Raw genomic sequence first — 115,343 nt, 5'->3', positions numbered from 1 at the left:
CGGCGAAGGCGACGAAGACGAATTCCTCGTCGAGCCCGATGCGTTCCCTGGCGGCCTGCCGGGTGGCGGGCTCCGGTGGCTCCTGCTCGGGGAACGGCAGCGCGAGCACGCGAGCCTGCACTCCCACGTGACGCGCCGCGTGCCTGCCTGCCTGGGAGAGCGCCCACAGTTCGGTGGGTTCGCCGGAAGCGGGAGTGGTGTCGGCCGGATCGGCCCCGGCGTCCGGCCGAATGTCGATGAGGTGGTGCCCCGCGGGTACCGGCATCGAGGGATCGCAGCGCAGCACGACGGGATAGCGTGCGTCGTCCGAATTCGGGATTCCGGAGGTGCGTACGGCGAGCCGGACCAGTTCGGCCAGCCACCCGGTACCGACGACCGCGACCCCGAGTTGGTCGGTCATCTCGGACTCCTCGGTGCCCCTGCTCCGGGCCAACCGCGCCGGCACGCGCCCACTGGCCACCCCGACTCCGGCACACCACTCGCGGAACGCGGCCGCGTCGTCGGTCAGCGGGCGCGGATAGTCGCGCCGCAGCACCTGATCGTCCTGCCACAACGCGAAGTCCCACCGGGAACACCCGGCGGCGCGCTGCTGCTCGTCGGCGGGGGTGCCCGCCCACTCCAGGAATTCGGCGAGCGGGTCACGTTCCGGCCCGGCGGGTTCGAAGGGACTGGGTACGACGGGACAGCCCGATGCCTCGGCGGTCAACCACTGGGTCCGGTACGCGGCGCGCAGCGAGGTCGGCAGCACCGTACCGTCGGGCAGTTCGTCGAACGGCGAGGTTCGTTCGCTCGTCATTCCCCGGGAGACAAGCGCGTTGCGATACCCCGCGCACAGCTGCGCCAGGGGTGGTGACTCGGAGAGCAGCACCCGGGGACGGTCGGAGTACTCCGCGGAGAACAACCAGGGGCGCTGCGGTTCGAACCCCTCGAAGTGCACGGTACGCAGCGGATGACCATCCACGGTGTACTCACCGTCGGAGGTTTCGAGCTCGCGCTGCCCGGCGTTGTACACCGACAGTCCCACGCCCGGGTCGCGCAGCACCCGGTGTTCGACCATGGCGGGCAACCCCTCGAAGAACTCGGGCGCCGCGTCCGGTTCGGCGCGCACCCGCTGTGCCCATTCGTCGAGTACCCGTTCCGCGCCGTGGGTCACCGCGAGGAGGTTCGGATCGAACGAGCCCGCCCGGGCCAGGTCCCTCGCTCCGGGGCGCAGCCCGTCGGAGGGCAGCGGGCGAATCACCCGGGGAGCCAGCCCCAACGGCGCTTCGTCGCCCAACGTGGCGAGCGATTCCCCGAACGGGCCGAACACCCGGACCACCGGCGACAGGTACAGCACGAGCGGTTCGGAGCGCAGCAGCCGGGCGAGCAGCCCGGGGAGTACAACCGAGTTGAGCAGTTCCCCGCCGCAGGCCGTGGCCAGCCGGGAGAACTCGACCTCGTCGATACCGATGTCGGCTGGGGTGTTGACCTCTTCCCGCACGTCGGCTTCGAGGTCGGTGTCGAAGTCCAGCAGCAGGATCGTGAACCGCCCGCCGGGGTGGCACCGCAGGAACGAGTCACGCAGCACCCGCGCCCCGGCGAGCTGACCGTGCCGGGCGATCGTGCAGCCGTGCGGGTCGGGGAACTCGTTCCCCTCCCCGGTGGGCGGAGTCGATTCGTCCTCCGGCAGTTCGGCGGGCCAGGCAGGCTCGTCGACGAACTCGTCCGCCGAACCGAGCGCTTCCGGATCGGCGGACGGCCACTGGTTCGATTCGGAGTGGTCCAGGGGATCGTTCACGAGTCCTGAACCTACCGTCGAGGCTTCGAGGTCGGCACTCCCCGACCGGATCACAGCATCGGCATCAGGGTGCGCAGCTCGTAGGGCGTGACGTGACTGCGATAGGCGTTCCACTCGGCCCGCTTGTTGCGGAGGAAGAAATCGAACACGTGCTCGCCGAGCGTCTCCGCCATGAGCTCCGAGTTCTCCATCTCGGACAGCGCCTCGTTGAGGTTCTGCGGCAGGCTGGGATATCCGGCGGCCTTGCGTTCGCTCTCGGTCAGCGACCAGACGTCGTCCTCGGCGGCCGGGGGAAGCTCGTAGCCCTGTTCCACACCGCGCAGCCCCGCGGCGAGGATGGCCGCATAAGCCAGGTAGGGGTTGCAGGCGGAGTCGAGATTGCGCATCTCTACGCGCCGGGAGGAGGACTTGCCCGGCGAGTACATCGGCACTCGCACCAGCGCGGAGCGGTTCGCGTGGCCCCAGCAGACCGCCGTGGGTGCTTCACCGCCGACCACGAGGCGCTTGTAGGAATTCACCCATTGGTTGGTGACCGCGCTGATTTCCCTGGCGTGTCGCAGCAGTCCGGCCACGAAGGCACGACCGGTGTCGGAGAGCTCGTAGGGATTCTCCGGGTGGTAGAAGGCGTTCTGGTCACCCTCGAACAGACTGATGTGGGTGTGCATCCCCGAACCGGGTTGCTCACTGAACGGTTTGGGCATGAACGATGCCCGCACGTTCTGGGTGAGTGCGACCTCCTTGACCGTGTAACGGAAGGTCATCACGTTGTCGGCCATGGTCAGGGCGTCGGCGTAACGCAGGTCGATCTCCTGCTGTCCGGGGGCACCCTCGTGGTGGCTGAACTCGACGGAGATCCCCATCGCCTCCAGCGCCTCGATGGCGTTGCGCCGGAAGTGCGGGGCGGCGTCGTGGCTGGCCTGGTCGAAGTATCCGCCGGAATCGGCGGCCACGGGCTCACTGCCGTCGACGGGCAGATTCTTGAGCAGGAAGAACTCGATCTCCGGGTGCACGTAGCAGGTGAACCCGGCCTCGGTCGCCTTCGAGAGGGTGCGCCGGAGCACGTGCCTGGGATCGGCCCAGCAGGGCGAGCCGTCCGGCATCGTGATGTCGCAGTACATCCGCGCCGAGTAGTGTTCGCCGTCGGCGGTTTCCCAGGGCAGCACTTGGAAGGTCGCCGGATCCGGTTTGGCGACCATGTCCGACTCGTAGATGCGGGAGAATCCTTCGATGGCGGAGCCGTCGAAACCGATCCCCTCGGCGAAGGCCCCTTCGAGCTCGGCGGGCGAGATGGCCACCGATTTGAGAATGCCGAGAACGTCGGTGAACCACAGCCGCACGAAGCGGATGTCGCGTTCTTCCAGAGTGCGGAGCACGAACTCCTGCTGACGGTCCATGCCCGCACCCTAAGCGTCCGGGCGGGTTGGTGCCCCACCCGCTCGGCCCCGAGTGGGTGGGGCGACTTCTCCGATCGGACGAGACCCAGCCACTCGGATCGGAGCGCCCGGTCCGGGGTTGCCGACGCGGGATCGTGGGTGCGGGGCGGGCACGGTCGTGGCGAAACCGGCCGCGCCCGCCCCGGAAGTTCCCGGCTCCGCGCTCAGGCCGAGCAGCGCTTGCCCTGCTCGGGGACCTTGAGGTCGACCAGGTAGCGCGTTCCGGCCTCGTTCACGCATTCGTTGTCGCCGAGGAACACCCCGTGCCCCTCTCCCTCGTAGGTCAGCAGCCGCCCGCCGAGCGCCTCGGCGAGCTTCGGTCCGTTCTCGTAGGGCGTGGCCGGGTCACCGGTGGTCGAGATCACCACCGTCTCGGGCAGTTTCCCCGGGCGTGGTTCCGGTTTGTCCCCCGTCTCCGGGACGGGCCAGAAGGCACAGCGGCCGCGGGCGGAGCTGACCGGATGGCCGTGGTCGGTGAAGGGGGCGGCCTGGCGGTACTTCCGATTGAGTTCGCGCTGTTGCTGCCTGCCGCCGATGCGGTTGGCGTCCACGCAGAGCACCGCCTGGTGGGCGGCCATCATGTTGGAGTAGGAGCCGTCCTCGGCTCTGCCGTGGTAGAGGTCGGCCAGTCGCAGCAGCGTCGATCCATCGCCGTTGGCCAGGCGGGACAACCCCCCGTTGAGCGGCTTCCAGTACTGCTTGTTGTACATCGCCTGGAAGAGACCGGTCTTGGCATCCGTGTAGGACAGTTTTCTTCCGTCGATTCTCGTGGCGGCCGGGCTGCCGATCAGCGGTCGGGTGATCTCGTGGAACCGCCGCACCGCGCGGTCCGGATCGCTGCCCAGTGCGCAGCGCTGCTGCCGGGCGCACCACTGTGCGAAGGAGTCGAAGGCCTGCTGGAACCCGGCGGCCTGTTCCAGCTGCATCTCGCTCTGGTCCCACTCCCCCGGCGCGATGGCGCCGTCGAGCACCATGGCCCGGACGCGGTCCGGGAACCGGGAGGCGTACTCGTTGCCGAGCAGCGTGCCGTAGGAGTAACCGAGATAGGTCAGTTTCTCGTCACCGAGTGCGGCCCGCAGCACGTCCATGTCCCTGGCGACGCTGGCGGTGCCCACGTTGGCCAGTAACTTTTCCCCGCTGCGTTCGGTGCACTTCGCGGCGTAGCGGCGGTTCTCCCGTTCGAGCCGTTCGACGGCTCCGTCGGAGGTGATCACCTCGGAGTTCAGTCGAGCCGCGTCCTTCTCCTCGGCGGTGAGGCACTCGACGCGAGGGGTGCTGGCACCGACGCCGCGCGGGTCGAAGCCGACCAGGTCGAATTTCTCGCCGAGCTCGGTGCCCTTCACACTGGAGACCCGTGCGGCGGCGCTCTGCATGCCCGAAGCACCGGGACCGCCGGGGTTGAGCACCAGTGACCCGATACGTGCCTGCTCGTCGGAGGCGGACCGGCGCAGCACGCCGATCTTCGCGGTCTCGCCGTCGGGCTGGTCGTAGTCCAGCGGCACGGTCAGCCGGGCGCACTCCAGGCCCTCGGCGCCGAAGAGTTCCTCGGAGGGGGGCGTGGTGGCGTAGGACTCGCAGCTCTCCCAGGCGAGCGACTGCTGGTAGTAGCGCTGCAACTCGGCGGCGGAGCTCTGCGCTTCGGGTTGTTCGTTGTGCTGCTGTTGTGACTCCTGCGTGTTCGAGCACGCCGTCGTAACCCCCAGAAGAGCGACAGCGGCGACCACGATTCGTGGGCGAAGCATGCGCGGGATCGTGACACGCGACACCGACCCGGCACGATGGGGCGCCCCGGCGAACGTGCGCGTGGTCACTGAGCGAAGATGGGGGCATGCCGCAGTTGCGCGTAGCTCTGGCCCAGGTAAACCCCTGCGTGGGAGATATCGCGGGTAACAGTTCGCTGGTCCTGGAACGCAGCGAGGAAGCCGTGTCGCGCGGGGCGCACGTCGTGGCCTTCCCGGAGATGGTGCTGTCCGGCTACCCCGTGGAGGACCTGGCGCTGCGCAAGTCGTTCGCGGCGGCCAACCGCGCCGAATTGGAGTCGCTGGCGGTGCGGCTGCGGGACGCGGGCTGCGGCGAGGCGCTGGTGATCGTGGGGCATCTGGACCGCGACGACGAGGGGGTGCGCAACGCGGCTTCGCTACTGCACGGCGGCGAGGTGGTCGACACCTACTTCAAGCACCACCTGCCGAACTACGGCGTCTTCGACGAGGCACGCTATTTCGCCCCCGGCTACGACCTGCCGATCGTGCGGTTCCACGGCCTCGACATCGGCGTGGTCATCTGCGAGGACATCTGGCAGAACGGCGGACCGATCGCGGCACTCGGCAAGGTCGGGGTGGACGCGGTGGTCTGCGTCAACGGCTCCCCTTACCAGCGGGCCAAGGAGCACGAGCGTACCCAGCTGGTGGTGCGCCGCGCCGCCGAGGCCGGGGCGCCGATGGCCTACGTGAACATGGTGGGCGCGCAGGACGAACTGGTCTTCGACGGCGACTCGATGATCGCCACGAACCACGGTGAGCTGCTGAGTCGCGCCCCTCGGTTCGCGGAGCACCTGCTGGTGCGCGACCTGGAGCTCAGCGCGGGCGGCCACACCTCCACCGAGGTGACCCCGGAACCAGCCGAACTGGAGGGACCGCCGCACTTCCGTCCGCGCGCGCTGCCCGCCTTCCACGTCGACCGGATCACGCTGAGCCCTGATCCGCTGCCCACCTACGAGCCCTCCGAGAACGAGGGACTCGCCGAGCCGCTGGCCGAGGAGGCCGAGGTGTGGTGGGCGCTGGTCACCGGACTGCGGGACTACCTGCGCAAGAACGGTTTCAAGTCGGTGGCGTTCGGCTTCTCCGGCGGCATCGACTCGTCGGTGTGCGCGGCGCTGAGCGCGGACGCACTGGGTGCGGACGGGCTGTACGGGGTTTCGCTGCCTTCGCACTACTCCTCGGGGCACTCCCGTTCCGACGCTGCCGAGCTGGCCGAGCGGATCGGCTGCCACTTCGAGGTGCACGCGATCGAGGACATGGTCCGGGTGTTCGTCGACCAGCTGGGACTGTCCGGACTGGCCGAGGAGAACGTGCAGGCGCGCTGCCGGGGCATCACGCTGATGGCGCTGTCGAACCAGCACGGGCACCTGGTGCTGGCTCCGGGCAACAAGACGGAGTTGGCGGTGGGTTACTCCACGATCTACGGCGACGCGGTCGGCGGGTTCGCACCGATCAAGGACGTGCCCAAGACGCTGGTGTGGCGCCTGGCGCGCTGGCGCAACGCGGAGGCGGAAAAGCGCGGCGAGACGCCGCCGATCCCGGAGAGCTCGATCACCAAGGCTCCTTCGGCCGAGCTGCGGCCGGGCCAGGTGGACACGGACTCACTGCCGCCGTACGAACTGCTCGACGAGGTGCTCGACCGCTACGTCGAGGGTGACAAGAGCTACGACGACCTGCTGCGGGAGGGCTTCGACGCCGAGCTGGTGGAACGGGTGCTGCGGATGGTCGACCGGGCGGAGCACAAGCGCAGGCAGTACCCACCGGGCACCAAGATCACGCTGAAGGCGTTCGGGCGGGATCGCAGGTTGCCCGTGACCAACCGGTGGCGCGAGGCGCGGCCTTGACGGTTCTTTCGCCCCGGTTGTCTTAGCGCTCGGTTGGCGGAACCTCTCGCACGGCTCTCGCTGCGGCGAGGCCCGACATCGGGTAGCGACCTACACAACGTCGGGCCTTCCTCGCGAGAGCCGCACGGGAGGACCCGCGCTCGGTACTGCTGCGAGGGTGGTTGGAGTTCGGCACTCGTCGGCGCTGGTGACCCGACGATTTCGCGAGAAATTGACACAGCCGGAGCCACACCGCCGTACTGGGGCGTCAATTTCCCGCGAAATTGGCGCCGACCGTAACCCCGTCGGGGGACTTCCCGGCATCATCCCACCGGGGCGGGCGAGGCGGATGCCGTTCGCCGTTCGGCGCGGGATTCGGACCGTCGTTCGGTGGCGAGCAGCGATTCGAAGGTGTCGGCCTGCGCGGTCAGCAGCCGAACGCCGGCGAAGTTGACCGGGCTGTCCTCGGTGTACGAGGTGAGCACCTCCTCGCCGCTCCAGACCAGGTAGAGCACCCGCAGGTAGTGGCCGGTGCCGTTGGTGGCACGCCAGGCCCCGAACTCGGCGGTGTAGAGGCCGAACTCGAAGTCGCCGCGCGTGAGCTCGGCGACCGCCCAGTCGTGCAGTTCCGCCCGCAGTGACTCGGGGGCGCGGTTCGTGGTGTCCACTTCGAGGCTGGTGATCAGCGGGTCGTGAGCGCCGAGGGGTCGCGACGCGGGTCCGTGTTCGAGGGTGTAGCCGAAACGCACGGAAATCCTCTCCTCACCGGCTGGATAGACTGCCCGTGTTGGACGGACAGTGTGTGGTTGGTTACCAATACAAAGTAACGGTCATCTGACACATACACACGACCCCGTATGGGTGATATCGCCGGAGGCTCTGATGGCTCATTCACGCCCCACCATCCAGAGGCGGCAGTTGGGAGCTGAACTACGCAGGCTTCGGGAAGCCGCAAACAAGAGCCAGAAAGAGGCAGCAGAGGTAATCGAGTGCGATTCAAGCCTTCTCAGCAGGACAGAACGTGGTGAACGCTCACTGAAGATCGTAGAGCTGAACGCTCTTCTCGAACTGTACGAGGCTCCGGCTGCCAAACGAGAAGAAATCATCCAGCTCGGACAGCTGGCGCGGCAACGTCAGTCACGCAGGATGTTCTCTGATGCTCTCCCTGGGGCTTTTCGACGAGTGAGCGATCACGAACGGGAGGCCAGGGAGATCCAGTACTCGGAACCGGATCTGATACCCGGCCTACTCCAAACGGAGGATTACATCCGCGCTCTGATGCATGCGGGGCGCTCAGCAGTATCGGAAGCCGATCCCGACGAGATCGAGACCCACGTACAGTTTCGGTTGGAGCGCCAGGAGTTGTTAACCATGAGCCATCCACCCGTCATGTGGTTCGTGATCGGCGAAGCCGCACTGCGACGTCCGGTACGCAGCAGAAGCATCTTGCGAGAGCAGCTGCTTTACCTGCTTAAGATCATCGACGAACACCAGAACGTGATCACGCAGGTTGCTCCGTTGTCCATCCCGGACCATCCCCTGCTCGGCGGCTCTATCGGAATCTTTCGTTTCGACGGCACGGTGCCGGATATCGCTCACCAATCGACCTTCATCGGTGGGGGTGTTTACATAGACGATGAACAAGACATTGCCGAGTGCACACACGCTTTCGACCGACTACGAGCAGTGGCGCTCGGTCCCGAAGACTCACGAGCTTTCATCGCGAAACGCGCTAAGGAACTTGATCATGAGCACTAAGCACCCCATTACCGACTGGTTCGTCAGCAGCTATAGCGGTCCCCGCAACAACACCTGCGTCGAAGTCCGTTTCACCGGCCACGGCACCGAAGTACGCGACACCAAGAACCGAGCTGCTGGAAGCCTCGACTTCGAGCGCGGGCAGTGGAACTCCTTCGTGCGAAATCTGCCCGACAATATGGCGTGATCCCAAGCGGCCAGGTCATGCTTCAAAACGATCCCCATCAGGACCGTTCGAGGAGTTCGGGCATGTCCACGACACCGACCGCTTCCGACTGGTTCGTCAGCAGCTACAGCGGTGGCAACAACAACAGCTGCGTCGAGGTCCGCTTCACCGGCCACGGCACCGAAGTACGCGACACCAAGAACCGCGCGGCGGGAACACTCGCTTTCGGAATGAACCGGTGGAGCGCCTTCCTGCGGGCGCTGCGCGGCTGATCAAGGGTAGGAGTAATCCGGCCGGGTCCGACTCGGCCGGTCACTCCGGGGAAAATCCGAAAACGCCTGCTCGAACATCATTCGGTGCGCTACGGTGCCGAATCGTGGCATTCCAGCGAGAACAACCGGACGGCCCGAATTCGCCCGCCGCGGGCATCACTCCCGCCGTGTTCGACCTCGGCAAGCGACTGCGCAGGAACGCGCTGGTAGGCGCGCTGGTTCTGGGACCGTTCGGGGTGCTCGTGCTGCTCGGGAGCATCACGAACAATGTGGACGGTCCAATGGCGGCACGCGTGTTCTCCGGGATCTTCGGCGCGGTACTGATCGGTGTTGCCGTGCTCATAGCGTTGCTGTGGCCCGTGATCTCCCGCACGCAGCAACTTGTGCTGGAACACACCGGCCTCCGCTGGCACGATCCGCGCGGCCGCCCGTTCACCATCCGCTGGCAGGAACTGGCCGAAATCGTGGTGCATCGGAAGTGGAAGCCCTCGAGGTTCGGCCGTTCCTTGGCACAGGTATGGGTAGAGCTCCACCCCGCCGGGCACGACTTCCGTCGACGCCACCCGGAGTTGGAACACCTGTTGCGGAACGAGGAGACCCAGCCGCACTATCGACTCACGCTCGGACCGAACAAGAGCGCCGCCACGATCGTCGACGAGGGACTGCGGCGCTTCCAGCCACGGTTGCACCAGGGGATTCAGGAGGAGAATCGGCCCGCATCCGGGTGAGTTCGGTTCGGTACTTTTCGACAAGGTCCGCGTCAATTTCTCGCGAAATCGCCGCGCGCTCGGGGCCACTTCGGATCGCTCGAACTCGACTCACACCCCCAGCTCGGCCCGCAGGGCGGACAGCTCCTGCTCGGTGAGTTCTACGTCGAGTTCCCGCAGTCGCCGCCCCAGTTCGTCGCCGGGCACAGGAGTGGTCTCGATCTCCCCGGAAACGTGTTCCACCCGCAGCTCGTCGCCGAGCAGCTTTCGCGTGCTGTCCCGCTCCGGCCGCATCACCACGGGCTTGCCGACGAACGGTGAGTTCGGGTGGGTCGCCGTGTAGTGGTGGGCCACCTCGTAGTCCACGGGACGGCTCGGCGTCGTGTCGAAGGCGTGCAGCGACTCCCATCCCTCGGACGTCCACTTCTGCAGGTACCAGAACGCACCGTCGCGGCTCAGCCGGTGCCGGATGCCGTACTGGTCGACCTCGGCACCGTCGCGCAGCGGCATGGGGCGCGGAACTCCGGCCCCGAAACCGACATCCGCCAGGTACGCGCCCTCCTCGAACGAGACGAGCAGCATCATGTGGCTGTAGGGCCCCGGATGCAGCGGCTGCACCCGAGCCATGTGCCGGGATACGGTGAATCCCAGGCGTTCGAGCACGGCGGCGAACAGCAGGGCGTGCTCGTAGCAGTAGCCACCACGGTTGCGGCCCACCAGCTTGTGCTGGATCTCCCGCAGACCGAGGCCGGGATGGCTGCCCAGCAGCACGTCGATGTTCTCGAAGGGGATCGTGCGCACGTGGGCCTCGTGCAGTGAGTGCAGCGCAGCTACCGAGGGAACAGCGGGTTCCGGCTGTCCGATCCTGGTCAGGTATGCGTCCACCGAGACAGTGGCGACGCTCCACTCGTCGGTATCCAGGTGTCGTGCTTCGAGGGTTGTCATGTCATCGAAAGTCACACTTCGAGCGTGCTGGAAGTCAACGAGTCTCGCTGCCCGAGAAACCGGACCGCAGCGGAATACCGGAGGTTCGGTGTGACGTGGGCCAGAAGTTGTCGAGCCGGAACGACAACCGTGCCACTGTTGGGGGACAAACATCCGTTACGAGCCCGTGGACCCGCAGTGCGGGCCGCGAGGAAGAGGATGAACATGTCCGAACAGAAGACCCCGAGCCCCGAAGGGGCGCACCCCGCTACCGCCAGTACCGCCGGTGCCGAGACCACGGCGCCCTACGGTGCCACCGCGCCGCGTCGCAGGACCCGGATCCATCACCTGCGCGAGTACAAACGTCGTGGCGAGGCCTGGGCGATGCTGACCTCCTACGACACCTACACCGCGCGGATCTTCGACCAGGCGGGCATTCCGGTGCTGCTGGTCGGTGACTCGGCGGCCAACAACGTGTACGGCTACGAATCCTCGCTGCCGATCACGGTGGACGAGCTGCTGCCGCTGGTTCGGGCCGTGGCCGGCGCCGCCGAGCACTCGTTGGTGGTGGCCGACCTGCCCTTCGGCTCCTACCAGGCGTCGCCGGAGCAGGCGCTGCACACCGCCGTGATGTTCATGAAGGCGGGGGCGCACGCGGTCAAGCTCGAGGGCGGGCGCCGTTACGCCTCGCACGTGGAGGCGCTGGTCTCCGCCGGGATACCGGTGATGGGCCACCTCGGGTTCACCCCACAGAGCGAGCACGGTCTCGGCGGTTACCGCGTGCAGGGGCGCGGCGACCAGGCCGAGAACCTGCTCGCAGACGCACGGGCGTTGCAGGAAGTCGGGGCGTTCGCGGTGGTGCTGGAGATGGTCTCCTCGGACGCCGCGAAGCGGGTCACCGGCGAGCTGGAGATTCCCACGGTGGGGATCGGTGCCGGTCCCGAGTGCGACGCGCAGGTGCTGGTGTGGACCGACATGGCCGGGCTCAACACCGGGCAGACCCCGCGCTTCGTCAAGCGCTACGCCGAGGTCGGGAAGGAGCTGTCGCGGGCCGCGAGCGAGTTCGCCTCCGAGGTGCGCAACGGGGAGTTCCCCACCTCCGAGCACAGCTTCGACTGATTCGACCACCGTTCTCCCGACCGAGGAGGTGGTTGACCAGCCGTTGCGTGAGTCGACTCCTTGCCGCATGTGGGGCCGACTCCTCCGGTAGCGTCCCGGGAATTTCCCGGGGGATCGGTTCAGTCGCCGGGCGGGGTGCCCGTGCCGAACGGGCTCCCGCCCAGTGCCTCCCTGCCGTGCGGGGTGTGCCACTCGTCCAGCGCCGGCCCGGCGGGCACGATCCCGTTGGGGTTGATGGTCGGGTGGGTGCGGTAGTAGTGGTTCTTGATGTGCTCGAAGTTCACCGTCTCGCCGAAACCGGGTGTCTGGAACAGGTCGCGGGCGTAGTCCCACAACACCGGTAGCTCGGTGAGCTTGTGCCGATTGCACTTGAAGTGCCCGTGATAGACGGCGTCGAACCGCACGAGGGTCGTGAACAGCCTGACGTCGGCCTCAGTGATCGTTCCGCCCACGAGGTAGCGCTGCCCTTCGAGCCGTTCGGAGAGCAGGTCGAGTCGCCGGAACAGCGCGTCGAACGCCCGCTCGTAGGCACGCTGCGACGCGGCGAAACCACAGCGGTAGACGCCGTTGTTGACGTCGCGGTAGACCAACTCGTCGATCTCGTCGATCTCCGCGCGCAGCTCCACCGGGTAGAGGTCTGGGGCACCGGGGCGGTGCAGCGCGTGCCATTCGGTCTCGAGGTCGATGGTGAGCTGGTGGTAGTCGTTGCTGACGATCGTGCCGGTCTCGACGTCGATCAGGGCGGGGACCGTGTAGCGTCCGCTGAACTCCGGATCGCTCGCCAGGTACGCCTCGGCCAGCAACCGGATCCCGGTGACCGGATCACGTCCCTCGGGGTCGAGCGTGAATCGCCAACCGCGCTCGTCCCGGAGCGGATCGACGATGCCGAGCGTGATCGCGTGCTCCAGCCCCAGTAACCGCCGCACGAGCAACGAGCGGTGCGCCCAGGGGCAGGCCAGACTCACCACCAGGTGATACCGCCCCGGCAGAGGGGCCCAACCCGACGAGCCGTCGGCGGTCACCCGCTCGGTGAATCGGTTGCGCTGCCGCACCCACTCGCCGGTGGTGGCCGTTTCGGTGGGGAATTCGGCGGCGCTCATACTCTCTCCCGCTCTCGGCCGCTGGCTTTCGACCGCTCGAACCGAGCACACCGCCCAGCGGCTCGACACGACCCCGGCCGAACGTGCCGGACCAGGGCCGAAGGCGAGCCGCCGGACGCGCCCTCGCACGAGGCATTGTCGTCCGGGAGCACGGACGGCGCCAGCCGGACGGGAAGCTGCGATGCGGAGCGGAACCGCGGCGGGCGGGATCACACGTCGGTGATGCGCAGTCCAGCGTGTGCCTTGTAGCGCCGATTGATCGCGATGACGTTGGCGGTCAACGCCTCCACCTGGTGCGCGTTGCGCAGCCTGCCGCCGTAGATGCCGCGTACCCCGGGGATGACATCGGCCAGCGACCTGACGAGATCGGTGGCTTCCCGGTCGTCCCCGAGGACCAGCACGTCCAGATCCACGTGCGAGACCTCGGTGTCGGCCAGCGTCACGGCCGAGACGTGGTGGAACGCGGCGGTGACCCTGGAGTCCGGCAGCAGCGCCTCCGCCTGCTGGGCCGCGCTGCCCTCCTCGACCGGCAGTGCGTAGGGCCCCTTCTTGTCGAAACCGAGCGGGTTGACGCAGTCGATCACGATCTTGTCTGCCAGTTCCGAACGCAGCTCGCGCAGCGTGTCGGCGTGCGCCTCCCACGGCAGCGCCGCCAGCACCACGTCGGCCTCTCTCGCGCAGTCGGCATTGCTCCGCCCCAGTACCGAACCGCCGCTGGTGGCGGCGATCTCCTCGGCTGCCTCGGCGGCGCGCTCGGCCGACCTGGAACCGATCAACACCTTCAACCCGGCCTGGGCCCACCGGATGGCCAGCCCCTTGCCCTGCGCGCCGGTCCCGCCCAGCACACCGACGGTCAGTTCCCGAACGTCAACCACCATGACTCACAGCTCCTATCGACTCCGATCACGTGCCCGCACACTTTATTACCCGACGGTAACCAGAGATGTCACACCGGCCCGGCGTGTTCGCGAGCACGCCGGGAAGTTCGTCCGGCAGCGGAAAGTTCGCCCGATGGACGAACCAATCCGATCGGGACCTTGTCTCGCCGGATACCGCGTGGCCGGTCCGTACCCGGTCCGGTGCCACTCGGTCCAGTACCACTCGGTTAGGGTCGGTCGGCCCGTGGTTGGTGCGACGATGCCACCCGGGATCCGCCGCACGGGCGCTCGGCGAGTTCGAAAAGGACCTCGCGACGAGCCGAGTCGACGTCGACGAGCCGTACGGAAACCCGCTGCCCGCGAACCAGTTCGGCACCGCGGCAACGCGCTATCACCGGTGGCTCGGGCACGAACACCTCGCCTGTGCCCGCCTCCTGGTCGGTGCGCAGCACGGTGGCCGTGAATACCTCACCGAGCCGATCCGCGAGTTCCCACGCCTGCACCTGCGCGATGCACGCCCGTTCCACACGCGAGGCCAACCGGTCGGAATTGCCCATCGCCGAGGGCAGCTCCATGATGCCCTCCCGAACCCATTCCGGAACGGGCCGTCCAGCTACCACGGCGAGGCAGATTTCGGTGCACAACCTGTCCACCAGCCGCCGCAGCGGAGCCGTGACGTGCGCGTAGGCCGCACCGATCCCGGCGTGGCCGATCACGGCCGGTTTGCCGTCCCGAAAGGCGGTGTATCCCGCGCCGCGCAACAACCGGGTCCCAGCCACGTGCAGGGCCAACGACTCCGGACGCGACGGTTCCAGACCGGCCAGGAACTCCGCGGCCGACTGCTCCGGGGGCCAGTACATCCCGAGACGTTCCGCGGAACGACGCAACCCCAGCACGGCCTCCTCGTCGGGGTCGGGCACCGTGCGCAACACCCCCACCCCGGCGGCGAGCATGATCTCGGCAGCGCACATGCCGGTGAGCAGGGATACCTCGGCGTTGAACGCCTCGAGCCACATTCGGGGGCGCAGGCCCAGCCGCCAGCCGGAGCTGTCCGAGAACTCCACCCGCTGTTCCGGCAGTCCGAGCTCGATCGCCCCTCGGTGCGTGGTCTGCTCCCTGCGCAGCAGGCCGACCTCCGGTAACAGTTCCACGGACGGGTGCGGATCGCCCGCTTCGAAGGAGCGCAGCAACCCCCGGTAGTCCAGCGCCGCCACGGAGCGGACCACGGAGCGGCGAACATCGACTCTTACCGGGACACCGTGACTGTCGAGATCGACGGTCCAGAGCACGGCCGGTCTGACCTGCTCGGGCAGCAGGCTGGCCGCCCCTTCGGAAAGCAGCGGCGGGTGCAGCGGAATGTTGCCGTCCGGCAGGTAGAGGGTCTGGCCCCGGCGAAACGTCTCCCGGTCCAACGCACCACCGGGAGCGACGAACGTGGCCGTGTCGGCGATCGCGTAGTGCACTCGGAAACCGTGGCGTCCCCGCCGCCGCAGCAGCACCGCCTGGTCGAGATCCTTGGATCCCTCGGGATCGACGGTCACCAGCGGCAGACCGGTCGCGTCGGTGCGTTCGGCGGAGGAGAGCGGCTCGGCCACGGCCTGCTCCGCCTCCATCAGGGCTTCGGTGGGGAACTCGCCCGGCAGACCGAACTCACGGCGGATACCGGCGAAGGCAGTCCCGGGACGGGAAACGCCCCCGTCGGGGGCCGCTCCCCCGTCGGTCGGGTTCTCCGATTCGGCAGCAACGGCGGAATCGATCCGCTGGGAGGTTCGCGCCGCTGCCATCGGTACTCAGCTCCCCTCGGCCCCTGGTTGCTGCTCCCAACGCAGATCGGCCTCGTCGGCTGCTTCGGTACGCTGCCTGGCCAGTTCCAGGGCGTGTTCGGCCGAAGCGCGATCGGGGTATGGACCGAGACGGTTGAGCGAACGGCACACTTCACCCGGCGCTTCGACTCGTCGGTGCTTCAAGCAGAAGTACCAGCTGTTCGGGTCCATGACACGAGCCTGGCATGCCGGAACAGGAATGTCACGTTCACGAGACCGAACGCGGCCGAGGGGCACCCGCCCGGCGGATCAGGTGGTTCCCCGGGAACCGCCGTGGCGACGCGGTATGGGATCCAGGCAGGGCACGAGGACGCGCTGCTGTTCCGGATTCTCGACCGGCACGCCGTCCCCGGAGCGGTACTCCAGTTCGCCGGTGTCGTCGACCTCCATGGTGTAGCCGATCTCGGCCAGTTGATCCTCGTCCAGGTCGACCAGTCGCTCGTACCTGGTGGGCACGACGCGGTAGACCGGCCATTTCAGATGTCCGAACGCCTGGTGGAACTCGGCCAGCAAATCCCGCATGTGCCGCTGCCAGGGCAGCGGCATGGACTCGGCCAACGAACGCGGCAGCACGGCATAGGCCTGATCGACGCCGTGGTGCTGCTCGGAGAGGTAGTCCCCCAGGGGAGCGCTGGAAGCGGGCGGACCGTTGGGGCGTGGAATCGGGTCGGGGGTGAACATGTTGTTCCTCCTGGAGCGTGCGGCGAACCGTTCGGGCCGCCGTTCGACCGACCTGGACATTCTCGACGCGATCGCGCCCGAATGCCCTTCTCGCCTGCCGGTGCTGTCGTTCGGGGACCGCTCACGAGAGGTCACCGCGACCGGGAAAGCGTGGGGCGCACCGCCGTCGGTAGCAGCTCGCCGCCGTCCCAGAGCTCGGCGATCTGGACCTCCTCGCCGGGCTGCGGGGCGTGCAGCACCTTGCTGTCACCGAGGTAGAGCGCCACGTGATGCACTTCGCTCGGGAGCCGACCGGTTCCCCAGAACACCAGGTCCCCGGCCCGGGCCTGGGACAGCTCCACCTTGGCGCCGCCGCTGTCGTACTGGTCCTGCGAGACCCGCGGGATCTGCACCCCGGCGGCGGCCCAGGCCTGTTGCGTCAGACCGGAGCAGTCGAACTCGTGCGGCCCCTCGGCCGCCCACTTGTAGGGAGAACCGAGCTGCTGCTTGGCGTAGTCGATCGCCTCGCTGACCAGGGAACCGGTGTTGGGCATCTCGTCGCAGCCGCTCAGCGCGGCGACGTCACCCTGGTTGCTGACCAGGTGGGCCGCCATGGCCTCGGCCTCGTGGTAGCGGTCGGGAAACGCCGAACGCTCCACCGCCTGTGCCGCGGCACCGGGACGCATCCGCTTCCAGCCCTCGACGTCGAGCAGTACGTCGTAGAACTTGTTGATCGCGTATCCGAGGTCAGTCACCTGCCGCGGGGTCCCCCAGTTCATCGAGGGCCGCATCTGGAACACGCCCAGCGAGTCGGCGTGCCCGTAGTCGAGATTGCGCAGGTTCGACTCCGTCTTGCCCGCCTGGATCGCGATCTGCCAGGCACGCGGCGGCAGCTCGCGTTGCTTGCCGATTTGGATGATCCGAGCGGCTATCCTGCGCTGTTCGCGTTCGAGCCGGGCGGCCATGCGCTGTCCGCGCTGGGCGGAGTTCCCCGAGGTCGCCAACGCGGTGCTGCAACCCGACCAGGTGGAGTTGCCGCCGCCTCCTCCCATGCCCGCCAGCAGGCCGGTGACGGCACCGACACCGATCAGCCCACCGAAGCCGGTGAGCAGCACCAGGACAACAGCGATCTTGCGCATATCAGTCCACCCTGTCGTAACCGGCAACGCGCCAGCCCTGCTCCGCGCGGACCACGTGCACCCGCAACGTGGGCCCGTCGGTGGGCGCCAGTACCCGCATGGAGTTCTTCGTCGACTGTTGGGTTCGTAATTCGCCCGTCAGTTCGGTGGCGGGCACGTTGGCGGGTTCGACGGTCTCCAGCACACCGATGAACTCGGGGGTGGTGTAGGGCCGCAACCGCTCGAGCCACTGCTGCCGCTGTTCGCCGGTGGAATGGCGTGCCCAGTTCTTCACCCAGGAACGCACCACGTCGATTCCCGCCGGATCGGGGGCGGCGGACTTCGCCGTGACGGTGGGCACGGAGATCGTCGGCGGAGCTCCGCCGAGCTCGTCACGGCCGGTGCTCTCGCCGGACCCCCCGGGGGCGCTGCCCTCCGAGCCGGTCTCGACGGTGTAGTCGACGGAATCGCGGTCGGTGCGTGGCGCGGCGCCGCCCCGCGAGGAGATCTCGGGGAGCAGCAGTCCGATTGCGCTGACCAGTGCGACCAACAGCACCAACGCCATGATCAGGTGTTTGGGGGAGCGCAGCGGCCAGCCCCATAACCTGCGGTAGACGGCCGCACGGCCGCGGTGTGTTCTGATCGGCATCAGGATCGACCCTCTCGAAGAGATGCGTCACTCATCGGAGACCTCCAACCCACGCGAGGGGCGATAGACCACATTGACCGGTCGCCCCCGGACGAACTCGTTGTCGGGCCGTCGATCGGTGTCCGTCGCCGTGTTCCGCACCGGACCGTTGCCACCGACCCGGGAGGGAACCACCACCGGATCCGGGTCGCGTTCGTTCCACGACCCGTCGCTGATCGGAGAGGTGTCCACCACACGGCTGCTCTCGCCACCTGCCCCGGCAGCGGGCAGCGCTCCGGTGGCCCGTTGCGTCGCACCCGGGCGCTGCTGTCCTCCACCGGGGTGGTCCGCCGCGGAGGTGCCACCCGCGCGTGCGGCGGGGATCGCCGTCCCGGGCACCGTCCCTTCCCGACCACCGTCGTGCCGTGCCGTGGGTCGATCCATGCGTTCGGAGGTGACCGCCACCGGCGGCTCCACGGACTCGGGACGGCCACGTCCGGCACGACTGTCGTTCGACGAGGAGGAGTACTCCCCGTCCTCGGACGCACGCACCCGCTCCCAGAAGTCGTCCTGGGCACCACTCTGCTGCCCGTCGGAACGCCCCCCGCGCGAACGGGAGAACAACGAAGGGGGGCTGGGCAACGCCCCGCCCGCGACGCCTGCCGAGAGCTGAACCATCTGCCCCATCCGGCGGATCGGTCTACCGATCATCAGGAAGATGAGGGTCAGCAGTCCGGCCAGCGCTATCTGGGTCAGCAGGGCGAATCCGCTTTGCGGGGCGAAGATCAGGTTCAGCACCACCGTGTGCACACCCGCCATCGCCGAGATGACCACCACGTTGAGCAGTGCGGAACCCGCGATACGACCGACACCGCGCAACACGTCGTGGTGCAGTATCGCGATGAGACCGATGAGCGGTCCCGTCAGGATCAGCACGCGCAGCAGCAACTGGGCCAGCAGGATCGCGGCCTTGGCCAGTAGCTGGAACGTGGTGTAGGCGAGCGCCTGGAGCATGCTCAGCATGCCCGCACCGATCCTGCTGCCGTCCACGCCCTGGAGGTAGCCGTAGGCCCCTCCCATCCGGGAGGCGACGTCTTCGAACTGCTGCTGTTTCTCCTGCCCGGAACCGTCGGCGGCGCCGGAAAGCACCTCCCGTTTCGTCCAGGCCTGCGCGTCCAGCAGCTCCATGCCCAGTTCCTCGGCCTTGGCCGAGTCGGGGTCACCGAACTCGCCGCGTAACCATCCTCGATAAACCACCTGGTTGTGCAGCAGGGTGGGTAGGCCGTCCCGCTCGTCGACACCGACCTCGCGCAGGAAGCCGCCCTGCACCGCGGAGGTGCCGGTGATCACTACGTCGTCCAGGGCCTGGGTGTAGACCAGCGGGGTCAGATAGGTGGCGCTGGCCAGCCACAGACCCGCGAGTGCCCAGGTGGTCCGCTTTCCGATGCTGGCGAGATCACCACGCCAGATGTAGCGGAACAGCAGCACGGCGAGTATCACCGCGACCACCCCGAACCAGGGGGTGAACACGCTGTCGTACAGCGCCACGGTGGCCTCGGCGATCATGTCGTCCAGCGGTTCCATGAGGTCGCCGGACAGCAGCGAGTAGTGCAGCGCGTTGGTCACGCCCACCAGGTTCTTGGCGACGTTGAACAGCTGGTTGCCGATCCAGGTGTCGACCATCGCGTTGGGGTTGCTGACCCCCTGCGGCCCGCAACCGAGATCGTAGGTGTGCCAGACCTGCCCGGCATAGCCGTACTTGTCGTAGGCACTGCCGCTCTGCCCCACACCGATCGGCGCCGGATCCAGCGCACCAACCATGCCGGTGCCGGGACGTCCCGGCGTCGGGGGTTCGGTGCAGTCCAACGGCTGCGCGTAGGCGGGAGCACCGGCCAGGGCCTGCAGTCCCAGTAGCGCGATCACGATCGTCAACGCGCCGCGACGGCCACGGCGGGGTGCCGGAGAACGAGCGGAACCGCGTGCCGCACGTCGAACTCCGGCGACCACCGTCGTGGTCGCCGCGGCCAGGATCAACAGCAACCACACGATCAGGTAACACCTCGTGCTCGGTCCCCGCCCCGGTAACCGTTACTGCTCCCGGGATCCTCGTCGGGATCGGTCTGGTGGTCGTCGCGGCCCACCCCCGCGGCGGTGAGCTCCCACTCGGCGAAATCCTCCAGCAGTTCCTCGTTCTCCTCGGAGACCGGTTCGTCCTCGGAGTCGGGACCGCCGATCTCGGCGATCGAGTCGGAGTTCGGCGTCAGCGCATCGTTCCCGCCCGAGGTGTTCTCCTCGGACTCCTCGGCCACCGGCGTGGTGTCCAGCGAATCGCGCAGGTGCTGCAGGTGCGGACCGCTGAAGTCGATCCTGATGCGTTCCACGCCGCCGTCACCGTCACCGAAGATGAACTGCCGCGGCGAACGGTCCCGTTCGGTGCTGGTGCGCGACGGCCCGGGGCGGCGCCCCAGCGCGGAAACGACCTGCTCGTACCCCGCGTCGACCGGCACCTTCAACAGCCGCAGCGCGTCGGACTGGGCCTGCTCGTCGTCGAGCCTGCCGATGAACACCGAGTCCAGCAGCGACACGAATCCCTGGATGCGCAGGAAGTCGTCGGGAATCTGGCTGGAAAGCAGCACACGCACGTTCCACTTCCGGGAGTCACGGGCGAAGCGGTTCATCAGCACCCGACCGGTGGGAACCTCGGACAGGAAGAACGCCTCGTCGATCCAGACCCCCTTGCGTTCCTCCTTCGGTCGCTCGTAGACGGTGCGCTGGGTCAGCCACGCCGCCAGGTTGAGCAGCTGGACACCAAGGGCCTCGCTGTCGGTCCAGTGCTCGCGGCCGACCCCGTCCTTCGGGAGGGTCAGCCCGGCCATGGTGAGCACGGTCAGCCGGTCCTCCCTGCGCTGCGAGTAGGGATCGGCGTCGGCTTCCGGGATCAACAACGACATGCGCTCGCGGACCTCGTCGAGGAAGTCCGCGACCACCACGGCGTGCTCGTGGTGCTCACTGGCATCTCTGCGCAACGCCTCGAACACCATGCCTGGGTGCGCGTCGGGCCTGCCGCCGACGGCCCGGACCGCGCGCAGCAGCACGATGCGGGTCTGCGGCATCCGGGCTACGTCGTAGGGCAACAGGCCGGTGAGCACGTCGAGCACCAGTCGGCGTCTGGTGGCCGCGGCCAGCGCGCGTTCCCGCCGCCAGCTGCGCTCCGGGTCCTCCTCGTCCACGAAGTGTTCCAGCTCCGGCTCGGCGACGACCCGGTACGGATTGAGGATCCCCGGTTGCGCGTTGAGCAGGTTGATCGGACGCGCGTAGGGCCGCAGTTCGGGCAGCTCGCACAGTTCGGCCAACGGACCGGACGGGTCCAGCAACGTCCAGTAGGCCCCGGAACGCAGCGTCTTGTACACCAGTCCGCCACCGAGGAAGGACTTCCCGCCGCCGAGGCCCGCGACCATGGCGGTCAGCCCGGAGGCGTCGCGCACCTCCTGCGCCATCCACGGGTCCCAGGCCACCGGGCGCCGCGTGGCGGTGCAGGTCTCGCCCAGCAGCACCCCTCTGCGGTCCCCCACCTCGGCGGTGGCCTGCGGCACCGAGGACGCGGCCCACACGACGGAGCCGCGACGCATGTAGGCCCCCGAGGCGAGCGGCTCACCCGGGATGAACTCCCGCGCCATGGCGTACTGGGCCTCGGGATGCTCGATCGCCACCTTGGGTTTGTAGAGATCGAGCAACTGCTGGGCCAGCCGCAGCGCGTCACGTTCGGTCGGCCCGGACACCGACATGCGCCACCAGGAACGCACCCTGGTGGCCAACGCGGTGAAGCCCGAGGTCATCTCGTCGTCGATCTCCAACACCCTGCCCGCCTGTCGGGAGAGCGAGGTGGGCGGCTCCAGGCCGTGTTCCTCGGTGTAGTGGCGTACCTGGGAGCGCACCTTGTTCATCTGGCGCTGCAGCTCCCCACCGACGTCCTCCGGCCGACGGACGTAGATGCGGGCGGACCACTCGACCGGAGCGGGCAGCCGGTCGGAGTGCTGCAGCCAGGGATCGTCCACTTCGGGGATCTGCAGTCCGTGCGTCTGACCGAGGGTCAGCACTGCCACCTGTCTGCTCACTCCGGCGTTGGAGCCGGTACGTCCCCGGACGGTGACCGTGGGGGCGTAGGGCTCCTGGTGCATGTCGGCGGCGTCGGTGAAGGAGGCCAGGTCCTCGGGTTGCCAGTCGCTGCTGGGGGTCGCGGGCAGGTTTCGCGGGGCGGGCAGCCCGAGCGAACAGGAGCGGTGCATCAACCAGGAGACTTCCTCGGCGGTGACCGGCCTGCCGTCCAGACCCGCCGAGCCGATCACCTGGTCCAGGTGCTCGATCTCGCTGTCCAGGGCAACCAGTTCGGCGTCGACGGCCTCCGGGAACACTCGACGCAGCAGCGGCGCGGCCCGCTCGACCGCGCGGTCGACCACGTTGCGGGTCTGGACCTGCACCCCCAGGTAGACCTCCTTCTCGGCCATCGAGCGGCCCATGAGCTGCTGCTGTTCGCCGACCATGTAGTCGTCGAAACTCAACGCACCCGACACATCGGGGATCGGGTTGTGCGCGTTACGTACGTGCGCCTCGGCCCACATCCGGATCGGATAGGGCCGGTTCGTCACGCGCAGGTGCAGCCAACGTCCCTGCAACTCGGCGTACTGCCCGGCGATGGCGGCGATGAGGTCCTGGCGCTGCGAATCGGATCTGAACGACCAGCGCTGGGGGGAGAGTCGGTACCAGGCGAACACGTCCTGGCCGGTCCGCAGCAGATGACCGTCGATGGAGCGGGCCGCTATCGACGGCGTGTAGCTGGGTAGGGACTGTTCCCCGGAAGGCTTGCGCTCCTTGCGCTTGCTCCGCCGCCCGGTATTCGACGCCTTTTGCGGCGCGGCACGGTACTGCTGCCCCGAGGCCCGCTTGGAATCGTTCTCACGACCTCGCCCGCGACCGAACACCGCGAACCTCCTTGCTACGCACACGACTGTTGGGGGGACTGGCTCGTCCGACGGAACCGGAGCGATCACGCGGGGTCCGGACCTCGCGAGCGGGGCGGGGAGCTTCACCCTGCCGAGCGGGTCCGGCGGGTGTGGACCCGGCGGCGGGTCGCTTCCGGCGGGCGGCTCGCCTCCCACGTCGGGACTGTTTGGAGCGGGCGGGGCGGGGACGTCGCGAACTGACCCGCACGGCGGCGGCGCTCGCGGCTCCTCCCCTTCCCCGCATGGACCGGCGCGGCGCCGTCAGTTCACGCAACCACATCACCATCACGGCGCTCAGCGGTCGTTCGTGGCTGATTCGGGAACAGATCAGTCGGGTCAGCGCGATCGTGATGACCACGGCCCACGCTGTGGAGAAGAAACCGAAGCCGATGTTCATCCGACGCTCCGCTGCGAGCACCAGCAGAAAGACCAGGATTCCCACGCCCCAGGCGACGTAGCGGGCGCGCCACGGGAAGGTCGCCTTCGGCGGGCCCAGCCAGACGGCGTCCACCCGATAGATCTCGTCGTCGGTACGTACCTGCATATCCTTGCCACCTGCCCATCGGGCCGAACTCTCGGTCGTTACCCACCGCTGGTGCTGAACAGGCCGGCTATGAAGGTTCCGATGTCCACACCGGTACCGCTGACCGCGAGTCCGATGATCGCCAGTGCGACGAAGACGCCTCCGACACGGCGCATCACACCCGCGTTGTCGCCCTTGCCGCCGCCCAGCCACAGCAGCAGCAGTGCCACGGTCAACAGCAACAGCGGGAGCAGATTGTTCAGAATCCATTCCCGGATGCCGTCGGTGTTCAGATCTGTCTGCGCGAGCACCGTCACCGGCGACCGCGTCATGACGAACGTTGCGATCGGGTCGGGGGCTGGTAGTGGCACGGCGGTCATTGTTACCTCTGTGTACGAGCGGTTGTCGGCTTTTTTCGACAAACCGGGGGATGCCCGGCACGCGGTATCGAGTAGAACATGGCACGTGTCCCGGAAGTAGTGGTAGCGCCCACCGGGTGTGGCGTCGAACGTGTCACTCTTACAGCATGCCCGCCGAGCCTGAAAACCACTCGTACGGCGCAACTTCGTGTCGCACGGTCCGGCGGGGATTCACCCGTTCGTCCACACCGAGCCGTTTGCTGTCCCGAGTGGAAGGTTCGACAGTGGCCAACCGTGGACCATCCTTTCTTAGCCGGCGGACTCCGACAACGGCCCCGGTGGTCAGTCGGCGCCCACACCGATGATGCCGGATCTCACATCACACTTCCGTGAAGCCAGTGTCGATCATCGTCGCACGTACTCCCCGTTCGGGTGGCAGCGGCGGAGAAGGGGCACGAGTTACCGAATCCCCGAATTGGCGACGAGCAGAAAACCGCGCATCGCGAAACGCCGGTCCTCGAGCAGTCGCATGGCATGCCGCCAATCGGCGAGGTCAACCCGACCGTCGGCGAGGACGCGTTCCCGCAACTGGGTGAAATTGGTCCGGATCAGCTCACACCCGGGCGAGCCACCCCGCCACACCTCGGCTGTTGCCGTGGAATAGACCCGGCTCAGTTCCGTCCGACACAGCTCGCCGTAGAGGTGTCGTCCCCAGTGTATGTCGGCCCCCATGGCGGACATGGCGTCCAGATAGGACCACAACACGCGGTCGAAAACCTCCGCGTCCGCCTCGCTGGGAGCACAAACGGTTCCCGCGCCCTCGACGTCGAAGTCCTCGAGCAGCAGAACCCCGCCGGGCTTGAGTGCCCCCACCAGCTGCCGCAGCAGGTCGCATCGCCCTTCGAGCAGAATCAGCAGCAGTCTGCCGTGGACCAGGTCGTAACCGCCCTCGGCGAGTCGATCCACGGTGAGATCGTGCTCGACGACTCGCAGGTTCCTCGCGGCCGCGTACCGCAAGCCACGAAGATCCAGGTCGGTGGCGATGACCTCACCGCCCCGACCGACCCTTCCCGCCAGCCACACCGCCAGCGAACCGCTCCCCGCCCCCACGTCGAGACACCGCCAACCCGCACGTACGCCGCAGTCGAGCAGCCTTCGGGCGCTGATGTGGTCGAAGGCCCTGTCCAGGGCACCGAGATGGGTCGCGGTGAGTCGGTCGTCCGAGGCGAAGACATACCCTGCCAAGCCGATCTCCCAATTTCACGGGCGGGGTCGGATCCCGCTGCCCGGTTCGGTCGCCTTCCAGCACGGGAGACGTCGGCAAGAGGCAGCGGTACGTCGTCGACTCACCTTTCGCGAAGGACCACTCGGCGAAACGTCCCGCCTGCTCTCGCTCCTGGTGGGCCCGACATCGATTGGTTACCACGCCATCTCGGATCTTTTCTCCCGAAAACGCGGCACGATCGAACCAACGGGTGATCGGATCGCTGCTCGGGATGGGCGTCGGGGGTCCTCGCCGGGGCGCCGAGAAGCACGGCCGGACTACCGAGCACGACGGACATGTCCGGATCGGAAGAAGCACTGACAGCGGACGGCGGAAACGCCGCCCGAGAGAGCGGACGAGTCGACCTGTAAGCCGGATCCTGTACGCGGCGAACGCCCGAGGCGTTCGCCGCGTGGCGGCCATCCATCTAGGCCCGCCGTTACCGACGGGCTCCAGCGGTCTACCCGCAAGTCTCGGGCGGGCCGCCCTCGAACACTTGCGCAGACACCGACAACGGTGCCCTCTTGACCTTGCTCCGGGTGGGGTTTACCGAGCCGTCCCCGTCACCGGGGGCGCTGGTGGTCTCTTACACCACCCTTTCACCCTTACCCGACCGAGCAGTACGGTCGAGCGGTTTGCTTTCTGTGGCACTTTCCCGAGGGTCACCCCTGGTTGCCGTTAGCAACCACCCTGCCCTGTGGAGTCCGGACTTTCCTCGACGGGGCCGAACCCCGTCGCGGCCGCCCGGTCGACTCGTCCGCACCACCATTCTAGTAGGAGTTGGGCGCCCCCGTTCGCCCCAGGGGACCGTTCGCCCCAGGGGACCGATTGCGGGAACCTCCCGTCCGCTCTCGCTCGCGAGTGGTGGCGGGACCGAGGGGTGCCCACCACTTCGGGCACTGCTCGCGGGAGCGGAGGCGGGAGGAATCCCGACAACCAGGGCCGCGGACCGACAACTTTGCCGACCGCCGGTCGAATCGGTCGCTCAGGCCCTCGAGGAGACGGTGGTGCGATCCATGTCCTCGAGTGTCCGTCCCTTGGTCTCGGGGACCCACTTGAGCACGAACCACACCGACACGGCCGCGAAGGCGGTGTATCCGAGGTAGGTCATCGACAGGCTGATGTCGGACAACGGCGGGAAAGTGGCGGTGACCAGGAAGTTGGCCAGCCACTGGGCCGCTGCGGCGACAGCCAGCGCGGGAGCGCGGAACCGGTTCGGGAACATCTCGCCCAGCAGCACCCACACGACCGGACCCCACGAGATCGCGAAGAAGAACACGAAGACGTGCGCGGCGACCAGCGCCATCGGCCCGTACGGGTTGGCCAGGTTGGGTTCGCCGTCCACGGTGTTCGCGTGACTGAAGGCGAACGTGGCCAGTCCCAGCATGACCGTCATGCCCACCGAGCCGGTCAGTAGCAGCGGGCGTCGTCCGACCTTGTCGAGCAGTAGCAGGGCGATGACGGTGCCCAGCACGTTGAAGATCTGGGTGGACAGGCTCAGCAGCAGTGAACTGGACTCGTCGATGCCGACCGACTGCCACAGCGCCGACGAGTAGTAGAAGATGACGTTGATCCCGCCGAACTGCTGTAACACGGACAGCACGATGCCGATCCAGACGATCGGAAGCAGCCCGGAGCGCGCGCTGCGCAGATCCCGCACCCGAGGCCGGTGGTCGTTCACCACGGATTCCCGGATCTCGGTGAGCCGTTCGTCGACGTCGCCCTCCTCCGTGGTGTCCAGCACCTGTCGAGCACGGTCGAAGTGACCCCGGGTGACCAGGTAACGCGGTGATTCCGGAATGGTGAACGCCAGCGCCCCGTAGAGAACCGCGGGAACCGCCTCCACCGCCAGCATCCACTGCCAGGCGTCGAGCCCCAGCAGCGGCTCCGCTGCACCTCCGGCCGCACCGGCGATGGCCCAGTTGATCACCTGGGAGATCGCGATGCCCAGCACGATGGCCAGTTGTTGCAGGGTGCCGAGTCGTCCCCTGCGCCGGGCCGGAGCGATCTCGGCGATGTAGGCCGGTGCGATCACCGAGGCCATGCCGACCGCGACGCCACCGATGAGCCGCCAGAACGTGAAGTCCCAGACGGTGAACGGCAGTGCCGACCCGATCGCGCTCAGCAGGAAAAGCACCGCGGCGGTGCGCATCGTGACCAGTCGGCCGTACCGGTCGGCGAGCGTTCCGGCGTTCCACGCGCCGAGGGCGGACCCGATCAGGGCCATGGCGACGGCCAGCCCGGTGACGACCGAACCGACCCCGAAGGTTTCCCGGATCGAGGTGACGGCTCCGTTGATCACGGCGGTGTCGTAGCCGAAGAGGAACCCGCCGAGCGCCGCCACCGAGGCGAAGTGGGCTGTGCGCAGTGGGCGGGCGTGAGATCCGGCACCCGAGGTGCCGGTGGTGGAATGGAAGGACATCTATGCTCCATTGCACTTAAGGGGAAGTGTGACCCAGCAATGGTTGGTAAGGATCGTATCCTTACTAATGCGTGTCAATACGGTGAACGACTGTTACTCAGGGTTTCGATCGGTCACCGAGAGCTATAGCGCTCGCGGTCGGTGGTGATCCGTGAGCCGTACGAGGAGGTTTTCGCGGCATGGCCGACCCACGGACGGTCCGGCAGCTGAACCGACAGCACATGATCGAGCTGTTCAGCGACGGCCAAGCGCGCTCACGCGCGGCTGTGGCCCGCACGACCGGTCTGACCAAGCCCTCGGTGTCCTCGATCATCGACTCGCTGCTCGAGGAGGAGCTGCTCGTCCCGGCCGGAGTCGGCGAGGCTGCCGGAGCGGGCGGTCGCAGGCCGAACCTCGTGATCTTCAACCCGGACGCGCGTGCCTACGTGGGTGTCCACCTGGGGGTACGCAACAGTTCGGTGGCCGTGGCCGACGCGCTGGGCAGGACGCTGGCGCGGGCCTCGGCTCCCAGCTCGGTCGGCGACGCGGCAGCGGGTGTGAACCGGCTGGAACCACTCGTCCACGAAGCGGCGGAACGAGCGGGAGTTCCCGTGGAGCGCATCTCCTCCGTCGGGGTTTCGGTCTCCGGACTGGTCGACCACCGCGGCGGACGTTGTCTGCTGGCCCCGAATCTGGACTGGCACGACGTGCCGCTCCGGGAATGGGTCGAGGAGCTGTTCGGCGTCCCCGCGGTGATCTACAACGAGGCGCACGCCGGTGCGTTGGCGGAACAACGCTTCGGTTGGGGTGACGGTATCGCCAACTTCGTCCGGATCATGGTCGACACGGGCATCGGCGCGGGCGTTGTGCTGGACTCGCGGTTGTTCTCGGGGGCGACGGGAATCGGCGGCGAGATCGGGCACTGCCGCGTGGAGGACAACGGTCGGCAGTGCGCCTGCGGCAACTCGGGATGTCTGGAGAGCGTGGCCTCACGACCCGCGATTCTGCAGTCGGTGCGCGAGGCCGCCGAGGACGGAATCCCGACCGCGCTCGCGCCCGACTGCGACATCGACGCCGTGCTGCACGCCGCCGAGCACGGCGATGCCGGGGCGACGGCAGCGCTGCGGCGGGCTGGTACGGCGCTGGGACGCGGAATCGCCTACCTCCGCAACGTGCTCAATCCGGATCTGGTCGTGCTCGGAGGTGCGGTGACCCGGGCGGGCGAGGTACTGCGGCATCCGATGGACCAGGCGGTGCGGTGCTCCTCGCTACCGCACTCCGCCTGCCGCCTGGTTACGAGCTCGTTGCACCATGCCGAGCTCGACGGCGCCGTGGTGCTGGCACGCGAACACGTCGCTCTCTGAACAGCGGTGAGTGCCGTCAGAGACTTCGAAGGTGTGAAGTGTCGTTGACCAACCGAACCGAGGCGTTGCCGTCAGGATAGAACTCGGCCACCGACAGCGAGGCAAGATCGAGGTGGAGCCGGTAGAACAGCTCGGGCCCGGCTCCCAGGGCCATGCGTAACAGCGCCTTGATCGGGGTGACGTGGGTGACGAGCACGATCGTTCGTCCCGCGTAATCCCGCAACAGCTGGTTTCGCATCTCGTCGACCCGCTCGAAGACCTCGTTCATGCTCTCGCCCTCCGGAGGTGGCACCGCGGGATCACCGAGCCAGCTGCGATGCAGCTCGGGGTACCGCTGTGCCGCCTCGGTGAAGGTCAGCCCCTCCCAGGCACCGAAGTCGGTCTCCACCAACCCCTCGTACGGAACCAGCTGGCCGCCGATGGCCGTGGCCACCGTTTCGGCGGTACCGCGAGCCCGGCTCAACGGTGAGGAAAGCACCGGGGCCGCTCCCTCGCCGGCAACGAGCTCCTCCATCGTCAGCAGTCGCCCGGCGGCGGCCCGGGCCTGGCGCCTCCCCAGCTCGGTGAGCGGGACGTCCCCCCGGCCGGAGTAGCGTTTGTCCACCGACATGGGGGACTGCCCGTGCCGCAGCAACAACAACCGCGTGGGGGCTCCCACGGCGCCGCTCCAACTGGCGACACCACTCGGCGTGGAGTCGGCCCCGGCGGCTTCGGTCGTAGCGGCTCGCTCAGCGGGTTCGGGCGTCCCGGCGGCCCCGGCGGGCACCGTCGATCCCGCTTCGGGCGGCGGGGTGGCTTCGGAGGGCGGCTCCGCACCGTCGTCCTGCCGGTCCATGGCCTCGTTGGCGAGCCGGTCGGCGTGTTTGTTGCGCTCCCGTGGAATCCACTGGAACCGCGCGGAGGTGAACCGCGACACGAGCTTCCGCGCCTCGGCGGCCAACGGTTGCAACGCCTGGTTCTTGACCCGCCACCTGCCCGACATCTGTTCGACGACGAGTTTGGAGTCCAGCCGGATCTCGGCCTCCGCCGCGCCGAGTTCCAGGGCCGCGTCCAGACCGGCGATCATGCCGCGGTATTCGGCGACGTTGTTGGTCGTCTCCCCCAGACCACCGGAGCGCTCGGCCAGCACCCGTCCGTCCGCGGCGTCGCGAACCACCGCTCCGTAGCCCGCCGCGCCCGGATTACCGCGTGACCCGCCATCGGCCTCGACGATCACCCGTGTGCTCACTGCCCCGACTCCTTGGTACGCACCATGATCGCGCCGCACTCCTCACAGCGCACCACATCGTCCGCCTCGGCCTCCCGCACCGAGGCGAGCGCCGCCCGGTCCAGTTCGAGACGGCAGGCCCCGCACCTGTTCCCCTGCAGATATCCGGCACCCGAACCACGCTGCTGCCTGATGCGTTCGTAGAGGTCGAGAAGCTGCTGCGGTATGTCGGCGACCAGCGACTCCCGTTCGGCCAGTCGCTTGGCCTCGTCACTTTCCAGGTCGGCCAACGCTTCGTCACGAGCGTGTCGCGCGTCCTCCAGTTCGGACTCCGCGGTGTTGACCTCCTGCTGGGCGTGCGAAACGTCGGTCTCCTGGGCTTCGCGGCGCTCCATGACCTCCAGCATGTCGTCCTCCAGCGCCGCCTCGCGCCTGCTGAGGGTGCTCATCTCGTGCTGCAGGTCCTCCAGCTGCTTGGAGGAGTCGGTGGAGTCCATCATCCGGCGGTCGCGCTGTTGCCTCGACCGCACCTGATCGACCTCGTTCTCCAGCCGCTCGACCTCGCTGCGCAGATCGTCGAGTGTGGTCCGCGCTGCGACCAACGCGTCCTGCTTGGTCCGCATCTCGCGCTCGGCGGCGCCGATCCGTTCCAGCTCCGGAAGCGACCGCCTGCGGTGGTTGATGCGGTTGAGCTCGGCATCGACGTTGGCGACTTCGAGCAACCTGCGTTGTGCGGCGGGATCGGCTTTCACTCGGACTTCCTCCCAGTATCGGTGTCCGTGGCGTGCGCGTGCACCGTCCACGGATCGGTGCGGCACGCGGAGACGAGAACTTCGACAGTATCGGGCAACGCCGCGCCGAGGACATCGGCTGCCTGCTCGCACCAGGGCCACTCGCTGGCCCAGTGCGCGACGTCGACGAGGTTGGGAACACGCGTGTCGGGGACATCGGCACGCGAGAGGTGCTCGGCCGCCGGATGGTGCCGCAGATCCGCGGTGACGTAGACGTCCACCTCAGCCTCGACAGCGGCCGCCAGGTTCGAGTCACCCGAGCCGCCACACACTGCGACCCGCCGCACGGTGCGGTGCGGATCCCCCGCTCCGCGCGCCCCCCACGAGGTGGCGGGCAACGCGTCGGCGACCCGTTGCACGAAGCGTTCGAACGGTTCGGGCTCGGGCAGGGTTCCCAGCCTGCCCAGACCGGTCTCGGCCCCCTCGTGGTGCGGGCTGAGCGGACCGGTGACGGTCAGTCCGAGCCGCGCGGCCAGCGCGTCGGAAACACCGGGGCTGGCCGTGTCGGCGTTGGTGTGGGCGCAGTACAGCCCGATCCCGGCCCGGATCAACCGGTGCAGCAGGCGGCCCTTGGGGTCGTCGGCAGGCAGGGCGTGCACCCCGCGCAGCAGCAGCGGATGGTGCGAGACGAGCAGCTGGGCACCCTGCTCAACGGCGGCCTCGACGGTCTCCTCGACCGGATCGACGCAGCACAGCACACGTTCCACCGTCGCATCGGGATCGCCGCAGACCAACCCGACCGCATCCCACGACTCGGCGTAACTCGGCGGGTAGGCGGCTTCGAGTACGTCGAGCACATCCCTGATCCGTGTGGTCATCGAGTCGCTTCCCGTGTCGTGGATCGGTTTTCGGTAACGATGGCAACCGGCTCGTCGTCGGCGTGTGCCCAACCCCGGGAGTGCGGAGGCGCGACGAGTTCCCGCAGCGTCGTGACCAGTCGGGAGTTCTCCGTATCGCCGCGCACGGCCACCCGGATGTGGTCCTCGTCCAGCCCGGGGAAGGTGTCGGCCCGGCGTACCGCGATCCCGTGTTGCCGCAGCCCGGCACGCACCGAAGGACCGTCCGGCACCCGCAACAGCAGGAAGGGGGCAGCGGCGGGCAGGGCCACGTCGACTCCCGGGATCTCGGCGAGCTCGGCCGCCAGTTCGTCGCGGCACCGGGTGAGCAGGGCCGCCGCGCGTTGCGACTCGGCCACGGCGTCGGGTTCACAGCACGCCAGCAGGGCTTCCAGGCCGAGCGTGCCCACCGGCCAGTGCGGGCGGCGGTGCGTCAGCCGACGCAGCAGTTCCGGCTCTCCCAGCGCGTATCCGACCCGCAGTCCGGGCAGTCCCCACATCTTGGTCAGCGAACGAAGCACGAGCAGCCCGGGGATCCGTTCGGCGGCCAGCGATTCCGGCTCGTCGACCACCGCGTCGGCGAAGGCCTCGTCCACGACCAGCACCCGTCCGGGGCGGGCCAACGAACGCAGGGTCTCGGCGGGGTGCAGCACCGAGGTCGGGTTCGTGGGGTTGCCCAACACCACCAGGTCCGCCCGCTCGGGCACGGCCTCGGGCCGGAGTCGGTATCCGTCCGCCGGGTCGAGCAGCACGCGGGTGACGTCGACCCCGCCCTCGCGCAGCGCCAGCTCGGGCTCGGTGAACGAGGGATGCACCACCGCGGCCAGCTCCGGGCGCAGCGTGGGCAGCAGCGCGAATCCCTCCGCCGCCCCGGCGAGGGGCAGCACTTCCACGGGAGAACGGTCGTGCCGTCGAGCCACCGCGTACCGGGCCGCGAGGTCGTCCTCGGCGGAGGGGTAACCGCCCAGCCTGTCCAACGCGGCGATCAGCCGATCGCGCAACCACTCGGGGGGTTGTCGCAGCCGGACGTTGACCGCGAAGTCGAGCAGCTCGCCAGCGGCGTCCACATCTCCGTGATGGCGCAGCATCTCCCTGTCGTCCCGGCCAGTCATCCCCGGCAGTCTAGCTACCGCGCGGCTCGGACCGGACAGCGCCGGTGGTGCCGCGGGCACCGCCGGACGCCGGACTCGGCGGGCCCCGGAAAGCGTCACGTGGAAGAACCCGGCGCCCGGGCGATGCCGTTCGACGGGACACTGGGGGTGTGACATTCGATTCCACCACCAAGGCCTTCCACGTCTCGTTCGTCTGCACCGGCAACATCTGCCGGTCTCCCATGGCAGCGCTGGTGTTCGGTGAACACCTGCGACGTTCCGGGCTCTCCGACCGGGTCGAGGTGTCCAGCGCGGGCACCGGTCCCTGGCACGTCGGGGAATCGGCCGATCCGCGCACCAGCGCGGTGCTGGCGGACCACGGCTATCCCACCGAGCACACCGCCGCACAGCTCGACGAGCACCACCTCGGCGCGGACCTGCTGGTGGCCATGGACGCGGGGCACCTGCGCGTGCTCCGGGACGAGGTTCAGGACACCGACCGGGTCAGGCTGCTGCGCTCGTTCGACCCGAAGTCCGACGAGTGGGCGGAGGTGCCGGACCCCTACTTCGGTGGCGAGCGCGGTTTCGACGGGGCGATGGAGATGATCGAGGCCGCTGTCCCGGGACTGCTCGACCGGGTCAGGACCGGCCTGGGACTGCCCGGGTCGGGAGAGCGGGGTTCCGCCTCCTCGACCGAGACGCCGTCCCCTTCCGAGCCGGCCTCGTGAGCGCTCCTCGCACCGGTCGAGCGTGGAACCGACCGGAGCCGAGCGGAAATCACCCGGGTCCGACCGGAATCACGATAGGACAACCCGCGCGAGGGAGATGTGATGAGTCATTCTGGGCTGGCCGAGGCGGTCGCGGAACTGACGGGTGCCGAGGCGGCTGAGCCTCGTCGTCTCGGGGGTGGTGACGCCTCGGCGGCCTACGAGGTACGACTCGACGACGGCCGTATCGTGTTCGCCAAGGCCGCCCCGCCGAACATGCCGCACGTCCTGAGCGCCGAGGCGGCCTCACTGCGGTGGCTGGCCGAGGCGGACACGATACGGGTCCCCGAGGTCTTCGGCGCGGACGAACAGTGGCTGGTCACCGAGCACGTGGTCGAGGACTCTCCCACCGCCGAGGCGGCGGCTGAGTTCGGACGCGCACTCGCGCGGACGCATGCCGCCGGAGCCACCGCGCACGGCTGTCCTCCTCCGGGCGGCCCCTGGGACGCGTGGATCGGCCTGGCTCCGATGCGTAACGAGCCCGTGGCGGACTGGCCGACCTTCTACAGCACACTGCGCGTGGAGCCCTACGTGCGACGGTTGGTGGACGCGGGCACGCTGTACCACTCGGAGGCGGAGCCGATAACCGAACTCTGCGAACGGCTAGGCGAACTTCCCGGCGCCGACGAGGGAGCCGCCAGGCTGCACGGCGACCTGTGGAGTGGCAACGTGCACTGGGGACGAGCTCCGGCGGACGCGACTCACGTGTGGCTGATCGACCCGGCCGCGCACGGCGGGCACCGCGAGACCGATCTGGCGATGCTGCGGTTGTTCGGCTGTCCCCATTTGGAGCGGGTGCTGGCCGCCTACGAGGCCGAGACACCACTGGCGCCGGGCTGGCGCGAGCGGGTGGGGATACACCAGCTGTTCCCGCTGCTGGTGCACGGCGTGCTGTTCGGTCGCGGCTTCGCCCGCCAGGCCCATTCGGTCGCGCGGGAGGCGCTGCGCTCGTTCTGACCCAAGAGACGAGTCCCACTACCGGGTGGACCCGTGCGGCGCACCGGCCGTCGCCCGGCCTACCGTGGAGCCGTGCGTTTCGGGTTTCTACTGCGCCCCGGCTGGATCGCGTTGCTCCTGCTGGTGGGTGTTTTTTCCACGCTCTGCTTCACGGTGCTGTCACCGTGGCAGTTCAGCAGGCACAACGAGACGCAGGCGCGCAACGAGGCGATCCGAGCCTCGATGCGCGCGGAACCCGAGCCGTTGCGTGAGGTGTTGTCCCGTGGTGAGGCTCCGGGCTCCTCGACCGACTGGAAGCGGGTCACGTTCACCGGTCACTATCTTTCCCGAGGCGAGACGCTGGCCTGGCAGCGCACGGTACTCGGCGAACCCGCTTTCGAGGTGCTGACCCCGTTCCGGCTGGAGAGCGGCGGAACAGTGCTGGTCGACCGCGGGTTCATCCGCCCGGTGGAGTCCACCAGAGCCCCGGAGTACGCGTCCGCCCCGGAGGGAACGGTGCGGTTGACGGCACGGGTCCGCACGAACGAGCAGGACACCGAGCAGCGTTCGATGTTCCGCCACGACGGTCACCGGTGGACGTACGCGATCAACTCGAACACGGTGGAGCGCGGCGTGGATATCCCGATGCGCCCCGGTTACTTCACGCTGGTCTCCGAGCAGCCCGGTGTGCTGCAGGCGGTGCCACTGCCGAGGCTGGAGTCAGGTCCCTACCTCTCCTACGCGATGCAGTGGATCATCTTCGGAGTCATGGCTCCGCTGGCGGTGGGGTATCTGGTCTACAGCGAAGTGCGTTCCCCCCGCGCCCCGAACGGTCGGGGCGCGAGCGGAGGATCACCGGGTGAGAACACGTCCGGGAGCGGCGCGGCTGGCGGACGGAAGCGGAAATCCCGCATGTCGGTCGCCGAGGTGATCGCGGCGGAGGAACGACGGGAACGGGAGAACCAGGGGCAGGAGAACTCGTCGGGTACCTGAGCGGCGAGCTCTTCGCGGGACGACTCATCGCCGCCCGGCGACGAGCAGCGCCGTCACCGAGGCCAACGCACCCCCCACGGTCCCGATCAGCCTGGACAGTTCGACACTCCGCGTGATGTCGCCACCGTCGGCGGTACGCCCCTCCCCCAGCACGGGGCGGGTCTCTGCCTCGTGCTCGTAGTCGATCCGGCCTCCCAGCCTGATGCGCAGCGCACCGGCGAACGCCGCCTCGACCTGGCCCGCGTTGGGACTGGGGTGCGCCGAGGCGTCCCGGCGCCTGATCCGGCCGCTCTCGCGGGCCGAGCCACCGACCACCGGTGCGCACACCACGGTCAACATCGCGGTGGTGCGTGCCGGGAGCAGGTTCAGCAGATCGTCCAGTCGCGCCGCGGCCCAGCCGAACGCACGGTACCTGCTGCTCCGGTTCCCGATCATGGCGTCGAGCGTGTTGGCCGCCCGGTAACCGACGAGGCCGGGAACTCCCGCGATCGCACCCCAGAACAGCGGAGCGATGACCGCGTCCGAGGTGTTCTCCGCCACTGATTCGACCGTGGCACGCGCCAGCCCCTGGGTGTCGAGATCGTCGGCGCGGCGACCGCACAGTCCTCGCAGCCTGGAACGCGCCGCCGCCAACTCACCGGAGTCGAGATGGCCTGCCATCGCGCTTCCCTCCCGCGCCAGGGAGGCCCCGCCGAGCACACTCCAGGTGGTCAGGGCGGTCAACGTCGCTTCGGCGACCGGCGAACGCCGCACCATCCGTTGCGACAGCGCACCCAGTCCAACGGTCGCACCGACCAACCCGGCGGTGTGCAGCACGCCTGCCGAACGGTTGGGGCGGTAGGTGACCGACTCGGCTCGCTGCGCGATCCTGCCGAACGCCGCCACGGGGTGTCGGCGTCTCGGATCCCCCAGAACCGCGTCAGCGGCTACGCCGAGTAATAAACCGACCGCCCGCCCCGAGCTCACGGCAACTCCTCCTCGCAAGGTCGATCACGTCCGTGGCGCACGCTACCTTTCCGTGACGACACGAGGCACAGCGAGGTCGCGAGTAACGGAGTGTTTTCGGTGGCGGCCACGACCGGGGTTATCGTGGCTGACCGTGACCGCCGATCACGAAGCCGTCGAGCCGAGCTCCGGGGTGATGCCGAACGCCGCGCCGCCCCACCCTGCCCCGGTCGCGCATCCACCCGGTCCGGAACGGATCACCGGAACCGGAACGGACGGCGCGGACCTCGCGAGAATCGCTTCCCCGCACAGCGGGACAACCGCGGGCACCGAGGGCTCGGAGAGCCCGGCGGCCGAGCGGGAGCTTCCGGCGGCCCCGGATGTCGACTCCGGGGAACGACGCCTGCTGCTCTACCGCCACCTGCAGGTGAGCGGTCACCGCACCTATCTGGCGATCATGCGGCTGTTCACCTCCACACTGCTGGCGGACCTCTCCGCGGCGGAGGTGGCGGGAACGCTGGCGGTGGCCGAACGCGAGGGCAGGATCGCCGAGGGCGAGTCCGAACTGTCGACCGTGGTCGAACGGCTGCGCAAGCTCCGCGAATGGGGCAATCTGACCCACGGCAGACGCGAGACCACCGCGTCCAGCATCGCGGAGTTCCAGCACGGCAGCGTCCGCTTCCAGGTGAGCAAGCTGGGGGTGCGGGTACAGCGGGACGTGGACGCACTGCTGCGGGTTCCCGAGGGGGCCCGGGAAGTCTCCAAGGAGTTGCTGCCGGCCATCGAACGCGGGCTGAGCGGGATCGTGGAGCTGCTTCCCGAGAAGACGAGCGCAGAGACCCTGCCGGAGAAGACCAGGGAGCGCCTCTCGGAACAGGTGACCACGGTCTTCCTGCAGCACTCCGAGCTCGCCGACACGGTGCGCGACTTCTACGCCTACCTCGGCCAGGTGGTCACCAGGCATCACCTGAACGCGGGCGAGATATCGGGGTTCCGGAATCTGCTGGTGGAATACATCCAGGCGGTGGTCGAGGACGTGATCCGCCACACCGAGCCGATCGCCGCGGCGTTGAGCGTGCTGGCACGGCGTCGCGATCAACTGCTGGCGGCACTGGGCACCGTGGAGGACCTCGGTGAGGAGGTGGAACGGGCGCGCGGCAGGACCGGGGCCGACTGGCAGGAACTCACGGACTGGTTCCTGGACTCGCCGGGCAGGCCGAGCCAGGTGTCGGCATTGCGCGAGGCCACCGCACGCGCGATCGGCTCGTTGCTGGCCAGCGTCAAGCACGCCACGTCGGGCGGTGGCCCGGTACCGGGGCGCCGCAGTGACCTGCTCCACCTGGCGCGTTGGTTCGACGACTCGGACCAGACCGGGGCGCATCGGCTCTACGCCGCCGCTTTCGGGCTGTACTCCTCCCGGTGTTTTCAGCCCGCGCCACCGCACGACGGGGACGAGCACACCACCAGCTGGCTGGCGGGAAACCGCGTGGAGATCCCGGTCAACGTCCGCAACCGCGCGGACCGGAGCGGCAGCGGAGGTACCTCGCGGGTGGTGCACGACCCCATGACCGAGCAGCAGCTGCTGGACGAACGCCGAACCGAGCAGCAGCGACGTGCCGCCGCAGTGGAGGAGCTGGCCACGGCCGCGGAGAACCTGGCGGAGAGCAGGCTCTCCGCCGACGCGCTGGAAGTGCTTTGCGAACTGCTGACGCTGGCGATGGCCGATCGGGACGATCCGGCCGAAACCCGCACGGCGTTGGAACCGGTTCACCGACTGCGACTGCGAATCCGGCACGCCCCGGAAAGCCCCACCACGATTTCCAGCGTGCGCGGCGAACTGACCCTGCGGGACACGGCGGTGGAACTGGACGTCTCCGAGATGTCCGGGGAATTCACCGCCACCGGCTCCGCGAACCACGAGAACGTCACCGACGGAGCGATCCGATGAGAACACGGGAGACCTCGGTTCCGGGGTTCGACCGACTCGGCGACATAGACGCGGCCAACGTGGTGCGCTGTGCCAGGACCCTGCTACGCCGCCCGTTACTGCACGCGGCGAGCCAGGACGGCGACCTGCTGGGCATGATCTATCGCCACCGGGCGGTGCTGCGGGAACTGTTCGCCACCCTGCTCGGCTACCGGCTGGTGATCCGCAGGCGGTACGCGCGGTTGTACAAGTCCGGCCCCGGCCGGGACGCCACTAGGGCGGTCCCCACCCTCACTCCGCGCGGCTACGCCTACGTGGCGCTGACGCTGGCCGCGCTGACCGGGTGCGGCAAGCAGGTGCTGCTGTCGCGGTTGATCGACGACATCCGAGAGGCCGCGGTGGAAGCCGGAATCACGATCGACGACGAACCCGGCGAACGCAGGGCGCTGGCCACCGCACTGCGCCATCTGGTCACTCTCGGGGTGCTCACCGAGACCGAGGGTACGGTCGGCCCGCTCGCCAACGACGTCACGGCGGAGGCGCTGATCACCGTCGACACCGATCTGCTCGGTCAACTCGTGACCGGACCGTTGTCGGAGGCCGACGGTCCACAACGACTGGTGGAACTCGCGTCGGGCAGCTCGGGGACGCACGCGGCCACTGTGGAGCAGGCCGTGCGACGCAGGCTGGTGGAGGATCCGGTGGTGCACTACCGGGATCTGCCGGAGTCACAGGCGAACTGGCTGCGCAGGCACCGGTCCGGTGAGACCCGGTTGTTGGAGCGGTACTTCGGCATCGTGGCCGAGTCACGTTCGGAGGGCATCGCCACTACCGATCCGCAGGACTACCTCAACGACACATCGTTCCCCGGCAGCTCGACGGTGGCGCGAGTGGCTCAGCTCGCGATTCCGCGGCTGCTGGACGGCTCCGAGGCCAGGGAGGGCGATCACCGGCATCCGGTCGCGCGGGAGGATTTCCGCGGGGCGTGCGAGGAGCTGCTGGAGAGATATCCGGCAGCCTGGTCCCGCCGAGCGATCGAGGACCCGGATTCGCTGGTCACGATGGTGGTTGATCTGCTGCGGCGGGTGGGAGTGCTGATCCCGCACGAGTCCGGCGCTCCCGAGTGGTGGCTGCTCAGCCCCAGCGCGCACCGCTGGCTACCGGTCCCCGACGGCGAACCCGCCCCGGCGGACCGGGAGACGGAACCTCCCGCCGATACGGCGGTACCCGACCTCGCGTTGTTCGACTATCCGGAAGGAGAACCCGCCCGGTGAGCACGGAAGCGGTGACGCAGCCCGACGGCGCGGCAGGAGAGCACCTTTCGACCGCTTCCGGCGGAGACCTTCCCGGCCGGGAAGGTGTCGGGGGCCGGTGGCGCCTGCGGCGGGGCGGCGTGGTCAACATCTGGCAGTACGCCAACCAGACGTTCGACCTCAGCGGTGGACGCGCGATCTTCCAGGGGACCAACGGCTCCGGAAAATCCCGCACCCTGGAGTTGCTGCTGCCGTTGTGCCTGGACGGTGATCTGCGACAGATCGGCTCCAAGGGATTCGACACGGTCAGCATGAAGCGGTTGATGCTCGACGAACGTGAGAGCGGCGGCAACCGGCTCGGCTATGCCTGGGTGGAACTGGCCAGGACCTCGCCCGACGGCTCCGAACGGTTCCTGACCTGTGGAATCGGCGTGAAGGCCACCGCGACCTCGCACCAGATCAGCGATTCGTGGCGGTTCGTCACCGAGCGCCGGGTCGAGCACGACCTGCGGTTGATCGGGCCGGGAGAGGTGCCGCTGAGCCAGCCCCAGCTGCGCGATGAGCTGGGCCCGGAGTGCCTGTACGACGAGCAGTCCTTCCGGGCCAGGATCGCGGGCACGGTTTACGGCATCACCCCGGAGCGCTACGGCGACCTGCTGCATCTGCAACGCACGCTGCGCAATCCCGACGTCGGGTTGCGGGTGCAGGAGGGGCAGCTCGAACAGATCCTGTCCGACGCGCTGCCACCGCTGGATTCGACGCTGATACAGCGGCTGGCGACCTCGTTCGAGGACCTGGAGTCGATCCGCGAGAACATCCTGCGACTGACCACGGCCGACAGCGCGCTGAGCTCGTTTCTGACCACCTACGCGGACTACGCGCTGACGGTGCTGCGCACGCGCGCGAAAACGTCCCGTGAGGCGTCCAGGCAGCACGACTCGTTGCACACCACGATCGACGAGCTGGCCGAGCGGTACCGATCCGAACTGGACAAACGTTCCGAGAACGAGGAGCGGGTCGGCGAGCTGGAGCGCCGTGACCGCGAGCTGGACTCCTCGTTGGGGGCATTGCGGCAGAGTCCGGCCTACACCGAACTGCAGAACCTGCACGACCGCAGGGCACTGGTGGACAACGAGCGCTCCGCCGCGGAGGGCGCGCTGCGCGCGGCCGAACGGCACCGTGACCAGGAACAGCGCTCGGCCTCCACGGTGCTGGGCATGCTGGAACGACTGAGCTCGGACGTCGACGCGGCCGAACAGCACCGCCAACAGGCCGATGTCGGGCTCAGGACGGCGGGGCTGGACGGTTCGTTGGCACCGGCGATACCGACGATGCCTCCCGCCGAGGCAACGGTCCGCTGGGAGGTCGTGCGCGGCAGGGCCGACAGCGGTTCCGAATGGCTCGACGTGGCACGGCACGTCCCCCCACAACCCGACACCGAGGAACTCGCCTCCCGGCTGCGTGAGGTCGACGAGCACGCCGCCAGGGCGGTCGAGGCCGCACGGGAACGCGGCGCGTTGACCCTGACACTGCGGCAGCAGGCCGAGGAGACCGATCGGCAGCGGGCCGAGGTCTCCGACGCCGAACGGCAGGCCGAAGCGGCGAAAGTGACCGCCACGGAGGCCGCCGCACGACGCAACCAGGTACGGCAGGACCTGTACGACACCGCCGTGACATGGCTGGACCGGGTTCGGCGCTGGTGGCATGAGGGATCACTGGCGACGGAGGACCCGGGAATACCCCCGCCCCCGGAGTCACCGACGCCGGAACAGCTGACAGCCGACCGCTTCGCGGCGCGCGGGGGCCGGGAGCGAATGCGCGAGTGGGCGCAGCCGGTGCTGCATCGCGTGCGGATGCGCATCACCGAGCTGGACCGGAAGCTGGCGGAGACCCGTTCGGCGGTGTCGGAACGCGACGCCGAACTCGCGGAACTGCGTTCCGGCGGCGAACGGCTACCGCCCCTGCCGAGCTGGGCCACCGGGGAACGGGACCCGAGCTCGGGCGAGGCGTTCCACCGGCTGGTGGACTTCGCGGAATCGCTGCCCGAGTCCGAACGCGCCGCGCTGGAAGGTGCGCTGGAGGCCTGCGGGCTGCTCAACGCGTGGGTGACAGCCGACGGCACCGCCACCGACCCCACCACAGCCGACGTGGTGGCCACCCCTGGCGAGCGGCTCACCACGGATTCCCTGTCCGAACTTCTCGTCCCCGCCGCCGAACCGGACTGCCCCGTACCCGAGGCGCGGATCGAGGCGTTGCTGAGTTCGGTCGCCGTGGCCGGCACGGCGGGAACAGCGGTGCGTGCCGACGGTCGCTGGCGCAGCGGGGTGCTCTCCGGGGCGTGGCGCAAGGAAACGGCCGAGTACGTGGGTGCGGGGGCTCGCGGGGCCGCTCGGCAGCAGCGCATCACCGAGTTGGAGGCCGAGCTGGCGGAACTCCGGGCGGAGCTCGGTGAGGTCGAACGGCAGCGGGCCGACTCGGCGCGACGTGCCGAGTCGTTGGAACGCGAGCTGGAATCCTACCCGGACGACGACGAACTGTTCAGCGCGCACGCGAGGCTGAGCAGCGCAGTCGACGACGCGGACGAGGCACAGCGCACCGCGAACCGGTTGCGGCAGGCCCACGAACAGGCGGAGGCACGCTGGCAGGCGATGCGTTCCGAGCTGTCCCGGGCGGCGGGCCGAGCGGGGTTGAAACCGGAGACCGAAGCGCTGCAGGAGGCCAACCGGTCCGCCACGGATGCCAGACGGGCGTTGGAAACCCTGCGCGAGACCCTCGGGTCACGATGCCTCGGCACGTTGGAGCAGTTGGGCACCACGGTGCTGCACCACGACGCGACGGTCGCCGATCGGATGGCCGCGGAGTCGCTGGCCGAACAGCACTGCGCGAACCACGCCGAGCAGGCCGCCGCGCTGGCGGAGTTGACCGCCTCCGTGGACGACGAGGGCAGGCGGGTGGCCGAACAGGTCACCGAGCTGACGCGGGAGCAGGAAGAGCTCCGCGAGCGACTTCCCGAGGTCAGGGAACGGGTCTCGGCGGCCCGGGAGGAGGCCGGGAAGCTCGACGAGAAGTTGACGGCGGCTCGTGCCCGACTGTCCGAGCGCGAGTCGGAGAGTCGCGACGCGGCGAGCGCGCTGCGTCGGTCGATGGAACTACCGGGACTTTGGGCGGCGGCCGTGGCGGCCGCGGCGGGGGAACTCCCCGAAGAACCCGGTGGGTTCGAGGAGTCGGTGACCGCGCTGCTGTCCACCGCGGTCGCCCGCTCCTCCCCGGGCAACACGACGGCCAAGGCGGTGCACGACAAACTGCACCCGTTGCAGCAGTCGTTGAGCGGTCACTTCGACATCACCACGGCCGAGGAGGACGAGGTGCTGACCGTGACCGTGATCGGTGAGGAGGGACCGCTGCCCGTGGCCGAGGCCGCCGTGCGGGTAAGCCGCCGATTGGCCGAGCAGCGCGAGTACCTCAACGAACAGTACCGGTCGATCTTCGCCGACTACCTCATCCGCGATCTCGCGGAGCGACTGCGCGACCAGCTCGCGGTGGCCCGGGACCTGTGCGACCGGATGAATCGGGTGCTGGAGGGGGCACGCTCCAGCCAGGGGGTGCACGTGCAGCTGGAATGGCAGCCCGCCACCGCGCTGAGCGAGGAGATGCGGCAGGCCATCGAGGTGGTTCGGAAACCGTTCGCGGAACGCGGCGAAGAAGAGGACGCCCTGCTGCGTCGGGTCTTCACCGATCTGATCGAGTCGCAACGGGAGAGCGTTTCCGGTGGTTACGGTGAGATTCTGGCCAAGGCGCTGGACTACCGGGACTGGTACGAGTTCACGGTCCGGGTCCGCGACTCCGGCCCGGACAATCGGCAGCGGGTGCGGCGGCTGCGGCAGTTGTCCTCCGGGGAGACCCGGCTGGTGTCCTATGTGACCCTGTTCGCGGCGGCCGCTTCGTTCTATGACGCCATCGAGTCCGCCGCCCAGCAGCACGACCCGTTGCGGCTGGTGCTGCTGGACGAGGCGTTCGAGCGGCTGGACGACCCGACGGTGGCACGTATGCTGGGGTTGCTGGTGGATCTGGACATGGACTGGATGATCACCTGGCCGAGTGGTTGGGGGGTTTCCCCCAAGATTCCGAAGATGCACATCTACGACGTGCTGCGACCGCGCAGCGGGCACGGGATCGCCTGCACCCACACCGTGTGGAACGGTCGCGGTCTGGAGCGGACGGAACATTGAACGACCCCGAGAGCATTCGCGCCGCCTGGGACCTGCCGGAGCTGCGGGGACTCTGGGAACGTGCCAGGCAGGCACTGGAGGCCGCCGACCGTCCCCCGACGTTCCGGCTGGAGCTGCCGGACGAGCGGACCCGCCAGAAGGTGGGCGAGGTCTACGGTCGCCCCATGTGGGGACAGGGAACCAGGATCAATGTGTCCAAACTGGACGAATCGCTGCGCGCGGGCGAACACGGCGTCGAGCTGGAACGGTTGCTGGAGATCCTGCACGAAAGACCGGTCACCCGGCAGGAGTCGGGTACGCGACGCCGAGGCCGCGAACAGGACCGGACAGTCGAGGTACTGCACGCGGCGCTGAGCGAACACGGCCTTGCGGAACAGCCGTGGGCCGCAGCGTGGGTCGACTGGGTAAAGCAGTACGGACGGGTGGCCGACTCGGACCTGGACGCGACCGCTGCACACGCCGCCGCCGTGCTGGCACGTCTCGTACTGGACCCCGCACGGCAGCCACGGGTCCCGTGGTCGCGCACCGAACTCGCCGCGCGTTGCGCCGGGAACGAGTACGAGCTGGACAACGGGACCACGTTGAGCCGAGTGGTGCTGCGTGCCGCATCGATGGCACACGGCACGGACTCACCGGGCGGTGAACGCGAACGCCGGAACCTGTGGGAACGATGCGGAGTCACGCCGGACGGAATCTCGGCCACGGTGCCCTGCTGGGCACTTCCACTGCCGGGAGAGGACACGTGGTCGGGCATCGTGCGGGAACGCACCGAGCTGGGGCTGCCGACACACCTGACACTCCTCGACCTCCGGGCCGCCCCGGAACCGCTGGTCGAATCGGGCACCGTGATCGCGGTGTGCCAGAACACGCGGACGCTCGAAGCCGCCGTGACCGCCGGTGTCCGGCACCCGATGGTGTGCCTCTCCGGGCGTCCCGGCACCGTAACGTTGGAACTGCTCGACCGGTTGCGGAGCGACGGGGCGGTACTGCGCTTGCACTGCGACTTCGACTGGACGGGACTGTCCGTGGCGAGGGCGTTGTACGAGCAGCCGGGATGCGTGCCGTGGCGAATGTCGGCCGCGGACTACCGCGAGACGGTGAACCGGGCCGCCGCCCGGCGCACCGACCTGCGGATCCTGGACGAGAACCCCACCGAGGCACCGTGGGACCCCGAACTCGCCGAGGTCATGTCCAGCGCGGGCCGTGCCGTCGAGGAGGAGATCGTGCTCGACGATCTGCTGCACGATCTGCGGAACGGACTCGAGCAGCCGGGGTCCTGACGGGACAGGACCCCGCGATTTCGCGGGCTGTCGATTTCGCGCGAAATCGACAGCCCGATGGGTACCACTCATCGTCACTCACGAAGCGGGGTCCGCCCCGCGCGACACGAGCCGGCGAACTCAAGCGTCGAGCCGGACCTCGGTACGCAGCGGAAGGTCGGCGACGCAGCGTCCGGCGAGTACGGTGAAGAAACCCGGTTCGAAACTCCAGTCGTCCGCGGCCGAATTCCAGTGCCGGAACGCGGCGGCCTCCAGCCGCACCGGGACGCTCACCTCCTCACCGGGAGCGGCCTCGATCGCGGCGAATCCCGCCAGCCACAGTGCGGGGCGGTCCACAACCGACTCGGCACGCCGCAGGTACAGCTGCACGACCTCCTTGCCGTGCCGATCACCGGTGTTGGTCAGCCGCACGCGGAACAGGGCGTCCTCCCCGGGCGCGATTCGCTCCGGCCCCAGCAGTGCGGAGCACTCCCACTCGGTGTATCCCAGTCCGTGCCCGAAGGAGTACGCGGGCTCTCGCTCGGATCGCTGCCACGCCCGGTAGCCGATGTGCGGGCCTTCGGTGTAGGCCAGCGTTCCGTGGTCGGGACGGGTTTCGAGCACGGGCACGTCGTCCTGACGTAGCGGCCAACTGGTGGGCAGCCGACCGCCCGGCTCACTCTCGCCGAGCAGGACGTCGGCCAGCGCGTTACCACCCTCCTGCCCCGGGAACCAGCTCAGCAGCACGGCGGGGACCTCCTCGTGCCACTCCAGCTCGACCGGGGCGCCCGAGTTCACCACCACGACGGTGCGCGGGTTCACCCGGGCTACGGCGCGGACAAGTTCGCACTGCTTTCCGGGCAGTGCGAGCGTGTCCCGGTCGAAGCCCTCGCTCTCGGTCCGCGCGGTGGTACCGACCACCACGACGGCCGCATCGGCTTCGGAAGCGGCCGACACGGCCTCGGAGAACTCCCGGTCCTCGTCCGGACGTTCCGGCAGCAGTCCCAGTGTCACGGCGGTGAGCGGCGCGCCGGACACCCGATGGGTGGCGAGCACATCGAACGGACGCTCCGGTTCGAGCTCCACCGGCACCGTGACGTACGGCGGAGCGAGAACACCAGCTGCGGGATCCTCGCCTTCCGGCTCGAGCGTTCGCTCCAGCACCACCGAACCGTCGACGGAGAGGGTGTGCTGCCCCATACCCGCCACGCCGAGTTCGTGCCCGCCGCCCACTGCCGGGTGCACCCTGGCCACGACCTCGACCGTATCCGCTCCGTGCAATTCCGGCCCGGTCCACATCAGTTGGGCGGTGCCACGGTGCTCGGTGGCGAGCAGCTCTCCCCGCGCGTCGCGGAAACGTACCCGCACCCCGCGTTCCGAGGTCTCCGGATCGGTCAGCATCTCGGCCGGAACCGGTTCGAGTCCGTCCCGGACGGTCACTCCCGCACGATGCACCACCTCGGTCGTGGGTTCGAGCGCCGCGCGTAGACCCTCCAGCGGCGAGATCGTGTACTCCGGCACCACGCTGGAGCTACCGCCTCCCTGGATTCGGGCGGCCGAGGCGTTGTGGCCGAGTACCGCCACCCTGCCCAGCTCGGAACGCCGCAGCGGCAGCAGCGACCCCTCGTTGCGCAGCAACACCATCGAGGCCGCGGCGACCTCCCGAAGGATTCGGCTCCGGTCCGGCACCGTTGGCGGGGCACCACTCTCGGCTGGTTCGTCGAGCGCGCCGACGCGCGCGGCCAGCCGGACGATCCGGCGCACCTTCTCGTCGATGGTCGCTTCGGAGATCCGTCCGGCACGCACGGCGGCGAGCAACGGCTCGCCCCAGACTTCGGACGGCCCCGGCATGGCGAGATCGTTGCCTGCGGCGGCGGAATCCGTGCTGCGCACGGCGGTCCAGTCCGAAACCACCACCCCGTCGAATCCCCATTCCGTGCGCAGTGGAGCGGTCAGCAACGGATGTTCGGTCATGGTGTGGCCGTTCACGCCGTTGTAAGCGGACATGACCAACCAGGCGCCCGCGGCGACCACGCGTTCGAACGGTGCCAGGAAGGCCTCGCGCAGGGTGCGCTCGTCCACCCGGACGTCGACGGTGTAGCGCTCGGTCTCGGAGTCGTTGGCGACGTAGTGCTTCGGGGTCGCCGCCGTACCGGCTTCCTGCAGTGCGGTGACGTAGGCTTCGGCCATCCGCCCGGTCAGCAGCGGGTCCTCGGAGAAGCATTCGAAATGCCTGCCTCCGAGCGGACTGCGATGCAGGTTGATCGTCGGGCCGAGCACCGCGTGCACCCCCTTGCGCCGTGCCTCGACGGCGAGGACCCCGGCAGCTCGGGCGACCCTCGACTCGTCCCAGGTCGCGGCGAGAGCCGTGGGGCAGGGTAAGCAGCTCGACGGATCACGCTCGTCCCAGAACTCACCGCGCACACCGGAAGGCCCGTCGGAGAGGAACATGCTCCGCAACCCGATCGCGGGTTCGGCGGGGGTGTGCCAGAAATCGGCCCCGCTGATCAGTCTGACCTTGCGTTCCACGTCGAGGCGCCCCAGCAGTTCCTCGACGCGTTCGTCCGGGATGCGCGGTGGTCTCATGACGGACTCACTGCTCCTTCTCCGCGATTCGCGAATCACTTTCGGCCGGCAAGGCGTGATCGGCGGAGCCTACGGCATCTATCACACGGGAACCGACGAGCGGGGCGAGCCCGCGAGCGAGCCGACGATCCCCGGACGCGTTACGACTCCTGCCGTCGTCGATACCTCGCGACGTCGAGATCCGCCAGCACGCCGGTACTCCTTCGGGAAACCACGAGTACCGCGCCGCGGCTCAGGTGCGGCGCACGCCGTCAGCGGCGAGAGCGGAGTGGACGGCGTTCGTGGTCAAGCCTCGTCGTAGCGGCGGTAGAAGTCCTTGAGCAGCTGGTGCGCCTTACGTGTGGGGGAACCGGTTATCTCCACGCTGTCCGCACCCAACCGCAGGATCACGCTCTCCTGGTTGTTGCGTCGCAGCCAGGACTGCACCAACGCGACGATCTTCCGCACGCCCGAGCCGGACAGCAGACCGCGCACCACGAACTCACGAGTGCCCACCCGCTCGTCACGCATGTCGCCGAGGCCGGGCTCGTGCTCGCGCCGTCGCAGGGATTCGATCCGCAGCCCGAGCAGTTCGTGTTCCAACGAACGGGTGAGCCGATCCAACGCGGCACGGTCGGTCCCGGTTACCGGTACCAGTGTCAGCTCGATCGAATCGGCGTGTTCGGTCATGAACTTCCAACCACGTTCGGGAGTGCGAGCTGTCGTGTGCTCGCCGGACTCACGAACCGAGCGTACTGAAATCGATCACCGAGCTGGCGCGACGCGCTCGAACATCACCCGTTCGGAGCACCGGAGGCACGCCCACCGGTTCCCGAACCACAGCAGCCTCCGGAAGTCCACCTATACCGGGAAGTGCCGGGGTTCCACCACACGCACCCCTTCGAGGGAACGCACGAAGTCGGCGCCGAGGGCGGTAGCGGGGGTGTGCGTACCGACCGGAACCTCACCCGCCTCGATCGCGGTGACCACACGCAGCACCGCGTCTGCCGTCAGATCGTAGGTGTCCGGCCCGATCAGCGCGGCACTGACCGAGTTGCCCGCGGCGTCACCGGCCTCGGCGTAGACCTCCACCCGGCTGGCCGACCTGCTGCCCCGGTCCGGCCCTCGCACGAAGGCGTCGATCGCGGTATTGGCGATACGCCGGACCCGGGGTTTGCCGAACAGGTCCCGCGTGAAACGCGCGGCAGTCGGATTCATCCGATCGAGACCGGGCAGCCCCGCGAAGGTCGTGATGTTCCCGATTCCGGTGGTGCGGTAAGCCGTCGCCACATCTCCCCAGGGCAGCGAGGTAACGGCTCGCTTTCCTCCCGGAAAGTCGACCGTGCGTCTGCGCCAACCGACGGGCACGTCGCGCAGGGCACCTTCCAGCCGGACCCGACCACCCAGGGACACGCCCTCCAGCGCGCTCTTCAACGTCCCCGGACTGATGCCACCAGTGGTGGTGAACGCGAGATCGAGATCGGTGGCGTCGGGCAGTTCGGCAGCGACCATCGCGGCCAGGCAGTCGGTCGGAACCACGTCGAAACCGGAACCGGGCAACAGCGTCACCCCCGCGGTCCTGCTCTCGGCGTCCCGCGCGAAGACGGCCTCGAAAACGTCGACCTCGCCCGTGATGTCCAGGTAGTGGGTCCCGGTACGCAGGCAGGCATCGACCATCGGAGCCGAGGTAGCGGAGAACGGACCGGCGCAGTGGGCCACGGTGTCGACCTCCCGCAGGCACGCGTCGAGGCGGTGAGTGTCCCGCAGGTCCAGCGTCCGGTACTCCAGCCCGAGCGGCACGGCGGTGGCGGCGAGTTTGCGGGGGTCGCGCCCGGCGAGCACCGGTCGGTGTCCGCGTCGCACGGCGAGCTCCGCGAGCAACCGGCCGGTGTAACCGGTGGCGCCGTAGAGCATCCAGACCATGGGCCAGCCTCCGCGATCGACGGTCGGGGATCACGCCGTGACGACGGACGCACACCGTGCCGGACTCCACCTCGGAATCCGACACCGTAGCGCGCCGAGCGACAAACCTACCCGATCGAGGGAAGTGAGGAAATGATCATCCATCCCCCGAAAACCACGAACAGCGAAGCCGCTCCGTATCGCACCGCGCGCGAGGACAGGCGCCGTGCCAACAACAGCCCGGCGACGATGGCCAACGCATCCGCCACGACCATCCCCAGTGTCGAACCGAGCCACGTACCCAGCCAGTCGTGACGAGTGGCCAACGTGACCGTTGCCAGCATCGTCTTGTCGCCCAGCTCGGCCAGCAGGAACGCCACGGTCACCGCTGCCAGGGCGGCACGGACGCCGCGACGGGAGACGGCGGCGTTTCCGGACTCGTCGAGTTCGTCGCCACGCAGCGTCCAGAACGCGAATCCCAGGAAAGCCACGCCCGCGCAGAGTTCCACCCACCCGCTCGGCAGTGCGCTGCCGATTCCGAAGCCCAACGCCACGGAAAGGGCGTGCACGATCACCGTGGCCACGGTGATCCCCACCAGAACCTGCCAGGCACGGTATCTCGTCGCGAACGTCATGGCGAGCAGTTGCGATTTGTCCCCCAGTTCCGCGACGAAAATCGCGACGGAGCTGAGCGCGAAACTCACGAGCACGTGGGCTCCAAACTTATCGGGGCGGATCGAACATCCGCCGCACCTCACCACCGAAACCGGAGCGACCCCGTGCACAGGAATTTCGAAACGACAGCACTTCGAAGGACACGACTTCCGGTCGGCTTCGCCCACATTACCCGCATTCCCGTGAAAATCAACAGCGAATGCCGTACACCACAAGTCGAACCAATTTTACAGAACGACCAAAAACCAATTTCGCCGATCCGAAACACCCGTTTCCACGAGCCCCGAAGGAAAATAAGGTGCCGCACGAAAAATAATACGGCGCCCATCACCAAGCCGGTTATTGCGCGAGAAATCGACGGAAGGGGGGAGGTGTCGTACGCGCGTTCGTCTCGTTTCACCGGGGAACACGCGAGAATCCGACGGCGGCGTTCCGGATCGAGCCTTGAACGGAGCCCCGGCGAACGGGAAACGGTCTCCTTCGTGAGAAACGGATGCTGTTTTCGCAGCTGACCGAGGGTGGGCGCAGCTGGGATCGAACCAGCGACCCCCTGCTTGTAAGGCAGGTGCTCTTCCGCTGAGCTATGCGCCCTCGCCGATGGCCGACCCGTATCCTACAGGTCGGCCATCGTGAGGTGTCACGCGGATACTTCCGCGAGCGCCTTTCGCCAGGCGTCCTGGTCACGAGGCTCACCGGGCTGGTTCATCTCGGCGAACCGAACCTTGCCCTCGGTGTCGACGAGGAAGGTTCCCCGATTTGCCATGCCGGCCTGCTCGTTGAAAACTCCGTAAGCCTTGGCGACTTCGCCGTGCGGCCAGAAGTCGGACAGCAGCGGGAAGGTGTAACCCTCCTGCTCGGCCCATGTCTTCAGAGCGAACGAGGAGTCGACCGAGACTCCGAGCACCTGGACACGGTCGTTCTGGAAATCACCGAGGTCGTCGCGGACCTGGCAGAGCTCGCCCTGGCAGACACCGCTGAAGGCGAATGGGTAGAAGACCAGCAACACGTTCTTGTCACCGCGGAAGTCCGACAGCGACACCTTCTCCTTGTTGTAATCCGGCAACGTGAAGTCCGGCGCTGTGGCACCGACCTCGAGCGTCATGCGCCCACCCTTCTGTTCGACGGCAGCATTCCGGCGCCGAACCTACACCGATCGGGACGACGAGCGCACCGGCAGCCACCCGGTTACCGGTGCGTAGGAGTCGTCACCGCTTGGTCTTGGCGGGCTTTCGATAGGCCAGCCTGGTTCCCGTCCACGCGTCGCCGAGACTCAGGTTGGAGGTCTGCGCGAGGTTGGAAGTTGCGGCTGCTTCGGCGATGTCGCTGGGTTCGACGTGCCCCTCGAGGCCGGTCTTGGGCGTCATCACCCAGATGACGCCTTCCTCGGCCAGCGGCGCCATGATGTCGAGAAGTGTGTCCGTGAGATCGCCGTCTTCGTCACGCCACCACAGCAAGACGACATCGACCACTTCGTCGGCATCCTCGTCGAGCAGTTCGCCTCCGCAACGCTGCTCGATCGCTTCTCGGACGGTGTCATCGACATCCTCGTCCCAGCCGATCTCCTGCACCACCATGTCTGGCTCGATATCGAGCTTCTCGGCGACGTCGGTTTCGTTCCTACCGGCGTCTTCCGCGGCGACCACGGCTTTCTCACTCCTCCAATTCTCGTGTGCGCGGGTGCTTCACCCAACGCACGAGACAAGTTCGCACGATCTTGCCGTAAGCGAACACCGTCGACGGGCATCAACGCAACCGCAGATCGCACGATACGACGTATCAACACTGACAGTGACCGAACAGCGAACAGCATCCGCCCCCGCTTTCGAGGACGACACCGGCTTCCCGCGCGAGCGCGCGCCCGCGAAATCAAAGCGGTGTTCGTGTTGTCTGTTACGAGTCACGCCACGAGACTGACGGTACTACGGCCACCACACAACCCGGGTCGTGTTCGTACCGAGTGGTAACTGTGTCGGTTCGCATCCGTGCAGCACGATGGGAGACGATGAGGCTGCCGGATCGCGAGCCTCCGGCGAGCACGCGCACGACATCCTCAGGAGATCCCTTGACCCCGCACAACAACGAGACCGGTGGCGCGAACTCCCCACAACGCGTGCGGGTGATCCGAAACGGTCTGGCCTCGCACATTCCGGACATCGCTCCGGAGGAAACCGAGGAATGGCTCGAGTCGTTCAACTCGGTGCTGTCCGTCGCGGGTAAGCAGCGTGCCCGGTACCTGATGCTGCGACTGCTCCAGCGCGCGGGCGAGACCGGGGTGGGCGTGCCTTCGCTGACCGGTACCGACTACGTCAACACGATCCCGACCGAGCTGGAGCCCTGGTTTCCCGGGGACGAGGAGACCGAGCGCCGCTACCGGGCCTGGATGCGCTGGAACGCCGCCATGATGGTGCACCGTGCCCAGCGCCCCGGCATCGGCGTGGGAGGGCACATCTCCTCCTTCGCCTCCTCGGCGAGCCTCTACGAGGTCGGCTTCAACTGGTTCTTCCGCGGCAGGGACGATCCGGGCGGCGGTGACCACCTCTACATCCAGGGACACGCCTCCCCCGGTATCTACGCGCGGGCTTACCTCGAGGGGCGCCTGTCGGCCGATCAGCTCGACGGGTTCCGCCAGGAGTACTCCCACGCCGGGCCGGGAGGCGGCTTGCCCTCCTACCCGCATCCACGCCTGATGCCGGGGTTCTGGGAGTTCCCCACGGTGTCGATGGGCCTCTCGCCCATGAACGCGATCTTCCAGGCGAGGTTCGACCGGTATCTGCGCGACCGCGGCATCAAGGACACCAGTGACCAACATGTCTGGGCCTTCCTGGGCGACGGGGAGATGAACGAGCCGGAATCGCGCGGCATGCTGCAGGTGGCCGCGAACGAGGGACTGGACAACCTGACGTTCGTGGTCAACTGCAACCTGCAGCAGCTGGACGGCCCGGTCCGGGGCAACGGCAAGATCATCCAGGAGTTGGAGGCGTTCTTCCGCGGCGCGGGCTGGAACGTGATCAAGGTCATCTGGGGGCGGGAGTGGGACTCCCTGCTGCACGCCGATCGGGACGGCGCGCTGATCAACCTGATGAACACCACCCCCGACGGGGACTACCAGACCTACAAGGCCAACGACGGCGCGTTCGTGCGCGAACACTTCTTCGGGCGGGACCCACGCACCAAGGAGATGGTCAAGAACTTCACGGACGACCAGATCTGGGGTCTGCGTCGGGGTGGACACGACTACCGCAAGCTCTACGCGGCCTACAAGGCGGCGATGGAGCATCACGGTCAACCCACCGTCATCCTGGCCAAGACCATCAAGGGCTACGGGCTCGGAGCCCACTTCGAAGGACGCAACGCCACGCACCAGATGAAGAAGCTCGCGTTGGACGATCTGAAACTGTTCCGGGACAGCCTGCGCATCCCGATCTCGGACGCCCAGCTCGAGCAAGACCCCTACCTGCCGCCCTATTACCACCCCGGTGACGACGCCCCGGAGATCCAGTACCTGCGGCAGCGTCGGAACAGGCTGGGCGGCTACCTTCCGGAACGCCGCACACCGGCCAAACCGCTGGTGCTGCCCGGCGACAAGGTCTACGACGTGGTGCGTCAGGGGTCGGGCAAGCAGGAAGTGGCGACCACGATGGCGTTCGTGCGGTTGCTCAAGGACCTCGCCAAGGACCCCGAGGTCGGACCTCGGCTGGTGCCGATCATTCCCGACGAGGCGCGCACCTTCGGGATGGACTCGATGTTCCCCTCCCAGAAGATCTACAATCCGGCGGGTCAGACCTACACCCCGGTGGACTACCAGCTGATGCTGGCCTACCGGGAGAGCGATCAGGGCCAGATCCTGCACGAAGGGATCAACGAGGCGGGGTCGGTGGCCTCGTTCACCGCTGCCGGAACGAGCTACGCCACCCACGGCGAACCGATGATCCCGGTCTACATCTTCTACTCGATGTTCGGGTTCCAGCGCACCGGTGACGGCCTCTGGGCGGCTGGTGACCAGATGGCGCGGGGCTTTCTGCTCGGCGCCACCGCGGGGCGCACCACTCTGGTCGGCGAGGGGCTGCAGCACGCGGACGGTCACTCGCAGCTGCTGGCGGCCACCAATCCGGGAGTGGTCTCCTACGACCCGGCCTGGGCGTTCGAGATCGCCCACATCGTGCGCGACGGACTGCGCCGGATGTACGGGGAACGGCCGGAGAACGTCTTCTACTACCTCACCGTCTACAACGAGCCCTACCAGCAGCCCGCCGAACCGGAGGGGATCGACGTCGACGGTCTGTTGCGCGGTCTGTACCGCTACAAGCGGGCCGAGGACGAACGAGGCCCCAGGGTGCAACTGTTGACCTCCGGGGTGGCCATGCCCGAGGTGCTGCGCGCACGGGAGATGCTCGCCACCGAGTGGGGCGTGGCGGCCGACGTGTGGTCGGCGACCTCCTGGACCGAACTCCGCCGCGACGCGGAGGCCGTCGACCGGGACAACCTGCTTCACCCGGACGCCGAACCCCGCGAGCCGCACGTCACCCGGGTACTGCGCCCCGCGGAGGGACCGGTGGTGGCGGTCAGCGACTGGATGCGTGCCGTGCCGGATCTGATCCGCCCGTGGGTGCCGGGGGAGATGACCACGCTCGGCGCGGACGGCTTCGGATTCTCCGACACGCGTCCGGCCGCGCGGCGGGTCTTCCTGGTGGATGCCGAATCGACGGTGGTGGCGACGCTCGCCGCGCTGGCGCGTCGCGGCGAGATCGACCATTCCAGGGTGACCGAAGCAGCCACTCGTTACCGGATCGACGACGTGCGGGCGGCCGGACCGCAGACCTCGGAGTCCGGCGACGCTTGAGCGTCGTGGGGATCGCACCGCCACCGGTGCCCACGAGGAGCTCCGAGGCTCCGTCATGGGCGGACGGCGTGTGGGGCGAAGCGGGAGCGGATATCCCGATCAGCCGGTCGGGACGGTGTCGCTGCCGGCCTCCGCTCGTGCACGCCGCAGCCGGGCGGCGCGTTGCCGGCTGAACCAGCCGTGCGGCACCAGCGCCGCGAACACCAGGTAGACGGCCGCCGCATCCGCCTGACCGACCGGCTCCGCCCAGAAAATCGACTGTCCGAGAACGCCGACACCGTTGCTGAGCAACCACTCGGCGATCGCCCGCACTGCCCACTCCTTCCGAGCCATCCTTCGGGATTTGAGGGGGACGACACCGCCCCACGCGGCCCGAGGGCCGCACGAGGTCGGAGTGTGCGGTGGAACACGGCGAACCGTTCGCGCTGTCGAGGCCCCGTGCCCCACGCGTAGACTGGTGGCGGACCGATGCACCGCGCCCATCCGGTGATCGCGTCGTGGCGACGGCCCGTGAACCGCCGGAGGAAATCACCACGCTTCACTCCGCCTGTGGAGCTCGCCGGGCCTGTGAAGCTCGCCGGGTCTGTGGAGCTCGCCGGCATCTCGTCTCCAGGGAGAGTCAGGTTGAATGACACCGACCGGGCGATTCTCGCCTTCGAGAACGAGTGGTGGCGGCACTCGGGCACCAAGGAACGGCTCATCCAGGAGCGGTTCGGGCTGTCCGCCATCCGCTATTATCAGCGGCTGAACCGGTTGTTGGACGACCCCGAGGCACTGGCCACCTTCCCTTCCCTGGTCAACAGGTTGTTACGGGTGCGAGACGAGCGGGCCTGGCAACGGGAAGGCGCGGGCAGGGCCGGCACGGACGGTCGCGACACCCCCGCCTGACCGGTTTTCCCGCTTTCCGCGTGAGCGGTCCACCTGACCACGTGGTGCGAACCGAACGGTGTGCGAAGCTGGTCGATATGGCGGGCGGCAGTGAACCGGAGACCCACGGTACGAACGTGTCGAGGAGCGAACGCGCCGAATTGTCGGCCAGGACCCTGCGCAAGCTGGAGCGCGCTTCCGGGGGCCTGGCCACCGCGAGCATCACCGCCATGGAGGATCGGCTGGCCTGGTTCCCCCGGCTTCCCGCCGACCAGCGGTCCAACATACTGCTGGTGACCCAGACCGGGGTGTCCAACTTCGTCTCCTGGCTGCAGGACCCCTCCGAATCCATCAGGCTCACCGCCGAGGCGTTCCGAGCGGCTCCCCGGGACCTCTCCCGCTGGATAAGCCTGCGGCAGACTCTGGAGATGGTGCGTACCGCCATCGACGTTTTCGAGCAGCAGCTGCCCGACCTGGCCGAGGACGAGCGGGAACGGATCCTGCTGACGGAGTCGATCCTGCGCTACACCCGGGAGATCGCGTTCGCCGCCGCGACGTCGTACGCGGCCGCGGCGGAAGCCCGCGGCGCCTGGGACGCACGCCTGGAAGCGCTGGTGGTGGACGGCATCGTCCGAGGCGACACGGAGGAGTCGCTGCTCTCCCGCGCGGCGGCGCTGGGCTGGGAACCCTCCTCGGAGGCCACGGTGATGGTGGGTAGCGCGCCCTCGGACGACCCTCCGACGATCGTCTACCAGGTACGCAGTAGAGCCGCCCGCGCGGGCAGGTCGGTGCTGCTCGTCGTGCAGGGCAGCAGATTGGTGGTGGTCTTCGGCGAGGCCTCCGACGGGCGTGCCGCGCGGGACCCGGCGAGCACCATCGCCGAAGCTTTCGAGGACGGCCCGGTGGTGATCGGGCCGACCGTGCCCAGTCTGGCCGAGGCGCACAGGTCGGCGGAAGACGCCATGTCGGGGCTGCGTGCCGTGGTCGCCTGGCCGGAGGCCCCCAGACCGGTGGCCTCGGAGGACCTGCTTCCGGAACGGGCACTGGCCGGTGACCCGGAGGCGGAACGGCTGTTGGTGGAAACGATCGTGTCACCGCTGAACGAGGCGGGCGGCACACTGTCGGAGACGCTGGACACCTACCTGGAGGTGGGAGGCGTGTTGGAGAGCTGCGCACGGAAGTTGTACGTGCACCCCAACACGGTTCGCTACCGATTGCGGCGGATATCCGAGGTGACCGGACGCAGCCCGTCGAATCCGCGCGGGGCGCACACCCTGCGGGTGGCTCTCGGGGTGGCCAGGCTGGCCAGGTCGCGCGGAGGGTAATGCCTCTCCAGACCCTCGTCCCCGCCCTTCCACTCGCTCGGGAACGCGGCGGAGTGAGCACCGAACATCCAAGTGGCCGTCGATTTGCGGGGCCGAGGTGGGGCGCCCCCGGAGGTTCTGGTGATGTGGGTCGGGTGGTGCGTGGGACGGACAGAACGCACGGTTGCTCCGGCGGTCACTCACCGGTCACAATCAACAAGGTGGGCCGTGACTGGTAGCACCGTCGACGGACCCCCCTTTGTAGGGTTTCCACAAAAAATCGACATTGACTTAGTTGATGTCAGCATCACGTCACCCCGGCTTCGACGTGTTCAGTGTTGAGTGTGATCGCGCTGCTAGCCCCCGGCCAGGGCGCCCAGGCGCCCGGCATGCTCCAACCGTGGCTGGAACTGGACGGAACCGAGCGACGTCTGACCGAGTGGTCCGAGGCCACCGGTCTCGACCTCGTACGGCTCGGCACCACGGCCGACGCCGAAGAGATCAAGGACACCGCTGTCACCCAACCGCTGGTGGTGGCGAGCACGTTGCTCGCGGCGGAAGAGATGTGGCGACGCCACCCCGAGTTGCCGCTCGACGCCCCGGTGGCCGGGCACTCGGTGGGCGAGCTCGCGGCCGCCGCCATCGCGGGTGTACTCAGCTTCGAGGACGCGATGTCGCTGGCGGCGGTACGCGGCAGGGAGATGGCCGCCGCCTGCGCCACGGAGCCGACCTCGATGTCGGCGGTTCTCGGTGGCGATCAGGACGAGGTACTGGACCGGCTCGACCAACTCGGACTGAGGCCGGCCAACCGCAACGGCGCGGGCCAGATCGTCGCCGCGGGCCGCGAGGAGGCGCTGACGGAGCTGGCCGGAAATCCACCGGAGAAGAGCAAGGTTCGGCCGCTGGCCGTGGCCGGTGCGTTCCACACCGAGTTCATGGCGCCCGCGCGGGAGGCGCTGCGAGTGCACGCGGACAAGCTTTCCGTCTCGAACGCCGGACGTGCGATGCTGTCGAATGCCGACGGCACCGCGGTGACCGACGGGGACGAGATACTGCACCGGTTGGTCGAGCAGGTCGTTCGGCCGGTGCGGTGGGACTCCTGCATGGCCACTCTCGGCGAGCTCGGTGTCACCGCCACGATCGAGTTCCCGCCTGCTGGAACCCTGTCGGGCATGATTCGCCGTGACCTCAAGGGCACCAAGACGGTGTCGCTGAAAACCCCCGCCGACCTGGACAAGGTCGCGGAAGTACTGGCCGAACACGGCCGGGCCGACTCCGGGAGCGATTCGTGAGCAAACCTTCGACGTTGCGCCAGACCAGTGGCCCCGCGGCCACCCGGGTCCTCGGCTTCGGCAGCGCGCAGGGCAACCGGGTCGTCACGAACGACGATCTGACCCAGTACGTGGAGACCAACGACGAGTGGATCCAGCAACGGGTCGGGATCGTCAGTCGCAGGCTCGGCGAGGACGACCAGACGGTCGTGAGCATGGCGGTGGAGGCAGGCTCGAAGGCCGTCGCCGACGCGGGGCTCTCCCCCGCCGACGTGGATCAGGTCATCATCGCGACCTGCACCATGCCCGGCCCCATCCCGAACGCCGCGGCCCAGGTGGCCGACCGGATCGGGATAACGGCTCCCGGCGCGTTCGATCTCAACGCGGCCTGCGCGGGATTCTGCTACGCCCTCAACACCGCCTCCGACTTCATCCGCGGCGGTTCGGCGCGCCGCGTGCTGGTGATCGGCGCCGAACGGTTCCAGGAGTGGCTGGACTGGGAGGACAGGGCCAACTGCATCATCTTCGCCGACGGCGCGGGTGCCGCGGTGGTGGGACCGGCCGAGGAGCCCGCCATCGGCCCGGCCGCGTTGGGCAGTGCCGGTGACATGGTCGACACCATCTACCTGCGGGAGAATCGCTACATCTACCAGGAGGGGCAGACCGTCTTCCGGTGGGCCACCTCGGAGGTGGCGCCGGTGGCCGCGCGAGCGGTGGAGCAGTCGGGGCTAAATCTGTCCGATGTGGATGCTCTGGTCGCGCACCAGGCGAACCTGCGGATCGTCGAGGCCGTGGCGAAGAAACTGCGGCAACAGGGAGCCCGTGACGATCTCGTCGTGGCGCGTGACATCGTGCATTCCGGCAACACGTCGGCCGCCTCGATCCCGCTGGCGATCGATCACATGCGATCGGCGGGGGAGATCAACAGTGGTGACGTGCTGCTACTGGTCGGCTTCGGGGCGGGACTGTCCTACGGCGGCCAGGTGATCATTTGTCCGTGACCGGACGAAGAACCGGTCGGCACCTGCCGACCGACGACGTCGAGCGAATCGAAGCAGGAAGGAAACGAACGTGACGAACGAGGAAATCACTTCGGGCCTGGCGAGCATCGTCGAAGAGGTCGCAGGGGTCGACGCCGAGGAAGTGTCCGTCGAGAAGTCCTTCGTCGACGACCTGGACATCGACTCGCTGTCCATGGTGGAGATCGCCGTCCAGGCCGAGGACAAGTTCGGGGTCAAGATCCCCGACGATGAACTGGCCAACCTCAAGACCGTGGGCGATGCGGTTGACTACATCGTCAAGAACGCATGACGACCAAGGACGTTGTGATCACCGGGATGGGCGCGACGACTCCGCTCGGCGGGGACGTCGCGTCCACCTGGGACGGTTTGCTGAACGGCGCCAGCGGTACCCGCACGATCGAAGCCGACTGGGTGGACACCTACGAGCTGCCCAGCCGGATCGCCGCTCCGTTGGCGGTGGAGCCCAACGAGGTGCTGCCCCGGGTCCGGCTGCGGCGCATGGACCGTTGCGAACAGATCGCGCTGATCGCGGCACACCAGGCGTGGAGTGACGCGGGCTTCGAGCTACCCTCCGAGGAGGATCAGCCCGTCGATCCCGAGCGGCTCGGCGTCGCCATCGGGACCGGCATCGGCGGCCCCCTGACCCTGTTGGATCAGAACGAGACTTTGAAGTCCCAGGGGCTGCGCAAGGTCTCGCCGCTGACGGTTCCGATGCTCATGCCCAATGGACCCGCCGCCCACGTGAGCCTGGAACTCAGGGCACGCGCGGGGGTGCACACCCCGGCCGCGGCGTGCGCCTCGGGCTCGGAGGGGCTGGCCACCGGGATGGACATGATCCGCTCCGGGCGGGCCGACGTGGTCGTCGCCGGGGGAGCGGAAGCGTGCATCCACCCGATCACGGTGGCGGGCTTCGCCCAGTCGCGCACGCTGAGCACCCGCAACGACGAGCCGGAGCGGGCCTCACGCCCGTTCGACGTCGACCGGGACGGCTTCGTCATGGGCGAGGGTGCCGGTGTCGTGGTGCTGGAGAGCGCCGAGCACGCGGCGGCGCGCGGCGCCAGGATCTACGGGCGGCTGGCCGGGGCGGGCATCACCGCCGACGCCTACCACATCACGGGCAGCCACCCGGACGGTCTCGGGCAGATCAACGCGATCAACACCGCCATCGGAACCGCCGGACTGTCGACCACGGACATCGGGCACGTCAACGCGCACGCGACCTCCACGGTGGTCGGCGACGTCGGTGAGGCCGCCGCCGTCCGCAAGGCGTTGGGCGACGACGTGGTGCTGACAGCCCCGAAGGGTGCCCTGGGGCATCTCGTCGGCGGAGCGGGCGCGGTGGAGAGCATCGTCACGATCCTGTCGCTGTATCACGGCGTGGTTCCGGCGACCCGAAACCTGGAGAACATAGACCCCAAGGTCGAACTCGAAGTGATCTCGGGCGAACCCCGCGAGACGAGCGCGTCGGCCGCAGTCAACGATTCCTTCGGGTTCGGTGGACACAACGTCGCACTGGCATTCACCAGGAGTTGAGGCCACCACGAGCGTGGTGATCGAAACCGAACCACAGACACCGTCACCGGCAACCGGGGTGACGATTCCCGAACCCGACACCGCCCCACTTTCGATATCGGAGAATCCCGTGACAGCAGTGGCGTCTCATTCCGAAACATCGGGGACAGACTGGGATCCCCGCGACCCCGAGCTGCGGTTGTCGCAGTTGCTGGACACCGATTCGATCGTCGCGCTGTACGAGCGGGACGACAGCGGAGTGTTGGCGGTGCGCGGCCGTATAGGCGGCTCACCCGTCATCGCCTACTGCACCGACGGAACGGTCAAGGGTGGGGCGATGGGCAGTGCGGGTTGTTCCCGCATCGTCGCCGCGATCGACACCGCCGTGGCCGAGGAATGCCCGGTGCTGGGTGTGTGGCACTCCGGTGGCGCGCGCCTGCCCGAGGGCGCCGAGGCGCTGGACGCGGTCGGTCAGGTGTTCGCGGCGATGATCCGGGCCTCGGGGCGCGTTCCCCAGATCTCGGTGGTGGTGGGTCCCGCCGCGGGTGGCGCGGCCTACGGCCCGGCGCTGACGGACGTGGTCATCATGGCGCCGTCCGGACGGGTCTTCGTCACCGGGCCGGACGTGGTGCGCAGCGTGACCGGTGAGCAGATCGACCAGGAAGGGCTCGGCGGTGTGGACGCCCACGGCACCAAATCGGGCGTGGTGCACGTGGTCGCCTCGGACGAGCCGGACGCTTACGAGCGTGCCCGCCGGGTGACCGGTCTGCTGGCCGACCAGGGCGACTTCGATCTCGACACCGTCGGGACCGATGGTGAGGACCCGGGGGCGCTGCTGCCCGACACGGCGCGGCGGGCCTACGACGTCAAACCGGTGATCCGGCGAATTCTCGACACCGATGTCACCGGGGAAACCGTCTTCGAGGAACTGCAGGCCGAGTGGGCGCCGAACATGGTCACCGGCCTGGGCAGGCTCGGTGGACGGGCAGTGGGCGTACTGGCCAACAATCCGATCCGCAAGGGTGGCTGTCTGGACTCGCTGTCCGCCGAGAAGGCGGCCCGTTTCGTGCGAATGTGCGACGCGTTCGGTGTCCCCCTGGTGGTGCTGGTCGACGTACCCGGCTATCTGCCGGGCGTGGACCAGGAATGGGGCGGGGTGGTGCGCCGCGGCGCCAAGCTGCTGCACGCCTTCGGCGAGGCGGCCGTCCCGAGCGTCACTCTGATAACGCGCAAGTCCTACGGCGGTGCCTACATCGCCATGAACGCCCGCTCGCTGGGCGCGGGCACCGTGCTGGCCTGGCCGGATGCCGAGATCGCGGTAATGGGAGCTCGGGCGGCAGTGGGAGTGTTGCACCGCAAGGAAATCGCGGCCGCTCCCGAGGAGGAGCGGGAGGCGTTGCAGGACCGGCTGGCCGAGGAGCACCAGCGGATCTCGGGTGGTGTCGAGCGTGCCAAGGCGATCGGTGTGGTCGACGAGGTGATCGACCCCGGCGATACCCGTGCACGGCTGGCTCGGGCCCTGGACGAGTCCGAACCGCGACGTGGTTCCCACGGCAACATCCCGTTGTGAGTGCTCACAGAGGTTTTCCACTCGGGTTGTTCCGCTCGGGGGCGTCGAGCCACTCACTCGACGGAACCTTCCGCCAGCTCTCGCTCCGGGGATCCGAACCGGACAGCGACGAGACGGGACGGACGGCGCCGATCAGTTCTCGGCGCAGCGCCGCGGCAACGAACTGTCCGGCAGTCCCTGCCCCAGCCGTAATCCTTCCGCTGTGGGAACGATCCGGTAGACGACCCGCCAGCGCAGACACTTCGCGGGCAGGGATTTCGGCGCGTCGGCGGGATCCTGCGTACTGACGAAGGTCATGATCACCCGCATCGTGGCCTCTGGCCCGGGAACGAGCCGGCGGATCACGACCGTGCCGTCGTCGGTGCTGCGGTACTCCTGCTGCCACTGCTCGAAGGGCTGGTTGATCCGCTTGGCACGGACGACGGTGTTGCGCCACTGGTAGTACTTGTTCTCGTTGATCGCGTCGAAGTGCTCCTGCAGCAGTTGCTGCACGGCCTCGGCATCCGGATGCCGCCGAGCCCCCTCGCTCAGGGCGACCCTTCCGGTGCCGGGAGGCTCGCCCTCCGGAGTGGGTGCCGCGGAACTCTCGGGGGTCGGTTCGACACGTTGCGCCACATCGCCGTAGACGTTCCGTGCGAACAGGCCGGCGACGACCGCACCTACCAGCGCCACGGCGGTGACCGGAAGCGCCCACAACAACAGCCCTCGCTCGGAGGGCGCGGATTTCGACGGCACACCACGAGCGTGCCATACAGGAGAATCACCGCTCGATCCACACCGACACGCGCGGGAGCCTCCCGCGCGGGACCTCCCGCTCACGAGCGGCCGAGAGGAACCACCGGGCGCCTTCGGGGCGGCGTCGATTTCTCGCGAAATCGCCGGGTCAGGGCGGTGGTGCTGCCCCAAGCTCTGTCAATTTCCCACGAAATTGTCGGTTACGGGGTGGGGCGGATGATGCCTCGTTGGATGGCGGTGGTGATCGCCGCGGTGCGGTTGTCCACCCCGAGCTTGTCGAAGATGTGCACCAGGTGCGTCTTGACGGTCGCCTCACTGATGAACAGCTCCCGGGAGAGCCCCCGGTTGGACAGTCCCTGTCCGAGCATCCGGAGTATCTCCACCTCGCGCGGGCTCAACGCTTCCTCGGGACCGCGCAGCCTCTCGAACAGCCGGGCGGCGACGTTCGGGCCGAGCGCGGTTTCGCCCCGCGCGGCCGAACGAACCGCCTGGGCGAGCTGCTCCGGTGGGGAGTCCTTGAGCATGTACCCGGTCGCTCCGGCCTCCACCGCGGCCAGAATGTCGGCGTCGGTATCGTAGACGGTGAGTACCAGCACGGCGGGTGGATCCGGCAGGGCCGTTATCCGCCCGGTGGCGGTGACACCGTCCATGCCGCCCCCCATGCGCAAATCCATCAGCACCACGTCCACGCTGGTGCCCGCGAGCACGTCCAAAGCCGCACGCCCGTCGTCCGCTTCGGCCGCGACCAGCATGTCGGCGCGTTCGTCGAACATGGCGCGAAGCCCGCGGCGGACGACGGGATGGTCGTCGACCAGCAGCAACCGCAACGGCTCGTTCACCGGCTCTCCTCCTCCCGCAACGGAAGTCTGATCGCCACGGCGGTTCCGCTTCCGGTGCTTTCCAGTTCGAACACACCGCCCAACCGCTCGATCCGCTCACGCAGCGATCGCAGCCCGAAGCCGCTGCCGTCCGGGCGCGGAGCACGCGAAGACGCCGGGTCGAAACCGGCACCGTCGTCATAGACGTCCAGTGTGACCTCGGTGCGCAGGTATCCGAGCGTGACGGTCGCCGAGTCGGCCCCGGCATGCTGCACCACGTTGGCCAGACTCGCCTGAGCGGCGCGCAGCAGGGCCACCTCGTAATCGGCGGGCAGCCCGAGGGCGGTTCCGTCCAGTCTCAACCGACAACGCAGTCCGGACTCACGCTCGACGCGCTCACACAACCTCCGCAGCGCATCGGCGAGCCCGGCTTCGTTCAACGCGGGTGGGCCGAGCTCGCTGACCAGTCCGCGCGCCTCGGCGAGATTCTCTGAGACGGTGTCGCGGGCCTCGACGAGATGCCCACGCGCGGTGGTCGAACCGGCGGGCAACGCGGCCTCGGCAGCGCGCAGTAGCAGCACGACGCTGGAAAGCCCCTGCGCGATCGTGTCGTGAATCTCGCCCGCGAGGCGTTCCCGCTCGGCGGCCACGCCTGCTTCGTGCTGGGAGACGGCCAGTTGGGAGCGCGTCCGGCGCAGGTCCTCGATCAGCAGACGGCGCTGCTGACTCTCGCGGTGAACGGCCGCGTACCCCCAGGCCACGAGGACCGCGAATCCGGCCCCCAGACTAGGCCCCAGGACCATGGCGACACTGAAATCCTCGGCGTGTGCCAGCTGGGTGGCGACCACGAGCCCGGTCACCACGACCACGGCAACGACGGCGTGCGGACCTCGCAGCAGGTGCATGTGCAGGAAGAACAGCGGGAAGGCGATCCAGGAGAAGTCCGGGCTGACAGCCAGCAAGGCGGCCCACAGCGCCGTCACGCAGGCGAGCCAGAGCAGGGCGGCCCGCCGGTTGTGGGCAACGCGGCGAGGTAGCGCTCCCATCGAGTAGAGCACCGCCAGCGCGAGCACCCCGAACAGCGCGAGCATCATGACGCCTCGGGGCCGGTCGGTGGCGAACAACCGGGCGGTGGCGACCACGAGAAGCAGGTAGAAACCTGTGTGCAACGCCGTACGCAGCACACGCAGCACCACGGAGTCACTGGGGTCGTGCCCGGTCAACGACTCGTTCCCTCCCATTTCGGCAGCTTAGCGGTTCGTGGCACGTGGGTGCTCCCGAAACCAGTCTCCACACGCCTGCCCTGGAAGGGCATCAATCGTTCGATTGACTTTCGCCTCGATCGAACGACACCCGGATATCGATCCCGATGTCGATGGCAACGCGGCGTGGGACGGCGAGAGTGAGTGACAGTCCCCGGCCGCCGAACGGCGCCGCGGGTAGTGCAGGACAACCACCAGGAAAGAAGTGATCCGTGTTCGTCGCCATCCGAGACATCCGCTTCGCCAGGGGGCGATTCGCGCTGATGGGTTCGGTCGTTGTGCTGATCACTCTGCTGATCGTGCTCCTCTCCGGGCTCACCTCTGGGCTGGCCGATCGTTCGGTATCAGCCGTGAGAAACCTTCCCGCCACACATCTCGTGTTCGGTGGGGCGGGAAACGAACAACCGGAGAAGTCCTTCGCGGACAGCACGGTGACCTCGGGGCAACGCGCTGTCTGGGAAGACACGCCAGGTGTGCGGCGAGTGACCCCGTTGGGGATAACGACCACCCGGGTAGGGACCCCGGTCGGGGCCGAGGCGAGTGCCACCGTATTCGGCCTGCCACCGGAAGCGCCCTCAGCCCCGGCAGAAACATCCGACTCGACCGTGGTGATCAGCCGTTCCCTCGCCGAGGAACAGCGGTTGCACACCGGTGATCGGCTGTCGACCGCGGCGGGTGAGCTGCGGGTGAGGGCGATCACCTCGGACGAGTTCTACAGCCACACCCCGGTAATTTGGACCACATTGGACACTTGGCGGGAGCTGCGTACCGCGCGGGGCTCGGGAGCGGAAACGCCACTCGCCACGGTTCTGACCGTCGAGGCGGCACCGGAGGCGCGGCTGTCCGAGGCCGATTCGGCCGCGAACACGCTCTCGGCAACCGTCGGGGGCAGCCTGGAAGCGGTCGGCTCGTTCTCCTCCGAGAACGGTTCGCTGCTGATGATGCAGCTGCTGCTGTACGCCATCTCGGCGCTGGTGATCGGCGCGTTCCTGAGCGTGTGGACGATTCAACGCAGCGGTGACGTCGCGGTGCTCAAGGCACTCGGCGGATCCACCGGCTACCTGCTGCGCGACGCGCTCGCCCAGTCGCTGATCGTGCTGCTGGTCGGGGCGGGTCTCGGCGGAGCGGTGGGCAGCGCGGTGGGCAGCGCGGCGGGCGAAGTGGTGCCGTTCGAACTGACCGTAAGCACGACGCTGGTGCCGGTGCTGTTGATGATCGCACTCGGCATGGTCGGGGCGGCACTGGCCGTACGCCGCATAACTTCCGTGGAACCACTGACAGCGTTGGGAGCTGGACGATGAGTCTGAGGCTGCGAGGGATCGGGCTGACCTATCCCGACGGGGAACGAACGGTGCACGCGCTGGAGGAGGTCTCGTTACGGGTCGATCCCGGCGAACTGCTGGCGGTGACCGGACCTTCGGGATCGGGCAAGTCGAGTCTGCTCGCCGTGGCGGCGGGTCTTGTCCGCCCCACGGCGGGTTCGGTCCACGTGGGCGAAACGGATATCACCGGCTTGCGCGCTGCGACGTTGAGCAGATTGCGGCTGAACCGGATCGGAATCGTGTTCCAACAGCACAACCTCGTGGCGTCGCTGACGGCAGCCGAGCAATTGCAGGTCACCGAGCACATGCGGGGGCGTTCCGCGCGGAAGGCACGTGACAGGGCGGTCCAGCTGCTGGCCACGGTAGGCCTGTCGGGGAAACAGCATCGCAGGCCGAACAGGCTCTCCGGCGGGGAGAGACAACGGGTCAACATCGCACGGGCCTTGACGGCCCGTCCCGAGGTACTGCTGGTGGACGAGCCGACCGCGGCCCTGGACCAGGAGCGCGGTGCGCGAATCGTGGAACTGCTCCGAGAGGTGGCCGGGGAGTACGGTGTCGCCACCGTGCTGGTCACGCACGACACCCAGCACCTGGCGCGTGCGGACCGGACTGTGGCGATACGTGACGGAAAACTGTCGGAGTGAGGAACTCGCGACCGGACGTGGAGCCGGGACGAGGCGTCGGGGCTCAGGAACGCTTTTACACGTTTCCTGAAGGGTCAGCCGACACTGTGCAACCACTCGACGGGCGGACCCTCCCCGGCCCCCCGATACGGCTCCAGCGCCTCGTCCCAGTTGGTTCCCAACAGCTCGCTCACCCGATGCCGCATACTGTCCGCGTCCTGACACTCGGCGACCAGGGTGCGCAGTTGGTCCTCGGCGACCACGATGTCGCCGTTCGCACCGGTCCGGGCCCGCCACAGCCCCAGTTCCGGGACGTGGCAGAACCGTTCGCCGTCCGCTCCGGGGCTGGGATCCTCGGTGATTTCGAAACGCAGTATCGGCCATGTGCACAACACTCCGGCCAACCGTGCGGCGGTTCCGGGATCGGCGTACCAGATGTGCTCCGCGCGAAGCTGTCCGGGCGCGGCGGGCTGTGCGGTCCAGCGGAACCCGCAATGGGTATCGAGCACGCTCGCGATCGCCCACTCGACGTGCGGGCAGACCGCACCGGGTGACGAGTGGATATAGACAACACCGCTTGTATGGTCACACGTGCTCACTGCTGCCCTCCGCTTGTGCCACGAGGGACGTTCTTCCGCCACGACCTCGGAGCGAAGTACGACTCCGTCAGTCGATCACAAGCGACGGGTTTACGCACGCTTCACCAAGAGGCACCTTCCCCCGAAGAGATTCGTCCGCAGTGGACCTTCCGGGACGGCACCTCCCGCTCCGGAAACCACCAGGCGGAATCGAAATCGCACTTCGGAGGGCATCAACACGACCTCGTGCCGATGTCTCGGAACCGGCGTAGCCGACAGTGTCACCGTACTGCCCGCGAGGGCTGATACCACTCGAAAGGGGACAATCGCGGTAAATGTCGCTCCCATGGCGCAACCCCGTGATCCGCCCGGGCGGTACCGGTTCAGAGCCCGTAGCGCTCCAGCAGCCGCAGCCAGATCTCGCTCAGGGTGGGAAACGCCGGTACCGCGTGCCACAGTCGTGACAGCGGAACCTCTCCGACGATCGCGATCGTCGCCGCGTGCAGTAGTTCGGCAACGTCCTGGCCGACGAACACGGCTCCCAACAGCACCTGGTGCCGTTCGTCGATCACGAATCGAGCCCTGCCCCGATAGCCGTCGGCACGGAGTTCCGCACCGGCCGCGGCCATGTCCAGCTCCACGGTGCGCACCCGGTGACCGTCCTGTTCGGCCCGCTCCGGACTGTAACCGATCTGGGCCACTTCGGGATCGGTGAAGATCACCGTGGGGACGGCGTGCCTGTTGGCCGAGGTCATGTACCGACCGAACGCCTCGGTGGTGACGTGTCTGCCCTTGGCCCTTGCGACGAGGACGTCCGCGACCACCCGTGCCGCGTACTTGGCCTGGTGAGTGAGTTGGGCCTGCCCGGTGACGTCCCCCGCTGCGTAGAGCCAACCGCCGGGAACCCCTCTGACCTCGCCGTGTTCGTTGACGTCCACGGCGCCGTCCTCGTGGATCCCCACGGACTCCAGCCCGAGATGCCCGGTGGCGGGGCGACGCCCGGTGGCGAGCAACAATCGCTCGGCCGATACCTCGGTACCGTCGGCCAGTTCCAGCGTCACCCTCCCCTCGGTACTCGCCACCCCGTGCACCACGGCATCGGAGTACAGTCGCACCCCGTCGGCACGCAGGGCCTCCCCCACCAGCTCCCCGGCGAAATCCGGGGCCGAAGGCAGCGGGCGGGGACCGCTCTCGACCATCCGCACGTGCGTTCCCAGCCGGGCCCAGGCCTGCGCGAGCTCCACCCCCACCACTCCGGCTCCCAGCACGGCCAGGCTCTCCGGAGCTCGTTCGGCGGAGGTGGCATCACGCGAATCCCAGAAGTCGACCTGGTCGAGACCGGGAATCGGAGGACGCACGGGCACGCTGCCGGTGGCGAGGACGACCGCGTTACCCGCGTAGAGCGAAAAGGTCGTGCCGTCCGGATCACGCACCATGACCTCCCTGCTGCCCGCGAGCCACCCCGAACCGCGGAACAGCACCACCCCGGACTCGCGTACCCAGTCGACCTGCCTCCGGTCATCCCACTGATCGACGAACGAATCGCGTCTGCGCAAGGTGCCGGAAACATCGGTATCGCCCGTGACGGCCTGCCGCGCCCCGTCCACCCGACGAGCGGCGGTAACGGCGTGACCGGAGCGCAACAGCGCCTTGCTGGGCATGCAGGCCCAGAAGGAGCACTCCCCGCCGATCCGTTCGCGCTCCACGAGAGCCACCGAGAATCCATCGGCCGCGGCACGGCTCGCCACGTTCTCCCCGGCGGGACCACCCCCCACGACCACGACGTCGTACGCGTATCCGCCGGACTCGGAAACGGCCTCACCGGAGTCGGCACCTGTAGCAGCCATACCGGTCAGGGCAATACATCACGGGAACGACGGCAACCGGAAAGCCGTCCGAACGGACCGTCACAGGCTCCTTCCGACGCTTCGGAGCCGACTCCCGATGCTTCTGGACCGGCGCCCGGAGCGGAACCGCCGAGAGGGTTCGCCGAGCGAAAACCGGAAGTCCCCGCGAACCGATCGCTTCCGCCCCGGCGGCTCTCAACGAGCCACCCTGCTCCACCCACCGACACCGGGAGTGTGCTCGCCGTCGTACTCGGTGCTCAGTATCCGAGGAGTACGGGTCAGATAGGGGTGGAACAACCGGAAAACCAAGACAGCGGGCGCGTAGAGCGGCACGACCGCGGACAGCGTGGCCGCCGTGACTCCGGCGCGGAACACATCGGCGGGCAGTAACCGAGGATAGCGGTCCACGAACCGGCTGTTGGCGAGCGAGATCGTCCACAGCACGAGTACGAATCCGACCAAGGCCCCCACCGCGATGATCACGGAGGGCTGGTACCCCAGCCGCTGCGATCCCAGCATGACCGCGATCCACCCCAACAGCGCGGGCAGCTGGCCACGCTCGGTGGTGGCCGCCCACAGCAGCCCACCGAAGACCGCGAGTACCGCCCCGGCACTCTCCCAGGCCCGCACAACCCGGTCACTCCAGGCGATATCGGGGACACCGATCCGTTCCAGCAGGCCACGCCACACCTCCACGGCCGAAGGCGCGGTCTCCGGAGCCAGGAACTGCCCGCCGATCCAACACAACGTCCACATCGAAACCACGAACGCGACCAGACGTTGCCAGTACGGTCTGCTGCCCACGACACTGCACAACCTGAGTACTTCCCACCAGTGCGCCCGCACGAGGATGACACCTCCGCCGATCGAATTCGCTGCACCACGCTGATCGTCACCGCCCGCGGGGCGCCGGGTCCATTGCCCGATCGGCGGCGTGTCCCGAACGCGTTGGGTAATCGGAGCGACCCGCTCCTCCTCGGGCCGGTAACGCCAGTGCGGCCTGGCACCACCAACCGCGTTAACCGCTCCCATCGATCCGCGTTTTGCCCGGTCACATCGCCGGAGAACTCGTCACATGACCGAGGGCACCGAGGTGCAGTCCCGATGCGAAGCACAGCGTCCGATCACGGACTCGGCCCCCGTGCCGTCGACCAACCACATGTCCCCGCGCGAGGTCGCCACCAGTATCCGCTCCGTGGAGTCCGTGGACACGCGTATGTCCTCGGTGGCACCGAGCGGATGATCGAGGCCGAAGTGGACTCCCCCACCGAGCCGAGTGCCCGTAGCCGGGTCGATCGTGGTGATGCGGACGGCCTCGGGCACGGCACATTCGGTGGGTCGAAGCACGGCGAGTCCGGCCGACGTCCACGCCGTACGGAGCGGTCCGCACCCGACCTCGAAGGTGTCGACCCGAGCGGCGCTGTCGCCACCCGCGGGAATCACCCGCAGTGTCGGCGGCTCGCTGCTCGTTCGATCGCGTACGACGAGCGCCAGCCGTCCCGAACGGTCGAGTGCCAGATCCCGCACCACCAGATCGGCGGACAGCGTGATCCGCCGGGTGGTGTTCCGCGAAACCAGCGAGACCCGGTTTCCGCTCGCCACCGCGAGCCTGCCCTCGGACGTGTCGATGGCGGTTACCTCGTCGCCCGGCACCACACCCCACATCCGCCGGAACGTGCCGTTCGCGCCCGACCGCAGCACCCCGCCGTCGGCAGTGGCCGCGTAAACGTGCTCCTCACCCCTGGCCAGCGCCGTGACCTCGGTGCCGGGCCTGCCGAACTCCTGACGCACCTCACCGGTTTCCAACATCACGGAAACGAGTGTTCCGTCGGCGAGCTGAGCGACGTAGCTGCCCGAGGCCGTTCCGACCGGTATCGTTGGAGGACTCCGGTCGACAACGAACACGAGCATCAGCAACAGCGCGGCGGTGGTGGCGGCAACGGCCCCGGTCACCCCGAGGGCCCTTCGCACGCCGGTACGCCTGCGACTTCCGGCGAGTACACGCGGCAGGGCCGTGGCGGACGGTTCCACATCGACGACGAGCGCGTGCAGTCCGTTACGCACCAGCTCCTCGTCGGAACTCTCGTCGGGGGCCGCGGTGTCCGACTCCGTCACACGCGCTCCCTCAGCAAACTCGACAATCGCGAGACTCCTCGGGAACAGTAGGCCTTGACCGCGCCCGGGGTCACTTTCATTATCTTCGCGGTGTAGACCTCGCTGAAGTCGGCGTAGTAACGCAGCACGACCGCTTCCCGCTGTCTGGGAGGCAGTCGGGCGATCGCGTCGGCCAGCACCGTGCGGTCGACACCGTGTACACTCTCGTCCGGACCGGACTCACGTTGTACCAGTCGGTGCTGGTATTTCCGTGACACCTGCCGCCTGCGCAGCAGCGAACGGGACTTGTTGAGCACCGTCCGCCGCAGGAAGGCCAACGCCTTGTCCCGGTCGCGTAGCCGAGCGCGGGAATCGAACACCCGCATGAACGCGTCCTGCACCACGTCCTCCGCGGCCGGGCCGTCGTCGACGAGCAGCACGGCCATACGCAGCAGCCGGGAATAGTGCTCATGGTAGAGATCGGTCAGTTCGGCGGTCGACTCATCCATGCGGAGCAGCCCGTCCGACCGTGCGGCGGGTGCGGAGATGATCGAAGGGGCGCGAAAGGCACGACACTCGCGCCCGCCGTGCGGGTCCAATCGCGCGTAAATCCTCCCGACCGATCACCACGACGCCCTCTACCACACTCGAAAACGGCGAACCCGACACCACGTCGGAGTGACACTTTGATCTTACCCGTTCGGGGAATACTGTCCGACGGTTGTCGGTGTTTCCCCACAAGGACAGATGCTGTGGGGTATATCCACGGATGTCCATCGTTACCCCGCACGACTTCCGGTTGGGAGGAAGGCGCAGTCACGAGCGCCCTGTGAATCTTATGAAGTTCGGTATCTCCACATTCGTCACCGACGAAGGAATAGACCCGGCGGAGCTCGGCGAGGCCACCGAGCTCCGTGGTTTCGACGCACTGTTCCTCGCCGAGCACAGCCACATCCCCGCGAGCAGGAAAACGCCCTATCCCGGCGGCGGTGACCTGCCGAGACACTACTACCGGACCCTGGACCCGTTCGTGTGCCTCACCGCCGCCGCGGTGAGCACCAGACACCTGTTGTTGGGAACGGGAATCGCGCTGATGATCCAGCGGGATCCGATCCACACCGCCAAGGAGACGGCCAGTCTGGACCGCGTCTCGGGTGGCAGGGCGATCCTGGGCGTGGGAGCCGGTTGGAACCGCGAGGAGATGCGCAATCACGGCACCGATCCGGGCCACCGTGGTGCGCTGATGAACGAACGCATCCGCGCCATCAGGGCGCTGTGGACTCAGGAGGAGGCGGAGTTCCACGGCGATCACGTGGACCTCGAGCCCTCGTACTGCTGGCCGAAACCGGCGCAGTCGCCGCATCCGCCCATCTACGTGGGCGGGGAGAGCGAACGCTCGGTCGAGCGCGTCGCCGAGTACGGCGGCGGTTGGCTTCCCAGGTCGGGAGCCGAGAACCTGGCGAAACAGATCGAGCACGTCCGCGAACGCGCGGGATGGCGGGTTCCGGTGACGCTGTACGCGGCGGCCGACGATCCGGCGGCGGTGGAACAACACGCCCACGCGGGCGTGGACCGGATCCTGTTCTACCTCCCCACCGAACCTCGCGACACCACGTTGCGTTACCTGGACCAGTTCGCCGAATCGGCCAGGAAATCCCAGCGTTAGAGGCGTCCGAGCACGCCGAACCGACCGCGCCGTGGCACCGGACTCGGGCGTGGAGTGTGGTTCGGTGTGCTCCGACCCACCGACGAATTCCGAACAAAAGCCTCAACGAGACTAAACCACGTTTACCGAACGCCCATACACATCACGCCACCGGTACGAACCGGCACTCCCCGAAGTCCACACAATTTTCCGCGCGATCGCACGCGAGAACATACTCGCAGCACAGTGGGCACGAATCACCTCGTTGAGCTCGGGGTGCGATCATCGGCGAGTCCCGACGAATTGAGCGGCGACAGGCGAGACGACGAAAAGCCACCGATCGAACACGGTACGACACAACCCGCTCACGCCACTCTCGCTTCCACTGAACGGAAGCCCGCTGCCTCAATTCACGAACGGGACTGAGAGGCTGAATCGAACGCAGCCTAGAAGGGGAGGTTGGAATGCGCACCCAGGTCGCGATCGTGGGAGCAGGTCCAGCGGGCATGCTGCTGTCTCATCTGTTGCACCTGCAGGGAATCGAATCGATCGTGTTGGAGCGACGCAGCCGCGAATACGTACAGCAACGGGTTCGGGCGGGCGTGCTGGAACAGGGCACCGTCGACGTACTGCGGGAAGCGGATGTGTCCGAACGGCTGGACCGGCAGGGGCATCCGCACCACGGAGTGAACGTGCAGTTCGACGGGGAACGGTTGCGTATTCCGCTTTCCGAACTCACCGAGGGGCGGAGCATCACCGTCTACGGCCAGCAGGAGGTCGTCAAGGATCTGACTGATCGGCGGGAGCGCGACGGGGGCCGGCTCCACTACGAGGTCTCGGACGTCTCGATCGAGGGACCCGACACCGAGCAACCGCTCGTACGGTTCACGGCGAACGACGGGACGAACCACGAGATCCGCTGTGACTTCGTGGTCGGCTGCGACGGTTTCCACGGCGTCTCCCGTAAGACGATTCCGGAAACGGTCCGAACCGACTACGAGCGTGTCTACCCGTTCGGTTGGCTCGGGATCCTCGCGGAAGTCCCGCCATCCAGCGAGGAACTGATCTACTCCAACCACGTCAACGGATTCGCGCTGCAGAGCCTGCGTTCACAGGAGCTGAGCAGGATGTACCTGCAGTGCGATCCCGACGACTCGATCGAGAACTGGTCCGACGAGCAAATCTGGGCCGAACTGCAGACCAGGTTGGGAACTCCCGGCTGGGAGCTGCGGGAAGGGCCCATCATCGACAAGAGCATCAGCGCGTTGCGCAGTTTCGTCACCGAGCCGATGAGCTACGGCAGGTTGTTCCTGGCGGGAGACTCGGCACACATCGTGCCGCCGACCGGCGCGAAGGGACTGAACCTCGCCGTGGCCGACGTGGCACGGCTAGCGCGGGCCATGAGCGACTTCTACAGCGGCAACGGCACCACCGGACTCGACACCTACTCCGAGGACTGCCTACGGCGCGTGTGGCGCGTGCAGCACTTCTCCTGGTGGATGACCTCGATGACCCATCGGTTCGACGGGCCGGACGCGGCCTTCGACCGGCGGCTGCAACGCTCGCAGTTCGACTATCTGCGGACCTCGAAAGCGGCGGCCACCACACTGGCGGAGAACTACGTGGGGCTTGCCTCGGTCTGACGACCACGGCGACGACCGCGGCCACCCGACCTCGGGCCGCGGTCACCGCCCGGCGAAAGCAGCCCGAGCGAACGGCTTCTTCGCTCCCAAGATCACGTATCACTATCCGCACCTCGGGCATTCGGGCGGCCCGCCCCCTTGCGGCGGGATGGTGGGACCACCGCACGTCGGACACATCGGTGACATAACTCCTGCTCCCGGCACACCTCCACACGGTTCACGGCCGCGGAACTCCCGCTGTGGAACTCGATTCGCACCACCCCGCCCCGCGGGAGGCGAGTACCGCCTCGTCCCGTGAAGCCCCGTGCCCGACGGCATCCCACCCGCGGCCGGACACGAGGGCACCCCTGTGGTGCCCCTCGGACCACGCCGCTCGACACACCGCGCTCCGCACGGGCTTTCTTCCTCACCGCTTCCTACCGAAGCTGAACCATCGCGGTCGCTCGACCACGTCCGCGTGACAGAAGCGATATCGGCCGCCGGGACGGAAACCGTTCTCCGTTGAATCGGTACAGCATCCCGACACGACACCGATCACCGGGTGGTCACGCACAACGGTCACGGCGTGTTCAGCCCACTCCCCCATTCGACTGTATTCCCACCGCAACCTTTTGACAGTCGTATCCTCCGCCTATCAGCATTTTTTTACATGTGCCAGAAAGTTCCTGATATGGAGGTCGTACGGAACGAAATCCGCGAGCGGGGTCCACGGGAACGAATCGAGACCGGCCGAACCTTCGATCAGAGTTCCAGGAGCTTGTGGTGATCGATTCGCGGGAACCCCGAGTAAGCAGCGGGCGGGGCCTGCGGCCCCTGCTGCTGTCCGGACGCACGTGGGCGGCGACGCTCTATCCGCTGAGCTATTCCGTGGTCGGCACCCTGTTGTTCAGCCTGGTGCTGGCTAGCGTCTTGGTCGCCGCGACCCTGAGTATCGTGTGGGTGGGACTCCCACTCCTGGTCGCCGTGGCGGTGCTGGTCCGGGGGTGCGCTGCGATCGAACGATGGCGCGCGTTGTTGGTGACGGACTTCGTTCCGGCCGTTCACCGTACGGTTCACGGCCGTGGAATCATGGCGCAACTCAAAACCAGGTGGTCGGATCCGGCCACTTTTCGTGCCTGCGGTTACCTGCTCCTGATGTACGTGCCGTTGCTGATACTGGACACCGCGGTCGTGGCACTCTGGTTGTCCGTCGTCGGAATGGTGACAGTTCCACTGTGGTTCTGGGCGATCCCCCAGAACGGTGGCCACGGAGTGATGATCGGCTATCGTCCGGAGGCGCCGAACACCACGAGTTTCGCCTTCGGCGACGGCTCCTTCGGGCTGTGGATCGGCGATCTGCCCACCGCCCTGTTCGCAGCCGCGTTATTCCTGGTCCTAGCCTTCCTGCTGGCACACCTGGTGGTCGCCGTGTCCGGATTGCACGGCAGAGTAGTGCACTCGCTGCTGGGGCCACCCGCCGATCCACTGGAGACCGCCAGGCGGACACTTGACGAACCCGGTCCCCTCCACGAGGGGAGGCCTTCGGAAGCGGGAGGCCCCGGTGGTACCGGCAATCGGTGAACGAGCTCCCCGTTCGGGACACCCGCGAAGCACCGGGAAAGTCGATCCGACGAGAAACCGCCCGCGGAGGTGAAATCTGAACAGCGAGGAGCTGCTGAACTTCCTTTCGGCGGTGGGACACTCCCACCGGCTGCGCGTCATCGCCGCGCTTTCCAACGGTCGGGTACACGTGAGCGAGCTCGCCCGCAATCTCGGGCTGTCCCGGCCGTTGCTGTACATGCACCTGGACCGGCTGGAGAAAGCGGGACTGGTGCGCGGCCGACTGGAACTGTCCCCCGACGGCAAGGCCATGAAGTATTTCGAGCTCGTCGACTTCGGGCTACATCTGACCCCGGAAACCGTCATAGCGGCTCTGGACGCCGACGAGCGGGAAACCGGGGACGAATGAAGGGATCGGAGCATGAGCGGCGCCGTGACTGCCATCCTGATCGTGCTGATCGCCGTCGGCGGACTCACGACAGCAGTTGTCACCTATTTCCGGCTACAACGGCACCGGACCGACGCCGTGGCCATGGCGAACTACCGCAAGCTCGCCGAGGAGGCGGTGGCTCGTCAGGAGGCGGTGGAGAATCGGCTGCGGGAACTCGACTCCAGACTCGCGGAGATCGAGCGGATGCTGCGCAGCATCGATTGAGGTCTCTCGGAGCGGGACGAGCAGTGCACGGGACAGCCACCACACGCGTGAGGGTCCTCGACAGACCACCACTGGACCCTCACGCGTCGGACTCTCGGTGGGACGGGTGGGACTTGAACCCACGACAAGACGAATTATGAGTTCGCTGCTCTGACCTGCTGAGCTACCGCCCCGTTACAGGCGCTGCCGATCATACCGGCCACGTCCTCCAGTATGACCGCCGGGTCGGCCGGACGGTACCACCGGACGAAAAGGGCCGGCGCACCACGGCGGTGCGCCGACCCGGTGTTGTCGAACACTGGTCCGTTCTCGGCGAGCCCGTTGGCAACGAGCCCGCTCTCAGCGAGCGATGAAGGTCGCGATGTCGAACGATCCGGTCAGCTGGCCGACAATGACGATGCTGGCCAGCAGCGCCCCGATTCCAGCGACGGTCAGCACCGCGAGCATGACCAGGTAAACCATTGCCTTCAATGGTTTGGGCAGCCGCGTCACAGCCGAGAGATCCGGCATTGACAGCTGCCTAGGGTTCTTACCGATACCAGGTGCGGACATGATATCTCCCCCGTCCTCTGCGATCCCCTGTCATATTCCGCCGTCCCGGGGACGAAGAGCGGCGGAACCGCGTTGTGTATCAGCGGCAACGAAATCGATCGCGTCTTTCAGCCTACCGAGGGCCGAAAATCGACCATGATCGCACGATGAAGCCCTGAGCTGCACAGACATCGAGTACGGAGTTTTCCGTACACCCGGATGATCGCCAACGGAACATGGATCGTTACCGGAGCCTGACCTCGCCGACACCAAACCACACCTTCAGGTGAAAATGTCGACCTCGGCCGTTCAGGAACCGCCACTCGGGAGGCCGCCTCGCGGCTCCACCGGATACAGCGAAGGGACCCGAGGAGGTACTCACCGAACGTCGGGCTTCGACCACCGGTATCCGCCGCCATCGTACCGGGAATGATCGGAACTATCGAGAAGATCGAACGGTTGATTCGTGATTCCCGGGAGCCAAGGCAGCACTCCCGGCCCGGCACCCCGGCCCAGCACTCCCGACCCGGGCCCACTGGTTCGGCGTTCCACCCTGGGACCCGCGGAACCAGGGACTCGCGCAACCCGATCGGTCGTCCCACTGTGATCGCCTCGTGCCGTCTCGGACAGCGGGTACGGCATTTCCGCGTAACGTGCGCCACCGTCTCACGAGACATTCGGATCACGAAGGCATTCCGAAAAGACCTCGTTCCAGCCGTAATGTGTCGTGACACACATTTGGCGAGCCGCGCGGCCACCTTCGAAAGAATCAACGAAAAAAGCCCGAATCCGGCGAACGGATCGGGCTTCATCTGCTCCCCCGGCTGGACTCGAACCAGCAACCTTTCGGTTAACAGCCGAATGCTCTGCCATTGAGCTACGGAGGAATGTTTTATTTTCCGCAGCGCCGTTGCGCTGACAACGACAACTCTAGCGCATCCCGTGAGACCTCTGAACACCCCCTCCCCCTCACAAGGAAACGCCTGGCCAGAAGCTCGATTTCGACAAGCGAGCGGGAGGAGCCGCCGATAGGGCAGCCGGAGCCGTCGCCACGGGCCGGTAAGCCACTCGCGGTCCCGGCGCGATTCCCACGTCGAGTTCGGGCAGCGACAACGTGAGGTTCCCAGCCCCGCATTCCGAAACGACCACTCGCCGCACCGAGGGGCTCATTCTTGCGAACAGCTCCTACATCGAGCGCTCACGCTGCTCGACGAAGGCCGGCTACGTTCCCGGACACCGCCTTCCGCGCCCCGGCCGAAAAAGCAACAGTACGAGCGTGCTGTCTCCACTCATTCCGGGCCGCGAAACGGAAACCGCGGGCTCACTCATCGCTTTCGGCCACGTTCCCCAGCCGGCGGGCCACTTCCCGCGTGTACTCGACAAGGGCGGCCTCGTCCGTCCCCGGATCGGCCCTGACCTGTAGTACGGTCCCATCCCGTCCGGGCACACTGCGACGCACGAACCGTGCTCCGCCCACGCCGGGGAGTTCACGGTACTGGGTGGATCGGATGGAGCGTGTCACCCTGCTGTGCACCACGTCCGGCAGTTTGCCCGCGGCGTTCAGCCGGAAATCACGCCGAGGTCGGTCCCGGAGGAGCACCGCGCCGTCGATCCACTGCCGCTCGTCGGCCTCGACGATTCCGATCACCCCGTCCTGCCAGCGCACCTTGCTCAGCAGGTGCCAGCCGACCCGACGCGCACCCGGCTCCTCCGGCAGCCACAACCCGTGGTTGGTGGCCACCAGCGGCCCGTGCGTGCCGCTCGCGGTGGCCAGCACACGCTCCGCACCCTCCAACTCACCGTCGAACCCGGTGGGCAACTCGTGCGCTCCGGTGAACAGCGCACGCACACGTCCGAGCAACGAAGTCATACGACACCGTCCGCGGCCTGTTGCTGCAACGATCTGTGATACTGCTCCAACGCCACCAGATCACCGAACAGCGCGTGGTATTCCTCGGCGTTTTCCAGCGGAGACAACCGCTGGACCCGCGACTTGATCTCGTCGATCTGGCGAGCCACCATCCGTTCGCGGAGTCTGGCGAGCACCCCACCGACGTAGCGGTGGTCCTGCTCGGACTTGGTGTCCGGCGTCTCCACCGCGAGTTGGGAGAGCAACCTGGTGGATCCCTCGTCGGGACACTGCGCCCGCACCGCTTCCATCAGGGTCGAACCGGCCAGCCCCGACTGGGTGCCGCCCGCCTTGAGCAGGGCGGTGTGCAGTTTCGCGTAACCCGACTCGGTGAATGCCTCTTCGGGCAACGAGTCGTACACCGGCCCCGCCAGCGCGGGCATCTGCAGCGCTGCCTTCAGCGCCTCCCGCTGCGACCAGCGCAGCTGATCGTGCCGTGGAGGACGTTCCGGCAGCCGTTCCCCGGCCGGTTCCGACTCGGATTCGGCACGCCGCTGCTTCTTCCCCCGGCGGTTCCCGTTCGAGGTCTCCCCGGAGTACTCCCGCACCCGGCGTACCACCTGGTTCTCGTCGTTCCAACCGGTCCAGCCGGAGAGCTGCACGGCGTACCCGTCCCTGCTCGCGGGATCCTTGATACGCGCCACCAGCGGTACGGTGCGGCGGAGTGCGGCCACCCGACCGTCCACCGAGTCGAGGTCGTAGCCGTCGAGCAGGCTGCGGATGGCGAACTCGAAGAGCGGACGTCGCCGCGCCACCAGGTCACGGACCGCGGCGTCACCGCTGCGCTGTCGCAGCTCGCAGGGATCGTCCCCTCCCGGTGTGATGGCGACGTAGGTCTGCGCTGCGAACCGCTGCTCGCCGTCGAAGGCTTTCAGTGCCGCGTTCTGCCCCGCCTCGTCACCGTCGAAGGTGTAGATGACCTCCCCGCGGAAGGTGTCGTCGTCCATCATCAGCCGACGCAACACGGAGATGTGCTCGTCACCGAAGGCGGTGCCGCAGGAGGCGACCGCCGTGGGAACCCCTGCGAGGTGCATCGCCATCACGTCCGTGTAGCCCTCCACCACCACGGTCTGGTGGCGCTTGGCTATCTCGCGTTTCGCGAGGTCGATGCCGAACAGCACCTGTGACTTGTTGAAGATCGGGGTGGCCGGGGTGTTGATGTATTTGGCCTCGATCGGATCATCGTCGAAGATCCGACGTGCCCCGAATCCGACCACATCGCCACCGAGGTCCTTCAACGGCCATAGCAACCGGCGGTGAAACCGGTCCATGGGGCCGTGCCTGCCTTCCCTGGACAACCCCGCCTTGTAGAGTTCCTCGGCCTCGAAACCCTGGTTGAGCAGGTACTTGGTCAGCCGGTCCCATCCGCTCGGGGCGAAACCGCAGCCGAATTTGGTGGCTGCCTCCGCACCGAACCCCCGTTCGGTGAGGAACTCGCGGGCCTGGCGCGCCTCCTCGGAGCGCAGCCGCTCGGCGTAGAACGCGGCGGCGAGCCGGTTGGCTTCCACGAGCCGGGCTCTGGTCCCGGGTTCGCGACGACTCGTCGGGTTGCCGTCCTCATAGCGCAGTCTTACGCCGGAACGGTCCGCGAGCCGCTCCACCGATTCGACGAAACCGAGGTGCTCGGTCTTCATCAGAAAGGCGATGACGTCACCACCCTCACCGCATCCGAAGCAGTGAAAGGTCCCGTGATTGGCGCGCACGTTGAAGGAGGGGGTCTTCTCGTCGTGGAAGGGGCACAGCCCCTTGAACGCGTCCCCACCGGAACGGCGCAATGCGACGTACTCACCGACGACATCGTCGATCCGGTTGCTCTCGCGTACTTCGGCGATGTCGCTTTCCCGGATTCGTCCCGCCACGGGCCCAGTCTAGATGCACGCGCTCACGGGAGCGCTGACGGTGGCGTCGCACCGGGTTGGCACGCCGTTCGACAGCGCTCGAACCGTCGAGCACCGCACGGGATCCGGGCGGCCTCGGCGGCACGGCGCACAGCCGAAAAGGATTCTCAGCAGGGCAACAGTGGATTGTTCGGGCACAATCGCGGTGTGCGATCGGTGGAGGAAGCTTTCACGGCGGACTCGGACAGCCCGCACGCACGGCTGCTCGGTCTCGCCTACCGACTCACCGGCAGCATCGCCGACGCGGAGGCGGTGCTGCGGCAGGCACGAGCGCGGTTCGCCGGACCCGGAAGCGAGAAGGATTCGCCCGGTCATTGCACGAACGACGAGTTGAGCGGCGCGGTGGGCAGACTGTCGGTGGATCGCGCGCTCTCGGGGGCGGCGCGCCGGGAACACTACGTCGGCCCGTGGCTACCCGAACCGATAGTCACCCTGGAGGAACCGGTACGGCTCGTGGACCCGTTGGCACGGATCACCCGGGCCGAGGACGTGCGCATGGCGGCGTTGCGGGTGCTGCAGCAACTCACTCCGGAACAACGGATCTCACTGGTGCTGCACGAGAACTTCGGGGTGCCGTTCGAGGAGATAGCCGGAATGCTCGGCTGCACGAGCACGACCGCCGGACAGTACGCCGCCCGCGCACGGCGAATCATGATCGAGGCACGACCGCCCCGCCGTGTGCCCGCCACCGAGCAGCACGAACTCGTCGCGGCGATGCTCGCCGCGCTGGCGGCGGGGGACCAGTGGCGGCTGGCACGCCTGCTTCACCCGCACGTGAGCGTACACGGCGACAGTGACGGCAAGGCCCGCACGGCCTTGCGACCGGTCCACGGGCGGGACAAGGTGACCCGTTTCCTGTTCAGCCTGATGCGCAAGTACCCGTCCCCCACCCCGTCGAACGTTCGTTCGGTACTGGTCAACGGGGATCCGGGGTTGCTGCTTCCCGGAGTCTCGAGCGGAAACGTGCCCAGCGATTCGGTGGTGGTGCGCGTGGTGGGATTCGCGGTGCGGGACGGGTGCGTCGCGGAGATCCACGACATCGTCAACCCGGACAAACTGACCGGGATCTCGCGCTCGAATCTCTCCGGTTGAGTCGCTGTCGGCGGCCGAAACTCCCCGAATCGGTGGGGCCTGCCGGGATCATTGGGGCCTGCCGGGATCATTGGGGCCTGCCGGGATCGGTGATCCTCGCCAGGAAGTGCACTACCCCGCTCCGCCGGTGGCGAAGCAGGAACAGGAACGGCCGATCCACTCGTACTCGAACGGGATCGTCGAACAACGAGGTCAACCGCATCATCACCGCGGTGGCGGCCGCTCCTTCCACGCCGTGCTCGTCGACCCGCAGCACGGCCTCGTGCAGGGCGGTGGAGATCCGCAGTGGTCGCGGGGTCAGTGACGCGAAGTCAGCGGCGGGCGTGAATGCTTGGCGCACTCCCAGATCCGCCAACGGCTCGTCCAGCTCGCCGGAACCGGAGACGGCGAAGCGCGGCATTCGGAGTTCGACCGGGCACGGTTCGACCGCTTCGAGCAGCCGGAGCAGGGTCTCGTGGTCGAGCGCCGGTTCCGCGGTGACCAGCTCCGCGTCGGGCAACAGCACGAACGCGTCGAAGCCCCCTGCCAGTCCCGCCCGCACGACCTGCCAACCGTGGCGATGGGCGTAGCCGAGTCGAGCACTCACCCGCATGAGAGATACCGGTAGTTCCCCGGCCGGAGTACGGAAGGAACCGGTCCTCGTCTCGTTCGGATCGAAGACCTCCTGCCACGGCGCCTTCAGGTACAGCGCGTTGACCAGCGCCGCGACAGTGTCCGAGTTCACCGCTCCCGGTTTGACCAGGTCGGGAATCAACTGCCGGGTCACGTCCGCCACGTCCTGGTTGATCCGTTCCCGTGCCCGTTCCGGGGCCTCCCGGAACGGGACGGCGCGAATCGCCGCGCCGAACCGCTGTTCGAGCGCCGCCGGGGAGCCCGTTTCGAGCGGTAGTCGCTCGTCGACCCACAGCCGGTTGACGATCGCGAGGGCGACGCTGTCCCGGGGTTCGACGCTGTCCCGGGATTCGACCTCGGGGTAGGCGGCCGTGTGCAGCGAGTCGACGAACTCTGGGTCGGCGGGATCCACTCCCAGGGCCTCGACGACCTCGGCTCGGGTCCGTCCCCGCGTGATCTCCGCGAGCAGTCCCAGGGTCGCCGTCACCGAGTACGGGGACCAGCAGTGGTTCTCTCGGGGATCGGGGGTGAGCCGCCGGTGCAGCCACCACAGGAATCGCAGTTCGGTGTTCACCACGACGCGGCACTCCGATCGGTCTCGCGAGGCGCTTACCGGAGGCGAGTCTGCCAGGGAGGGACCGCACCGGGCGAGCCTTCGGAGGGATTCCGCCGGTCGGCCCGTCGGGCGGCCGAGACGGCGGGAGGCTACTGGCCCAGCGTCTCCTCGATGTCGGCCAGCCCCATCAGGCGGAGCTCCTGGGCGATGTAACCGGCCGCGCGTTCGGCGGCGGGATCCTGCCAGCGCAGGTCCGTCACCCAGTCGGCGACATTGTCCGAGTTGATGTAGGGCTCGCCGTCGACGACGACCTTTTGGATGTGATGCCGATTCACGTCGTTGGACATCGAGTCTCCTGGCGGCTTATCGGGGGCTGCCGCAAATTTTCACACGAAAGTTGGAATCATGACCAGTGAAAATCACGCTGCGTATTAGCGTGCACCAACAGCTGCGTTTTACGCCGCCTTGTCTGACATAAGTCACACTGAATAACCGGTTTTGGTCACCCAACGTGCATGCCAGGACACCGCCTGGGCGTCGGTGAACGAGGCCACCTGATCGAGCACGGCACGCATTCGGCCGCAGTCGTCGGTGGCGACCTGCCAGGCGACCCGTGCCGCCGGAGTCAACGAGGCGGGCGCCTCCCGCAGCAGCACGGTCACCAGCTCGGTGAGGATCCGGCGCTGGGACTCCTGCAGCCGCAACCGCTCCGGATCGCTCATGACGTAACGCAACGCCATGGCCTTGAGCACCGCCACCTCGGCGGCCACCTCTTCCGGCACCACCAGATCGGCCGCGTAGCGCGTCAGCGGACCGGTCCCGAACTCCGACCTGGTGGCTCTCACCGCCGCGGCGACGAACCGTCCCACCAGTTCACTGGTCAGCCGCTTGAGCGCCACCTGCGCGGTGACCGAACCGTCGTAGTCGAGCACGGCCGCGAGCGCGGGGTTCGCCACCAGTTCGGAGGCCGCCGTCTCCAACGCTCCCGTGGCAGGCGCTCGTGGCCGGCGGAAGTACTTGCCCGCGATACGCAGGATCTCCCCGCGTTCCTCGGGATCCAACAGGGCACGCGGTGCGATCCGACCGGTGTGCACCCCGTCCTCCAGGTCGTGCACCGAGTAGGCGACGTCGTCGGCCCAGTCCATGATCTGGGCCTCCAGGCAGCGTGTCCGGGACGGCGCTCCCTGTCGCAGCCACCGGAACACGGTCGAGTCCGACTCGTAGACCCCGAACTTGCCGTACCCGTCGTGCGGCAGCGGCCAAGGGTACTTCGTGGTTGCGTCCAGGCAGGCACGGGTGAGGTTGAGACCGCACTCGGTGCCGTCCGGAGCCACCAGTTTGGGTTCGAGTCTGGTCAGGATCCGCAACGTCTGCGCGTTGCCCTCGAAACCACCGCAGCCCGCGGCCAGCTCCGCGAGGGCGTCTTCCCCGTTGTGTCCGAACGGCGGATGACCGATGTCGTGGGCCAGCCCGGCGGTGTCCACCACGTCGGGATCGGTTCCCAGCTCCACCGCGATGGCGCGACCGATCTGTGCGACCTCCAGGGAGTGGGTGAGTCTCGTCCTGGGGACATCACCCTCACCGGGCCCCATCACCTGAGTCTTGCCCGCGAGCCGCCGCAGCGCGGCCGAGTGCAGCACGCGCGCACGATCGCGCGCGAAAGGCGCACGTGGCAGCGGCTCCCCACCCGTCGCCTCGGAGACCTTGGGGGACTCGTCGACCAACCGCTGCAGATCGTGCTCGGTGTAACCCGGCAGCCGGAGTGCGGACATCGACCACAGCCTACGGAACGGACCCGACAACACGCCGCGAACGAGCCGGGAGGTTCCGCACAACGGGCCACCGCGAGGAACGAGTCGACGAGACTCCTACCGCTAGCCGAGTCCGTAGCCGGTGACGTCGGCAGAGGCGTGCATGACGCGGTAGAACAGCGTCGCGGCCGCCTCACGCAGGATGTAGGCGCTCCGTACGTCCTCGGTCGGCCCGCTCCTGGTCGGCGAGACCATGGCCCGTAACCCCTGGTCCTCGGCCATGATCCTGCAGCGCCAGGAGTGCCAGGGGTCGCTGACGATCAGTGCCGAGTCCCAGTCGCGGCGCTCGGCGATCCCGGAGACAGCACGGATGCTGCGCAGCGTGTCACTGCCGACCTCGGCCTCCACCACGGCTCCCGGTGGCACCCCTTGCTCGACCAACCACATGCTGCTCGCCTGGGCCTCCGTGTAGTTGTCACCGGCCTGGTTTCCGCCGACAGTGACGATGTGCTCGGAGAGCCCGCTCCGGTAGAGCTCTAGCGCGTGCTCCAGCCTGCTGCGCAACACCGGGGAGGGATCCCCGTTGTACTGCGCGGCCCCGAGAACCACGATCATGTCGGCGCTGTGCCGTTGCTCCACGAATGCGACCTGCCAGACCCGGAAAGCGGTACCACCGAGCACCAGCGAGGCGACCAGCAGCGCGCCGAGGACTGCTCTGGTGATCCAGACGGTGATGCGTCCACGGCGCCCTGCCTGACCGGTTCCGGGGTGATGGGTCACGTCACGCATCGTTGCAGATCCGCCACCGACCACGCGCGAGCCCCTGGCTCAGCAGCCGACCAGGCGGGCCGCCAGATACGCCTCCAGCTGGTCGATGGCCACTCGTTCCTGCTCCATCGTGTCGCGTTCGCGCACCGTCACCGCGTGGTCGGACAACGAGTCGAAGTCGACCGTGACGCAGAACGGAGTACCGATCTCGTCGTGCCTGCGATAGCGCCTTCCGATGGCACCCGCGTCGTCGAAGTCGATGTTCCAGTTGCGGCGCAGCGTGGCCGCTACGTCCCGCGCCTTGGGGGAGAGATCGGCGTTCCGCGACAGCGGCAGTACCGCCACCTTGATCGGGGCCAGCCTGCGGTCGAGTTTGAGCACCACGCGCTTGTCCACCCCACCCTTGGCGTTGGGGGCCTCGTCCTCGCGGTAGGCGTCGACCAGGAAGGCCATCAGCGGCCTGCCGAGCCCGGCAGCGGGTTCGATCACGTAGGGACGGTAGCGGGAGTTGCTGGTCTGGTCGAAATACGACAGGTCCACGCCGGAATGGTTGGAGTGAGTGGTCAGGTCGAAGTCCGTCCGGTTCGCGATGCCCTCCAGCTCACCCCACTCGCTGCCGCTGAAGCCGAAGCGGTACTCGATGTCGACGGTCCGCTTGGAGTAGTGCGAGAGCTTTTCCTTGGGGTGTTCGTAATGGCGGATGTTGTTCGGATCGATGCCGAGCCCGGTGTACCACTCGGTCCGGTTGGCGATCCAGTACTCGTGCCAGGACTCGTCCTCACCCGGCTCGACGAAGAACTCCATCTCCATCTGCTCGAACTCGCGGGTGCGGAAAATGAAGTTGCCGGGAGTCACCTCGTTACGGAACGACTTGCCTACCTGGCCGATCCCGAACGGCGGTTTCTTGCGCGCCGTGGTCATCACGTTCAGGAAGTTGACGAAGATGCCCTGAGCCGTCTCCGGGCGCAGATAATGCAGTCCCTCCTCCGAGTCGACCGGCCCCAAGAAGGTCTTGAGCAGGCCGTTGAACATCTTCGGCTCGGTGAACTGGCCGCGGTTCCCGCAGTTCGGACAGGGAACCTCGGAGAGGTCGCTGTCGTCGACGTCCTTGCCGGTGCGCTCGGCGTACTCCTCGGCGAGCTGGTCCGAACGGTGCCGGTGGTGGCAGGCGGTGCACTCGACCAACGGATCCACGAACTCCTGCACGTGTCCGGACGCTTCCCAGACCTCGCGCGGCAGGATGACCGAGGAGTCCAGGCCGACGACGTCGTCCCGCCCCTGCACCATGCTGCGCCACCACTGGCGCTTGATGTTGTCCTTGAGCTCCACCCCGAGCGGCCCGTAATCCCATGCCGACCGGGTACCGCCGTAAATTTCGCCGCTCGGGTAGACGAAGCCACGACGCTTGCACAGATTCACGATCGTTTCGATCTGGTCGGTGGGCACGCTCACTCCACGCTTGTCGCTGGTTGCTCGGGCTCCGGCCGATGAAGTCGGTTCGGCACTCGACGAATCGGCCGGGCTGGTCCCGCGGATTCCCGACGGTGAGTTTCCCAGCGTACCGAGGCAGCATCGAGGACGGCGCGGCCCCACCCCGCAGTGGCGACACCCGCGACCTCGGCTGCGCCCGCCGAAGTGGACGACGCCCGTAGGATGGACGGTGTTCCACGACCAACTCGCGACGAGGCGACGAAAGGATCCCTTCGGCCCCCACACTGCGCCGCGTGTGCCTCGGAGGACTCGTACCGCCGTTACCGGCGGACGGTCGGTCATCACGCGGTAGTGCCGCTGATCACCTCTCATGAGTAACGACGAAGAGCACTCCGGCGAACGAGCCGAACCGGCCACGGTCCCCGCCGGTGACCCGGACACCCTTACCGAGGCGGGTGAGTTGTTGCGGGCGCTGGCCGCACCGGTGCGGATCGCCATCGTGCTGCAACTGCGCGCGGGAGAACGCTGTGTGCACGAACTCGTCGATGCGCTCGCCGTGGCCCAGCCGCTGATCAGCCAACATCTTCGGGTGCTGAAAACGGCCGGTGTGGTGCGCGGTCGCCGCAACGGGCGCGAGGTGGTCTACCGGTTGGTCGACGAGCATCTGGCACACATAGTCGTGGATGCCGTAGCCCACGCGGAAGAGGATTCGGAGGACGATAACCCCTCCACGGTGACCGCGTCTTAGCGGGTGACCCGATTCGCCCGAAGGCTCGTCGACCGCTCCGGAACGGAGCGGACACGCGAGCCGCGAGAACGAGAATCCACTTACAGCCCCCTACCCACCCGAGCAGAAGACGGAGAAAGCGTGACCTCCAGCGAGCGTCCCTCGGCCGCGATCCCGGGCCTGCGGTCCACCAAACAACGGGCCGCCGTGTCGCGTCTGCTCAGCGAGATCGACGATTTCCGCTCCGCGCAGGAACTGCACGAGCAGCTGCGGCACCGCGGGGAGGGGATCGGACTGACCACCGTCTACCGGACACTGCAGTCGCTGGCCGACGCGGGTGAGATCGACGTGCTTCGCAGTGACTCCGGGGAAGCCGTCTACCGGAAGTGCTCCACCGACCACCACCATCATCTGGTCTGCCGGTACTGCGGCAGAACGGTCGAGGTGGCGGACCCCCCGGTGGAGGACTGGGCGGAACGGATCGCCACCGAGCACGGGTTTTCCGAGGTGGACCACACCGTCGAGATAATCGGCACCTGCTCCGAGTGCGGAGTCTGATCTCCGCCGAGTCGAGCGGCCCCATCCGCGGCGGGACCAGCCCGGGGGTCGAAACCGCGAGCGAACCCTCCCGCCCTAGGAGAACGTACCGACCGGGCGATCATGCTGCCGGGGCACCGCAGCGAGGAACCCGGTCACCGGCACGAGGAGCCGCTCAGCCGGGATCACCGAACCCGGTCACCGCCTCGGAGCCGAACGTCTCGGCCAGTTCCCCCCGCAGCTGCGATCCACCGGAAACCACGAGCATCAGCAACGTGGCCAGCGGCTCCTCGGCCATCCCGTCGGCGGGGAACGCATAGCGCAGCGTGAGATCCATTCCCCCCTCGTTGCGCACCACCCCGAGCGTGCCGAACATGCCCTGACCGGCGCGTTCGGCCACCCAACGGGCTATCGCGTCATCCTTGGGCAGGTCCCAGGCGACCACGCAGGTCAGACTCAGCACGGTCAGTCCCTCGGCCAGACGCATCGCCTGCAACGCGCACGGCGTGCCGGAGTGCAGGAAGGTCAGCGCGCCGTCGTCGTCGACCCGTACCTCGTAGTAGTTCTCCAGGGCGCGTTTGGCCACTGTCAACAGGTCGGCCGTCCCAGCGGCTTCACTCGACATCAATGTTGCTCCCCATCGGGCTCGGCCTGGCTCGAATCCTGCTCGGTTCGGTCCACCGCACCGCCGAACCGACGATCACGGCGCGCGTAGGCGGCGCAGGCGTCCCAGAGGTGAGTGCGGTCCACGTCCGGGAACAGCGTGTCCTGAAAGACCATCTCGGCGTAGGCGGACTGCCAGAGCATGAAGTTGGAAGTGCGGCGTTCGCCGGAGGGACGGATGAACAGATCCACGTCCGGCATCTGGGGCTGGTACAGGTGGCGTGCCACCGTACGCTGGTCCACCTTGTCCGGATTGATCTTGCCCGCCGCCGCGAGTCGGGCGATTTCCCGCGCCGAGTCGCCGATCTCCGCGCGTCCCCCGTAGTTGACGCACATCGTCAGGTTCATGACCTGGTTCTCGGCGGTACGCCGTTCCGCGGCCCGTAGCTCGTCGACCACACTGCGCCACAGCTTGGGCCGCCGACCCGCCCAACGCACCCGCACACCGAGTTCGTCGAGCTCGTCCACCCTGCGGTGGATCACATCCCGGTTGAAGCCCATCAGGAACTTGACCTCGTCGGGACTGCGTTTCCAGTTCTCGGTGGAGAAGGCGTACAGCGACAACCACTGCACCCCCAGCTGGATCGCCCCGCGTGTCAGTTCCAGGACCACCGCCTCACCGCGTTTGTGTCCCTCGATACGCGGCAGACCGCGCTCGTTCGCCCATCTGCCGTTGCCGTCCATGACCACCGCGACGTGGTTGGGCACCAGCTCCGGTGGAAGTGAGGGGGGTTGTGCTCCGGAGGGATGCGGGTCGGGCGCCCGTAGGTTCGGCGCTTCCCTGTCCCGCCCGCGGCGTCGCAGCATCGGTGGGTCCCCTTCGTGGTCGCTGGGCCGAGTCCTTCCCGAACCGTCGCCCATTCTCGCGAACGCGACGGCACTACCCGCCCAGTGGTCGGCCGAACCGGATGGCGGGCCCGTCGTCCAACGGCAGGCGTGTCATCCCCATCGCACGGTAGAACGCGTGAGCGGCGGCGTTGGTGGCCCGCACACCGAGCTGCACCCCCGGCGAGCCGGCCTGTTCCAGCGCGGTGAACAGTGTACGCAGCAGCGCCGCGCCCAGTCCGTTACGGCGGGCTCCGGAAAGCACGTTGATGTGCAGGTGCGAAGGATAGCTCCCGGAATCCGGCAGCAACATCCGCAGCGGCCGGTGCAGCAGCAGCCGCAAGTGCTCGTCGGCCTCGTCGGAGTGTTCCTCACTCCCGGTGAGCGGATGACTGGCCGTGAACGCCGGGCTCCACTCCCGCTGCCAACGTTGGTAGAACTCGGTCGAGTCCAGCGCCGCCACCACGTAACCGAGCGGTTGTCCCGAGATCTCGGCCAGAAAGCACAGTCGTGGTTGCAGCGCGAGATAGGGACCCGCGAAAACGTGTGCCATCAGTTCCGGATCACGCAGAATGTGACGCGAGTGTTCCCCCGCGTCCCCCGTGGCCACACAGATCCGGCGTACCGCCACGGCGTCCTCCGGGCGACAGGGACGGACTATCACGACTTCCCCGGTCCGGTGGCGGAATCGGGCTGTGCCGATTCGGCCTGTGCCGAGTCGGACTGGGACGGGCCTCGCTGGTCCGCTCCGAACGGAGTGGCGTGCTCGACCGGGTCATCCACCCCGATCGCACGTTGTCGGATGAGCTCCGGCACGGGGTTCGACGAGTCGCGTTCGCGCGCCTCGGAAGCAGCCGCTGCGTGCCGCTCGACCAAAGGCAATGAGCGCAGCCGATGCTCCAGATGCCACTGCAGGTGTGCCGCGACCAACCCGCTGGCCTCGCCGCGTACGGCCTCACCGGACTCCTCCGCCACCGCCCACTCACCGTTGAGCAGGGCGTTCAGCAGTCGGATCGTCGTGGTGGCCGGACGAACCGCGCCCGTGGGCCTGCACTCGGCACAGATCGTGCCTCCCGCGGCCACGCTGAACGCCGGGTGTGGCCCGGCGAGACCACAACGAGCGCATTCACCCAGCGCCGGGGACCACCCCGCGAACGCCATGGCCCGCAGCACGAAGGAGTCCAATACCAAGGAGGGATCCCGATCCCTGCCGCTGAAGGCACGCAGCGCCCCAACGGTGAGCAGGTACACGCGCAGCACCGGTTCGTGTTCCTCAGCGACGATGCGGTCGACGGTCTCCAGCGCGGCGCAGGCCGTGGTGTAGCGCCGGTAGTCGCCGACTATCCCCATCCCGAAAGCGTCCAGCGTCTGAACCTGGGTGATCACGTCGAGCGTTCTTCCGGTGTGCAGCTGGACGTCCACGTGTGCGAACGGTTCCAATCTGGCGCCGAACCGGGAACCGGTGCGGCGCACTCCCTTGGCCACGGCGCGGACCTTGCCGTACCGCCGAGTCAGCAGCGTGACGATCCGGTCGGCCTCGCCGAGCTTGCCCACACGCAGCACGACACCGACATCCCGATACAGGCTCACGTTCGCAGTATCCCATCGCGGGAACTCAGGTGGACAGCGTCGTCAGGGGCGGAACGGGAATGTTGCGGAGGATCGTCCACAGCAGTAGCCCCACCCCCAGCAGGTACGCGCACGCCACCCCGCCGCGGCCCGCGGGCCAGAGCCGCCGTGTGCTGCCCAGCTCGAAACGTGCCCCGGCCACGAACAAGGCCAACGCGACCGGGGACAACACCAGCAGTGCGAAAGCGTTGAAATCCAGGGCGAGCAGCGGATCACCCGCCAGCAACGCCCGGAGCATGCGAGTACCCCCGCACATGGGGCCGTCCAGGCCCAGCGTCTTGAACGGGCACGGCGGCCCGACGGGTGAGATCAGCAACACCGCGGCGACGGCGCCGAGACCTACGGCGACCGAAAGCGTGCGGAACGGCCCGAACCGGCGGGACGCGAATCCCGTCCCCAAGAATCACCTCCGGGAAGTCCCTGGCTGGGCACGCGTGTCCGACGGCATGCGCACCGCCGGAACCACCCGGGGGGATCGTACCCACGGCCCGGACGGTTCGGGACGGCGCGCCACTTTGATCGTCCGGCGTGGTTGGATCTGGCCGACAACTTCTAAGGAGCATCATGAGCAATCCGTACGATCCGAATCCGCACAATCCGCCGTCGGACAGCGGCGGCTTTCCCCAGCCCTACCAGGGCTCCTACGGCGGGGGCGGTTATCCCGGTTACCAGCCGGGGCAACAGTACCCGCAGTACCAGCAGTACCCCCAGTATCAGCAGCCCCCGCAGTACCAGCCGGGCGTACCGGGCTACCCCGGAGCACGGCCAGGCAACAACGGCATGGCGATCGCCTCGATGGTGCTGTCCCTCGCCGCCATCCCGTTCGGCTGCGCGTGGGGCTTCGGGATCATCCCGGCGATCCTGGGTGTGGTGTTCGGCCACCTGGCCAAGCGGCAGATCCGGAGCCACGGGGGCGAAGGCGACGGCATGGCCACGGCCGGTCTGGTGGTCGGCTACTGCCTCATCGGACTGCTACTCGTGCTGATCGTGCTGCTGATCGCGGTCGGCCTAAGCATGCCGATGATGACGACCAACGCGTAAGGCGGAGCCACCCAGCCGCGGGAGAGGCATCGCCACGACAGCTCGAGACGACGTCCGCCGGACCGGTACTCGGCTGGATCATCACGGCGTGCTCGCCCCCACCCGGTGGTAACGACGATCGCGAACCGGCCGCCGCGACGGTTCCGGACCTCGGCCCACGAAGGATGAGTGACTCCGGTACGTGAACCGGACACACCGCGAGGTCGCGGGCACGCGGCGGCCGTTGGCTGGGGTGCCCGGCGGCTCTGCTGTGAACCGGATTCACACCCCGGAACGTCCCGGATCGCTCGAAGAGCGCGATCACGCGAGCCGAACGGAGTAGCTCCCCCGTTCTAGAAGCCCAGCTTGCCTGTTCTAGAAGCCCAGCTTGCGAAGTTGCTTGGGATCGCGTTGCCATTCCTTGGCGACCTTCACCTGCAGATCCAGGAAGATCTTGCTGCCCAACAGCGCCTGGATGTGCCGTCTGGCGGTCTCGCCGACCTCCTTGAGACGCTCCCCGCTCTTACCGATCACGATGGCCTTCTGGCTGGAACGCTCCACGTACAGCGATGCGTAGATGTCCACCAGGTTGTCGTATCCCTCCCTGGGCGCCATCTCGTCGATGGCCACCGCCAGGGAGTGCGGCAGTTCGTCGCGCACCCCTTCCAGGGCCGACTCGCGGATGAGCTCGGAGATCAACGACTCCTCGGGCTCGTCGGTGATCTCGCCGTCCGGATACAGCTGCGGCCCCTCCGGAACCTGCCGCACCAACAGGTCGGAGAGCACGTCCATCTGGAAACGGTCCACCGCCGAGACCGGAACGATCTCGGCGAAGTCCATGAGTTCCTGCATGGCGACCAGTTGTTGGGCAACGCGTGGTCTGTTCACCACGTCTGTCTTGGTGACGACACCGATCACCGGGGTACGACGGGCGACCTTGGCGAGCTCCGCTGCGATGTGGCGATCGCCGGGTCCGATCTTCTGGTCGGCGGGCACGCAGAAGCCGATGACATCGACCTCGGACCACGTTTCGTGCACCAGCTCGTTGAGGCGCTCGCCCAGCAGGGTGCGGGGGCGGTGCAGACCCGGTGTGTCCACGATGACCAACTGCGCGTCGGGCCGGTGCACGATCCCTCGGATCGCGTGCCGCGTGGTCTGCGGCTTGCTGGAGGTGATGGCCACCTTCGTGCCGACGAGTGCGTTGGTCAACGTCGACTTGCCGGCGTTGGGGCGTCCCACGAAGCAGGCGAATCCGGATCGATGTGTTTCGCTTGAGCTGGTCACGGTTCTATTCTGACGTGCCTGCCTTCCCACCGACGTGCGGGGAGCCCGGTCACCTCACCGTTGCCCGTGGCGCGACGAGACGAACGGGCTCCGCCAACACAACCGTGAAAACCGTTGTCAGCCACTGTTGGCGGTGGTCCCCATGCAGCTCAACAGCGTTCGGTGGCTGACCCAGCCGACCGGCTGGGTGCCCTGCTCCTCCAACACCGGAGCGGCGGTCACCTCGACGGACACCAGCGAGTCGAGCGCGTCGACGAGCTTGGTGCCGGAAGCGATCGCCGGGGGTATCTCCAACAGGTCGCCGACCTCGCCGTTGTCCACGGTGCCGTCCCCGAGCACTTCGGCCACGGCTCCCGCCGTGACACACCCCTTGTAGCGCCCTTCGTCGTCCAGCACGGGCAGCACGGAGTCGGTGCTCTGGGCCAGCCGTTGCGCGGCTTCGGAGAGCTTCGTGCGCGTTGTCAACGTCTCCGGCAGCGGATCCATCACGTCGGCGACCGTGCGGTCCGGCAACCGACCACGCCGGTGCCTGGCGTCGAGGTCGATGCCGCGCCTGCTCAGCTTGGTGGTGTAGATCGTGTCCCGGCTGAGTGTCCTGCTGATCAACGTCGCTACCACCACGGCGAGCATCAGTGGCAGGATGATCGAGTACTGTCCGGTCAGCTCGAACAGGATGATCACGGCCGTCATGGGTGCCCGTGCCGATCCGGCGAAGGCCGCCCCCATGCCGATGAGTCCGTAGGCTCCCGGCGATCCGGCGATCTCCGGAACCAGTCCGTGAGCGAGGACGCCGAACGCGGTGCCGCCCATACCGCCGATGAACAGGGCGGGCGCGAAAACACCACCGGATCCGCCGATGCCGATGGTGAGGCTGGTGGCGACCATCTTGCCCAGCAGCAGCACCACCAGGAACCAGATGGCGTAGTTGCCGTTGATGGCGTTGCCTAGCACCGGATAGCCGACGCCGTACATCTGCGGCAGCACCAGCAACAGCAGACCGAGGAACAACCCGCCGATGCCGGGACGCAGCCACTCCGGGCCGCGCCATATTCGGTCGCAGAGGTCCTCCACTCGGTAGAGGACCTTGGAGAACAGCACGCCGGAGGCACCGACCAGCACGCCGAGCAGTGCGAACAGCAGGAACTCGCTCGGGTTCTGCAGGTGGAAGGCGGGCAACGAGAGGAACGCCTCGTTGCCCATCACGGCACGCCCGATCACGCTGGCGGTGACGCTGGACAGCACCACGGCGCCGAAGGACTCCACCGTGAAGTCGCGCAGGATGAGTTCCATCGCGAAGAACGGGCCCGCCATGGGAGCGTTGAACGTGGCGGCGATGCCCCCGGCCGCGCCGCAGGCGACCAGCACTCGCATTCTCCGCTCGGTGAGCCGCATACCGCGTCCCATGGTCGAGCCGAGGGCGGAGCCGATCTGCACGATCGGGCCTTCCCTGCCGACGGATCCGCCACCACCGATACACAGCGCCGACGCCAGGGCCTTGACCAAACTGACCTGGGGTTTTATCCGACCGCCGCGCTCCGATACGGCGTACATGACCTCGGGAACACCGTGCCCCTTGGCTTCGGGGGCGAACCAGTACACCAGTGGGCCGTAGATAAGTCCCGCGACGGCGGGGACCAGCACCAGGAACCAGATTCCGAGGCCGGGCAGCCAGGGATGTGGCGCACCGGGCGCGTCGGTGTATTCGGGACGTCCGGAGAACAGCTCGGTCGCGGACGTGATCAGCCACCGAAAGGCTATGGCGCCGAGCCCCGAACCGAGGCCGACCAGCAGTGCGAGGGCCATCAGGCCGCTGCCACGTTCGCGGAGCCAGATTCCGATCCGCCCACGTACCGCTACGGGAAGGGCTATCGATCGTTTTACGGCTTCCGCCATCATCATTGCATAATGCAACTCTTGCCCTGTGCACGTCAATGTGAAAATAGCGACATGAGTAACGAAATGCCGCCGCACGGTGACGAGGTGGACGCGATCACCGAGGCGGTACTGACCGCGTCCCGGTTACTGGTGGGAGTCTCGGCGAAATCGGTCGCCGCGGTTGCCGGGCCGATCACGCTGCCGCAGTTCCGACTGCTGGTGGCCCTCGGCTCGCGGGGCCCGCTGAAGCTGGTCTCGCTCGCGGAGATGCTGGGAGTGAATCCGTCCACGGCGACAAGAACGGTGGACAGGCTGGTCACGGCGGGATGGGCGCAGCGCAACAGCAACCCCGACTCCCGGCGTGAGATCACGGTCAGCCTCACCGAAGCGGGCCGCGGCCTGGTGGATCGGGTCACCGAGTACCGCCGGAGCGAGATCTCGGCCATCGTCGAACGCATCCCGCACGAGGATCGCGCGGGGTTGGTGCGGGCGTTGCAGGCCTTCACCGAAGCGGGGGAGGAACCACCACCACGAGCCTCGCCCTACGACGCGGGACTGACCGAGTGGCAGTGAGCCACCCGGCCGGGCCCGCCGGGTTTCGTCAGACCCCTCGCGAAAGCTCGACGACCTCGCCGTCACCGCCCGCTCGGAGCACCGGGGCCGTACTCGCCAGCTCCCGGACCGCCGCCACCGAGTCGGCATCCACTTCACCCACCTCAGTGACCACAGCCGCCGCTTCCAGCCCTTCGGCCCCACTGGAAACGGCGGTGGCCACCGCCACCTGCAACGCCGTCAGCCGCAGGGCGGCCAACCGCACGGTGCAGCCGGTGTAGGTTCTGCCGTCGGTGTCGCGCACGGCGGCCCCCTCCGCCGCGCCGATACGCGCCCGCGCCGACCGCGCCAGAGTCACGATCTTGCTGTCCTCGGGATCGAGCTGCTCGGTCACGGTCTCGGTGCGTTCAGCCATGCTGCGAATTCCTTTCGTCATCGGCGGCGTTGTGCCCGTTGGAGTCACTGGCCCTGCGAACCAGCAGCGCGTTGATCCGGATACGACCGCGATGGTCCTTACCTCCCTCGGCGCGCAACCGGAGGCCGGATATCTCGGCCTCGGCACCGGGGAGGGGAACACGGCCGAGGCGCTGCGCGAGCAACCCGCCCACGGTCTCGACCTCGGAGTCGTCGAGCTCCACCTCGAACAGGTTTCCGAGATCGGCCACCGGCAGCCGTGAACTGACCCGAACCAGTTCCTCGTCGAGCCACTCGACCGGACGATGTTCCTCCCGATCGGACTCGTCGGTGATCTCACCGACGATCTCCTCGATGATGTCCTCGATGGTCAGCAGTCCAGCCGTGCCACCGTACTCGTCCACTGCTATCGCCATGTGACTGCGCGAGAGCTGCATCTCCTTGAGCAACTCGTCCAGTCGCTTGGAGTCCGGCACGAAACTGGCCTCCCGCATCAGCTCGGAGAGCCGGCCGCTCTCGGACTCGGCGGACTCGCCGCGCTCGCTGGTCATCCTGGCCAGTTCCTTGAGTGTGACGATCCCGACGACGTCGTCGACGCTGTCACCGATCACGGGAATACGGGAGAACCCGGAACGCAGGGCGAGTGCCAGTGCCTGCCGGGGAGTCTTGACGCGCTCGATCCAGATCATCTCGGTGCGCGGCACCATCACCTCACGTGCCGTGGTGTCGCCGAGTTCGAAGACCGAGTGGATCATCTCGCGCTCACCGGCGGCGACCACCCCACGCTCCCCCGCCAGATCGACGAGTTCCCGCAGTTCCACTTCCGAGGAGAACGGCCCCTCACGGAAACCGCGGCCGGGAGTGATGGCGTTTCCGACGAAAATCAGCAACCGCGTGAGCGGGTTGAGCAGTCGGGCCAGCACGGCTACCGGCCCCGCCACCACGAGTCCCACCCCGTAGGGATGCTGGCGACCTATGGTTCGCGGCCCCACACCGACGAGCACATAGGAAACCACCAACATGATCAGTACGGCGAACAGCACTGACCAACCCGGCGTGGCGCTCACCTCGAGCACCATCACGGTTACCAGTACCGTCGCGGTGAGCTCGCAGGTCAAGCGCAGCAGCAGCAACAGGTTGACGTGTCTGGGCCGGTCGGCCAGCACCCTGGCGAACTGTGCGGCTCCTGCCCTTCCCTGCCGCAGCAGCTCCTCGACCCTGGCGTGCGAAGCCGTCCCGATGGCCGCGTCGGCGGCCGCGAACAGGCCTGCTGCCAACACCAACAGCACGGCCCACACCAGCAGCGCCATGATTCCGGTCAACACGATGGGAAAGTCCGTTACCGTTCGGAATCGCCGTCGGCCGTAGCCTCCTGGGACTCGTCGAGCCCCACCACACCCAGCACTCGTGAATCGGCGTCGCGTTGCTGCGCGGCGCGATCGGCCTCCGTCTTGGCCTCACGGAACTCGGCGAGCAACCGGTTCTGCAACGCGAACATCTCGCGTTCCTCCTCCGGCTCGGCGTGATCGTAGCCGAGCAGATGCAGCACTCCGTGCACCGTGAGCAGGTAGAGCTCGTCCTCCATCCCGTGACCGGCCTTGCGCGCCTGGTCCCGGGCGAACTCGGGGCACAGCACGAGGTCACCGAGCAGTCCCGGGCTGGTGTCGGTGGAGTCCTGCCCGCGCGGCGCCTCGTACTCCTCCATGGGGAACGCCATCACGTCGGTGGGACCGGACAGGTCCATCCAGCGTTCGTGCAGGTCGGCCATCACATCGAGCTCGACCAGCACGATGGACAGCTCGGCCAACCTGCTCACACCCATGCGGTCCAGCGCGAAACGGGCGACGGAGACGAGGGTGGTCTCGGGTACCCGTACGACGGACTCGTTGGCTATCTCGATACTCATGCCTGCTCGTGCGCCCGCCCCTCGGAGAGTCGTGTCTTTCGGGCAGGACCGCCGCCCTCAGCGTCCTGGTGTGCCTGCCAACGGTCGTACGCGTTGACGATCTCACCGACCAGGCGATGCCGCACCACATCCTGGCTGTCCAGGGTCGAGAAGAAGACGTCGTCGATCCCCTCCAGGATCTCGCGGACGACCTTGAGCCCGCTGCGCTGCCCACCGGGCAGGTCGATCTGCGTCACGTCACCGGTAACCACGATCTTGGAACCGAACCCCAGCCTGGTCAGGAACATCTTCATCTGTTCCGGCGTGGTGTTCTGCGCCTCGTCGAGGATGATGAAGGCATCGTTGAGGGTGCGCCCGCGCATGTAGGCCAACGGGGCGACCTCGATGGTTCCGGCCTGGGTAAGCCTGGGTACCGATTCGGGGTCGATCATGTCGTACAGCGCGTCGTAGAGCGGCCGCAGATAGGGGTCGATCTTCTCGTAGAGACTTCCCGGCAGGTAACCCAACCGCTCCCCTGCCTCCACGGCGGGCCGGATGAGGATGATCCGGTTGACCTCCTTGGCCTGCAGGGCCCGCACTGCCTTGGCCATCGCCAGATAGGTCTTGCCGGTGCCTGCCGGTCCGATGCCGAAGACAACCGTGTTCTCGTCGATGGCATCGACGTAGCGCTTCTGGTTGGCGGTCTTCGGACGGATACTGCGGCCGCGTCGGGACAGCACGTCCATGGTCAGTACGTCACTGGGCGAGTCCCCGTTACTGGCGGAAAGCATCGTCACACTGCGACGCACGATGTCGGGTGTGAGCTGGTTGCCCTTGGAAACCAGCTCGATGAGCTCGTCGAACACCCGCTCGGCGAACGCGACCTCGGTGGGCTCCCCGGAGATGCTCACCTCGTTGCCCCGTACGTGAACGTCGGCGTCGAGTACGTCCTCCGCGGTCCGAAGGTTCTCGTCCTTCGAACCGAGCAGGGCGAGCACTGCCGTGTCGGGCACTGTTCGGGTGGACTGTGCCTGCTGAGGCTGGGACGACTCGTTTCCCGAACGAGCCGCCGCCCCGTCCGCTGCGGTTCCGGCCACGCTGTTACCGGCCTGCTTCCTGCGCTCAAGCGCGATTTCGGTACTGGATCCTGTCACTGTCAATGGTAGAGCAACGGACAACTGGATTACCGCCGATGCTCGCCTCCGGGACGCGCCGAGCACACCCCCTGCCCGCTGCGGGCACGGCCGGTGGGCCGGCCAGGGGTGGTCAGGCCAACGGTCCCAACTGGCGTCCGCCGAGCAGGTGCAGATGCACGTGGAAGATGGTCTGCCCGGCGTCGGAGTTGGTGTTGAACAGCAGGCGGTATCCCGATTCCGCGATCCCTTCGTCCTCGGCGATCCGCCCCGCGAGCCGGACGAGTTCGGACAGCAGCTCAGGATCCGCCGCGGCCAGCTCGGCCGCGTTACGGTACCGCTCACGTGGGACCACCAGCACGTGGACCGGGGCCTGCGGACTGATGTCGCGGATCGCGATCGTGCGCTCGTCGGTGTGCACGAAATCGGCGGGAATCTCGCCCGCGATCATCCGTTCGAACAGGGAGGGTTCGGTGTCGGTCATACCCGCGAGACTATCCATCGCCGATCACACCGTGAGCGGGTGCTCCGCCCGGGATCCGATCAGCGCCAGCGGGGTGTTAGCGCCCCGAGCGCCCCGAGCGCCACGGCCCCCGCGGTGGAGGCACGCAGCACCTCGTGCCCCAGCCGGACCGGCCGGACGCCCGCCGCACCAAGTGTCGACAGCTCCTGATCGGTGATGCCGCCCTCCGGGCCGACGATCACGGCGATCTCACCGGCGGTGGGCAACTCGGCCTCGGTCAAGCCGAGCTCGGCGGACTCGTGCAGCACGAAGGCGACCTCGCTACCACGCAGCGCCTCCACGACCCCCGAGGTGGAACAGGGCTCGGTCACCGTGGGGGTCCAGGCCCTGCGTGCCTGTTTGGCGGCCTGCAACGCGGAGTTGCGCCACCGGGCCAGTGCCTTGGCCCCCCGGGGTCCGTCCTCCCAACGCGCCACACAACGCTCGGCCCGCCACGGCGTTACGACATCGACCCCCGCCTCCGTGGCCAGCTCGACGGCGAGTTCACCACGGTCACCCTTGACCAGCGCCTGGACCAGCCGAACCCGGGGTTCGGCGGCGGGAACCCTGTCCCGCCGCACCACCTCCAGGTCCAGGGAGTCCCGCGCGACATCGGTCACCACGCACTCGGCCGTACCGCCCCGTCCGTCCGAGAGCAACAGCCGCGCTCCGGAACGCATGCGGCGCACCGTGGCGGCGTGTTTGCCCTCGGGGCCGTCCAGGCGGGCGAGCTCGCCCGGGGGCAGCTCCTCGACCGAGAAGACCGGGAGGGTGGATGACATCGTGATGCCCCTTCCGGGAGACGAGCGAAAACACGGCGGACCGCTGTGCCGCGTGGGAAACCGTGTCCCGTGCCGGCCCCGTGGGAACGGGGCCGGGCGGAATCAGCGGTGCGGAATCAGCGGTGACCGAAGCCTCGGAAACGGGAGAAGATGCCGTTGCGGTGCCCGTTTCCACCGGCGCTGACGGTGGGTTCGGGCTGTTCTTCGTCACGCGCGGTGGCCAACTGGCGGAGCAGGTCGGCCTGGTCCTCGTCCAGTTTCGTCGGCACCCGCACATCCAGATGAACATGCAGGTCGCCGTGGCCGCTCACCCGTCCGTTGGAACGCAGCTTGGGCAACCCACGGCCGTCGAGGACGTACTCGGTTCCCGGCTGCGTGCCGGGCTCGACCGTCAGCTCCTCCTCGTCCTCGAGGGTTGGGATGTTGACCACGGTTCCCAGCGCGGCCGCGGTCATGGGCACCTGAACGTGGCAGTGCAGATCGGCACCGTCGCGGACGAACCGCTCGTGCTGCAGTTCCTCGACCTCGACGAACAGGTCACCGGCGGGACCACCGCCGGGGCCGACCTCGCCCTCACCGGCGAGACGGACCCGCATCCCGTCACCGACACCGGCGGGAATCTTCACCGTGATGGTGCGCCGGGAACGCACCCGCCCGTCACCGCCGCACTGCTGGCAGGGATCAGTGATCACCTCGCCGAAGCCACGGCAGACGGGACAGGGACGCGAGGTCATGACCTGCCCGAGGAAGGAGCGCTGCACCGATTGGATCTCGCCGCGGCCCTCGCAGGTGTCACAGGTGGAGGGGGCACTGCCCGCGCTGGAGCCGCCGCCCTCGCAGGTGTCACAGACAACAGCCGTGTCGACCGTTACATCGCGATTGACTCCCTGGGCGCACTCCTCCAGCGTCAGTTCCAGGCGCAGCAGCGCGTCGGAGCCCTGCTGCACCCGGCTGCGCGGGCCACGTCCGGCGGAGCCGCCGGAGCCGCCACCGAAGAACGCGTCCATGATGTCGCCGAGGCCGCCGAATCCGGCGAAGGGATCGCCACCGGCGCGACCGCCCGCGGCACCTCCCCCGCTGTCCATCGGGTCCCCGCCCAGGTCGACCATCTGGCGCTTCTGGGGATCCGAAAGAACTTCGTAAGCAGTGCTTACCTCTCGGAAGCGCTCCTGCGCGCCGTCCTCCTGGTTGACGTCGGGATGAAGTTCCCGCGCAAGCTTGCGGTAAGCCCGCTTGATCTGATCCTGGGTCGCGTCCTTCGATACCCCGAGGATCCCGTAGTAGTCCTTGGCCACCTTGTGCGCTCTTCCTCTGCTCGTCTAGCGGGTACATGCCGAAGAGTTCCGAAGGGCCGGTCGTGGCGCGCCACACGTGCCGACGCGGACGTCACCGCCCCGCCAGGATCTCTCCCACGTAGGACGCAACGGCACGAACCGCTGCCATCGTTCCCGGATAATCCATCCGAGTGGGGCCGACCACGCCCATACCCCCCAGTACCGTCCCATGCGAACCGTAACCGGTGGAAACGACCGAGGTCGTCTGCATCTCCTCGGCCTCGTTCTCCATCCCGATACGAACCGTCACGCCGTCCGAGTCCCGTGCCGCCGCCAGCAGCCGCAGTACGACCACCTGCTCCTCGAGCGCCTCGAGCACCTGGCGCAACGAACCGGGGAAATCGGCGACGTTGCGGGTGAGGTTGGGGGTTCCCCCGAGCACCATGCGCTCGTCGGGGTGTTCCACCAACGTTTCGATGAGAACCCCGCACACCCTGGACATGGTCTCCCGCAGCTCCGGGGGAGACTGCTCGGGGAGTTCGGCCACCGAAGCGGAGGCCTCGGCCAGCCGTTTGCCCGCCATCGCCGAGTTGAGCACGGTGCGCAACCGCGACACGTCCTCCTCGCCGATGACGTCACCCAGGTCGACCATACGCTGATCGACTCGCCCGGTGTCGGTGATCAGCACCAGCATGAGCCGTGCCGAAGTGATGGTCACCACTTCGACGTGACGCACTGTGGACTGGGTCAACGTGGGGTACTGCACCACGGCTACCTGCTGCGTGAGCTGGGCCAGCAGCCGCACACTCCGCCGCATCACGTCGTCGAGATCCAGCGCGCCCTCCAGGAAGGCGTGGATGGCACGGCGTTCCGGCGAGGTGAGCGGCTTGATCTCGTGCAGCCGATCCACGAAGGTCCGGTACCCGTGGTCGGTGGGGATCCGTCCCGCGCTGGTGTGCGGCTGCGCGATGAGGCCTTCCTCCTCGAGCACGGCCATGTCGTTGCGTACCGTGGCACTGGACACACCCAGATTGTGCTGCTCGACGAGCGTCTTGGAACCGACCGGCTCGTTGGTGGACACGTAGTCGGCAACGATCGCGCGCAGTACCTCGAACCGGCGCTCGTCCGCATTCACCAGCGTCACCTCCTCGTTCGGCGCGCCCCGGAATGGACACGTCCGACTCGGCAGACACGCGTCCCGTGCCTGCGGTCCACCGTCCGAGTTTACGGTGTTTCGACCGCTGAGCCGAGGGCCACGAGGGTCGTGGGCAGGCAGGAGGGACGTGCATGGTCCGGAACCCGCTTTCACCGGGGCTCGGAGCACGGGCCGCCGAGGGGACACGTGCCGGGACTCGCCCGCTGACCGGTCCTTCGCGCGAGGTTCGAGGGGGACTCCGGGGAACCTGATGGGTGAAGCCCGAAGAGACGAGCGTCCGATCACCCGACGAGTCGACGGACCACCCCGTCGGCCAGCAGTCTGCCGCGATCGGTGAGCACGCAGCGTCCCGCACGCAACTCGTCGTCCCGCAGCAGGCCGTCGGTCACGGCGCGCCGGGCCTCGGCGACTCCGGCGTCGTCGAGCACCTCCGTGGTGAGTCCCTCCCGCAGCCGCAATTCCAGCATGACGCGTTCGACGCGCCGGTCCTCCGCCTCGAGTACCTCCCGCCCCGCAGCGGGTGAGCTCCCCTCCCCCAGGGCAGCCGCGTAACGGGCCGGGTACTTGAGGTTCCACCACCGCACACCACCGACGTGACTGTGTGCCCCCGGTCCCGCACCCCACCAGTCACCGCCCCGCCAGTAACCGATGTTGTGTGCGCAGCGCGCCGCTTCGTCGGTGGCCCAGTTGGAGACCTCGTACCAGTGGAATCCGGCTTTGGAGAGCACTCCGTCGACGAGCTCGTAGTCGGCGGCCAGCACGTCCTCGTCCGGCATCGGCAGCTCGCCGCGGCGAACCCGACGAGCCATGGCCGTCCCCTCCTCGACGATCAGGGAGTAGGCCGAGACGTGGTCCACTCCGGCCTCCAGCACCGCTTCCAGCGAGCCTCGCAGGTCGTCACTGCTCTCCCCGGGCGTGCCGTAGATGAGGTCGAGACTGACGTGCTCGAATCCCGCCGCCATCGCCTCCCGGGCAGCGGCGACGGCGCGGCCCGGGGTGTGGTTGCGATCCAGCACCCGCAGCACGTGTTCGGCCGCGGACTGCATACCCAGCGAAACCCTGGTGTAGCCCGCCTGGAGCAGGGCGGTGAACAACTCCGGGGAGGTGGACTCGGGGTTGGCCTCGGTGGTGACCTCGGCGTCCGGGGCGAGCCCGAAGGAGGCACGCACCGCGTCGAGCACCTCGCCCAGTCCTTCACCCCCCAGCAGCGAGGGAGTTCCGCCGCCGACGAAGACGGTTTCGGCGCGAGGAACCGCACTGTTGCCCTCCCCCAGCACCCGGGCCCCGAGCTCCAGTTCGGCCTTGAGTGCGTCGAGCCAGCCGCGGAAACTGCCGCCGCCCGCGAGCTCGTCGGCGGTGTAGGTGTTGAAGTCGCAGTAACCGCACCTGGTGGCGCAGAACGGCACGTGCACGTATATCCCGAACGGCCGCTGTCCCACACCACGCAGCGCGGCGGGGGGCAGCGTGCCCTGTTGCGGTGGTTGTTCGCCGGTCGGTTGATGCGTGCTCACGACACACATTCTCCCAGCAGGCATTCGAGGGCCGACAGGAGCGCGGACGCTCCTGCCTCGGGGCGAACCAGCATGCCTCGGGCGGACCAGGGGACCTCCCCCGACATCGGTTCCACCGCCCCGCCGTCACCTCGCGACGGCGATCGACTACGGTGCTCCGTGAGTGTGAGGTTGCTCCCACCGGAAAGAGTCGCTTCCCCCCCCCCGGCGAGCGATGGCCACCACGCCGAGCGCCCCAGGTGTGCGGGTGTGTTCGCACACAAGAGCGGCCAACGGACGGGTGACGTGCTGTCCCAGCATGCGGATGATCCTGGACCACCCAATACGCGCGTGGCACTCTGACGACCATGGACGCGACCCCCACCGAGCTGCTGCTGGTCGCCCGGCGTTACCTGGATCTGCGGCGGGTCTCCAGCGCGCTGTGCCGGAGCACGAACTGTTGAGGTTTCCCGTCCGCACCTGACGGGGTGCTCACTCGGCGAATCCGCCGCGGGTTCCGCTTCCGGAACACCCGGTGCCGAGTGGCGGCCCGCGTCGGTCCGATCGGAAACCCCCGGTAGTTCCTGTCGCGTTTCGTGTCCAAGTCCGATCCGGTGTGTCGGTAACCGGGTCGTGAACATTCTTTCCCCGTAAAACTCTCGCGGCGTAGCTACGCCATGTCATCGCGGAGGTCGGACGAATGGTCCCCCCGACGGAAGCACCGAGCCCCACACAACGCCGCGCACCCGCACGCAAGGGCAAGGGCCGCGCGGAGGGCCAGTGGGCGCTCGGATACCGCGAACCGCTGAACGGCAACGAGCAGTCCAAGAAGGACGACAATCCACTCAACGTCCGCGGTCGTATCGAGAACATCTACGCGCAGCGTGGGTTCGACTCCATTGACCCCTCCGACCTGCGCGGTCGGTTCCGCTGGTGGGGGCTCTACACGCAACGCGCTCCCGGCATTCCGGGCGCTCGGACGGGCACCATCGAGCCGGAACAGCTGGACGACTCGTACTTCATGCTGCGCATCAGGGTCGACGGCGGCGCGCTGACCACCGAACAGCTGCGGGTGATCGGTGAGATCTCGCAGACCTACGCCCGCGACACCGCCGACATCACCGACCGGCAGAACGTCCAGCTGCACTGGATCCGGGTGGAGGACATGCCCGCCATCTGGCAAAAGCTGGAGTCCGTGGGGCTGTACACCACCGAGGCATGCGGTGACTGCCCACGCGTCGTGCTGGGCTCCCCGGTGGCCGGCATCGCCGCCGACGAGATCGTCGACGCCACCCCGGCGATCAGGGAGATCACCGAGCGCTACATCGGTGACGAATCACTTTCGAACCTGCCGCGCAAATTCAAGACCGCCATTTCGGGTTCCCCGCGACAGGACGTGGTTCACGAGACGAACGACATCTCGCTCATCGGGGTGGAGCACCCCGAGTACGGCCCCGGCTTCGACCTGTGGGTGGGCGGTGGCCTCTCCACCAACCCCAAGCTCGCGGTGCGCTTGGGCGCCTGGGTTCCCGTGGAGGAGGCCGCCGAGGTCTGGAACGCCGTGGTGCGGATCTTCCGCGACTACGGTTACCGCAGGCTGCGCAACCGGGCGAGGATGAAGTTCCTGGTGGCGGACTGGGGGGCCGAGAAGTTCCGCGAGGTGTTGGAGAACGAGTACCTCGGCCGCGCGCTCACCGACGGTCCGGCACCACCGCTGCCTGACGGACCCCGTGACCACGTGGGGGTGCACGAGCAGGTCGACGGCAACTACTACGTCGGCGTGACCTCCGTGGCGGGCAGGGTCGACGGTTCCAAGCTGATCGAGGTCGCCAAGGCCGCCGAACGTGCGGGATCGCGCCGGATCCGCACCACCGTGGAGCAGAACCTGCTGGTGCTCGACGTCCCGGGCTCCGAGGTGGAGAACCTCGTCGGCGACATGGACCGGCTCGACCTGCGGGCACGGCCCTCGTCCTGGCGACGCAGCGTCATGGCGTGCACGGGAATCGAGTTCTGTAAGCTGGCGATCGTCGAGACCAAGAACCGTGCGATGGAGCTGGTCGAGGATCTGGAGCGCAGGCTCGACGACGTGCAGGGCGACATCGACAAACCCGTCACGGTCAACCTGAACGGCTGCCCGAACGCCTGCGCCCGCACCCAGGTCGCCGACATCGGCCTGAAGGGTCAGCTGGTGCAGGACGAGGAGGGCAACCAGGTCGAGGGCTTCCAGGTGCACCTTGGTGGCGGCCTCGGCAGGGACGCGGGCTTCGGACGCAAGATCCGGGGGCACAAGGTGACTTCCGCCGAGGTGGGGGACTACGTGGAACGCCTGGTGCGTCGTTACGTCGAGCAGCGCGGCGAGGACGAGACCTTCGCCCAGTGGACGAAACGCGTCGGCGACGAGGCGCTAACGTGACCGGGGGGCGTTCGGCAGAACCGGGTCCCGAGGGCAGGGCCGTTCCGTTCTACTGCCCGTACTGCGGTGACGAGGAACTCACACCGGAGGCTGAACCCGTGGGCGCGTGGAAATGTCAGGCGTGCCGTCGCGTGTTCACGGTACGACTGGCCGGATTGGCGTTGACCGAGGAGGACGAAGAACCATGACCACCGACAGCACTTCCCGAATCGGCTTTCGACGTGGTGACGACGAACTCCGCGCTCTGGCGGAGGAAGCCTCCGAGCAACTCGCCGAGTCGAGCACCTCGGAGGTACTCGACTGGGCCGCCCGCACGTTCGGCGAGAACCTGATCATGGCCTCCAATATGGAGGACGCCTCGTTGATAGACCTGGTCTCGAAGGTCCAGCCGGGTGTGGACGTGCTGTTCCTGGAGACCGGCTACCACTTCGCCGAGACACTCGGCACCCGTGACGCGGTCGCGCAGACCTACGAGGTCAACATCATCAACGCGATGCCCGAACAGACGGTCGAACAGCAGGACGCCTCCGAGGGCGCGAGGCTCTACGAACGGGACCCCGGGCGGTGCTGTCACCTGCGCAAGGTTCTTCCGCTACGCGACACACTGGCCCGCTACGAGGCCTGGATCACCGGACTGCGACGCGTGGATTCGCCGAGCAGGGCCGAAACTCCCCTCGTGACCTGGGACGAACGCAACAACCTCGTGAAGGTGAATCCGCTCGCGGCGTGGACCGACGAGGACATGGACAATTACATCACCGAGCACAATGTGCTGGTGAATCCGCTGGTCCCCGCCGGCTTTCCCTCGATCGGGTGTCAACCGTGCACCGCCAAGCCCGCACCGGGCGCGGATCGGCGCAGTGGCCGCTGGGCCGGTAGCACGAAGACGGAGTGCGGGTTGCACGCCTAAGCCCGCGAACTCGGGAACTCCGGGGGAGAATGCCGGTACGACCGGCACCAGGACATCACCCGATGGGATGAACTGGTAACTGTGTAAGGGCACGCTGATGACGACGGAAGCGATCATGGATCAAAATCTCGACCTACCGGAAGATCCGGCGACATCCGAGGCACCACCACAAGTGGACAACCTCGATGCGCTGGAATCCGAGGCGATCCACATCTTCCGGGAGGTTGCTGGGGAGTTCGATCGCCCGGTGATCCTGTTCTCCGGAGGCAAGGATTCCACGGTGCTGCTGCACCTGGCACTGAAGGCGTTCCGGCCCGCACCCGTGCCGTTCCCGCTGCTGCACGTGGACACCGGACACAACTTCGAGGAAGTGCTGCGGTTCCGCGATGAGCTGGTCAGCCGCCACGATCTGCGACTGGTCGTCGCCAGGGTCCAGGACTGGATCGACGACGGCAGGCTCAGCGAACGGCCGGACGGTACCCGCAACCCGCTGCAGACGCAGCCGCTGCTGGAGGCGATCGAGCAGAACCGCTTCGACGCCGTGTTCGGCGGCGGCAGGCGTGACGAGGAGCGTGCCCGCGCCAAGGAACGCGTCTTCAGCCTGCGCGACGCCTTCGGCCAGTGGGATCCGCGCAGGCAGCGCCCCGAGCTGTGGAACCTCTACAACGGCAAGCACCGTGCGGGCGAACACATGCGGGTCTTCCCGCTGTCCAACTGGACCGAACTGGACGTGTGGCGCTACATCCAGCGCGAGAAGATCGAGCTCTCCAACCTCTACTACGCCCACCGCAGGGAAGTCTTCCATCGGGACGGCATGTGGCTGACCTCCGGCCCGTGGGGCGGGCCACGCGAGGGCGAGGAGGTTCACGAGAAGACTGTTCGCTACCGCACCATCGGGGACGGGTCGTGCACCGGCGCGGTGGAGTCCGAGGCATACACGGTGGACGACGTGATCGCCGAGGTCGCCGCCAGCCACCTCACGGAGCGGGGGGCGACCCGAGCCGACGACAGGATGTCCGAGGCAGCCATGGAGGACCGTAAGCGGGAGGGCTACTTCTGATGAGCAACGACACCGACACCCTCACCCGGTTCGCCCCCGACAGCGGAACCGAAGTAGCGCTTCCGGTGCACACCGACCTGTTGCGGCTGGCCACAGCGGGCTCGGTTGACGACGGCAAGAGCACGCTGGTGGGACGGCTGCTGCACGACACCAAGTCGGTACTGGCCGACCAGCTCGACGCGGTACACCGTGCCAGCGCCGACCGCGGGTTGAGCACTCCGGACCTGTCGTTACTGGTCGACGGGTTGCGCGCGGAGCGCGAGCAGGGCATCACCATCGATGTGGCCTACCGCTACTTCGCGACCGGCAAGCGCACTTTCGTGCTGGCCGACACCCCCGGTCACGTGCAGTACACCAGGAACACCGTCACCGGTGCCTCCACGGCGCAGCTCGCGGTGCTGCTGGTCGACGCCCGTAAGGGCGTGGTGGAACAGACCAGGAGGCACGCCGCGGTACTGGCGCTGCTCGGCGTCCCGCGCCTGGTGCTGGCGGTCAACAAGATCGACATGGTCGACTTCGACGAGTCGGTGCACACCACCATCGCCCAGGACTTCGCGCAGCACGCCAGGGCCCTGGGCTACTCCGACGAGGACGTGGTCACGGTCCCGGTGTCGGCACTGCACGGCGACAACGTCGTGGAACGTTCCGAACGCACGCCCTGGTACGACGGCCCCGCCCTGCTGGAGCACCTGGAGACCGTTCCGGTCGCTCCGGACCCGCACGACGTTCCGTTCCGGTTGCCGGTGCAGTACGTGATCCGGCCTCGTACCGCCGACCACCCGGACTACCGTGGTTACGCGGGTCAGGTCGCCGCGGGAGTGGTCAACGAGGGCGACGAGGTGGTGGTTCTCCCCGGCGGAGCACGCAGCAGGGTCTCCATGGTGGACACCCCGGACGGCCAGGCGCAGAGCGCCGCGGCCGGACGTTCGATCACCGTGCTGCTGGAGGACGACCTGGACATCGCACGCGGCGATGTCATCGTCTCGGCGGAAGCCCAACCCCGGGTAACCGACGAGTTCGACGCCACGGTCTGCTGGCTCGCCGAGAAACCCCTCGCGCCGAACGCGAAGGTGCTGATCAAGCACGGTGCCCGGACCGTACAGGCCATGGCCACCGAACTGTCCACCCGCTTCGACGAGCAGGAGCTGTCGAGCGTGGACGCCCCGGAAAAGCTGGAGCTCAACGAGATCGGCAAGATCCGGTTCCGCACCTCGGAGTCGTTGCCGATCGACGACTACGCGAACAGCAGGCGCACCGGTTCGTTCATCGTGCTCGACCCCTCCGACGGTGCCACGCTCGCGGCGGGCCTGATCGGTGTTCCGCTGGCCCCGCTGGCCTCCGCGGTGACTCGATGACGACCCCAGCGCCTCGATGACGACCGGAGTTCCCGGATGAGCGCACCGCTGGTCGCGGTGGCGCACGGCAGTCGGGATCCACGTTCGGCAGCCACGATCCAGGGGCTGCTGGACGTGGTCCGCTCCGTCCGCCCCGAACTGGACGTACGAACCGCGTTCCTGGAGCTGTCCGCACCACGGCTCGGCGACGTACTCGACGCCGTGCACGCCGACGGCAACAGGCGGGCCGTGATCGTTCCGCTGTTGCTCGGCCACGCCTACCACGCGAGTGTGGACATCCCGAACGCGGCGCGGGAAGCCGAACGCCGCAATCCACTACTGCGGCTGTGCACGGCCGAAGTGCTCGGGCCGGACCTCAGGCTGCGGCAGGCGGCATGGCGGCGGCTGACCGAGAGCGGTGCGGATCCGTACGATCCGGAACTCGGTGTCGTACTGGCCGGGGCGGGCTCGGCGCACGACTCCGCCAACCGGCTGGTCTCCGATGTGGCCGGAGTCTGGCAGCGGCACAGCCGTTGGGCCGGTGCCGTGGCGGCCTTCGCCGCCGCTGCCGAACCCGACGTGCCCGCCGCGCTGGAACGGCTGCGCGCACAGGGGGCACGGCGGTTCGCCGTCGGCTCGTGGTTCCTGGCTCCCGGCAGACTGCCCGACCGGGTGCTCGAACGGGCCACCGAACACGCCGAGCACCCCCTGCTGGCGGACACCATGGGAGCGGCACCGGAACTGGCCGAGCTGGTGATCGAGCGGTACGAAGCGGCGCTGGCGGCCAGGCCGGGGCGGTTGGCCCACGCGACTTGAGAGCGCACGGGTACTCGCCCGTGGGCTCGATCAGTCGGCGCGGCCCGGGCGACGATTTCGCGAGAAATCGACGGCGGGTGGGGCCACACCGCCCCGCCGGAGTGTCAATTTCCCGCGAAATTTGCGACGGTGCGGTGTAGCGGGTGGTCAGGCGGCCCACCTCGTGGTGAACAGGTAGTTCCGTTTACGAGTGGTCACCCTGTCGACGGGCATCCACCGCTCGGCGTGCCAGACGTACATGCCGTATCCCATCTCGCGGAGCCAACGGGTGAGTTTGTCCGCTTCGAACCCGTACCTGGCGAGGTGGCGTTGTTCGATTTCCAGCAGCAGAGTCGGTTCGCAGTCCGCGAGCGTCCGTTCGGCGCCTTCCAGCACGAACGGCTCGTATCCCTCCACGTCGATCTTGAGGAAGTCCACGCGGTCGAGTCCGCGTACCCGCCGCACCTGATCCACCGAGAGCACGTCGACCGTGTGGATTCGCACCCGCCGCACCTCATCGTGCGCCACGGGGGTGATTCCTTGCCGGTCGATGTGGGCATGGCCGTGCACCGGGAAACCGAAACGGCGGGGGACCACGAGCGCGCGGGGTTCCGAGCGACTCCCGAGCGCGGCACGAGTGGTCCGCAGCTGGGGCAACCGGACGAGCCACTTCAGACCCGTGAGTATCCGATGTGGCTTACGCTGCGGTTCGAAGGAGTGCACCATCCCCTGCTCGCCGACCAGCGCTGCCAGTGAAAAGCTGTACATGCCGTAGGCCGCACCGATGTCGAGGCACACGTAGCCGGGGGCGACCACGCTCGGCAGGCCTCTCGTCTCGGGCTCGAACAACGCCCCGGCCGAAGCCGTCCGCAGCAGACCGGCCAGCCGCGATCGAGGTCGGACCGCAGCCGCGCCTCCCCCGCCGACACGTTTCTCCTCGGCTCGTTCGAACTGCCCCGACACGGAAACTCGCTTTCGATAGGTATTCGGTCACTCGCACATCCCGACACGCCACTTTTTCACTTTGCGAATCCGGGTAATAACACAACGTAGGATACTTGATACGCCGGAGCGCACCGCGAGGCGCGTGGAGCAGCAACAGGGCCGATACGGACCGGCTGTCCGTATCGGCCCTCGGATCCGTCACAGCGGGGCCGGCCGGTTCTCCGGAGCGTGCGAGCCGCCGGAGAACTCCCGCCTCGTGCTGCCCTTTCGGAGTACGCGGGAGATCTCGGTCAGGAGGCCGCGAAGGTCACCTCGCGTCCGGCGTCCCGGCAGGTGTAGTCGTAGCCACCCAGCTCACTGTCCGCCTCGGTCGCGGAGCACTCGAAACCGTTGCTGCGGTAATCCTGCCCGATCCGGCCCTCGGCGTCCGCCGCCACGTCGCGGGCGGTGTCGCAGTCGACTCCGCTCGCCTCGATACCGAATGCACCGTTGTCCGAGTTGGGAGTGAACGGGACGTCACCGCAGGAACGCGTGGCCGCGTACTCGGTGGAAACGGTGGTGTCACCGTTGAGAACGACCGTGTTGTCCCGCTGGACGATGCTCTGCGGGTGGATCACCTCTCGCGGCCCCACCACGCTGTTGCCGACGGCGATACGCGCGACGACGCGCTGGCCGGTTCGCAGCCCCACCGGTGCGGAGTAGACGCCGTCACCGTCGTTGTCGCGCAGCGCGACCGCACCCAGCTCGTCGATGTCGGCGACCTCGCCACGCGGGTTCGCGCCGGGGGTGCCGAACAGGCCGTAGAATGTCGTGCCGCCGCTCACGGAGCCGTCGGTACTCACCCGGAAGTTCAGGCGGGTGGTCCCGCGCTCGGGCAACGACTCGCCGTGCGCGACCGGCTCCACCGTTCTGACCGCGAGCCGGTCGGTTTCCGAATTCTTACCGGACTCGCTCCCGGTCACCTTGACCCGTTCACCCGCGTAGGGCAACAGCATCCCCGGTGCCCCGGTGAGCCGGTAGCGCGTGCCGTCGCTTTCCGCCGTGAGGGCGTATCCCTGCCCGCCGCGTACGAGCGTTCCGGTGGCGCTGGTGAACAACCCTGCCCCGCTCGGAGCGTTCCGGGCCGACTGCGCGTCGGATTTCTCCGCGGCGGCAGCGGTACCCGCACCACCCAGTACTGTCAACACCGCGGCGGCGATCGCGAAAGTCTTGCGCATCCTTGTCGAGCCACCTTCCGTTCGGGATCGCTTCGATGACCTTTTCGTCCCGAGAGACGTCGCGGTGGACTTCGGGTTGCCCCGAAACGGTCATCGATTCGTATCGAGTTGTGTGCACCCCGCGTACAGCGCCGATACCTCGGAGCCGAAGCAAGAACGACCGACGACCCCCGCGCGAGAGCCGAGGGGTACGGTTACTCGTCCGATGCCCGTGGTTCCCACCACGTGGCGAGACCGTCCAGACTGCCACCTTCCAAGAGGTTTCGCACCCGATCGGAGTAACAAAGGGCGGGTCGGCTGCGCATTTCGGAGCAATTCGGTCCCACACACCCCACCAGCAGCGGCACCGGGAGCATGATTTCGGGGCAGGGATCGGAAGTACCCCGGCGAACGAGAAAACGACACCCCCACGAGCGGCCCGGTTCCCGTGGACCGGCAGCTGCCCACCACGAAAGCGGTTCGCCACATTACGAATCGCGACAATCACTCCTGGTAAACAGGAGATACCGAAATTCACTCCGCGAGGTCATGAGACAGTAACGATTGTGCGGACACACACCGGAACCGATCGCTCAACGCGCCGCGTCCGATCTTCGTAACCAACCGAGTGCGCGTTCCGCCAGGTGGTCGCCAACCGGAAAATCGCAGGTCGAACCCTGCGCATCGACGAACCGGACATGGGAAGCAACGGGGAGATGAACAGTCAGCAACCGAGCCGACCGGTGATTACGCCCGCGATGCGGGAACAGGCCGCGCAACAGCCGAACAGCTGGCTCTACGTGGTGGACCCGATCTTCACCGATCCCAACGCGGAAGTCCCACCCTGGGGATTCATCGGCGGATTCCGAGTCGACGAGCACGGGGGGATCACCGCGGACTTCTCCCCGAACCCGAACTACCGTCCGTCTCCCGTGGCGTTGCGCCTTCCCGCCCCCACCAACGACGTGGAGCGGGCACTGCAGCTGACCACCACCGGCTACGCCCCCTCCCAGACAC

The 115,343-nt window shown here is 67.8% G+C and carries 106 protein-coding genes, 3 tRNA genes and 1 other RNA gene (2 of these 110 running past the window's edge); 42 read left to right on the top strand and 68 right to left on the bottom strand.

Annotated elements, in window-relative coordinates:
* The 3 genes from ACOQFL_RS12370 to ACOQFL_RS12360 all read right to left on the bottom strand — a co-directional run.
* Positions 1–1,777 carry the start of an FkbM family methyltransferase gene (locus ACOQFL_RS12370; protein WP_435544270.1) on the bottom strand. Its footprint begins 2,027 nt before the window's first position, so the window shows 1,777 of its 3,804 coding nt (coding positions 1–1,777); it begins with the start codon at positions 1,775–1,777; the stop codon falls past the left edge of the window.
* Positions 1,778–1,827: 50 nt separating this feature from the next.
* Positions 1,828–3,171 carry a glutamine synthetase family protein gene (locus ACOQFL_RS12365; RefSeq protein WP_435544269.1) on the bottom strand — a complete coding sequence of 448 codons (1,344 nt, stop codon included), beginning with the start codon at positions 3,169–3,171 and terminating at the stop codon, positions 1,828–1,830.
* Between the two features lie 203 nt (positions 3,172–3,374).
* Positions 3,375–4,952: an alpha/beta hydrolase gene (locus ACOQFL_RS12360; RefSeq protein WP_435544268.1), complete on the bottom strand. Its 1,578-nt coding sequence runs from the start codon at positions 4,950–4,952 to the stop codon at positions 3,375–3,377.
* Between the two features lie 86 nt (positions 4,953–5,038).
* On the opposite strand from ACOQFL_RS12360, the gene ACOQFL_RS12355 reads away from it, so the two are divergent.
* Positions 5,039–6,811 (top strand): NAD+ synthase, encoded by a 1,773-nt coding sequence (locus ACOQFL_RS12355; RefSeq protein WP_435544267.1) that lies wholly within the window; start codon positions 5,039–5,041, stop codon positions 6,809–6,811.
* Positions 6,812–7,113: 302 nt separating this feature from the next.
* On the opposite strand, the gene ACOQFL_RS12350 is transcribed toward ACOQFL_RS12355, so the two are convergent.
* A complete protein-coding gene (locus ACOQFL_RS12350) occupies positions 7,114–7,539 on the bottom strand; it encodes a hypothetical protein (RefSeq protein ID WP_435544266.1) in 426 nt (141 codons plus the stop codon).
* 133 nt (positions 7,540–7,672) lie between these two features.
* On the opposite strand from ACOQFL_RS12350, the gene ACOQFL_RS12345 reads away from it, so the two are divergent.
* The 4 genes from ACOQFL_RS12345 (at position 7,673) to ACOQFL_RS12330 (ending at position 9,714) form a co-directional block, all read left to right on the top strand.
* Positions 7,673–8,548: a helix-turn-helix domain-containing protein gene (locus tag ACOQFL_RS12345; protein ID WP_435544265.1), complete on the top strand. Its 876-nt coding sequence runs from the start codon at positions 7,673–7,675 to the stop codon at positions 8,546–8,548.
* Positions 8,538–8,735 carry a DUF397 domain-containing protein gene (locus ACOQFL_RS12340; protein ID WP_435544264.1) on the top strand — a complete coding sequence of 66 codons (198 nt, stop codon included), beginning with the start codon at positions 8,538–8,540 and terminating at the stop codon, positions 8,733–8,735. Before ACOQFL_RS12345 ends, ACOQFL_RS12340 begins: the two co-directional genes overlap by 11 nt.
* 62 nt (positions 8,736–8,797) lie before the next feature.
* The gene (locus ACOQFL_RS12335) at positions 8,798–8,986 is read left to right on the top strand and encodes a DUF397 domain-containing protein (RefSeq protein WP_435544263.1); all 189 of its coding nucleotides are present in this window, start codon (positions 8,798–8,800) and stop codon (positions 8,984–8,986) included.
* Between the two features lie 104 nt (positions 8,987–9,090).
* A complete protein-coding gene (locus tag ACOQFL_RS12330) occupies positions 9,091–9,714 on the top strand; it encodes a hypothetical protein (protein WP_435544262.1) in 624 nt (207 codons plus the stop codon).
* A 90-nt stretch (positions 9,715–9,804) separates the two neighbouring features.
* On the opposite strand, the gene ACOQFL_RS12325 is transcribed toward ACOQFL_RS12330, so the two are convergent.
* A complete protein-coding gene (locus ACOQFL_RS12325) occupies positions 9,805–10,638 on the bottom strand; it encodes an arylamine N-acetyltransferase family protein (protein WP_435544261.1) in 834 nt (277 codons plus the stop codon).
* A gap of 204 nt (positions 10,639–10,842) precedes the next feature.
* Between ACOQFL_RS12325 and panB the strand changes: the two genes are divergently transcribed.
* Entirely contained in the window at positions 10,843–11,736 is an 894-nt protein-coding gene (gene panB, locus ACOQFL_RS12320; RefSeq protein WP_435544260.1) for a 3-methyl-2-oxobutanoate hydroxymethyltransferase, read from the top strand.
* A gap of 119 nt (positions 11,737–11,855) precedes the next feature.
* Here the strand turns inward: panB and ACOQFL_RS12315 are convergent, their stop codons facing one another.
* From ACOQFL_RS12315 to ACOQFL_RS12250, 14 genes are all read right to left on the bottom strand, one after another.
* On the bottom strand, positions 11,856–12,836 hold the full coding sequence (locus ACOQFL_RS12315) for a glutathione S-transferase family protein (protein WP_435544259.1): 981 nt from the start codon (positions 12,834–12,836) through the stop codon (positions 11,856–11,858).
* A gap of 209 nt (positions 12,837–13,045) precedes the next feature.
* Complete coding sequence (npdG, locus tag ACOQFL_RS12310; RefSeq protein WP_435544295.1) at positions 13,046–13,711, bottom strand: NADPH-dependent F420 reductase; 666 nt, start codon at positions 13,709–13,711, stop codon at positions 13,046–13,048.
* A 230-nt stretch (positions 13,712–13,941) separates the two neighbouring features.
* Complete coding sequence (locus tag ACOQFL_RS12305; protein ID WP_435544258.1) at positions 13,942–15,498, bottom strand: RNB domain-containing ribonuclease; 1,557 nt, start codon at positions 15,496–15,498, stop codon at positions 13,942–13,944.
* A gap of 6 nt (positions 15,499–15,504) precedes the next feature.
* Entirely contained in the window at positions 15,505–15,708 is a 204-nt protein-coding gene (locus ACOQFL_RS12300) for a hypothetical protein (protein ID WP_435544257.1), read from the bottom strand.
* A gap of 78 nt (positions 15,709–15,786) precedes the next feature.
* Positions 15,787–16,218 (bottom strand): hypothetical protein, encoded by a 432-nt coding sequence (locus ACOQFL_RS12295; protein WP_435544256.1) that lies wholly within the window; start codon positions 16,216–16,218, stop codon positions 15,787–15,789.
* Positions 16,219–16,349: 131 nt separating this feature from the next.
* Entirely contained in the window at positions 16,350–17,336 is a 987-nt protein-coding gene (locus ACOQFL_RS12290) for a C40 family peptidase (RefSeq protein WP_435544255.1), read from the bottom strand.
* A 1-nt stretch (position 17,337) separates the two neighbouring features.
* On the bottom strand, positions 17,338–17,964 hold the full coding sequence (locus ACOQFL_RS12285) for a hypothetical protein (protein WP_435544254.1): 627 nt from the start codon (positions 17,962–17,964) through the stop codon (positions 17,338–17,340).
* Positions 17,965–17,991: 27 nt separating this feature from the next.
* A complete protein-coding gene (locus ACOQFL_RS12280; RefSeq protein ID WP_435544253.1) occupies positions 17,992–19,989 on the bottom strand; it encodes a hypothetical protein in 1,998 nt (665 codons plus the stop codon).
* A 2-nt stretch (positions 19,990–19,991) separates the two neighbouring features.
* The gene (locus ACOQFL_RS12275; protein ID WP_435544252.1) at positions 19,992–22,922 is read right to left on the bottom strand and encodes an ATP-binding protein; all 2,931 of its coding nucleotides are present in this window, start codon (positions 22,920–22,922) and stop codon (positions 19,992–19,994) included.
* A complete protein-coding gene (locus ACOQFL_RS12270; RefSeq protein ID WP_435544251.1) occupies positions 22,897–23,487 on the bottom strand; it encodes a hypothetical protein in 591 nt (196 codons plus the stop codon). The genes ACOQFL_RS12275 and ACOQFL_RS12270 overlap by 26 nt, the downstream gene beginning before the upstream one ends.
* Before the next feature lie 38 nt (positions 23,488–23,525).
* A complete protein-coding gene (locus tag ACOQFL_RS12265; RefSeq protein ID WP_092630970.1) occupies positions 23,526–23,798 on the bottom strand; it encodes a hypothetical protein in 273 nt (90 codons plus the stop codon).
* 486 nt (positions 23,799–24,284) lie between these two features.
* On the bottom strand, positions 24,285–25,070 hold the full coding sequence (locus ACOQFL_RS12260; protein ID WP_435544250.1) for a class I SAM-dependent methyltransferase: 786 nt from the start codon (positions 25,068–25,070) through the stop codon (positions 24,285–24,287).
* A gap of 371 nt (positions 25,071–25,441) precedes the next feature.
* Positions 25,442–25,845, bottom strand: an RNA gene (gene rnpB, locus ACOQFL_RS12255) — RNase P RNA component class A.
* Between the two features lie 229 nt (positions 25,846–26,074).
* The gene (locus tag ACOQFL_RS12250) at positions 26,075–27,511 is read right to left on the bottom strand and encodes a sugar porter family MFS transporter (RefSeq protein ID WP_435544249.1); all 1,437 of its coding nucleotides are present in this window, start codon (positions 27,509–27,511) and stop codon (positions 26,075–26,077) included.
* 179 nt (positions 27,512–27,690) lie between these two features.
* Here ACOQFL_RS12250 and ACOQFL_RS12245 point away from each other — a divergent pair, with 179 nt between their 5' ends.
* Complete coding sequence (locus tag ACOQFL_RS12245) at positions 27,691–28,854, top strand: ROK family protein (RefSeq protein ID WP_435544248.1); 1,164 nt, start codon at positions 27,691–27,693, stop codon at positions 28,852–28,854.
* Between the two features lie 16 nt (positions 28,855–28,870).
* Here ACOQFL_RS12245 and ACOQFL_RS12240 read toward each other — a convergent pair whose 3' ends face one another.
* Genes ACOQFL_RS12240 through cobC form a run of 4 tightly spaced genes read right to left on the bottom strand, consistent with a single transcriptional unit; the run spans position 28,871 to position 32,800 of the window.
* Positions 28,871–30,082, bottom strand: coding sequence for a bifunctional RNase H/acid phosphatase (locus tag ACOQFL_RS12240; protein ID WP_435544247.1), 1,212 nt, complete (start codon positions 30,080–30,082; stop codon positions 28,871–28,873).
* On the bottom strand, positions 30,079–30,813 hold the full coding sequence (locus ACOQFL_RS12235; RefSeq protein WP_435544246.1) for a zinc ribbon domain-containing protein: 735 nt from the start codon (positions 30,811–30,813) through the stop codon (positions 30,079–30,081). The genes ACOQFL_RS12240 and ACOQFL_RS12235 overlap by 4 nt, the downstream gene beginning before the upstream one ends.
* Positions 30,810–31,670 carry a Nif3-like dinuclear metal center hexameric protein gene (locus tag ACOQFL_RS12230; RefSeq protein ID WP_435544245.1) on the bottom strand — a complete coding sequence of 287 codons (861 nt, stop codon included), beginning with the start codon at positions 31,668–31,670 and terminating at the stop codon, positions 30,810–30,812. The genes ACOQFL_RS12235 and ACOQFL_RS12230 overlap by 4 nt, the downstream gene beginning before the upstream one ends.
* The gene (cobC, locus tag ACOQFL_RS12225; RefSeq protein ID WP_435544244.1) at positions 31,667–32,800 is read right to left on the bottom strand and encodes an Rv2231c family histidinol phosphate aminotransferase CobC; all 1,134 of its coding nucleotides are present in this window, start codon (positions 32,798–32,800) and stop codon (positions 31,667–31,669) included. The genes ACOQFL_RS12230 and cobC overlap by 4 nt, the downstream gene beginning before the upstream one ends.
* A 149-nt stretch (positions 32,801–32,949) precedes the next feature.
* On the opposite strand from cobC, the gene ACOQFL_RS12220 reads away from it, so the two are divergent.
* The 3 genes from ACOQFL_RS12220 to ACOQFL_RS12210 all read left to right on the top strand — a co-directional run bounded on the left by ACOQFL_RS12220 (position 32,950) and on the right by ACOQFL_RS12210 (position 35,475).
* Positions 32,950–33,507 carry a low molecular weight protein-tyrosine-phosphatase gene (locus ACOQFL_RS12220; RefSeq protein WP_435544243.1) on the top strand — a complete coding sequence of 186 codons (558 nt, stop codon included), beginning with the start codon at positions 32,950–32,952 and terminating at the stop codon, positions 33,505–33,507.
* A 102-nt stretch (positions 33,508–33,609) separates the two neighbouring features.
* Complete coding sequence (locus ACOQFL_RS12215) at positions 33,610–34,503, top strand: fructosamine kinase family protein (protein ID WP_435544242.1); 894 nt, start codon at positions 33,610–33,612, stop codon at positions 34,501–34,503.
* Positions 34,504–34,575: 72 nt separating this feature from the next.
* Entirely contained in the window at positions 34,576–35,475 is a 900-nt protein-coding gene (locus ACOQFL_RS12210) for an SURF1 family cytochrome oxidase biogenesis protein (RefSeq protein ID WP_435544241.1), read from the top strand.
* 24 nt (positions 35,476–35,499) lie between these two features.
* Here the strand turns inward: ACOQFL_RS12210 and ACOQFL_RS12205 are convergent, their stop codons facing one another.
* Complete coding sequence (locus ACOQFL_RS12205; protein WP_435544240.1) at positions 35,500–36,441, bottom strand: cobalamin biosynthesis protein; 942 nt, start codon at positions 36,439–36,441, stop codon at positions 35,500–35,502.
* A gap of 133 nt (positions 36,442–36,574) precedes the next feature.
* On the opposite strand from ACOQFL_RS12205, the gene ACOQFL_RS12200 reads away from it, so the two are divergent.
* From ACOQFL_RS12200 to ACOQFL_RS12185, 4 genes are read left to right on the top strand one after another with little or no spacing between them, the layout of a single operon-like run.
* The gene (locus tag ACOQFL_RS12200; RefSeq protein WP_435544239.1) at positions 36,575–38,368 is read left to right on the top strand and encodes a DUF2397 domain-containing protein; all 1,794 of its coding nucleotides are present in this window, start codon (positions 36,575–36,577) and stop codon (positions 38,366–38,368) included.
* Positions 38,365–39,621 carry a TIGR02678 family protein gene (locus ACOQFL_RS12195; protein ID WP_435544238.1) on the top strand — a complete coding sequence of 419 codons (1,257 nt, stop codon included), beginning with the start codon at positions 38,365–38,367 and terminating at the stop codon, positions 39,619–39,621. Before ACOQFL_RS12200 ends, ACOQFL_RS12195 begins: the two co-directional genes overlap by 4 nt.
* Positions 39,618–43,829, top strand: coding sequence for a TIGR02680 family protein (locus tag ACOQFL_RS12190; RefSeq protein WP_435544237.1), 4,212 nt, complete (start codon positions 39,618–39,620; stop codon positions 43,827–43,829). The genes ACOQFL_RS12195 and ACOQFL_RS12190 overlap by 4 nt, the downstream gene beginning before the upstream one ends.
* Positions 43,826–45,109, top strand: a complete 1,284-nt coding sequence (locus ACOQFL_RS12185; protein WP_435544236.1) for a DUF2399 domain-containing protein — start codon at positions 43,826–43,828, stop codon at positions 45,107–45,109. The genes ACOQFL_RS12190 and ACOQFL_RS12185 overlap by 4 nt, the downstream gene beginning before the upstream one ends.
* A gap of 120 nt (positions 45,110–45,229) precedes the next feature.
* Here ACOQFL_RS12185 and ACOQFL_RS12180 read toward each other — a convergent pair whose 3' ends face one another.
* The 7 genes from ACOQFL_RS12180 to ACOQFL_RS12150 all read right to left on the bottom strand — a co-directional run bounded on the left by ACOQFL_RS12180 (position 45,230) and on the right by ACOQFL_RS12150 (position 51,873).
* Entirely contained in the window at positions 45,230–47,674 is a 2,445-nt protein-coding gene (locus ACOQFL_RS12180; RefSeq protein ID WP_435544235.1) for a beta-glucosidase family protein, read from the bottom strand.
* A 285-nt stretch (positions 47,675–47,959) separates the two neighbouring features.
* Positions 47,960–48,343: a hypothetical protein gene (locus tag ACOQFL_RS12175; RefSeq protein ID WP_435544234.1), complete on the bottom strand. Its 384-nt coding sequence runs from the start codon at positions 48,341–48,343 to the stop codon at positions 47,960–47,962.
* Between the two features lie 171 nt (positions 48,344–48,514).
* Positions 48,515–49,576: a saccharopine dehydrogenase family protein gene (locus ACOQFL_RS12170; RefSeq protein ID WP_435544233.1), complete on the bottom strand. Its 1,062-nt coding sequence runs from the start codon at positions 49,574–49,576 to the stop codon at positions 48,515–48,517.
* Positions 49,577–49,683: 107 nt separating this feature from the next.
* On the bottom strand, positions 49,684–50,265 hold the full coding sequence (locus ACOQFL_RS12165; protein WP_435544232.1) for a TMEM165/GDT1 family protein: 582 nt from the start codon (positions 50,263–50,265) through the stop codon (positions 49,684–49,686).
* 484 nt (positions 50,266–50,749) lie between these two features.
* Positions 50,750–50,821: transfer RNA gene (locus ACOQFL_RS12160), tRNA-Val, on the bottom strand.
* A 46-nt stretch (positions 50,822–50,867) separates the two neighbouring features.
* On the bottom strand, positions 50,868–51,332 hold the full coding sequence (locus ACOQFL_RS12155; protein WP_435544231.1) for a peroxiredoxin: 465 nt from the start codon (positions 51,330–51,332) through the stop codon (positions 50,868–50,870).
* Positions 51,333–51,435: 103 nt separating this feature from the next.
* A complete protein-coding gene (locus ACOQFL_RS12150; protein WP_435544230.1) occupies positions 51,436–51,873 on the bottom strand; it encodes a DUF3052 domain-containing protein in 438 nt (145 codons plus the stop codon).
* A gap of 419 nt (positions 51,874–52,292) precedes the next feature.
* On the opposite strand from ACOQFL_RS12150, the gene aceE reads away from it, so the two are divergent.
* A complete protein-coding gene (aceE, locus tag ACOQFL_RS12145; protein ID WP_435544229.1) occupies positions 52,293–55,070 on the top strand; it encodes a pyruvate dehydrogenase (acetyl-transferring), homodimeric type in 2,778 nt (925 codons plus the stop codon).
* A 99-nt stretch (positions 55,071–55,169) separates the two neighbouring features.
* Here aceE and ACOQFL_RS12140 read toward each other — a convergent pair whose 3' ends face one another.
* The gene (locus ACOQFL_RS12140) at positions 55,170–55,403 is read right to left on the bottom strand and encodes a hypothetical protein (RefSeq protein WP_435544228.1); all 234 of its coding nucleotides are present in this window, start codon (positions 55,401–55,403) and stop codon (positions 55,170–55,172) included.
* A 291-nt stretch (positions 55,404–55,694) separates the two neighbouring features.
* Between ACOQFL_RS12140 and ACOQFL_RS12135 the strand changes: the two genes are divergently transcribed.
* The 7 genes from ACOQFL_RS12135 (at position 55,695) to ACOQFL_RS12105 (ending at position 62,616) form a co-directional block, all read left to right on the top strand.
* Positions 55,695–55,958 (top strand): DUF3263 domain-containing protein, encoded by a 264-nt coding sequence (locus ACOQFL_RS12135; RefSeq protein WP_435544227.1) that lies wholly within the window; start codon positions 55,695–55,697, stop codon positions 55,956–55,958.
* A 77-nt stretch (positions 55,959–56,035) separates the two neighbouring features.
* Positions 56,036–57,262: a PucR family transcriptional regulator gene (locus ACOQFL_RS12130; RefSeq protein WP_435544226.1), complete on the top strand. Its 1,227-nt coding sequence runs from the start codon at positions 56,036–56,038 to the stop codon at positions 57,260–57,262.
* Positions 57,263–57,585: 323 nt separating this feature from the next.
* Positions 57,586–58,533 carry an ACP S-malonyltransferase gene (locus ACOQFL_RS12125; RefSeq protein WP_435544225.1) on the top strand — a complete coding sequence of 316 codons (948 nt, stop codon included), beginning with the start codon at positions 57,586–57,588 and terminating at the stop codon, positions 58,531–58,533.
* Complete coding sequence (locus ACOQFL_RS12120; protein WP_435544224.1) at positions 58,530–59,513, top strand: beta-ketoacyl-ACP synthase III; 984 nt, start codon at positions 58,530–58,532, stop codon at positions 59,511–59,513. Before ACOQFL_RS12125 ends, ACOQFL_RS12120 begins: the two co-directional genes overlap by 4 nt.
* A 70-nt stretch (positions 59,514–59,583) precedes the next feature.
* Entirely contained in the window at positions 59,584–59,823 is a 240-nt protein-coding gene (locus ACOQFL_RS12115) for an acyl carrier protein (RefSeq protein WP_092630548.1), read from the top strand.
* Positions 59,820–61,067, top strand: coding sequence for a beta-ketoacyl-[acyl-carrier-protein] synthase family protein (locus ACOQFL_RS12110; RefSeq protein ID WP_435544223.1), 1,248 nt, complete (start codon positions 59,820–59,822; stop codon positions 61,065–61,067). Before ACOQFL_RS12115 ends, ACOQFL_RS12110 begins: the two co-directional genes overlap by 4 nt.
* A 109-nt stretch (positions 61,068–61,176) precedes the next feature.
* The gene (locus ACOQFL_RS12105) at positions 61,177–62,616 is read left to right on the top strand and encodes an acyl-CoA carboxylase subunit beta (protein ID WP_435544222.1); all 1,440 of its coding nucleotides are present in this window, start codon (positions 61,177–61,179) and stop codon (positions 62,614–62,616) included.
* A 132-nt stretch (positions 62,617–62,748) separates the two neighbouring features.
* On the opposite strand, the gene ACOQFL_RS12100 is transcribed toward ACOQFL_RS12105, so the two are convergent.
* The 3 genes from ACOQFL_RS12100 to ACOQFL_RS12090 all read right to left on the bottom strand — a co-directional run bounded on the left by ACOQFL_RS12100 (position 62,749) and on the right by ACOQFL_RS12090 (position 65,410).
* A complete protein-coding gene (locus ACOQFL_RS12100; RefSeq protein WP_435544221.1) occupies positions 62,749–63,351 on the bottom strand; it encodes a hypothetical protein in 603 nt (200 codons plus the stop codon).
* A 200-nt stretch (positions 63,352–63,551) separates the two neighbouring features.
* Positions 63,552–64,190 carry a response regulator gene (locus ACOQFL_RS12095; RefSeq protein ID WP_435544220.1) on the bottom strand — a complete coding sequence of 213 codons (639 nt, stop codon included), beginning with the start codon at positions 64,188–64,190 and terminating at the stop codon, positions 63,552–63,554.
* A complete protein-coding gene (locus ACOQFL_RS12090) occupies positions 64,187–65,410 on the bottom strand; it encodes a sensor histidine kinase (RefSeq protein ID WP_435544219.1) in 1,224 nt (407 codons plus the stop codon). The genes ACOQFL_RS12095 and ACOQFL_RS12090 overlap by 4 nt, the downstream gene beginning before the upstream one ends.
* Before the next feature lie 233 nt (positions 65,411–65,643).
* On the opposite strand from ACOQFL_RS12090, the gene ACOQFL_RS12085 reads away from it, so the two are divergent.
* Together ACOQFL_RS12085 and ACOQFL_RS12080 are read left to right on the top strand one after the other, a co-directional pair.
* On the top strand, positions 65,644–66,732 hold the full coding sequence (locus tag ACOQFL_RS12085) for an ABC transporter permease (RefSeq protein WP_435544218.1): 1,089 nt from the start codon (positions 65,644–65,646) through the stop codon (positions 66,730–66,732).
* Entirely contained in the window at positions 66,729–67,397 is a 669-nt protein-coding gene (locus tag ACOQFL_RS12080) for an ABC transporter ATP-binding protein (protein WP_435544217.1), read from the top strand. The genes ACOQFL_RS12085 and ACOQFL_RS12080 overlap by 4 nt, the downstream gene beginning before the upstream one ends.
* Positions 67,398–67,471: 74 nt before the next feature.
* Here the strand turns inward: ACOQFL_RS12080 and ACOQFL_RS12075 are convergent, their stop codons facing one another.
* The 5 genes from ACOQFL_RS12075 to ACOQFL_RS12055 all read right to left on the bottom strand — a co-directional run bounded on the left by ACOQFL_RS12075 (position 67,472) and on the right by ACOQFL_RS12055 (position 72,404).
* Positions 67,472–67,975 carry a DUF3145 domain-containing protein gene (locus ACOQFL_RS12075; protein ID WP_435544216.1) on the bottom strand — a complete coding sequence of 168 codons (504 nt, stop codon included), beginning with the start codon at positions 67,973–67,975 and terminating at the stop codon, positions 67,472–67,474.
* Positions 67,976–68,337: 362 nt separating this feature from the next.
* On the bottom strand, positions 68,338–69,801 hold the full coding sequence (locus tag ACOQFL_RS12070) for a dihydrolipoyl dehydrogenase family protein (protein ID WP_435544215.1): 1,464 nt from the start codon (positions 69,799–69,801) through the stop codon (positions 68,338–68,340).
* A 195-nt stretch (positions 69,802–69,996) separates the two neighbouring features.
* Entirely contained in the window at positions 69,997–70,833 is an 837-nt protein-coding gene (locus tag ACOQFL_RS12065; RefSeq protein ID WP_435544214.1) for a hypothetical protein, read from the bottom strand.
* Positions 70,834–70,872: 39 nt separating this feature from the next.
* A complete protein-coding gene (locus ACOQFL_RS12060) occupies positions 70,873–71,916 on the bottom strand; it encodes a hypothetical protein (protein ID WP_435544213.1) in 1,044 nt (347 codons plus the stop codon).
* Positions 71,913–72,404, bottom strand: a complete 492-nt coding sequence (locus ACOQFL_RS12055) for a SigE family RNA polymerase sigma factor (protein WP_435544212.1) — start codon at positions 72,402–72,404, stop codon at positions 71,913–71,915. Before ACOQFL_RS12055 ends, ACOQFL_RS12060 begins: the two co-directional genes overlap by 4 nt.
* Before the next feature lie 329 nt (positions 72,405–72,733).
* Between ACOQFL_RS12055 and ACOQFL_RS12050 the strand changes: the two genes are divergently transcribed.
* From ACOQFL_RS12050 to ACOQFL_RS12030, 5 genes are all read left to right on the top strand, one after another.
* Positions 72,734–73,561 carry an LLM class F420-dependent oxidoreductase gene (locus ACOQFL_RS12050; protein WP_435544294.1) on the top strand — a complete coding sequence of 276 codons (828 nt, stop codon included), beginning with the start codon at positions 72,734–72,736 and terminating at the stop codon, positions 73,559–73,561.
* A gap of 443 nt (positions 73,562–74,004) precedes the next feature.
* Positions 74,005–75,183 (top strand): 4-hydroxybenzoate 3-monooxygenase, encoded by a 1,179-nt coding sequence (gene pobA, locus ACOQFL_RS12045; RefSeq protein ID WP_435544211.1) that lies wholly within the window; start codon positions 74,005–74,007, stop codon positions 75,181–75,183.
* 762 nt (positions 75,184–75,945) lie between these two features.
* Positions 75,946–76,743, top strand: a complete 798-nt coding sequence (locus ACOQFL_RS12040) for a sensor domain-containing protein (protein WP_435544210.1) — start codon at positions 75,946–75,948, stop codon at positions 76,741–76,743.
* 112 nt (positions 76,744–76,855) lie between these two features.
* Positions 76,856–77,131: an ArsR/SmtB family transcription factor gene (locus ACOQFL_RS12035; protein ID WP_435544209.1), complete on the top strand. Its 276-nt coding sequence runs from the start codon at positions 76,856–76,858 to the stop codon at positions 77,129–77,131.
* 12 nt (positions 77,132–77,143) lie between these two features.
* Positions 77,144–77,377: a hypothetical protein gene (locus ACOQFL_RS12030; RefSeq protein WP_435544208.1), complete on the top strand. Its 234-nt coding sequence runs from the start codon at positions 77,144–77,146 to the stop codon at positions 77,375–77,377.
* 98 nt (positions 77,378–77,475) lie between these two features.
* On the opposite strand, the gene ACOQFL_RS12025 is transcribed toward ACOQFL_RS12030, so the two are convergent.
* From ACOQFL_RS12025 to dnaG, 5 genes are all read right to left on the bottom strand, one after another.
* Positions 77,476–77,550: transfer RNA gene (locus ACOQFL_RS12025), tRNA-Ile, on the bottom strand.
* 166 nt (positions 77,551–77,716) lie between these two features.
* Positions 77,717–77,887, bottom strand: coding sequence for a hypothetical protein (locus ACOQFL_RS12020; protein WP_435544207.1), 171 nt, complete (start codon positions 77,885–77,887; stop codon positions 77,717–77,719).
* A gap of 836 nt (positions 77,888–78,723) precedes the next feature.
* Positions 78,724–78,795 (bottom strand) — tRNA-Asn (locus ACOQFL_RS12015).
* Positions 78,796–79,229: 434 nt separating this feature from the next.
* The gene (locus ACOQFL_RS12010) at positions 79,230–79,778 is read right to left on the bottom strand and encodes a hypothetical protein (protein ID WP_435544206.1); all 549 of its coding nucleotides are present in this window, start codon (positions 79,776–79,778) and stop codon (positions 79,230–79,232) included.
* Positions 79,775–81,676 carry a DNA primase gene (gene dnaG, locus ACOQFL_RS12005; protein WP_435544205.1) on the bottom strand — a complete coding sequence of 634 codons (1,902 nt, stop codon included), beginning with the start codon at positions 81,674–81,676 and terminating at the stop codon, positions 79,775–79,777. Before dnaG ends, ACOQFL_RS12010 begins: the two co-directional genes overlap by 4 nt.
* Before the next feature lie 186 nt (positions 81,677–81,862).
* On the opposite strand from dnaG, the gene sigJ reads away from it, so the two are divergent.
* Positions 81,863–82,807, top strand: a complete 945-nt coding sequence (gene sigJ, locus ACOQFL_RS12000) for an RNA polymerase sigma factor SigJ (RefSeq protein ID WP_435544204.1) — start codon at positions 81,863–81,865, stop codon at positions 82,805–82,807.
* A gap of 67 nt (positions 82,808–82,874) precedes the next feature.
* Here the strand turns inward: sigJ and ACOQFL_RS11995 are convergent, their stop codons facing one another.
* From ACOQFL_RS11995 to ACOQFL_RS11975, 5 genes are all read right to left on the bottom strand, one after another.
* A complete protein-coding gene (locus ACOQFL_RS11995; protein ID WP_435544203.1) occupies positions 82,875–83,993 on the bottom strand; it encodes a serpin family protein in 1,119 nt (372 codons plus the stop codon).
* Positions 83,994–84,124: 131 nt separating this feature from the next.
* Positions 84,125–84,322, bottom strand: a complete 198-nt coding sequence (locus ACOQFL_RS11990) for a hypothetical protein (protein WP_092630596.1) — start codon at positions 84,320–84,322, stop codon at positions 84,125–84,127.
* 132 nt (positions 84,323–84,454) lie between these two features.
* Positions 84,455–85,747: a deoxyguanosinetriphosphate triphosphohydrolase gene (locus tag ACOQFL_RS11985; protein WP_435544202.1), complete on the bottom strand. Its 1,293-nt coding sequence runs from the start codon at positions 85,745–85,747 to the stop codon at positions 84,455–84,457.
* 102 nt (positions 85,748–85,849) lie between these two features.
* Positions 85,850–86,515 (bottom strand): YdcF family protein, encoded by a 666-nt coding sequence (locus ACOQFL_RS11980; protein WP_435544201.1) that lies wholly within the window; start codon positions 86,513–86,515, stop codon positions 85,850–85,852.
* Between the two features lie 39 nt (positions 86,516–86,554).
* Positions 86,555–87,940 carry a glycine--tRNA ligase gene (locus ACOQFL_RS11975; RefSeq protein ID WP_435544200.1) on the bottom strand — a complete coding sequence of 462 codons (1,386 nt, stop codon included), beginning with the start codon at positions 87,938–87,940 and terminating at the stop codon, positions 86,555–86,557.
* 355 nt (positions 87,941–88,295) lie between these two features.
* Between ACOQFL_RS11975 and ACOQFL_RS11970 the strand changes: the two genes are divergently transcribed.
* Together ACOQFL_RS11970 and ACOQFL_RS11965 are read left to right on the top strand one after the other, a co-directional pair.
* Entirely contained in the window at positions 88,296–88,673 is a 378-nt protein-coding gene (locus tag ACOQFL_RS11970) for an ArsR/SmtB family transcription factor (RefSeq protein ID WP_435544199.1), read from the top strand.
* Positions 88,674–88,793: 120 nt separating this feature from the next.
* Positions 88,794–89,210 carry a Fur family transcriptional regulator gene (locus ACOQFL_RS11965; RefSeq protein ID WP_435544198.1) on the top strand — a complete coding sequence of 139 codons (417 nt, stop codon included), beginning with the start codon at positions 88,794–88,796 and terminating at the stop codon, positions 89,208–89,210.
* 154 nt (positions 89,211–89,364) lie between these two features.
* Here ACOQFL_RS11965 and ACOQFL_RS11960 read toward each other — a convergent pair whose 3' ends face one another.
* From ACOQFL_RS11960 to ACOQFL_RS11940, 5 genes are all read right to left on the bottom strand, one after another.
* Positions 89,365–89,814 (bottom strand): hypothetical protein, encoded by a 450-nt coding sequence (locus ACOQFL_RS11960; protein WP_435544197.1) that lies wholly within the window; start codon positions 89,812–89,814, stop codon positions 89,365–89,367.
* The gene (locus ACOQFL_RS11955) at positions 89,814–90,659 is read right to left on the bottom strand and encodes an isoprenyl transferase (RefSeq protein WP_435544196.1); all 846 of its coding nucleotides are present in this window, start codon (positions 90,657–90,659) and stop codon (positions 89,814–89,816) included. Before ACOQFL_RS11955 ends, ACOQFL_RS11960 begins: the two co-directional genes overlap by 1 nt.
* Before the next feature lie 73 nt (positions 90,660–90,732).
* On the bottom strand, positions 90,733–91,341 hold the full coding sequence (locus ACOQFL_RS11950) for a GNAT family N-acetyltransferase (protein ID WP_435544195.1): 609 nt from the start codon (positions 91,339–91,341) through the stop codon (positions 90,733–90,735).
* Positions 91,338–92,267 carry a DNA repair protein RecO gene (gene recO, locus ACOQFL_RS11945; protein ID WP_435544194.1) on the bottom strand — a complete coding sequence of 310 codons (930 nt, stop codon included), beginning with the start codon at positions 92,265–92,267 and terminating at the stop codon, positions 91,338–91,340. The genes ACOQFL_RS11950 and recO overlap by 4 nt, the downstream gene beginning before the upstream one ends.
* A gap of 25 nt (positions 92,268–92,292) precedes the next feature.
* Positions 92,293–92,706: a DUF2752 domain-containing protein gene (locus tag ACOQFL_RS11940; protein WP_435544193.1), complete on the bottom strand. Its 414-nt coding sequence runs from the start codon at positions 92,704–92,706 to the stop codon at positions 92,293–92,295.
* Positions 92,707–92,870: 164 nt separating this feature from the next.
* Between ACOQFL_RS11940 and ACOQFL_RS11935 the strand changes: the two genes are divergently transcribed.
* Positions 92,871–93,347, top strand: coding sequence for a DUF4190 domain-containing protein (locus ACOQFL_RS11935; RefSeq protein ID WP_435544192.1), 477 nt, complete (start codon positions 92,871–92,873; stop codon positions 93,345–93,347).
* Between the two features lie 354 nt (positions 93,348–93,701).
* Here ACOQFL_RS11935 and era read toward each other — a convergent pair whose 3' ends face one another.
* Both era and ACOQFL_RS11925 read right to left on the bottom strand, forming a co-directional pair.
* The gene (gene era / locus ACOQFL_RS11930; RefSeq protein ID WP_435544191.1) at positions 93,702–94,610 is read right to left on the bottom strand and encodes a GTPase Era; all 909 of its coding nucleotides are present in this window, start codon (positions 94,608–94,610) and stop codon (positions 93,702–93,704) included.
* 117 nt (positions 94,611–94,727) lie between these two features.
* Positions 94,728–96,503 (bottom strand): chloride channel protein, encoded by a 1,776-nt coding sequence (locus ACOQFL_RS11925; protein ID WP_435544190.1) that lies wholly within the window; start codon positions 96,501–96,503, stop codon positions 94,728–94,730.
* 54 nt (positions 96,504–96,557) lie between these two features.
* On the opposite strand from ACOQFL_RS11925, the gene ACOQFL_RS11920 reads away from it, so the two are divergent.
* Positions 96,558–97,058 carry a MarR family winged helix-turn-helix transcriptional regulator gene (locus ACOQFL_RS11920; protein ID WP_435544189.1) on the top strand — a complete coding sequence of 167 codons (501 nt, stop codon included), beginning with the start codon at positions 96,558–96,560 and terminating at the stop codon, positions 97,056–97,058.
* 28 nt (positions 97,059–97,086) lie between these two features.
* Here the strand turns inward: ACOQFL_RS11920 and ACOQFL_RS11915 are convergent, their stop codons facing one another.
* The 9 genes from ACOQFL_RS11915 to hemW all read right to left on the bottom strand — a co-directional run bounded on the left by ACOQFL_RS11915 (position 97,087) and on the right by hemW (position 105,703).
* Positions 97,087–97,452 carry a cytidine deaminase-like protein gene (locus ACOQFL_RS11915; protein ID WP_435544188.1) on the bottom strand — a complete coding sequence of 122 codons (366 nt, stop codon included), beginning with the start codon at positions 97,450–97,452 and terminating at the stop codon, positions 97,087–97,089.
* Positions 97,445–98,761 carry a hemolysin family protein gene (locus ACOQFL_RS11910; protein WP_435544293.1) on the bottom strand — a complete coding sequence of 439 codons (1,317 nt, stop codon included), beginning with the start codon at positions 98,759–98,761 and terminating at the stop codon, positions 97,445–97,447. The genes ACOQFL_RS11915 and ACOQFL_RS11910 overlap by 8 nt, the downstream gene beginning before the upstream one ends.
* A 29-nt stretch (positions 98,762–98,790) precedes the next feature.
* Complete coding sequence (gene ybeY, locus ACOQFL_RS11905; protein ID WP_435544187.1) at positions 98,791–99,357, bottom strand: rRNA maturation RNase YbeY; 567 nt, start codon at positions 99,355–99,357, stop codon at positions 98,791–98,793.
* A complete protein-coding gene (locus tag ACOQFL_RS11900) occupies positions 99,354–100,433 on the bottom strand; it encodes a PhoH family protein (protein ID WP_435544292.1) in 1,080 nt (359 codons plus the stop codon). The genes ybeY and ACOQFL_RS11900 overlap by 4 nt, the downstream gene beginning before the upstream one ends.
* Positions 100,434–100,602: 169 nt before the next feature.
* Entirely contained in the window at positions 100,603–100,953 is a 351-nt protein-coding gene (locus ACOQFL_RS11895) for a histidine triad nucleotide-binding protein (protein WP_435544186.1), read from the bottom strand.
* Between the two features lie 59 nt (positions 100,954–101,012).
* Positions 101,013–101,753 carry a 16S rRNA (uracil(1498)-N(3))-methyltransferase gene (locus ACOQFL_RS11890; protein WP_435544185.1) on the bottom strand — a complete coding sequence of 247 codons (741 nt, stop codon included), beginning with the start codon at positions 101,751–101,753 and terminating at the stop codon, positions 101,013–101,015.
* 116 nt (positions 101,754–101,869) lie between these two features.
* Positions 101,870–103,048 (bottom strand): molecular chaperone DnaJ, encoded by a 1,179-nt coding sequence (gene dnaJ, locus ACOQFL_RS11885; protein ID WP_435544184.1) that lies wholly within the window; start codon positions 103,046–103,048, stop codon positions 101,870–101,872.
* A gap of 91 nt (positions 103,049–103,139) precedes the next feature.
* The gene (gene hrcA / locus ACOQFL_RS11880) at positions 103,140–104,165 is read right to left on the bottom strand and encodes a heat-inducible transcriptional repressor HrcA (RefSeq protein WP_165400776.1); all 1,026 of its coding nucleotides are present in this window, start codon (positions 104,163–104,165) and stop codon (positions 103,140–103,142) included.
* A 299-nt stretch (positions 104,166–104,464) separates the two neighbouring features.
* Positions 104,465–105,703: a radical SAM family heme chaperone HemW gene (gene hemW / locus ACOQFL_RS11875; RefSeq protein WP_435544183.1), complete on the bottom strand. Its 1,239-nt coding sequence runs from the start codon at positions 105,701–105,703 to the stop codon at positions 104,465–104,467.
* Between the two features lie 338 nt (positions 105,704–106,041).
* Here hemW and ACOQFL_RS11870 point away from each other — a divergent pair, with 338 nt between their 5' ends.
* The 7 genes from ACOQFL_RS11870 (at position 106,042) to ACOQFL_RS11840 (ending at position 112,206) form a co-directional block, all read left to right on the top strand.
* Positions 106,042–106,137, top strand: a complete 96-nt coding sequence (locus ACOQFL_RS11870; protein WP_435544182.1) for a putative leader peptide — start codon at positions 106,042–106,044, stop codon at positions 106,135–106,137.
* Positions 106,138–106,373: 236 nt separating this feature from the next.
* Entirely contained in the window at positions 106,374–108,086 is a 1,713-nt protein-coding gene (locus tag ACOQFL_RS11865) for a nitrite/sulfite reductase (protein WP_435544181.1), read from the top strand.
* Positions 108,083–108,274 carry a hypothetical protein gene (locus ACOQFL_RS11860; RefSeq protein ID WP_435544180.1) on the top strand — a complete coding sequence of 64 codons (192 nt, stop codon included), beginning with the start codon at positions 108,083–108,085 and terminating at the stop codon, positions 108,272–108,274. Before ACOQFL_RS11865 ends, ACOQFL_RS11860 begins: the two co-directional genes overlap by 4 nt.
* Positions 108,271–108,996, top strand: coding sequence for a phosphoadenylyl-sulfate reductase (locus tag ACOQFL_RS11855; RefSeq protein WP_435544179.1), 726 nt, complete (start codon positions 108,271–108,273; stop codon positions 108,994–108,996). The genes ACOQFL_RS11860 and ACOQFL_RS11855 overlap by 4 nt, the downstream gene beginning before the upstream one ends.
* A 115-nt stretch (positions 108,997–109,111) precedes the next feature.
* Complete coding sequence (gene cysD, locus ACOQFL_RS11850) at positions 109,112–110,056, top strand: sulfate adenylyltransferase subunit CysD (protein ID WP_175530015.1); 945 nt, start codon at positions 109,112–109,114, stop codon at positions 110,054–110,056.
* Complete coding sequence (locus ACOQFL_RS11845) at positions 110,056–111,411, top strand: sulfate adenylyltransferase subunit 1 (protein ID WP_435544178.1); 1,356 nt, start codon at positions 110,056–110,058, stop codon at positions 111,409–111,411. The genes cysD and ACOQFL_RS11845 overlap by 1 nt, the downstream gene beginning before the upstream one ends.
* Positions 111,412–111,447: 36 nt before the next feature.
* Positions 111,448–112,206 carry a sirohydrochlorin chelatase gene (locus ACOQFL_RS11840; RefSeq protein ID WP_435544177.1) on the top strand — a complete coding sequence of 253 codons (759 nt, stop codon included), beginning with the start codon at positions 111,448–111,450 and terminating at the stop codon, positions 112,204–112,206.
* Between the two features lie 147 nt (positions 112,207–112,353).
* On the opposite strand, the gene ACOQFL_RS11835 is transcribed toward ACOQFL_RS11840, so the two are convergent.
* Both ACOQFL_RS11835 and ACOQFL_RS11830 read right to left on the bottom strand, forming a co-directional pair.
* On the bottom strand, positions 112,354–113,148 hold the full coding sequence (locus tag ACOQFL_RS11835) for an FkbM family methyltransferase (protein WP_435544176.1): 795 nt from the start codon (positions 113,146–113,148) through the stop codon (positions 112,354–112,356).
* A 272-nt stretch (positions 113,149–113,420) separates the two neighbouring features.
* Positions 113,421–114,347, bottom strand: coding sequence for a DUF5818 domain-containing protein (locus tag ACOQFL_RS11830; RefSeq protein WP_435544175.1), 927 nt, complete (start codon positions 114,345–114,347; stop codon positions 113,421–113,423).
* Between the two features lie 677 nt (positions 114,348–115,024).
* Between ACOQFL_RS11830 and ACOQFL_RS11825 the strand changes: the two genes are divergently transcribed.
* A protein-coding gene (locus ACOQFL_RS11825; RefSeq protein ID WP_435544174.1) for a type VII secretion system-associated protein crosses the window boundary here: on the top strand, positions 115,025–115,343 show its 5' portion. Its footprint extends 4,865 nt past the window's final position; 319 of the gene's 5,184 nt are visible here — the first part of the coding sequence; it begins with the start codon at positions 115,025–115,027; the stop codon falls past the right edge of the window.

The sequence above is a fragment of the Actinopolyspora sabaoui genome (genome assembly GCF_051225635.1).
In the GTDB taxonomy this organism is placed as follows: domain Bacteria; phylum Actinomycetota; class Actinomycetes; order Mycobacteriales; family Pseudonocardiaceae; genus Actinopolyspora.
Note: the sequence above shows the minus strand (reverse complement) of the source record. Positions and strands in the feature narration are given on the sequence as shown.

Bases quoted from the DNA above. Each gene is read 5' to 3' on its own strand.
- ACOQFL_RS12325 (WP_435544261.1), bottom strand. From the start codon at position 10,638: ATGACAACCCTCGAAGCACGACACCTGGATACCGACGAGTGGAGCGTC.
- ACOQFL_RS11890 (WP_435544185.1), bottom strand. From the start codon at position 101,753: ATGTCATCCACCCTCCCGGTCTTCTCGGTCGAGGAGCTGCCCCCGGGC.
- ACOQFL_RS11960 (WP_435544197.1), bottom strand. From the start codon at position 89,814: ATGTCGAGTGAAGCCGCTGGGACGGCCGACCTGTTGACAGTGGCCAAA.
- ACOQFL_RS12050 (WP_435544294.1), top strand. From the start codon at position 72,734: ATGAAGTTCGGTATCTCCACATTCGTCACCGACGAAGGAATAGACCCG.
- ACOQFL_RS12215 (WP_435544242.1), top strand. From the start codon at position 33,610: ATGAGTCATTCTGGGCTGGCCGAGGCGGTCGCGGAACTGACGGGTGCC.
- ACOQFL_RS11935 (WP_435544192.1), top strand. From the start codon at position 92,871: ATGAGCAATCCGTACGATCCGAATCCGCACAATCCGCCGTCGGACAGC.
- ACOQFL_RS12155 (WP_435544231.1), bottom strand. From the start codon at position 51,332: ATGACGCTCGAGGTCGGTGCCACAGCGCCGGACTTCACGTTGCCGGAT.
- ACOQFL_RS12355 (WP_435544267.1), top strand. From the start codon at position 5,039: ATGCCGCAGTTGCGCGTAGCTCTGGCCCAGGTAAACCCCTGCGTGGGA.
- ACOQFL_RS12250 (WP_435544249.1), bottom strand. From the start codon at position 27,511: ATGTCCTTCCATTCCACCACCGGCACCTCGGGTGCCGGATCTCACGCC.
- ACOQFL_RS12265 (WP_092630970.1), bottom strand. From the start codon at position 23,798: ATGACGCGGTCGCCGGTGACGGTGCTCGCGCAGACAGATCTGAACACC.
- ACOQFL_RS12080 (WP_435544217.1), top strand. From the start codon at position 66,729: ATGAGTCTGAGGCTGCGAGGGATCGGGCTGACCTATCCCGACGGGGAA.
- ACOQFL_RS12175 (WP_435544234.1), bottom strand. From the start codon at position 48,343: ATGACCGAACACGCCGATTCGATCGAGCTGACACTGGTACCGGTAACC.
- ACOQFL_RS11970 (WP_435544199.1), top strand. From the start codon at position 88,296: ATGAGTAACGACGAAGAGCACTCCGGCGAACGAGCCGAACCGGCCACG.
- ACOQFL_RS12070 (WP_435544215.1), bottom strand. From the start codon at position 69,801: ATGGCTGCTACAGGTGCCGACTCCGGTGAGGCCGTTTCCGAGTCCGGC.
- ACOQFL_RS11985 (WP_435544202.1), bottom strand. From the start codon at position 85,747: ATGTCCGCACTCCGGCTGCCGGGTTACACCGAGCACGATCTGCAGCGG.
- ACOQFL_RS11895 (WP_435544186.1), bottom strand. From the start codon at position 100,953: ATGACCGACACCGAACCCTCCCTGTTCGAACGGATGATCGCGGGCGAG.
- ACOQFL_RS11830 (WP_435544175.1), bottom strand. From the start codon at position 114,347: ATGCGCAAGACTTTCGCGATCGCCGCCGCGGTGTTGACAGTACTGGGT.
- ACOQFL_RS12195 (WP_435544238.1), top strand. From the start codon at position 38,365: ATGAGAACACGGGAGACCTCGGTTCCGGGGTTCGACCGACTCGGCGAC.
- ACOQFL_RS12285 (WP_435544254.1), bottom strand. From the start codon at position 17,964: ATGCCGATCAGAACACACCGCGGCCGTGCGGCCGTCTACCGCAGGTTA.
- ACOQFL_RS12065 (WP_435544214.1), bottom strand. From the start codon at position 70,833: ATGGGAGCGGTTAACGCGGTTGGTGGTGCCAGGCCGCACTGGCGTTAC.
- ACOQFL_RS12055 (WP_435544212.1), bottom strand. From the start codon at position 72,404: ATGGATGAGTCGACCGCCGAACTGACCGATCTCTACCATGAGCACTAT.
- ACOQFL_RS11915 (WP_435544188.1), bottom strand. From the start codon at position 97,452: ATGGCTGAACGCACCGAGACCGTGACCGAGCAGCTCGATCCCGAGGAC.
- ACOQFL_RS12360 (WP_435544268.1), bottom strand. From the start codon at position 4,952: ATGCTTCGCCCACGAATCGTGGTCGCCGCTGTCGCTCTTCTGGGGGTT.
- ACOQFL_RS11910 (WP_435544293.1), bottom strand. From the start codon at position 98,761: ATGGCGCTGCTGGTGTGGGCCGTGCTGTTGGTGTTGGCAGCAGGCCTG.
- pobA (WP_435544211.1), top strand. From the start codon at position 74,005: ATGCGCACCCAGGTCGCGATCGTGGGAGCAGGTCCAGCGGGCATGCTG.
- ACOQFL_RS12020 (WP_435544207.1), bottom strand. From the start codon at position 77,887: ATGCCGGATCTCTCGGCTGTGACGCGGCTGCCCAAACCATTGAAGGCA.
- ACOQFL_RS12295 (WP_435544256.1), bottom strand. From the start codon at position 16,218: ATGTTCACCCCCGACCCGATTCCACGCCCCAACGGTCCGCCCGCTTCC.
- ACOQFL_RS12030 (WP_435544208.1), top strand. From the start codon at position 77,144: ATGAGCGGCGCCGTGACTGCCATCCTGATCGTGCTGATCGCCGTCGGC.
- ACOQFL_RS12010 (WP_435544206.1), bottom strand. From the start codon at position 79,778: ATGACTTCGTTGCTCGGACGTGTGCGTGCGCTGTTCACCGGAGCGCAC.
- ACOQFL_RS12130 (WP_435544226.1), top strand. From the start codon at position 56,036: ATGGCGGGCGGCAGTGAACCGGAGACCCACGGTACGAACGTGTCGAGG.
- ACOQFL_RS11925 (WP_435544190.1), bottom strand. From the start codon at position 96,503: ATGGCGGAAGCCGTAAAACGATCGATAGCCCTTCCCGTAGCGGTACGT.
- hemW (WP_435544183.1), bottom strand. From the start codon at position 105,703: ATGTGTGTCGTGAGCACGCATCAACCGACCGGCGAACAACCACCGCAA.
- ACOQFL_RS12290 (WP_435544255.1), bottom strand. From the start codon at position 17,336: ATGCGCAAGATCGCTGTTGTCCTGGTGCTGCTCACCGGCTTCGGTGGG.
- ACOQFL_RS12365 (WP_435544269.1), bottom strand. From the start codon at position 3,171: ATGGACCGTCAGCAGGAGTTCGTGCTCCGCACTCTGGAAGAACGCGAC.
- ACOQFL_RS12180 (WP_435544235.1), bottom strand. From the start codon at position 47,674: ATGAGACCACCGCGCATCCCGGACGAACGCGTCGAGGAACTGCTGGGG.
- ybeY (WP_435544187.1), bottom strand. From the start codon at position 99,357: ATGAGTATCGAGATAGCCAACGAGTCCGTCGTACGGGTACCCGAGACC.
- cysD (WP_175530015.1), top strand. From the start codon at position 109,112: ATGGATCAAAATCTCGACCTACCGGAAGATCCGGCGACATCCGAGGCA.
- ACOQFL_RS11980 (WP_435544201.1), bottom strand. From the start codon at position 86,515: ATGCGTGACGTGACCCATCACCCCGGAACCGGTCAGGCAGGGCGCCGT.
- ACOQFL_RS11990 (WP_092630596.1), bottom strand. From the start codon at position 84,322: ATGTCCAACGACGTGAATCGGCATCACATCCAAAAGGTCGTCGTCGAC.
- cobC (WP_435544244.1), bottom strand. From the start codon at position 32,800: ATGACTGGCCGGGACGACAGGGAGATGCTGCGCCATCACGGAGATGTG.
- panB (WP_435544260.1), top strand. From the start codon at position 10,843: ATGTCCGAACAGAAGACCCCGAGCCCCGAAGGGGCGCACCCCGCTACC.
- ACOQFL_RS11845 (WP_435544178.1), top strand. From the start codon at position 110,056: ATGAGCAACGACACCGACACCCTCACCCGGTTCGCCCCCGACAGCGGA.
- ACOQFL_RS11920 (WP_435544189.1), top strand. From the start codon at position 96,558: ATGAGTAACGAAATGCCGCCGCACGGTGACGAGGTGGACGCGATCACC.
- ACOQFL_RS11865 (WP_435544181.1), top strand. From the start codon at position 106,374: ATGGTCCCCCCGACGGAAGCACCGAGCCCCACACAACGCCGCGCACCC.
- ACOQFL_RS12340 (WP_435544264.1), top strand. From the start codon at position 8,538: ATGAGCACTAAGCACCCCATTACCGACTGGTTCGTCAGCAGCTATAGC.
- ACOQFL_RS12300 (WP_435544257.1), bottom strand. From the start codon at position 15,708: ATGGACCCGAACAGCTGGTACTTCTGCTTGAAGCACCGACGAGTCGAA.
- ACOQFL_RS12335 (WP_435544263.1), top strand. From the start codon at position 8,798: ATGTCCACGACACCGACCGCTTCCGACTGGTTCGTCAGCAGCTACAGC.
- ACOQFL_RS12110 (WP_435544223.1), top strand. From the start codon at position 59,820: ATGACGACCAAGGACGTTGTGATCACCGGGATGGGCGCGACGACTCCG.
- ACOQFL_RS12245 (WP_435544248.1), top strand. From the start codon at position 27,691: ATGGCCGACCCACGGACGGTCCGGCAGCTGAACCGACAGCACATGATC.
- ACOQFL_RS11870 (WP_435544182.1), top strand. From the start codon at position 106,042: ATGGACGCGACCCCCACCGAGCTGCTGCTGGTCGCCCGGCGTTACCTG.
- ACOQFL_RS12315 (WP_435544259.1), bottom strand. From the start codon at position 12,836: ATGAGCGCCGCCGAATTCCCCACCGAAACGGCCACCACCGGCGAGTGG.
- ACOQFL_RS12170 (WP_435544233.1), bottom strand. From the start codon at position 49,576: ATGGTCTGGATGCTCTACGGCGCCACCGGTTACACCGGCCGGTTGCTC.
- ACOQFL_RS12345 (WP_435544265.1), top strand. From the start codon at position 7,673: ATGGCTCATTCACGCCCCACCATCCAGAGGCGGCAGTTGGGAGCTGAA.
- ACOQFL_RS11955 (WP_435544196.1), bottom strand. From the start codon at position 90,659: ATGCTGCGACGCCGCGGGCGGGACAGGGAAGCGCCGAACCTACGGGCG.
- ACOQFL_RS12270 (WP_435544251.1), bottom strand. From the start codon at position 23,487: ATGCAGGTACGTACCGACGACGAGATCTATCGGGTGGACGCCGTCTGG.
- ACOQFL_RS12090 (WP_435544219.1), bottom strand. From the start codon at position 65,410: ATGGGAGGGAACGAGTCGTTGACCGGGCACGACCCCAGTGACTCCGTG.
- ACOQFL_RS11855 (WP_435544179.1), top strand. From the start codon at position 108,271: ATGACCACCGACAGCACTTCCCGAATCGGCTTTCGACGTGGTGACGAC.
- ACOQFL_RS11840 (WP_435544177.1), top strand. From the start codon at position 111,448: ATGAGCGCACCGCTGGTCGCGGTGGCGCACGGCAGTCGGGATCCACGT.
- ACOQFL_RS12140 (WP_435544228.1), bottom strand. From the start codon at position 55,403: ATGGCTCGGAAGGAGTGGGCAGTGCGGGCGATCGCCGAGTGGTTGCTC.
- ACOQFL_RS12305 (WP_435544258.1), bottom strand. From the start codon at position 15,498: ATGGCAGCGGCGCGAACCTCCCAGCGGATCGATTCCGCCGTTGCTGCC.
- ACOQFL_RS12230 (WP_435544245.1), bottom strand. From the start codon at position 31,670: ATGACCACACGGATCAGGGATGTGCTCGACGTACTCGAAGCCGCCTAC.